Annotated in this window: 88 protein-coding genes, 2 tRNA genes and 7 pseudogenes; 43 read left to right on the top strand and 54 right to left on the bottom strand. The window is 35.6% G+C overall.

All coding sequences use genetic code 11. The annotated features are described in order from the left end of the window. Positions 1–406: 406 nt before the first annotated feature. From lptF to rsmA, 6 genes and pseudogenes are all read left to right on the top strand, one after another. Positions 407–1,597: an LPS export ABC transporter permease LptF gene (lptF, locus tag BWD162_RS01690; protein ID WP_078705174.1), complete on the top strand. Its 1,191-nt coding sequence runs from the start codon at positions 407–409 to the stop codon at positions 1,595–1,597. Beyond that, positions 1,594–2,685 (top strand): LPS export ABC transporter permease LptG, encoded by a 1,092-nt coding sequence (gene lptG, locus BWD162_RS01685; protein WP_078705173.1) that lies wholly within the window; start codon positions 1,594–1,596, stop codon positions 2,683–2,685. Before lptF ends, lptG begins: the two co-directional genes overlap by 4 nt. Then, the gene (locus tag BWD162_RS01680) at positions 2,686–5,058 is read left to right on the top strand and encodes an LPS-assembly protein LptD (RefSeq protein ID WP_078705172.1); all 2,373 of its coding nucleotides are present in this window, start codon (positions 2,686–2,688) and stop codon (positions 5,056–5,058) included. A gap of 112 nt (positions 5,059–5,170) precedes the next feature. Then, positions 5,171–6,163 (top strand): peptidylprolyl isomerase, encoded by a 993-nt coding sequence (locus tag BWD162_RS01675; protein ID WP_078706110.1) that lies wholly within the window; start codon positions 5,171–5,173, stop codon positions 6,161–6,163. After that, positions 6,144–7,157, top strand: coding sequence for a 4-hydroxythreonine-4-phosphate dehydrogenase PdxA (gene pdxA / locus BWD162_RS01670; RefSeq protein ID WP_078705171.1), 1,014 nt, complete (start codon positions 6,144–6,146; stop codon positions 7,155–7,157). Before BWD162_RS01675 ends, pdxA begins: the two co-directional genes overlap by 20 nt. Further along, a pseudogene (gene rsmA, locus BWD162_RS01665) lies at positions 7,148–7,977 on the top strand (16S rRNA (adenine(1518)-N(6)/adenine(1519)-N(6))-dimethyltransferase RsmA). The gene pdxA and the pseudogene rsmA overlap by 10 nt, the downstream one beginning before the upstream one ends. A gap of 49 nt (positions 7,978–8,026) precedes the next feature. Here rsmA and gmk read toward each other — a convergent pair. The 7 genes from gmk to BWD162_RS01630 form a co-directional block, all read right to left on the bottom strand. Further along, positions 8,027–8,692: a guanylate kinase gene (gene gmk / locus BWD162_RS01660; RefSeq protein ID WP_078705169.1), complete on the bottom strand. Its 666-nt coding sequence runs from the start codon at positions 8,690–8,692 to the stop codon at positions 8,027–8,029. 76 nt (positions 8,693–8,768) lie between these two features. Further along, entirely contained in the window at positions 8,769–9,878 is a 1,110-nt protein-coding gene (gene mltG / locus BWD162_RS01655; RefSeq protein ID WP_078705168.1) for an endolytic transglycosylase MltG, read from the bottom strand. A 110-nt stretch (positions 9,879–9,988) separates the two neighbouring features. Next, positions 9,989–11,251: a beta-ketoacyl-ACP synthase II gene (gene fabF / locus BWD162_RS01650; RefSeq protein ID WP_078705167.1), complete on the bottom strand. Its 1,263-nt coding sequence runs from the start codon at positions 11,249–11,251 to the stop codon at positions 9,989–9,991. Between the two features lie 116 nt (positions 11,252–11,367). Further along, positions 11,368–11,604 (bottom strand): acyl carrier protein, encoded by a 237-nt coding sequence (locus BWD162_RS01645; RefSeq protein WP_078705166.1) that lies wholly within the window; start codon positions 11,602–11,604, stop codon positions 11,368–11,370. A 260-nt stretch (positions 11,605–11,864) separates the two neighbouring features. Then, a complete protein-coding gene (gene fabG, locus BWD162_RS01640) occupies positions 11,865–12,602 on the bottom strand; it encodes a 3-oxoacyl-[acyl-carrier-protein] reductase (protein WP_078705165.1) in 738 nt (245 codons plus the stop codon). An 18-nt stretch (positions 12,603–12,620) separates the two neighbouring features. Continuing rightward, entirely contained in the window at positions 12,621–13,565 is a 945-nt protein-coding gene (gene fabD / locus BWD162_RS01635) for an ACP S-malonyltransferase (protein ID WP_078705164.1), read from the bottom strand. 74 nt (positions 13,566–13,639) lie between these two features. Further along, on the bottom strand, positions 13,640–14,227 hold the full coding sequence (locus tag BWD162_RS01630) for an undecaprenyl-diphosphatase (protein WP_078705163.1): 588 nt from the start codon (positions 14,225–14,227) through the stop codon (positions 13,640–13,642). Between the two features lie 357 nt (positions 14,228–14,584). Between BWD162_RS01630 and rpsF the strand changes: the two genes are divergently transcribed. The 9 genes from rpsF (at position 14,585) to BWD162_RS01580 (ending at position 23,568) form a co-directional block, all read left to right on the top strand. Then, positions 14,585–14,992, top strand: coding sequence for a 30S ribosomal protein S6 (rpsF, locus tag BWD162_RS01620; RefSeq protein WP_078705162.1), 408 nt, complete (start codon positions 14,585–14,587; stop codon positions 14,990–14,992). Then, on the top strand, positions 14,992–15,240 hold the full coding sequence (gene rpsR, locus BWD162_RS01615) for a 30S ribosomal protein S18 (RefSeq protein ID WP_007477487.1): 249 nt from the start codon (positions 14,992–14,994) through the stop codon (positions 15,238–15,240). Before rpsF ends, rpsR begins: the two co-directional genes overlap by 1 nt. Before the next feature lie 128 nt (positions 15,241–15,368). Further along, complete coding sequence (locus BWD162_RS01610; RefSeq protein WP_078705161.1) at positions 15,369–16,349, top strand: hypothetical protein; 981 nt, start codon at positions 15,369–15,371, stop codon at positions 16,347–16,349. Positions 16,350–16,375: 26 nt separating this feature from the next. Further along, positions 16,376–16,948, top strand: a complete 573-nt coding sequence (rplI, locus tag BWD162_RS01605) for a 50S ribosomal protein L9 (RefSeq protein ID WP_078705160.1) — start codon at positions 16,376–16,378, stop codon at positions 16,946–16,948. A 676-nt stretch (positions 16,949–17,624) separates the two neighbouring features. Next, positions 17,625–19,127, top strand: coding sequence for a replicative DNA helicase (locus tag BWD162_RS01600; RefSeq protein ID WP_078705159.1), 1,503 nt, complete (start codon positions 17,625–17,627; stop codon positions 19,125–19,127). A 6-nt stretch (positions 19,128–19,133) separates the two neighbouring features. Further along, the gene (gene radA / locus BWD162_RS01595; protein WP_078705158.1) at positions 19,134–20,510 is read left to right on the top strand and encodes a DNA repair protein RadA; all 1,377 of its coding nucleotides are present in this window, start codon (positions 19,134–19,136) and stop codon (positions 20,508–20,510) included. Positions 20,511–20,662: 152 nt separating this feature from the next. Next, positions 20,663–21,205 carry a CvpA family protein gene (locus BWD162_RS01590; protein ID WP_078705157.1) on the top strand — a complete coding sequence of 181 codons (543 nt, stop codon included), beginning with the start codon at positions 20,663–20,665 and terminating at the stop codon, positions 21,203–21,205. Positions 21,206–21,322: 117 nt separating this feature from the next. Next, positions 21,323–22,816: an amidophosphoribosyltransferase gene (purF, locus tag BWD162_RS01585; RefSeq protein ID WP_078705156.1), complete on the top strand. Its 1,494-nt coding sequence runs from the start codon at positions 21,323–21,325 to the stop codon at positions 22,814–22,816. A gap of 2 nt (positions 22,817–22,818) precedes the next feature. Then, positions 22,819–23,568, top strand: coding sequence for an SDR family NAD(P)-dependent oxidoreductase (locus BWD162_RS01580; protein ID WP_078705155.1), 750 nt, complete (start codon positions 22,819–22,821; stop codon positions 23,566–23,568). Between the two features lie 65 nt (positions 23,569–23,633). Here BWD162_RS01580 and pssA read toward each other — a convergent pair whose 3' ends face one another. From pssA to BWD162_RS01550, 6 genes and pseudogenes are all read right to left on the bottom strand, one after another. Further along, positions 23,634–24,473, bottom strand: coding sequence for a CDP-diacylglycerol--serine O-phosphatidyltransferase (gene pssA / locus BWD162_RS01575; protein WP_078705154.1), 840 nt, complete (start codon positions 24,471–24,473; stop codon positions 23,634–23,636). 8 nt (positions 24,474–24,481) lie between these two features. Further along, complete coding sequence (locus tag BWD162_RS01570; protein WP_078705153.1) at positions 24,482–25,180, bottom strand: phosphatidylserine decarboxylase; 699 nt, start codon at positions 25,178–25,180, stop codon at positions 24,482–24,484. A 114-nt stretch (positions 25,181–25,294) separates the two neighbouring features. Continuing rightward, on the bottom strand, positions 25,295–27,181 hold the full coding sequence (locus tag BWD162_RS01565) for an ABCB family ABC transporter ATP-binding protein/permease (RefSeq protein WP_078705152.1): 1,887 nt from the start codon (positions 27,179–27,181) through the stop codon (positions 25,295–25,297). Between the two features lie 124 nt (positions 27,182–27,305). After that, a pseudogene (locus BWD162_RS01560) lies at positions 27,306–27,976 on the bottom strand (DUF421 domain-containing protein). A 36-nt stretch (positions 27,977–28,012) separates the two neighbouring features. Next, positions 28,013–29,520: pseudogene (gene cysS, locus BWD162_RS01555) on the bottom strand (cysteine--tRNA ligase). Between the two features lie 1,165 nt (positions 29,521–30,685). Then, positions 30,686–32,014 (bottom strand): dihydroorotase, encoded by a 1,329-nt coding sequence (locus BWD162_RS01550; protein WP_078706109.1) that lies wholly within the window; start codon positions 32,012–32,014, stop codon positions 30,686–30,688. 64 nt (positions 32,015–32,078) lie between these two features. On the opposite strand from BWD162_RS01550, the gene ygfZ reads away from it, so the two are divergent. Together ygfZ and BWD162_RS01540 are read left to right on the top strand one after the other, a co-directional pair. Further along, positions 32,079–32,945: a CAF17-like 4Fe-4S cluster assembly/insertion protein YgfZ gene (ygfZ, locus tag BWD162_RS01545; RefSeq protein WP_078705151.1), complete on the top strand. Its 867-nt coding sequence runs from the start codon at positions 32,079–32,081 to the stop codon at positions 32,943–32,945. After that, positions 32,945–33,559, top strand: coding sequence for a YfbR-like 5'-deoxynucleotidase (locus BWD162_RS01540; protein ID WP_078705150.1), 615 nt, complete (start codon positions 32,945–32,947; stop codon positions 33,557–33,559). The genes ygfZ and BWD162_RS01540 overlap by 1 nt, the downstream gene beginning before the upstream one ends. A gap of 473 nt (positions 33,560–34,032) precedes the next feature. Here the strand turns inward: BWD162_RS01540 and panB (BWD162_RS01535) are convergent, their stop codons facing one another. From panB (BWD162_RS01535) to rpoZ, 12 genes are all read right to left on the bottom strand, one after another. Beyond that, positions 34,033–34,848, bottom strand: coding sequence for a 3-methyl-2-oxobutanoate hydroxymethyltransferase (gene panB / locus BWD162_RS01535; protein ID WP_078705149.1), 816 nt, complete (start codon positions 34,846–34,848; stop codon positions 34,033–34,035). Positions 34,849–35,000: 152 nt separating this feature from the next. Next, positions 35,001–35,828, bottom strand: coding sequence for a 3-methyl-2-oxobutanoate hydroxymethyltransferase (gene panB / locus BWD162_RS01530; RefSeq protein WP_078705148.1), 828 nt, complete (start codon positions 35,826–35,828; stop codon positions 35,001–35,003). A gap of 11 nt (positions 35,829–35,839) precedes the next feature. Then, positions 35,840–36,685 carry a pantoate--beta-alanine ligase gene (panC, locus tag BWD162_RS01525; protein WP_078705147.1) on the bottom strand — a complete coding sequence of 282 codons (846 nt, stop codon included), beginning with the start codon at positions 36,683–36,685 and terminating at the stop codon, positions 35,840–35,842. A 26-nt stretch (positions 36,686–36,711) separates the two neighbouring features. Continuing rightward, complete coding sequence (gene recO / locus BWD162_RS01520) at positions 36,712–37,458, bottom strand: DNA repair protein RecO (RefSeq protein ID WP_078705146.1); 747 nt, start codon at positions 37,456–37,458, stop codon at positions 36,712–36,714. A 1-nt stretch (position 37,459) separates the two neighbouring features. Beyond that, positions 37,460–38,365 (bottom strand): GTPase Era, encoded by a 906-nt coding sequence (gene era / locus BWD162_RS01515; RefSeq protein ID WP_078705145.1) that lies wholly within the window; start codon positions 38,363–38,365, stop codon positions 37,460–37,462. Beyond that, entirely contained in the window at positions 38,358–39,065 is a 708-nt protein-coding gene (rnc, locus tag BWD162_RS01510; RefSeq protein WP_078705144.1) for a ribonuclease III, read from the bottom strand. Before rnc ends, era begins: the two co-directional genes overlap by 8 nt. A 9-nt stretch (positions 39,066–39,074) precedes the next feature. Next, positions 39,075–39,857: a signal peptidase I gene (lepB, locus tag BWD162_RS01505; protein WP_078706108.1), complete on the bottom strand. Its 783-nt coding sequence runs from the start codon at positions 39,855–39,857 to the stop codon at positions 39,075–39,077. A gap of 81 nt (positions 39,858–39,938) precedes the next feature. Next, a complete protein-coding gene (gene acpS / locus BWD162_RS01500; protein ID WP_078705143.1) occupies positions 39,939–40,340 on the bottom strand; it encodes a holo-ACP synthase in 402 nt (133 codons plus the stop codon). Further along, positions 40,337–40,927: a DUF2062 domain-containing protein gene (locus BWD162_RS01495; protein ID WP_078705142.1), complete on the bottom strand. Its 591-nt coding sequence runs from the start codon at positions 40,925–40,927 to the stop codon at positions 40,337–40,339. Before BWD162_RS01495 ends, acpS begins: the two co-directional genes overlap by 4 nt. A gap of 98 nt (positions 40,928–41,025) precedes the next feature. Continuing rightward, a complete protein-coding gene (pyrE, locus tag BWD162_RS01490; protein WP_078705141.1) occupies positions 41,026–41,604 on the bottom strand; it encodes an orotate phosphoribosyltransferase in 579 nt (192 codons plus the stop codon). A 17-nt stretch (positions 41,605–41,621) separates the two neighbouring features. After that, entirely contained in the window at positions 41,622–43,850 is a 2,229-nt protein-coding gene (locus tag BWD162_RS01485; RefSeq protein ID WP_078705140.1) for a RelA/SpoT family protein, read from the bottom strand. A gap of 125 nt (positions 43,851–43,975) precedes the next feature. Then, the gene (gene rpoZ / locus BWD162_RS01480) at positions 43,976–44,374 is read right to left on the bottom strand and encodes a DNA-directed RNA polymerase subunit omega (protein ID WP_078663061.1); all 399 of its coding nucleotides are present in this window, start codon (positions 44,372–44,374) and stop codon (positions 43,976–43,978) included. Between the two features lie 483 nt (positions 44,375–44,857). Between rpoZ and BWD162_RS01475 the strand changes: the two genes are divergently transcribed. Next, entirely contained in the window at positions 44,858–45,526 is a 669-nt protein-coding gene (locus BWD162_RS01475; RefSeq protein ID WP_078705139.1) for a uracil-DNA glycosylase, read from the top strand. 46 nt (positions 45,527–45,572) lie between these two features. Here the strand turns inward: BWD162_RS01475 and smpB are convergent, their stop codons facing one another. Together smpB and dapA are read right to left on the bottom strand one after the other, a co-directional pair. Continuing rightward, on the bottom strand, positions 45,573–46,049 hold the full coding sequence (gene smpB, locus BWD162_RS01470) for an SsrA-binding protein SmpB (protein WP_078705138.1): 477 nt from the start codon (positions 46,047–46,049) through the stop codon (positions 45,573–45,575). A 2-nt stretch (positions 46,050–46,051) separates the two neighbouring features. Further along, entirely contained in the window at positions 46,052–46,942 is an 891-nt protein-coding gene (dapA, locus tag BWD162_RS01465) for a 4-hydroxy-tetrahydrodipicolinate synthase (RefSeq protein ID WP_078705137.1), read from the bottom strand. Positions 46,943–47,184: 242 nt separating this feature from the next. Here dapA and BWD162_RS01460 point away from each other — a divergent pair, with 242 nt between their 5' ends. Further along, a complete protein-coding gene (locus tag BWD162_RS01460; protein WP_078705136.1) occupies positions 47,185–49,272 on the top strand; it encodes a lytic transglycosylase domain-containing protein in 2,088 nt (695 codons plus the stop codon). Positions 49,273–49,484: 212 nt separating this feature from the next. Here BWD162_RS01460 and BWD162_RS01455 read toward each other — a convergent pair whose 3' ends face one another. Then, the gene (locus tag BWD162_RS01455) at positions 49,485–50,270 is read right to left on the bottom strand and encodes an energy transducer TonB family protein (protein WP_078706107.1); all 786 of its coding nucleotides are present in this window, start codon (positions 50,268–50,270) and stop codon (positions 49,485–49,487) included. A 235-nt stretch (positions 50,271–50,505) separates the two neighbouring features. Here BWD162_RS01455 and BWD162_RS01450 point away from each other — a divergent pair, with 235 nt between their 5' ends. From BWD162_RS01450 to BWD162_RS01430, 5 genes and pseudogenes are all read left to right on the top strand, one after another. Beyond that, positions 50,506–52,728, top strand: a complete 2,223-nt coding sequence (locus tag BWD162_RS01450; protein ID WP_078705135.1) for a TonB-dependent hemoglobin/transferrin/lactoferrin family receptor — start codon at positions 50,506–50,508, stop codon at positions 52,726–52,728. 233 nt (positions 52,729–52,961) lie between these two features. Next, positions 52,962–54,002, top strand: coding sequence for a hemin-degrading factor (locus BWD162_RS01445; protein WP_078705134.1), 1,041 nt, complete (start codon positions 52,962–52,964; stop codon positions 54,000–54,002). A 16-nt stretch (positions 54,003–54,018) separates the two neighbouring features. Then, positions 54,019–54,906, top strand: a complete 888-nt coding sequence (locus BWD162_RS01440; RefSeq protein WP_078705133.1) for a heme/hemin ABC transporter substrate-binding protein — start codon at positions 54,019–54,021, stop codon at positions 54,904–54,906. A gap of 19 nt (positions 54,907–54,925) precedes the next feature. Beyond that, positions 54,926–56,013: pseudogene (locus tag BWD162_RS01435) on the top strand (FecCD family ABC transporter permease). After that, positions 56,010–56,804, top strand: a complete 795-nt coding sequence (locus tag BWD162_RS01430) for a heme ABC transporter ATP-binding protein (RefSeq protein WP_078705132.1) — start codon at positions 56,010–56,012, stop codon at positions 56,802–56,804. The pseudogene BWD162_RS01435 and the gene BWD162_RS01430 overlap by 4 nt, the downstream one beginning before the upstream one ends. Before the next feature lie 614 nt (positions 56,805–57,418). Here the strand turns inward: BWD162_RS01430 and BWD162_RS01425 are convergent. Next, a tRNA-Ser gene (locus tag BWD162_RS01425) sits at positions 57,419–57,509 on the bottom strand. Between the two features lie 333 nt (positions 57,510–57,842). Here BWD162_RS01425 and BWD162_RS01420 point away from each other — a divergent pair. The 10 genes and pseudogenes from BWD162_RS01420 (at position 57,843) to BWD162_RS01375 (ending at position 71,719) form a co-directional block, all read left to right on the top strand. Then, a complete protein-coding gene (locus tag BWD162_RS01420) occupies positions 57,843–59,042 on the top strand; it encodes a porin (RefSeq protein ID WP_078705131.1) in 1,200 nt (399 codons plus the stop codon). Positions 59,043–60,043: 1,001 nt separating this feature from the next. Then, on the top strand, positions 60,044–61,879 hold the full coding sequence (thiC, locus tag BWD162_RS01415; protein ID WP_078705130.1) for a phosphomethylpyrimidine synthase ThiC: 1,836 nt from the start codon (positions 60,044–60,046) through the stop codon (positions 61,877–61,879). Then, positions 61,876–62,826, top strand: coding sequence for an FAD-dependent oxidoreductase (locus tag BWD162_RS01410; RefSeq protein WP_078705129.1), 951 nt, complete (start codon positions 61,876–61,878; stop codon positions 62,824–62,826). The genes thiC and BWD162_RS01410 overlap by 4 nt, the downstream gene beginning before the upstream one ends. Positions 62,827–62,829: 3 nt before the next feature. Beyond that, a complete protein-coding gene (gene thiS / locus BWD162_RS01405) occupies positions 62,830–63,027 on the top strand; it encodes a sulfur carrier protein ThiS (protein ID WP_078663050.1) in 198 nt (65 codons plus the stop codon). 4 nt (positions 63,028–63,031) lie between these two features. After that, positions 63,032–63,805, top strand: coding sequence for a thiazole synthase (locus BWD162_RS01400; protein ID WP_078705128.1), 774 nt, complete (start codon positions 63,032–63,034; stop codon positions 63,803–63,805). Continuing rightward, positions 63,802–64,406 (top strand): annotated as a pseudogene (locus tag BWD162_RS01395) (thiamine phosphate synthase). Before BWD162_RS01400 ends, BWD162_RS01395 begins: the two are co-directional and overlap by 4 nt. Beyond that, positions 64,397–65,155, top strand: coding sequence for a hydroxymethylpyrimidine/phosphomethylpyrimidine kinase (locus BWD162_RS01390; RefSeq protein ID WP_078705127.1), 759 nt, complete (start codon positions 64,397–64,399; stop codon positions 65,153–65,155). The pseudogene BWD162_RS01395 and the gene BWD162_RS01390 overlap by 10 nt, the downstream one beginning before the upstream one ends. Positions 65,156–65,588: 433 nt before the next feature. Then, entirely contained in the window at positions 65,589–66,419 is an 831-nt protein-coding gene (locus tag BWD162_RS01385; RefSeq protein ID WP_078705126.1) for a uracil-DNA glycosylase, read from the top strand. A 74-nt stretch (positions 66,420–66,493) separates the two neighbouring features. Further along, on the top strand, positions 66,494–69,121 hold the full coding sequence (pepN, locus tag BWD162_RS01380; protein WP_078705125.1) for an aminopeptidase N: 2,628 nt from the start codon (positions 66,494–66,496) through the stop codon (positions 69,119–69,121). A 279-nt stretch (positions 69,122–69,400) separates the two neighbouring features. Beyond that, positions 69,401–71,719, top strand: a complete 2,319-nt coding sequence (locus BWD162_RS01375) for a PAS domain-containing sensor histidine kinase (protein ID WP_078705124.1) — start codon at positions 69,401–69,403, stop codon at positions 71,717–71,719. A 5-nt stretch (positions 71,720–71,724) separates the two neighbouring features. On the opposite strand, the gene BWD162_RS01370 is transcribed toward BWD162_RS01375, so the two are convergent. The 13 genes from BWD162_RS01370 to BWD162_RS01310 all read right to left on the bottom strand — a co-directional run bounded on the left by BWD162_RS01370 (position 71,725) and on the right by BWD162_RS01310 (position 88,102). Further along, complete coding sequence (locus BWD162_RS01370; protein WP_078705123.1) at positions 71,725–72,267, bottom strand: methylated-DNA--[protein]-cysteine S-methyltransferase; 543 nt, start codon at positions 72,265–72,267, stop codon at positions 71,725–71,727. Positions 72,268–72,346: 79 nt separating this feature from the next. Then, complete coding sequence (locus tag BWD162_RS01365) at positions 72,347–75,271, bottom strand: bifunctional [glutamine synthetase] adenylyltransferase/[glutamine synthetase]-adenylyl-L-tyrosine phosphorylase (RefSeq protein WP_078705122.1); 2,925 nt, start codon at positions 75,269–75,271, stop codon at positions 72,347–72,349. Between the two features lie 107 nt (positions 75,272–75,378). Beyond that, positions 75,379–76,761 carry a sensor histidine kinase gene (locus tag BWD162_RS01360; RefSeq protein ID WP_078705121.1) on the bottom strand — a complete coding sequence of 461 codons (1,383 nt, stop codon included), beginning with the start codon at positions 76,759–76,761 and terminating at the stop codon, positions 75,379–75,381. Next, positions 76,758–77,444 carry a response regulator transcription factor gene (locus BWD162_RS01355; protein WP_078705120.1) on the bottom strand — a complete coding sequence of 229 codons (687 nt, stop codon included), beginning with the start codon at positions 77,442–77,444 and terminating at the stop codon, positions 76,758–76,760. Before BWD162_RS01355 ends, BWD162_RS01360 begins: the two co-directional genes overlap by 4 nt. A 78-nt stretch (positions 77,445–77,522) precedes the next feature. Beyond that, complete coding sequence (locus BWD162_RS01350; protein WP_078705119.1) at positions 77,523–79,028, bottom strand: Do family serine endopeptidase; 1,506 nt, start codon at positions 79,026–79,028, stop codon at positions 77,523–77,525. A 243-nt stretch (positions 79,029–79,271) separates the two neighbouring features. After that, the gene (locus BWD162_RS01345) at positions 79,272–79,673 is read right to left on the bottom strand and encodes a cytochrome c-type biogenesis protein (protein ID WP_078705118.1); all 402 of its coding nucleotides are present in this window, start codon (positions 79,671–79,673) and stop codon (positions 79,272–79,274) included. A gap of 38 nt (positions 79,674–79,711) precedes the next feature. Beyond that, on the bottom strand, positions 79,712–81,655 hold the full coding sequence (locus tag BWD162_RS01340) for a heme lyase CcmF/NrfE family subunit (RefSeq protein ID WP_078705117.1): 1,944 nt from the start codon (positions 81,653–81,655) through the stop codon (positions 79,712–79,714). Then, positions 81,645–82,142 carry a cytochrome c maturation protein CcmE gene (ccmE, locus tag BWD162_RS01335; RefSeq protein WP_078705116.1) on the bottom strand — a complete coding sequence of 166 codons (498 nt, stop codon included), beginning with the start codon at positions 82,140–82,142 and terminating at the stop codon, positions 81,645–81,647. The genes BWD162_RS01340 and ccmE overlap by 11 nt, the downstream gene beginning before the upstream one ends. A gap of 194 nt (positions 82,143–82,336) precedes the next feature. Further along, positions 82,337–83,173: a tetratricopeptide repeat protein gene (locus BWD162_RS01330; RefSeq protein WP_153300980.1), complete on the bottom strand. Its 837-nt coding sequence runs from the start codon at positions 83,171–83,173 to the stop codon at positions 82,337–82,339. Positions 83,174–83,724: 551 nt separating this feature from the next. Continuing rightward, positions 83,725–85,137, bottom strand: coding sequence for a sensor histidine kinase (locus BWD162_RS01325; RefSeq protein ID WP_078705115.1), 1,413 nt, complete (start codon positions 85,135–85,137; stop codon positions 83,725–83,727). Beyond that, complete coding sequence (locus tag BWD162_RS01320) at positions 85,134–85,802, bottom strand: response regulator transcription factor (protein ID WP_078705114.1); 669 nt, start codon at positions 85,800–85,802, stop codon at positions 85,134–85,136. Before BWD162_RS01320 ends, BWD162_RS01325 begins: the two co-directional genes overlap by 4 nt. Before the next feature lie 20 nt (positions 85,803–85,822). Further along, complete coding sequence (locus BWD162_RS01315; protein ID WP_078705113.1) at positions 85,823–86,059, bottom strand: hypothetical protein; 237 nt, start codon at positions 86,057–86,059, stop codon at positions 85,823–85,825. Positions 86,060–87,247: 1,188 nt separating this feature from the next. Further along, complete coding sequence (locus tag BWD162_RS01310; protein WP_078705112.1) at positions 87,248–88,102, bottom strand: peptidoglycan-binding domain-containing protein; 855 nt, start codon at positions 88,100–88,102, stop codon at positions 87,248–87,250. A 1,234-nt stretch (positions 88,103–89,336) separates the two neighbouring features. Between BWD162_RS01310 and BWD162_RS01305 the strand changes: the two genes are divergently transcribed. Next, entirely contained in the window at positions 89,337–89,720 is a 384-nt protein-coding gene (locus tag BWD162_RS01305; protein ID WP_078705111.1) for a DUF5330 domain-containing protein, read from the top strand. Between the two features lie 109 nt (positions 89,721–89,829). Further along, positions 89,830–90,237, top strand: a complete 408-nt coding sequence (locus BWD162_RS01300; protein ID WP_078705110.1) for a SufE family protein — start codon at positions 89,830–89,832, stop codon at positions 90,235–90,237. A 112-nt stretch (positions 90,238–90,349) separates the two neighbouring features. Here BWD162_RS01300 and BWD162_RS01295 read toward each other — a convergent pair whose 3' ends face one another. Further along, entirely contained in the window at positions 90,350–90,787 is a 438-nt protein-coding gene (locus BWD162_RS01295; protein WP_078705109.1) for a MucR family transcriptional regulator, read from the bottom strand. An 873-nt stretch (positions 90,788–91,660) separates the two neighbouring features. Here BWD162_RS01295 and BWD162_RS01290 point away from each other — a divergent pair. Beyond that, a complete protein-coding gene (locus tag BWD162_RS01290) occupies positions 91,661–93,757 on the top strand; it encodes a S9 family peptidase (RefSeq protein WP_078705108.1) in 2,097 nt (698 codons plus the stop codon). Positions 93,758–93,838: 81 nt separating this feature from the next. On the opposite strand, the gene BWD162_RS01285 is transcribed toward BWD162_RS01290, so the two are convergent. From BWD162_RS01285 to BWD162_RS01265, 5 genes are all read right to left on the bottom strand, one after another. Then, on the bottom strand, positions 93,839–94,441 hold the full coding sequence (locus BWD162_RS01285) for a superoxide dismutase (protein ID WP_078705107.1): 603 nt from the start codon (positions 94,439–94,441) through the stop codon (positions 93,839–93,841). A 330-nt stretch (positions 94,442–94,771) separates the two neighbouring features. Continuing rightward, a tRNA-Gln gene (locus tag BWD162_RS01280) sits at positions 94,772–94,846 on the bottom strand. A 1,308-nt stretch (positions 94,847–96,154) separates the two neighbouring features. After that, a complete protein-coding gene (ppdK, locus tag BWD162_RS01275; protein WP_078705106.1) occupies positions 96,155–98,821 on the bottom strand; it encodes a pyruvate, phosphate dikinase in 2,667 nt (888 codons plus the stop codon). 196 nt (positions 98,822–99,017) lie between these two features. Further along, complete coding sequence (locus BWD162_RS01270) at positions 99,018–99,662, bottom strand: DsbA family protein (RefSeq protein WP_078705105.1); 645 nt, start codon at positions 99,660–99,662, stop codon at positions 99,018–99,020. Between the two features lie 91 nt (positions 99,663–99,753). Further along, a complete protein-coding gene (locus BWD162_RS01265) occupies positions 99,754–100,254 on the bottom strand; it encodes a DUF721 domain-containing protein (protein ID WP_078705104.1) in 501 nt (166 codons plus the stop codon). A 74-nt stretch (positions 100,255–100,328) separates the two neighbouring features. Here BWD162_RS01265 and mutY point away from each other — a divergent pair, with 74 nt between their 5' ends. Beyond that, complete coding sequence (mutY, locus tag BWD162_RS01260; protein ID WP_078705103.1) at positions 100,329–101,387, top strand: A/G-specific adenine glycosylase; 1,059 nt, start codon at positions 100,329–100,331, stop codon at positions 101,385–101,387. An 81-nt stretch (positions 101,388–101,468) separates the two neighbouring features. On the opposite strand, the gene BWD162_RS01255 is transcribed toward mutY, so the two are convergent. Then, positions 101,469–102,605: a site-specific DNA-methyltransferase gene (locus BWD162_RS01255; protein ID WP_078705102.1), complete on the bottom strand. Its 1,137-nt coding sequence runs from the start codon at positions 102,603–102,605 to the stop codon at positions 101,469–101,471. Between the two features lie 311 nt (positions 102,606–102,916). Here BWD162_RS01255 and BWD162_RS01250 point away from each other — a divergent pair, with 311 nt between their 5' ends. The 4 genes and pseudogenes from BWD162_RS01250 to BWD162_RS01235 all read left to right on the top strand — a co-directional run bounded on the left by BWD162_RS01250 (position 102,917) and on the right by BWD162_RS01235 (position 110,014). Then, positions 102,917–103,609, top strand: coding sequence for an HAD family hydrolase (locus BWD162_RS01250; protein ID WP_078705101.1), 693 nt, complete (start codon positions 102,917–102,919; stop codon positions 103,607–103,609). Between the two features lie 294 nt (positions 103,610–103,903). Further along, a pseudogene (gene thrC, locus BWD162_RS01245) lies at positions 103,904–105,298 on the top strand (threonine synthase). 83 nt (positions 105,299–105,381) lie between these two features. Beyond that, entirely contained in the window at positions 105,382–106,674 is a 1,293-nt protein-coding gene (locus BWD162_RS01240) for a M16 family metallopeptidase (protein WP_078705100.1), read from the top strand. 448 nt (positions 106,675–107,122) lie between these two features. Further along, a complete protein-coding gene (locus BWD162_RS01235; RefSeq protein ID WP_078705099.1) occupies positions 107,123–110,014 on the top strand; it encodes an EAL domain-containing protein in 2,892 nt (963 codons plus the stop codon). 40 nt (positions 110,015–110,054) lie between these two features. Here BWD162_RS01235 and BWD162_RS01230 read toward each other — a convergent pair whose 3' ends face one another. Continuing rightward, a complete protein-coding gene (locus BWD162_RS01230; RefSeq protein ID WP_078705098.1) occupies positions 110,055–110,639 on the bottom strand; it encodes a YqgE/AlgH family protein in 585 nt (194 codons plus the stop codon). A gap of 71 nt (positions 110,640–110,710) precedes the next feature. Between BWD162_RS01230 and BWD162_RS01225 the strand changes: the two genes are divergently transcribed. Continuing rightward, positions 110,711–111,589 (top strand): protein-disulfide reductase DsbD domain-containing protein, encoded by an 879-nt coding sequence (locus BWD162_RS01225; RefSeq protein ID WP_078705097.1) that lies wholly within the window; start codon positions 110,711–110,713, stop codon positions 111,587–111,589. 27 nt (positions 111,590–111,616) lie between these two features. Here BWD162_RS01225 and rnhA read toward each other — a convergent pair whose 3' ends face one another. From rnhA to cyoE, 4 genes and pseudogenes are all read right to left on the bottom strand, one after another. Then, positions 111,617–112,084, bottom strand: a complete 468-nt coding sequence (gene rnhA / locus BWD162_RS01220) for a ribonuclease HI (protein ID WP_078705096.1) — start codon at positions 112,082–112,084, stop codon at positions 111,617–111,619. Between the two features lie 4 nt (positions 112,085–112,088). Beyond that, positions 112,089–113,046, bottom strand: a pseudogene (locus BWD162_RS01215) (homoserine kinase). Positions 113,047–113,086: 40 nt separating this feature from the next. Next, positions 113,087–114,103 carry a 4-hydroxy-3-methylbut-2-enyl diphosphate reductase gene (gene ispH / locus BWD162_RS01210; protein WP_078705095.1) on the bottom strand — a complete coding sequence of 339 codons (1,017 nt, stop codon included), beginning with the start codon at positions 114,101–114,103 and terminating at the stop codon, positions 113,087–113,089. A gap of 180 nt (positions 114,104–114,283) precedes the next feature. After that, entirely contained in the window at positions 114,284–115,219 is a 936-nt protein-coding gene (gene cyoE, locus BWD162_RS01205) for a heme o synthase (protein WP_078705094.1), read from the bottom strand. Between the last annotated feature and the right edge of the window lie 124 nt (positions 115,220–115,343).

The following is a 115,343-nucleotide window of genomic DNA, read 5'->3' as shown; positions in this document are numbered from 1 at the left end:
CCCTCATCACTCTTTATCGAAAAAGTGTAGTACTCTTTTTGAAACATTTCTATATTCCTAAAAAAGAGAAGGAACAGCTCGGAACATCATAATTTTTTTTCTTACTATGTGTATTATGTGTATATTGTCTTTTTGTAATGTATTAAATGATAGCAAAAAGAAACAAGAAGAATCATAATTTTAAAATAAATGAAAAAATTTATTTTGTGTTATTTTCTTAGCTTTTCTTGATACCGCACTTGAAAAAACATGGTAAAATGAATTAAGATTATTTCATAATTTCTTGTTGCTTACTAGAAAAAAAGCACAAAGAGGTCGTTTTTAAATTTTGACTACTATATCTTATTAATTTGGCACATTATACAGTATCTTTTTCAAATTAAAGACTAAGGATGTTACCCAATTTATGCGTATTATTGAGTTATACATCCTAAAGCGTATTTTTATTTTATTCAGTGCTGTGATGGTCGCAGCAATCGGTATTAGCTTGACAGTGCAAGTCCTTGCACGAATTGATTTTCTTACAACAAATGGACAAACATTCCTAACAGTTTTATATTTTTCATCTTTATTAGTTCCTCCTGTTATTTCCCTTATTATCCCATTTGCACTAGTGATTGCAATTACAACTATCCTTTTAACAATGAATCAAGATTCAGAGTTAGCTATTATCAGCGCCTCTGGCTTTTCCAAAAATACTGTTTTAAAACCAATTCTCCTTTTAGCTATTCTTACTGCATGTACGTCTTTTTCAATCGCTAATTTTGTTGCTCCTCACGCACGCCTTAATATGCGACAAATGCTGGCAAGCACTCATTCGGATCTCATTAATCTTTTTATTCGCGAAGGCAGCTTTCAAGCACTAACAAACAATCTTTATATAGAAATTGGTGAACGGTACTCAGATGGAACCATTGGACGTCTTTTCATTGCTGATCAGCGCGATTCTAAGATTGATCTTCTCTATTATGCAACTAAAGGCACAATTGTTAATAATAAAAATGGAAATTTTTTAGTTCTCAATGATGGTGAAATTGAAAGAGTGAATTATCAAAATGATAGTGTCTCAATTATTAAATTTAACTCCTATACTTTTAGCTTAAGTGAATTCATTCCCAATAATGGAGAGCCAACTATTTATCCTAAAGATAGGCCTCTTTCTTATTTGTTACATCCTGATCCATATGATCCCTATTATCAGCGTAACCCACTTCAATACAAAGCTGAATTTCACCGTCGACTCACAGAGTGGCTCTACCCAATTGTTTTTGCTTTAATTGCAGTAGCTGCAGCAGGAGATGCGCATTCACATCGACAAGCACGTACATCAGCAATCGTTTTCACGATTACTTTTTCCTTGTTGATTTATTGGGTAGAATATTTTTTCGCTGAAAAAACGAAAAATGACCTCACTTACGTCCCTCTGCTCTATATTACGCCAATAGGAGTAAGCATATTAATCTTTTTTATACTACTGACAAACCGTAAAATTAGTATGCCTGCAAAACTTAATGATATTATTCAAACACTTTTTCAAAAAATGACGGACAAATCTGAATATCGAAAATCTTACCATTCTTCGGACAAAACATCATGATTGGATGGACACTTGGGCGATATTTTTTTGCACGTTATATTAAAACAACCTGTTATTTTGTATTAAGTATTTTTATACTTGCCCTTTTAATTGACTTTACAGAAAACTCTGGTCGACTAGCCTCCCTTCCCCATTATACAGCAAAAGGTGCACTTCTCATTTCAGCGTTGCGTATCCCTTTTATTATGCAGCAACTCTTTCCTTTCATTGCACTATTTTCTGCAATGACCATGTTAATATCACTTAACAAAAAATTTGAACTTGTTGTTGCTCGTTCAATTGGTGTTTCTGCGTGGCAATTTCTTATACCCGCTTGTCTTGGAGCTTTTCTTTTTGGGTTATTTTCGATTCTTTTCATCAATCCATTTGCCGCATGGGGATCTTCTCAAGCAGAAAAAATGATTGCTGAATGGCGTAGTAATAATGTTCAAACATCTATCAACAAGAATCGTATCCCATGGTTAACGCAACATACAAATTTAGGGATAACAACTATTGGAGCCAGATCAATCACACAGCAAGGCCTCTCTCTTATTGATGCAACCTTTGTGCAATATAATGATAACGCAACAGTTAAAAATTGGATTCACGCAAAACAAGCAACGTTAGCAAATGGCACTTGGCTGTTAACGAATGGAACGATTTATAAAACAGGCCATGTTCCTGAAAAGTTTACTGAATTTCGTATAAAAACAAATCTAAAACCTGAGTTTTTAACTGAATATTTAGCCGATCCTGCAACTATTCCATTTTACAAATTACCAAGAAAAATTTCAGCTGCACGATCATTCGGTTATTCTGCAAATAAGTTTGATATGTATTTGCAGTCATTGATTGCATTACCAGCATTACTTGTAGCAATGACTCTTATTGCAGCAACAGTATCGCTAAAATTTACACGCCTTGGACAATCTAAAGCATTAATTCTTGGTGGTGTAATCGCTGGATTCATGCTTTATGTCATTTCCGTACTCGTTCAAGCTTTTGGTAATGCTGGATACATTCCTCCAGTTATTGCTGCTTGGACACCAGTTGTCATTGCGTTGTTTTTTGGAATTTCCTTTTTACTTCATAAAGAGGATGGTTAGGTGAAATTGCTAACAAGTAAGAGGATAATTTTGACAAAACTGAACATATTAGTTTTTAAAAGTGCTATCAGTTTTGTTTTAGGAATAACCTTATCTTATTCTGCAATAGCACAAAATTCTAATCTTTCTCCTCAAAACTACATTCAATCCCTAACATCCCCCCTTTTACTCTCTGCTGACAAACTCACTTACAACCATAACGCAAACACTGTCTCTGCTGAAGGAAATGTTCAAATTGAATATGATAACAATAAAGTTATTGCCCAAAAAGTCACTTACAATCAAAAAACAGGACGTATTATAGCACAAGGAAATGTTGAAATTGTTCAAAAGGATGGTAATAAAGTCTATTCTGATTATATTGATATGACTCAAGACCTTGGTGAGGGATTTGTAAATTTTTTACGTGTTGAAGCTATTAACAACACACATTTTGCAGCTGAAAATGCTGAACGCAAGGGCAGTCAACTTACAATCTTCAATAATGCTGTCTATACAGCGTGTAAACCTCATCATTACAAATCAGATAGTGAAGTCTTTTGGCAAATTAAAGCAAAAAAGATCATATGGAATAACACCACTAAAACAATTCAATTTGAAGACGGTCATTTTGAAGTTTTTGGTGTACCAATTGTTCGGTTTCCTATTTTTGAACTCCCTGATCCAAATGTAAAACGCGTCAGCGGTTTACTTGCTCCTCATCTTTCTTATAATGATCATCTTGGTATTGGTATCAAGAATTCTTATTTTTGGAATTTCTCACCTCATTATGATTTTACACTTTCTCCCACTTTCTACACAAAACAAGGACTGTTAACTGAAGGAGAATGGCGTCAGCGTTTAAAAACAGGTAATTATAACATCCGTTTTGCTCATATATATCAAATTAATCCTCAGAAGTTCGATAACGATACAATTGATGCGCAAAAAAACAATCGTTATATGGTAGCAACAAAAGGCGATTTCCGTATTAACTCACGTTGGACTTATGGTTGGGATATTTTTGCCCAGTCAGATCAGCATTTTAGCCGCACATATAAACTTGGAAACTATAGTAATCCTTTACAACTTTCTCAGCTTTATTTGAACGGCCTTGGAGAAAAAAATTACTTTGATATGCGTTTTTACCATTTTACCGTTCAAGATTTGATACCTACAAATACCATTAACGGACATCATTCTCAGCAAGCATGGGTTTTACCCCGTATCGATTATTTTTTCACACCAGATAAATCAGTTTATACTGGGGAATTTACTTTTCATGCCAATATGCAATCAATTTATCGCAATCACTCTAACTTAAACTATACCGATTGGCAGGAACATTCCTTTTATATCTCTCAGCCTTCTGATATACTTGGAAATAGTTTTCGGTTAACAAGTGAAATAGAATGGAAAAAGCGTTTTAATACACAAAATGGATTACTAATAACCCCTATTCTCGCACTACGTAGTGATACAATAACAAATGCCCGAAGAAGTTATATTGGCCATCTCGCATATGACTCATCGACAAAATTTAACATTGCCTCACCAACTATTCGCGGCATGGCAACAGCAGGTTTAGAATTACGTTACCCCCTCCTTGTAACTTCTGGCATCTCTACACACGTCTTAGAACCAACAGTACAACTCTTTATACGCAATAATGAACAACATGCCGGACTATTACCAAATGAAGATGCGCAAAGCTTCGTATTTGATGCAACTACTCTATTTCAACGCGATAAATTCTCTGGTTATGACCGTGTCGAAGGTGGAACAAGGACAAATATAGGCCTAAGATATTCCGGAAGTTTTAATAATGATTGGTCACTTTATGGCCTTGTTGGACAATCTTTTCATCTTGCAGGAAAAAATTCTTTTGCAGAAAGGAACTTTGTCAACGTAAGTATTAATTCTGGTCTTGAAACATCGCGTTCAGACTATGTTGCAATGTTTAATGCAAACCATGACAGTGGTTTTGCCTTAGAATCTCGTGGACGTTTTGATAAAAAAACAGGTCAAATCCGCCGTGGTGAAGTAGAAGCATCTCAAAAATGGGCAAATTTTAAAGCATCCTTACAATATGCCTATATCCAAAACCAACCTAATTATGAATATACACAAGATCGTCAAGAAATTTCTTTTCAAATTGGTATTAAATTTTCTAGGTATTGGTCTATATACAACGATGTCAGTTATGACTTAGTATCTAGTACATTTATAAAGCAGGGAATAAATTTAAATTACAAAAATGAATGCTTTGAAATGAAAATCGGCTATCAACAGATAACTAATCCAGGGAAAAATGCACCTTTGCAGAATTTTAATTTTTCTCTTTCATTACGTACAATCACGGATATTGGGCAAAAGATAAAATCAGATTTATAATGAATGTAGCAAGAATGTAGAAATGTTTTAACTTATCATTGTTTTTATGTAGGAAAACATATATTTTAATTTGCCAATGAAAATTTGATAAACAATGCGAAATTTTATTTATATGAACAGATTTAAAAATAGTGCTTTTGCTTTATTTTGTACTTCTAATTTGACCTTTTGCATCGCTGCTTTCAGTGTAAGTAGCCTTATAGGTGCACTTTTTATATCATCAGTGCTTGCGCAAACAACAGTTGCTATCACAGTCAATGGTAATCCCATTACAAATTACGATATTCAAAGGCGCATTGCCTTTCTCAAATTACAACAAAAACAGGGTGATCTTGCTGCACAAGCCAGAAATGAACTTATTGATGAGATGCTTAAAAACATTGAAATAAAGCGTCTTAATATTGATGTCAGTGATAATGAAATTAATAGTGCTTTTGAAAATTTTGCAGGACAAAATAATATGACCGTTGATCAGCTTAGTGAAATGTTGAATCAAACTGACGTTACAGAAGAGCACTTTAAAGCATATATCAGCGGACAAATGGGATGGGGACGTCTTGTTAATGCACGTTATCAATCTGAAGATGGCCGCCTTACTGAACAAGAAGCCGCACATAGAATATTAAAAAATGGAGGTATAAAGCCTTCAACAAATGAATATACATTACAGCAAATTATTTTTGTCATTCCTTCCCATCGTCGTGCAGAACTTCTTACAAAACGTACACAAGAAATAAATAATTTCCGTGCACATTTCCAAGGATGTAATAACACTAAAAAACAAGCGCAAGGCATTTTAGATGTTACTGTTCGTAATTTAGGTAAATTTTTGGAACCTCAACTTCCTACAGATTGGGAACAAGCTATCCGTGCAACACCTGCTGGAAAAATGACCCAACCGCATGAAACTCCATATGGTATTGAAGCACTTGCTGTCTGCCAAATAAAGAGAGTTTCTGACGATCGTGTTGCCCAACTTATGTTTTCTATTCAAGATAATCAAAAAAGGACTCCTCAAAAACTTGAAGCTTTAAGTGAGAAATATTTGAAAGAATTGCGACAAAGAGCGCATATTCAAAATCATCATGACTCCGCTAGTCGTTAGTAGTGGTGATCCAGCAGGTATTGGCCCTGAAATAGTTTTAAAAGCGTGGAGTATGCGTAATATACGACATATTCCGCCCTTTGTTCTGTTGGCTGATCCTGAAGTTATTCGTTCACGTGCTTATTTTTTACAACTCAATGTTGATATAGAAACTGTTTTTGTAGATAATCTTGTAAAAAATTTCCAAATAGCTCTCCCTGTAATGCCATTAAAAAATCGGCAAAATGACCAATTAGGAATGCCCTCATCAAACAATATCGCTGGAATAATTGAAGCTATTACACGCGGTGTTCAACTGATTCAAGATGGTCATGCATGCGCACTAATCACATGCCCTATTGCAAAAAAAAGCCTTTATGATTCTGGATTTAAATTTCCAGGCCATACTGAATTTCTTGCTTACCTCGCCCATAAAGCTTCAAATAAGCATTATCACCCGGTTATGATGTTATCCGGACCACAATTAAAAACAGTGCCTATTACTGTTCACATTCCACTCAATGAAATTCCCTCACATCTCACGTGTAACTTAATCATTCAAACAGCATTAATTGTTGAAAGTGATTTAAGAAAGCGATTTGCGATCACTACACCTCGCTTAGCTGTAGCCGGTCTTAATCCGCATGCCGGAGAAGATGGTACAATGGGAAAAGAAGATATTGAAATTATCTCTCCTGCAATTGAATACCTTAAGAAAAAAGGACTTAATATCATAGGCCCTTTACCTTCCGATACAATGTTCCACCAACGTGCAAGACAAACATATGATGTTGCTCTTTGTATGTATCACGATCAAGCCCTTATTCCTGTTAAAACTTTAGACTTTGATACCACTGTTAATATTACCCTAGGATTGCCTTTTATCCGAACATCTCCAGATCATGGAACTGCTTTTGATATTGCCAACAAGAGAATAGCCTCTCCTGAAAGTTTTATTGCTGCTCTTACACTGGCAAATCAACTTGCTAAAAATAGTTTTACAACATGCCAATAGATAACCTCCCCCTCTGCGTGAAGTAATTAATACATACGGGCTGCAAGCTAATAAATCTCTTGGTCAAAATTTTCTTTTTGATCTTAATTTAACATCTAAAATAGCCCAACAAGCGGGAAATATAGCGGGAAAATCTGTTATTGAGGTTGGCCCAGGCCCTGGAGGTTTAACGCGTGCCCTGCTCGCAAAAGGCGCTATTGTAACAGCAATAGAACGTGATGAACGCTGCCTACAGGCGCTATTAGATATAGAAAAGCACTATCCGCAAAAATTAAAGATTATTTGTAATGACGCACTAAAGCAAAATTTTTCAGAAATTTTTGAAACATGTCTAGAGAAACCACATATCATCGCAAATCTTCCATATAATATTGGAACACAGCTCTTATTAAACTGGATTTTAACTGAACCATGGCCTCCTTTTTATAAATCAATGACACTGATGTTTCAACGTGAAGTAGCCAAACGTATTACCGCTACTCCTCATTCCCCTCACTATGGCCGCCTTAGTGTATTAATTGGCTGGCGTGCCATTGCAAAAATTGCTTTTGATGTTCCTCCACAAGCCTTCACACCAATACCTAAAGTTACTTCTTCCGTTGTTCATATTATTCCACGCCCACAACCTCTCTCCTGTTCAACACAAAAATTAAGCCTTGTGACAAAAGCTGCCTTTGGGCAAAAGCGAAAAATGCTTCGTCAAAGTCTTAAAACTATTGGAGGTGAAATACTTTTAGAAAAATCTGGAATTGATGGAACACGTCGAGCTGAAACACTCTCGATTTCTGAATTTGTGTCTTTAGCAAATTTGGTCATTTAAAAGTTTTAAACTTTTGTTCATGTAAAAGCTTTCTAAAATAATAAGTGCTTCAATTAATCTTTTCAGTAATAAGTGTATTAACGAAAGACTCAAGAAAGCTGCAACGCTCACGTTTCACTGTTTCTCCTAGATAAATTGATTTAATAAGCAATAAAGACTGATTTAAATCTTCGTTAATCACAACATAATCGTAAGAACGCCATTGTTGTATCTCTGTTCGTGCATTATTCAACCGTAAATCAATGATACTCTGACTATCTTCTGCTCGACGATGTAAACGGGAAACCAGCTCTCTCATTGATGGGGGAAGGATAAAAACAGATACAGTATCCCCCGGCATTTTTCGTTGAAGCTGTTCGGTCCCTTGATAATCAATATCAAATAACATATCTTGGCCATTTATTAGTGCATTTTCAATGTTTTTACGTAAAGTTCCATAATAATTTCCATGAACTTCAGCCCATTCTATAAATTCATCTTTATCACGCTTATGTTCAAATTCTTCCTTTGAAATAAAATGATAATGGAGACCATCTACTTCACTGGAACGTCTTTGTCGTGTTGTCACGCTTATAGATAGTTTTAATTGTTCATCTTTCAGCATTAACCGAGAAAGGGTTGATTTACCAGCACCTGAAGGCGAAGAAAGAATAAATAGAAAACCACGACGTCTATTTGTTGTTTGAGCGCTTAATTTACTATCTAGTAACGCCATCATGTCACTCTTTTTAAAGTTTTTTCTAAAACCGTATATTAAAATTTAAGTCATGAATTTTCAGATCTAAAAAGATCTAACGTATTCTCTCTAATGCACGCCACTTACGGACATTTATATAATGTTCATTTAAAGTTCTAGAAAAAATATGCCCGCCCGAACCATCAGCTACAAAATAGAGTGCATCACTTTTTGGTGCATGTGCTACTGCTTTTAAAGAATCACGACTTGGATTCGCAATAGCTGTTGGCGGTAATCCATTAATTTTATAAGTATTATATGGGGTTTCCTTTTCAAGATCCGAGCGATAAATCGGGCGACCTGAAGGCTTACCTTTTCCACCAAAAATACCATAAATTACTGTTGGGTCCGATTGAAGGCGCATACCTTTAGAAAGGCGGTTATAAAATACCGCAGCAATTTGAGGTCTTTCTGATGCAATCCCCGTTTCTTTTTCAACAATTGATGCCAATATAACAAATTCCTCAACGGTCTTGATTGGTAAATTGGGTGAACGAGATTCCCATATTGAATTAATTAATTTTGTTTGCTCTTCACGCAATCTCTTTATAATCTCTGCACGTGTTGTACCACGAATGAAATGAACAGTATCAGTCATCAAACTCCCTTCTGGAGGTAAAACCTCAGGAAGATCACCAATCAAAATTTCATTAGCAGCTAACCGGTCAAAAACCTGTTGAACCGTTAAACCTTCTGGTACTGTAAATGTATGTTCAATAGACTTTCCCTTCACAAGAATATCCATGATATCTTTCATCGAAGCATGAACTGGAATTAAATATTCACCTGCTTTAAGACGTGTCGTACTCTGATGATAACCAACCCCATAAACAAAGACATCAGACGATCGAATGAGACCACGTTGCTCAAGCAATGATGCAATTTCACGAATTCCTGTTCCAGGACGGATCAAAATAATTTCTTCTTTCTCACCCGTTCCCTTTCCTTCAAATATATTTTTTCCAATATAAAGAGGGATGCTGATAGCCAAAATAATAATCACTATCAACATTAGAAAAAAATTACCGAGAATGACAAATGGACTATAAGAAATAGACGACCTCTTCCGTTTTTTACACGGTAACACATCATTGTCATTTAGCAAATGATTCAATAAAGAATCATTTACATTCTGTGGTGGTATTTCATTTTTCGCATCGGACATGATTTTATCAAATTTGATAACTTTTAAATATTATGGCTATCATTTCTCAGCCTAAACTCATTATAAATGAAAAAAGCTTAAGAAGCGATAATAATAAATAAAAATGTTTACTACTCTCCAAAGCGTCGCATCACCAAAGATGCATTTGTTCCCCCAAAACCAAATGAATTAGAAAGAATTGTATCAATTTTTCGTTCACGTGGTTTATGTGGTACAAGATCAATTTTTGTTTCAATAGATGGATTATCAAGATTAAGGGTAGCTGGTGCTATATTATCTCGTATTGCTAAAATACAAAAAATAGCCTCAGCTGCACCAGCCGCACCAAGCAAATGTCCAATAGACGATTTTGTTGACGACATTGATACCTGCGATGCATAGTTACCTAAAACACGTTCAACAGCTGCTAATTCTATAACATCGGCCATTGTTGATGTACCATGAGCATTAATATAATCAATATCGCATACATTCACTTGTGCACGTTTAAGAGCAGCTACCATACTACGTTGAGCACCCTCACCACTTTCTGAAGGAGCTGTAATATGATAAGCATCGCCAGACAAACCATAACCAACAACCTCAGCATAAATGCGAGCACCTCGTTTTTTTGCATGCTCAAGCTCTTCTAAAACGACAACCGCAGCCCCCTCTCCCATAACAAAACCATCACGATCAGCATCATAAGGACGTGATGCGCGTTCAGGATCATCATTACGCCCAGTAGAAAGGGCTTTACAAGCAGCAAAACCAGCAAGAGATATCCGATTGATTGGGGACTCAGCACCACCTGCCGCCATTACATCCGCATCACCTAGTGCAATCAAACGAGCTGCATCACCAATCGCATGCGCACCCGTTGAACAAGCTGTTACAACCGAATGATTAGGACCACGTAAACCATATTTAATAGAAACATAACCAGATGCAAGATTAATCAAACGTCCTGGAATAAAAAAGGGAGAAACCCTCCTTGGCCCTTTATCACGAAGTGTATAACCAGCTTCAACAATGCCTTCAATACCGCCAACACCAGAACCAATCATCACTCCTGTACAAATTTGGTCTTCATCATTTTTGGGACACCACTCAGCATCTGCAAGTGCTTGATCAGCAGCAGCTACTGCATAAGTAATAAATGCATCCACTTTGCGCTGTTCCCTAGGCTCCATATGCAAATCAGCATTATATGTACCGTTTGTTCCATCCCCCAAAGGAATACGTGCAGCAATTTGACACGGTAAATCAGCTACATCAAACTCAGTAATACGTCGAACACCACTTTTCCCTTCAAGAAGCCGCTTCCAGCTATATTCGACATTACCAGCTAATGGAGATACTAATCCCAAACCAGTAACAACAACCCGTCTCATATTTTTAACCTTGAATCAATCCTTCACCCCCCTTAAAGCCATATGTTTAAATTCAAATGACTTTAAGTAAAGAATAAAGGCAAAAGCATTCTACCATTCTTGCTCTTTACATAAAATTATACAGAAGCTTTATCAATAAATTTTACAGCATCACCAACTGTAAAAATTGTTTCGGCAGCATCATCTGGAATCTCTACACCGAACTCCTCTTCAAAAGCCATAACGAGTTCAACCGTATCAAGGCTATCAGCTCCTAGATCATTAATAAAACTTGCATTCTCTACAACTTTATCTGCGTCAACTCCAAGATGCTCTATGATAATCTTCTTAACGCGCTCTTCCGTATTACTCATGTTGCAATCCTCAATTTTGTATTGTTTCTCTGTTTGGTTAGCGATATAAATTCACCTAATCAAGCAATAGATGCATTGTTTCAAAATTTTAACGATGATTTTTAGAACATTCTGTGGATATCCCTTAAAAATGAACTAATTTCGCATCGTCGATATAAGATTGAGCAATCACCCCGTCAAAGAAATAAATGCATCGCTTTACTTCACTCGTTATTATCTAAAATAATAAAACTTATAAATCAATGTAGAAAAATAAACACTCAGATCATTGCCATACCACCATTAACATGGATCGTTTGACCTGTAATATATGCTGCTTCATCACTCGCTAAATAAATAGCTGCAGAAGCTATATCCTTACCTATTCCCATACGCTTCATGGGAATTGCAGCCATAATTGTCTCTTTCTGCTTTTCATTAAGTTTATCAGTCATTGCAGATTTAATAAATCCTGGAGCAATACAATTAACAGTTATATTTCGTGATGCAATTTCCTGTGCCAACGATTTAGAAAAACCTATCATACCAGCTTTTGCAGCACAATAATTTGTTTGCCCAGGATTACCAACAACACCAACAATAGATGTTATATTAATAATACGTCCGTAGCGACGCCGCATCATAGTATGTATCAATTCACGCGTTAGAGTAAAAGTAGCTGTCAAATTGACAGCTAATACATCATCCCAATATTGGTCTTGCATACGCACAAAAAGACCATCTTGAATAATGCCAGCATTATTAACAAGAATGTCGACACCACCCATTTCTTTTTCTACTGTCTCAGCCAATCGCTTAATACTTTCACGCTTAAAAAAATTAGCAGGAAAGACAAAAACATTCTGATCGAGATCCGCAGCGATTGCCTTGAGCTTTTCCTCACGTGTTCCATGAAGCCCAACAATTGCTCCTTGCGCATGAAAAAAACGCGCAATTGCCTCACCAATATCTCCTGATGCCCCTGTTACGAGAGCTTTACGACCTGTTAATTTAAACATCTTTCAAACTTCCTAAAATTAAACACCTAGTACCTGTAATGCATCCTCAATTTCCTCAGCCGTACCAATTGTTATCCCCTTAATGTCTTTATTAATACGTCGAGCTAAACCTGTTAACACTTTTCCAGAACCAACTTCAAAAAGTGTATCAACTCCATTGGACCCAAACCACTCAACCGTTTCACGCCACCGCACTCGCCCAGTTACTTGTTCAACAAGCAGCATAAAAATGCGCTCTGGATCACTCTCTGGTGCAACAGAAATATTTGCAACAACCGGAACAATAGGTGCTACTTTGTCAACAGCTAAAAGCGCATTTTTCATTACATCGGCAGCAGGTTGCATTAAAACTGAATGAAATGGCGCTGAAACTGGTAGGAGAAGTGCACGCTTAGCGCCTTTTTCTAAAGCAGTTTTCATTGCCGCTTCAACTGCTTTTGCTTCACCTGAAATAACAATTTGCCCACCACCATTATCATTAGCGATCTGACATAGACCTTCTCCTAAAACAGTGCTGCAAATTTCTTCAACATCTTGTTCATTCAAGCCGATAAGTGCTGCCATTAAACCTTCACCAATAGCGACAGCTTTTTGCATAGCATTTCCACGAATTCGTAAAAGCCTTGCTGTATCAGCCAAACTCAATGTACGAACCGAACAAAGTGCTGAATATTCCCCTAAAGAATGCCCTGCAACAAATTTTACTTTTGATTCTATATCTAACCCAAACTTTTCCATTACACGAACAATTGCTAGTGATACAGCCATCAAAGCTGGTTGAGCATTTGTTGTTAACGCAAGAACATCTGCTGGTCCCTCAAATATAATATGTGATAATTTTTCACCCAAAGCGTCATCAACTTCTTCAAAGACCATACGCGCTTCAACAAATTGCTCTGCAAGCACTTTGCCCATGCCAACAATTTGGCTTCCCTGGCCTGGAAAAGTAAACGCTGCTACCATTAGTTTAACTCCTCAATTGAGCATCAATATTTTTTATTGCTCCAACACATAAGCATAAATAAAAACAAAGCAACCTATTTAGAACAGATATTTGTCTTAAAATTATATTTTAAGGGTGGAATTTGATATAGAAACTCAGGAAAATATGGTACAATCAATCGAATAACACCCCAGCTTATTAGACTTCCCAAAACTGCACCACCTAAAACATCAAAAGGATAGTGCACACCAGTAAAAATACGTCCCCAACAGATCAAAAATAAAAGTATTAATGCAAACTTAGAGATAAGTTTGTACTGATAGAAATAAAGGCAAGTAGTGTAAGATGCAATAACTAAAGCATGATGGCTAGGAAAAGAAGCTGTCGCTCGATGTTCAATCAGTGAATGTGTTAAACCCGCAACAAATGGACGTGGACGAAAATAAATGAGAGAAATAAGATAGCTAAAAAAAAGAGCAGCACAAATGCTAACACAAATACTTAGCGCTACACGTCGTTCCATATATCCGCTGCAAAACCACAACACACAAAGATGTATAGGGATAATATAAATTAAAAACTTTGCACAAATAATACCAATCCAAACTAAAGCCATCCCTATTTGATAGTTGCCAGAAAGTATTTCAAAAAGCGCTACATCAATCTGATTTAAAAAATTCATTCTTATCTCTTTTTATTCCTATAGCCCGCAAGATGTTATTTTATATATTTAAAAGCAATAGATATATAAAAACATATCAAAACTTAATTAAGTTACATTTTTTGTAATCATCAACTTGCTATTTTTTGAGATAAGCTGTAAATATCAGCTATTCATTATCAGCGTTTTGGCTGGAGGTTGAACGGAGGACTGGAAAATACCAGTAGGAAATGCAATAATTCCGACCTCCCGTATCTCCACTCTCGAGTGTCTCGAATTATAAGTGCGTCCTTTCTTCTTTTTGGGTTCCCTAAAAAGACAAGTCGCAGAGGCTTTGCGCCAAAACTGGTGAAGTTTAACTGAAGAAAGGCAAAATTAATGGCTCTTTATGAACATGTGTTTCTTGCTCGACAGGGTATCACACCACAGCAAATTGATGAACTTTTAAAAATTTATAAAAATGTTATTGAAGCGCACGGAGGAACAATCGGGCGTATTGAAAATTGGGGCCTTTGCGCTCTTGCTTACCGTATCCGAAAAAACCGCAAAGCTCATTATGTATTGCTTAATATTGATGCTCCAGCTACAGCAATTGCTGAAATTGAACGCCAAATGCGCATTAATGAAGACGTTTTGCGTTATATGACAATCCGCGTAGAAAAGCATGAAAAAGGACAGTCTGCCATGCTTTCACGATCTAATCATGAAGACTCCCTTAACAAAAATGAGGAGCGGTCTCGCCCTACGCACCACCAACATGAAGACACAACGGAAGGAATGGAATAATGATTGAAATTAATCAAACCCCTGTACGTCGTCCTTTTCATCGTCGTCGTAAAACGTGCCCGTTTTCAGGTGCAAATGCTCCAAAGATTGATTACAAAGATATTAAGCTGTTACAGCGTTATATTTCAGAACGTGGCAAAATCGTTCCTTCACGTATTACAGCCGTCAGCCAGAAAAAACAGCGCGAATTAGCTAATGCTATTAAACGTGCCCGTTTTCTTGGGTTGCTTCCATATGTTGTTAAATAGACTATTACATATACAAATTGGAATCAGAATATTTTTTAATTATAATTATTTATATATAAATACATAAACGTATAAAATACCCAAAGTTGGGACATTGCCCCTAACTGCAAAAGGCAGGACAGCGATAAATGAAACATTTTCATTTTTACAAAATAATGATTGGTATTTTAGCGGGACTATTTACTGCTGTTATAGGAATGGCAATCATTAGTGTTGCTAAGATAGTGCCTTATCTTTCTCTCCTTCTTGGTTGCTTTATTTCACTTCCAATTTTTATTGTAGCTTTCGGTTTTGGAACATTATCCAGCCTTATCGCTTTAATAAGTGTCACTTTTATCTTCACCATAGCTAACAATATTTATATTGGTTTTGGCTTTATGTTGGTGTTCTTTCTCCCTGCTGTCTATACCTCTTGGCTCCTTGGGCTTGCACGACCAGCGCAAGGAGAAAATGCACTTATATGGTACCCATTATCATCGGTTATTTTCCTTTTAACCAATTTTATTGCTCTTACATTAACCCTTATCGGAATCTATGTGCAAATGCACCCAATAACTCCTATTCTTGCACAAGAAATTAATGCAAATATAGTGCAAGTTATGCGTCAATCGCAATCTATAAATGAAGCTGATATTCTTGCCTTTAGCAAACTGTTAACGACACACGCAGCCACTTTAACAGCTATTGTACTCACTAGTTACAGTTTGATTTTTCTCATTAGTAATCTTTATTTTTCAATAATAACAGCACGACATATGAAGTGGCTGACAAGACCTCGTGATGATTGGAGACAAACTTTTCGTCTCCCACTTTCTGGACTCATTATTTTTATCATTTCTTGCATAGCATCAATGCTTGAACTCGGTCCTATTCTTAATTTAGGTACACGCGTTTTTACTACTGCATATACTGTTATCATATCAATCAGTGGCTTAGCGTATCTCCATCATATTACAAAAGGGGTGAGCGGACGAGTAATTATATTATCACTCGTTTATATAGCCGCTTTGACTGTTGTTTTCTCTCCACCTATTGCTTTCATGACCATGTTGATGGGGATTTGGGCAACTATTCAATACAGCTTCCAATCATACAACAAACTTCATTGAAGTTATTTATTCGAAAGGAATAAACTATGGATATTATTTTACTTGAACGCATTCCTCATCTTGGTCAAATAGGTGATATTGTTTCAGTTAAAAATGGCTATGCACGTAACTTTTTGTTGCCTCAAGGTAAAGCTTTACGAGCTAATGAAGCTAATAAAAAATATTTTGAAACACAACGTGTACAGCTTGAAGCCCGTAATCTTGAGCGAAAAAGTGAAGCTCAAAAAGTGGCTGAAAAACTTGATGGTCAATCGTTTATTATTGTCCGTTCTGCTGGTGAAACAGGTCAACTTTATGGTTCTGTATCAACACGTGATATTTCAGAAATTATAACAGAAAAAAGCTTTTCTGTTGGACGCAATCAAATTGAGCTTAATCATCCAATAAAAACAATCGGTCTTCATATCATCAGAATTAGTCTACATCCTGAAGTTCAAATTTCTGTAACAATTAATATTGCACGTTCGACTAATGAAGCACAACGTCAAGCAGAAGGTGAAAATCTCACCTCAATCGAAGCAATATATGATATTCAAGAACAGCCATTAGCAGAAGAAATTGATAACAATGATGAAAAGAGCGTGAATGGAAAAGCTTAATCAACTTTTTTCCTACTTGGTCGATTTTTTATTCTTAGTTCTTTACTATTTAACATATTGATATCTTACAAAAAATATCCTGTCTAAAAGCAGGATATTTTACAATGATATCATAATATTATATTCCAACTAAAATATATTGAGGAGAAAATAATTATATCCCCCCACTTTATCTGAAGCTATTCTTATTAAGGAAATTATAGAGAAAAGTAAGCTTATTATCATTGATAATAATTTTGAGACTATACTAAAAATATTTAAAACATAGTTCCATACTTTTTAAACATTCTGGGAGAAAGAAAAATTTCTGTAGAGTATCCGTTTGTATTTTATATAACACCTTTTTATAATCTCTGAAAATGCTCTTTTTCTCTGATAAAAATGCGTTTTTTCAAATTCAAATAATTTGTATACAAATTGCAATCTTTCTTACCCATATTATATAAAAAATAGTTTCTGATATTTTGCCTGAAATAATTGCAATTATAAACCATAAAATACAAAAAATATAAACTGCAATATTATAAGCAATTGATTTGTTAAAAAAAGTATCATTAAAAATTAAAAATATGGCTTTAATTAAAAGTAGAAATTTGCAATTCTGTTCTTTTAATGTACAGCATTCAATCGCCTTGTCTAAGATGACTAAACTTAAAATCTTAGTGGAAAAAACTTAATGGAAGAAACAAGTATCCTTAATTTCAACCCTTTGCATAAAGAAGAGACTTCTTCTTTCCGGCAACTACCACATAATATTGAAGCTGAACAAGCACTCCTTGGTGCTATTCTCATTAACAATGATGCACTTGATTGTGTGTCAGATTTTTTAAAACCAGAACATTTTTTTGAAATATTGCACCAAAAAATTTTTGATATTTTATCACAAATCATTAAAAAAGGAAAACTCGCAAATCCTGTCACCATTAAACCTTTTATTCCAGCTGAAGAAAAAATTGGAGATATTACTGTATTCAATTATGTTATTCGTTTAGCCAAAGAAGCAGTTACCATCATTAATGCTGAAGATTATGGACGAGTAATTTATGATCTTTTTATCCGACGATCCTTAATTGATATTGGCAATCAAGTTGTAAATACAGCTTTTGACGCTCCCGTTGAGCTTACACCAACCCAACAAATTGAGATTGTCGAACGTAATTTATTTCAATTGGCAGAAACAGGGAAATATGGTGGTGGATTTGAAAGTTTTAATGATGCTATCCAAAAAGCTATTGATATGGCATCCGCTGCCAAAAAACGGTCCTCGCATCTATCGGGTATAGCTACCCATCTAAAAAAACTTGATGAAAAAATGGGAGGATTGCAACCTTCTGATTTGATTATCCTAGCTGGGCGACCCGGTATGGGTAAAACTTCTCTTGCAACTAATATAGCCTTTAATATTGCCGACGCTTATAATCATGATGCTAAAATGAATAATTCATCACAAGAAAATGAGGGAGGCATCGTTGGATTCTTCTCACTTGAAATGTCATCAGAACAACTTGCAACGCGTATTATTTCTGAACAAACAGAAATATCTTCTTCTGAAATTCGGCGTGGTAATATTTCAGAAGAACAATTTGAAAAACTAGTGAATGCAACGCGTCGCCTCCAAAAAGCGCCACTTTACATTGACCAAACTGGGGGTATATCGCTTACTCAATTGTCTGCACGTGCACGTCGCCTGAAGAGACAACACGGTTTGGACGTATTGATTATTGATTATATACAGTTAATGACAAGCAATTCAAAACGTTCATCTGAAAATCGCGTTCAAGAAATTACAGAAATCACTACAGGACTCAAAGCCTTAGCTAAAGAGCTTAATGTTCCTATTATCGCCCTTTCACAACTTTCACGCCAAGTTGAAAACCGAACTGATAAACGCCCACAATTATCAGATTTACGTGAATCTGGCTCGATTGAACAAGATGCGGATGTTGTTCTTTTTGTGTATCGTGAAGAATATTATCTCAAAAATGAAGAACCTAAAGAAGGAACTCCTGAATATGTAAAATGGCAAGCTGAAATGGAAAAAGTTTTCGGAATAGCTGATATTCTTATAGCAAAACAACGACACGGACCAACAGGAACAGCTCATCTTGCTTTTCAGTCAGAATTTACACGCTTTAGCGACCTGGCAGAAAGTGATTATCTTCCAGAACAACGTAATTAAACTATTATGGCACGCAATCGTACTCAATTTATCTGTCAAAATTGTAATACTGTCTACTCACGCTGGGCTGGTAAATGTGATTCTTGTGGAGAATGGAACTCTCTTATTGAAGAAGGTACGAACAGTGGCATTGGCAGCGGCCCAACGCAAAATATTCGTCAAGGACGTATCATAACATTAACTTCTCTTTCTGGAGATCTTGAAGATGCTCCACGTATTCATTCTGGCATTTCTGAACTTGATCGTGTAACCGGTGGTGGCTTTGTTCGCGGATCAGCATTACTTGTTGGTGGTGATCCAGGTATTGGTAAATCAACATTGCTTACACAAACGGCAGCCGCATTATCGCGAAAGGGATATAATGTTATTTACGTCTCAGGTGAAGAAGCTGCTGCACAAATCCGTTTACGTGCACACCGACTTGGTGCAGATGATACAACAGTTAAACTCGCAGCAGAAACTAATGTTGAAGATATTTTAACAACTTTAAATGCGCATAAAAAACTTGATTTAGTCATTATTGATTCAATTCAAACTCTATGGTCAGATGCAGCCGATTCAGCCCCCGGAAGTGTAACACAAGTACGCGTTAGTGCCCAAGCAATCATACGCTTTGCTAAAAAAACAGGGGCAGCCGTCGTTCTCGTTGGACATGTTACAAAAGATGGGCAAATTGCTGGCCCTCGTGTTGTTGAACACATGGTTGATGGTGTTCTCTATTTTGAAGGAGAGAACAGTCATCGTTATCGTATTCTTAGAACTGTAAAAAATCGCTTCGGACCAACCGATGAAATTGGTGTTTTTGAAATGTCTGACAAAGGTTTAAAAGAAGTCACCAATCCATCCGAACTATTTTTAGGTGAACGTAATGAAAAAGCTCCAGGAGCTGCTGTCTTTGCAGGAATGGAAGGAACACGCCCTATATTAGTAGAAATTCAAGCTCTTGTTGCCCCCTCTTCACTTGGTACACCACGGCGTGCTGTTTTAGGATGGGATGGGAATCGTCTTTCAATGATCCTTGCTGTATTAGAAGCTCACTGCGGCGTTCGTTTTGGACAACATGATGTCTACCTTAATGTTGCAGGTGGTTACAAAATATCAGAACCAGCAGCTGACTTAACCGTCGCAGCAGCTTTGGTATCCTCTCTTGTAAACATTCCTCTTCCAACCCATTATGTATATTTTGGTGAAGTTAGCCTTTCAGGAACAATTCGTGCTGTTACTCATTCAGAACAACGTGTCAAAGAAGCTCAAAAACTCGGCTTTCAAGGTTCTGCTCAGCCTGTAACAATAACCAAAATGATAAAATCCGCAACCTTTCAACAAAAAACATTTTCTGACCTTTCTGAATTTGTTGCCACTATTGTTGCAAGTAAAAAATGACTGTCATACAAATAATAAATAGAATTAACTCTATAAAATACAAAAGGACCTTGCTATAAAATAGAAACTGGCATAACAGGAAACGTTTTACATACTTCTATACTGATTAAAATAGAACGTAATTTTTATAACCTATACTAAGGAGAAAACAAATGAGTTTAACAGTTCTTGATGGCATTGTCATTGCAATCATCCTGTTTTCTTCTTTTCTAGCCATGCTCCGAGGTTTTTCCCGCGAAGTTTTATCATTGCTTTCTTGGGTAATTTCAGCCGTTATCACACTGTTTTTATTTAAGCCTGTATTGCCTTTTGTTGAACAATATCTCTCTAATGAAACAGTCGCATTAATAGCTACATTGATTACGATTTTTATTATTGCTTTAATTATTATTTCTATCATTACAATGAAAATCTCTGACTTTATCATTGATAGTCGAATCGGTAAACTTGACCGCACCATTGGTTTTATCTTTGGAGCATTTCGCGGTTTATTAATCACAGTTATTGGCATTTTACTTATTAATGCGCTTATTAAACCCGAACAACAATCTGATTGGCTGAAAGATGCAAAAACAAAGCCTATGTTGGATTCATTAAGCCAACAAATTTGGGAATTGTTGCCTAAAAATCCCGATTATGCCCTCGAAAAACTGGAGAAGCTCTTTAACAAAGATGACTTGTCCGCCAGATTTTGAAAATACTAACCAAAACATATCTCTGCAGAATGAATTATAGTTTTTATTTGAGAACTGGTCTTAAATAATGTGTAGTATGTGTAATATTAATCATTTAACATCATTACTGAAAGTAATATGATGACGAAAATTAATATTCCTTATCAAGAACCCTTATTTGATGATGATACCCTTCATGAAGAATGTGGAGTATTTGGTATCCTTGGACACAAAGATGCAGCAACACTAACAGCTCTTGGCCTCCATGCACTACAACACCGTGGGCAAGAAGCTGCTGGAATTGTTTCTTATCACAACAAAATGTTTCATCAAGAAAAACACCTAGGCCTTGTTGGAGATCACTACACAAACCCTGCAACACTTGCCCGTTTGCCTGGAGATCGTGCTATTGGACATACTCGTTATTCAACAACGGGAGAAATAGCGTTACGCAATGTACAACCTCTATTTGCTGAATTAAAAGTCGGAGGTATTGCTATTGCACATAATGGTAATTTAACAAATGGTCTTACATTACGCCATGAATTAATTGCCTCTGGTGCTATATGTCAATCAACTTCAGATTCGGAAGTCTTTCTCCACCTTATTGCCCGCTCACGTCATGAGTCATCATCCGATCGTTTTGTTGATGCCATTCGCCAAGTGGAAGGTGGATATGCCATGTTAGCGCTAACACGTACCAAACTTATTGCTGCACGTGACCCAATAGGTATTCGGCCACTTGTTCTAGGTGAACTTGACGGTAAACCAATCTTTTGTTCAGAGACCTGTGCACTTGATATCATTGGAGCAAAATACATTCGTGATGTCAAAAATGGTGAAATCATCATATGTGAAATACAAGATAATGGTGAAATTACTACAAAAATTATTAAACCAGAAATAGAAAAACCAGAAAAACTTTGCCTTTTTGAATATGTCTATTTCGCTCGACCCGATTCAATCGTTGGAGGGCGTAGTGTTTATGCAGTTCGTAAAAATATGGGTATCCAATTGGCTCAAGAAGCACCGTGTGAGGGTGATGTTGTTGTCCCCGTCCCTGATGGGGGAACACCTGCTGCAATTGGCTATGCACAAAAAATTGGTATTCCTTTTGAACTTGGCATTATTCGCAACCATTATGTGGGCCGCACCTTTATTGAACCAACTCAACAAATTCGTGCTTTTGGCGTGAAATTAAAACATTCTGCCAACCGCTCTATTATTGAAGGAAAACGTGTCATTTTAGTAGATGATTCTATTGTGCGTGGAACAACATCTACTAAAATCGTACGAATGCTTCGCGACGCAGGAGCAAAAGAAGTTCATATGCGCATTTCCAGTCCAATGATTTTTTATCCCGATTTTTATGGAATCGATACACCTAAAATTGAAGATCTTTTAGCTAATAAATACCCAGATTTAAAATCTATGTGTAATTTCATTGGAGCTGATTCATTAGAATTTCTATCAACTGATGGTCTTTATCTCGCTATTATAGGAGAAAAACGAAATAACTCTGCTCCTCAATTTACTGATCATTATTTTACTGGCCACTATCCCACACATCTTACCGATCAAAAAAGTATTCCAAAAGTTCATAAATTATCTGTCCTGAAAACAAGAAATTAATAATGAAGAAATCTGATTTTAATCTTTCTGGACGTGTTGCACTGGTTACAGGTGCTTCCAGAGGAATTGGATATCATTTGGCATTAGAGCTAGCAGCACGGGGGGCTCATATTATAGCCCTTGCACGAACAATTAGTGATTTAACCATGCTTGATACCCAAATCCAAGAAAAAGGTTCCTCCACAACGCTTGTACCACTTGATTTACATAATACACAAGTCATTGATACTCTAAATATTTCAATTGCTGAACACTGGAAAAAACTTGATATTATGGTTGTAAATGCAGGAATTCTTGGAGTTCTTTCACCAATAGCCCGCATTGAAAATAAAGTATTTGAAGAAGTGTTTCAAGTGAATCTCATCAATCAATGGCGTTTAATGAAAGCAGTTGAACCTTTATTACGCAAATCTGACGCTGGACGTGCTATTTTTTTATCATCAAGTGTTGCTCACTGTGTACGCGCTCTCTGGGGACCTTATGCAGCCTCTAAAGCTGCTTTAGAAATTATTGCTCGTTGCTGGGCAGAAGAACTTAAAGAAACACCAATCAAAGTTAATTGCGTTAACCCAGGTGCAACACGCACTGCAATGCGAGCAAAAGCCATGCCTAATGAAGATCCTCAGACCTTACCCTCTCCCCAAGAGGTTGCTGCCAAAATAGTACATTTATCTTCACCTTATTTAAAAGAAACAGGTAGGCTTTTTGATGTCCGTAAAAATCAATTCATAAACTATCATACACCTCATTGATAACAGTTTATATATCGAACTAAACTTCTATAATTTTACTCTGCTTCTTAAAACCAAATAAAATCTTATGATTCCTGGACAGTTTGAACACTCATCTTCTTCGCTTCTAAAGCAGCTCGTTTATTATATGCCAAAGCACTACAAGGTAGAAAAATCATATAACCAACAGCCGTTATCAATAAAGTATACCATGTGTAAGTTGCAAGAAAACCAACATAAATAACAATGACCAGCATACATGGTACAACAATATCGCGCCTTAATTTTTGACCAATTTCTTTTGCATTCCATACCGGTAAGCGGCTCACTAAAAGAAAAGCGACAATCACAGTATACAAGCTAAAAAATAAAGCCCAACCTCTATTGGGTATCAAACCAAGAGCCCCTAAATAAACAGGTAATAAAAGCAATAATGCCCCTGCTGGTGCAGGAACACCAACAAAATAATTCCTCTGCCATCTTGGTATATCAGCATTATCTAATGTGGCATTAAAACGAGCTAACCGCAAACAACAAGCAACACAATACACAAGCGCTGCAACCCAGCCTACTTGATGAACCTGAGCAAGAATAAAAGAATAAATAACAAGAGCAGGAGCAACACCAAAATTAATAACATCAGCAAGTGAATCCATCTGTGCTCCAAAAGATGAACTGCCATCCATCAAACGTGCAACACGACCATCAGCTCCATCTAAAACTGCTGCCAAAAGCACCATTAAAATAGCTGACTCATAGTGATGCTCAAAAGCTAAACGGATACCGCTTATCCCTGCACAAATCGCTAAAATAGTAATAATATTAGGAATAACAAACCGCATCGGCATAGGTGAACGTAACCGATGCGTAATATCGCCACGTTGCTCTTCAGGATCAAATGAAGAAAATAGCGAAAAAATTTTCATGACTCATCCTAATCACGTCTAAAGTCAGTTATCGCAGTAGCATCATCAAAAGAACCTAAGACTGTTTCTCCAGCAATTGCTACCTGACCAACAGCAATGCGCAATTTTATTTCAGAAGGCATATAAACATCAAGACGAGAACCAAAACGTATCAATCCAAAACGTTGCCCAGCAATAACGGCATCATCTTTTTGAGACCAACAAACAATTCGACGTGCAATCAACCCTGCTATCTGTACAACACCAATTTTGCCGTGTTCACTGTCAATCACCACCCCATTACGTTCGTTCAATCGACTGGCTTTATCAAGCTCAGCATTCACAAACTTACCCGGATGATAAACAATAGATTCTATTGTACCGCTCATAGGAATACGATTTACATGACATGAAAAAAGATCCATAAACACAGAAACACATACCATTTCATCGCTCCCCAATCCTAACTCTTCAGGGGGAACACATGATTCAATACACGAAATACGACCATCAGCAGGAGAGACAATCCAATTTGAATTTATAGGCGTGACACGTTCTGGATCACGAAAAAAATATATACACCACACGGTTAAAATAAGACCACACCAAAACAACGGGCTCCATATCCAACCAAGAACGAGTGAAACAACAAAAAATGCTATAATAAAAGGATAACCTTCTTTATGAATTGGGACAAAACTATTACAGATAGATTGAACAATACGCATATAATTTCCTATTCACGAATGATTGAACAATAAATAAACTTCTATTTTCCCCTCTCATCTTTTGTATATTTAATCAATTACTTTATATAAAACCAGATATGATTTCCATGTAGATCATTTCTTACGATTAACAACGCCTAGCTCATCTTCTTCACATATTTTACGTAATTTCTCTTCAGCCTGTGAAGCTTCAAGCTGCTTATTCCACATAGAAGCATATAAACCTTTCTTGCTCAAAAGGTCGGTGTGACTTCCCTTCTCAATAATACGACCATTTTTCAGTACCAAAATTTCATCAGCATTAATAACAGTAGAAAGACGATGAGCAATAATCAATGTTGTACGACCACGGCTTATAATATCCAATGCCCGCTGAATTTCTTGTTCTGTCGTTGTATCAAGAGCCGCAGTTGCTTCATCCAAAATAAGAAGTGGAGGTGCTTTTAAAAGTGTTCGCGCAATTGCCACGCGTTGTTTCTCACCACCAGATAATTTAAGACCTCGTTCACCTACTATGGATTGAAAGCCTTCTGGAAGCATTTCAATAAATTTTAATATCTGTGCCATTTCAGAAGCTTTGTGCATTTCTTCATCTGTTGCACTAGGGCGCCCATAACGAATATTATACGCAATCGTATCATTAAATAAAACTGTATCTTGCGGCACCATACCGATCGCTTCACGTAAACTTTTTTGAGTTACATCACGGATATCCTGCCCGTCAATTGTTATCGATCCTGATTCAACATCATAAAATCGAAAAAGCAATCGAGAGATCGTTGATTTACCAGCGCCTGATGGCCCAACAATTGCAACTGTTTTACCTCCAGAAATTTCAAAATCAATATCTTTGAGAATTGAACGACCGGAATCATAGGAAAATTTCACCTGATTAAACCGAATAGTACCATTGTTCACTACCAATGGTTTAGCATCTGGTTTATCAACAATTTCCTGCTGAACACCTAAAAGATCAAACATAGCTTCAATATCACTTAAACTCTGTCGAACTTCACGATAAATTGAACCAATAAAATTCAACGGAATAGAAAGTTGTATTAAAAGCGCATTAATAAAAACAAAATCTCCTAAAGTTTGTGTCATATGTAAAACTTCATAAGCTGACATTAACATCAGGATTGTCATTCCAATACCAAAAATAAGAGCTTGACCAAAATTAAGCCAACTTAAAGATGTCCAGATTTTTGTTGCAGCTTTTTCATATCCCGCCATAGAAGAATCAAATCGACTTGCTTCTAGAGCTTCATTGCCAAAATATTTGACTGTTTCAAAATTCAAAAGAGAATCAACTGCCCGTGTATTTGCTTCAGTATCAGCCGTATTCATTTCTTCCCGAATACCAATGCGCCAATCGCTCGCCTTGATTGTAAACCAAGTATACAAACCAACCATAACAACAACGATAAGAAAATAATGCCAGCCATAATTTATCAAAAGTACAAACGCTGTTAAAATAAATTCTAGAATGGTTGGCACCGTATTAAGAATCGAGAATCGAACAAGAGCCTCAATTCCCTTTGTACCACGATCAATCACGCGAGAAAGACCACCAGTTCGCCGCTCTAAATGGAAGCGCAAAGATAATCCATGAATATGCACAAAAGTCTTATATGATAATTGACGAATAGCATATTGACCAACAGTTGCAAAAAGAGAATCACGTAACTGGTTTAATCCAGCTTGAATGATGCGTGCAAAATTATATGCCAAAACCAGCATAATAGGCACGAGCAAAATGGATGAAGGCCTTGCAAATAGCTGAAAAAAGTTTACATCAAGCGCATTTGTAGTATATTTAAAAAAATACGGTACAGATATGAGAATAAGTTTGGACAAAATAAGATAAAATATTGCCCATACCACACGCATCTTCAGGTCAGACCTGCCTGATGGCCACATATAGGGCCACAAATTATAAAGGGTGCGTAGAGTTTGGTCTGAATCTACCAAAACGGTTTTTACTTTTTCATTCTGTTTCATAAAGCCTTTAATATCTTTTATTATTCATAAACATGCAAAAAATAATTTTTAAACTGTCCTTCATAGATTATTTACTACCTTTCCTTCACCTCTGAACAATCTATATACTTACGGAAATTTAAGGTTAGACTATTTTCGACAAAGGAACAAGAAACAATCCGCTATAAGATTTACCGTTTTTGTCTGTATTTTCATACCATTCTGCTACGAATAAATCTTCTACTCTTACATGCTTTTTTTCAATTCTGCTTTAAGCCACGTCTTTGATTTATTAATTGCTTTAAGACTTTCTTCGAGAATTTCACCATTTTGTATCACGATGGCAGATTTTTTGCCTTCTTCCTTCTTAATTACAGAAAAATCACCATTAGTTTCCAAACGAATAAAAGCCACCTCATGTAAACTACAGCCTTTAATGCGCAACATGGTAATTAGATCACTTATACTAATGCGCAAACGCTTAATTTCATCTATTTGAAATACACCATCTGAAACTAATATAATATTCCCTCCCGTAATAAGTCGATGAAAAAAAACTGAATGCCGTGCAAAAAAATTAAGAAATGTGATCAAGGTTTGCCAAATAAATAAAACAAGCAATAATTGGATACTACTAATACTCGGATTATAAATAACCCCTCCAATAATGCCCCCCATTACAAAATTACTCACCAAATCAACTGGCGTCATTTGACTGAGATTACCACGACCTGTTGTTCTTAAAATTAATAAAAAAGCGGTAAGCCCTACAGCTAACTTAAGTGCGATATATCCATAAAAGTATAAAAATTCCATCAAACTCTCTCCTTATTTTATGAGAGCTGCTGGGAATTATTGTCGTCTTATCTCCCACGTAGTAATACGCTCTCCAGTCTGCGGATCTCTTTCATCTTTTAATGAGATCCCCCTACTGCAAGCTCATCACGAATTTTATCCGCAGCTTCCCATTCTTTATTATGGATAAGTCGTAGCCTTTCGGCAATGCGCTGATCAATAAATTTTGAATCAAGACATGTCTTTCTAACAAAAAGCGGGCATTCCATTTCTTGAACCCATTCTTGGCGCAATAGCCCAAATAAATCCATACCGCGTGCAAGAGCTATAGCATTTCCTTCTTTATAAAATTTTCGTAAAATAGTAAATGCATTTGAAGTATTAAGGTCATCACTTAATGTATTGATTAAAGATTCATCTATAGATTCATTGCTATTCAAACAATATTTTTCACAACGAAGAAACTCATACCAACGATATAATTCGCTACTGGATTGCGCTAAACGATGAGCTGTCCAATTTAATGGTTCACGATAATGAGTTTGCAACATTGAAAAACGGATAGACAAACCTGCCCATTTTTGTCTTATTTCATTTGTCAAAGCATCATTAAATTCAAGAAAATCACTTTCTAATAGAGAACGAATAGTGATAAAATTATCAAGGCTTTTAGACATTTTTTTGCCTTCAACCTGCAAAAAACCATTATGCATCCAAAAATTAGCCATTCGCTCAGTCCCAAAAGCTGAACAACTTTGTGCAATTTCATTTTCATGATGAGGAAAAAGCAAATCAATACCACCACCATGGATATCAAAAATGTTTGCTGCAGGGTCATCACAATTTAAGCCACCACCATAAGGAGCCAACAGCTTCGCCATTGACATTGCTGAGCATTCAATATGCCAACCCGGGCGCCCTAAACCAGTAATTCCTGCTGGCGATGGCCAACCTGGTTCCCATTCTTGAGAGGGTTTCCATAAAACAAAATCCATTTTCTCCTTTTTATAAATAGCAACATCTATACGTGAGTCTGCCCTCATTTCATCAAGCGATCGTTTTGCAAATTCGCCATAACGGGGATAGTCCCCCATACTGCTGATAGAAAATAATATATGATTTTCTGCTATATAAGCATGTCCTCTTTCAAGAAGTCTTTCAATTAAAAATCGTATTTCTTCCAAATGATCGGTTGCACGTGGTTGGCTAGTTGGTAATAAACAACCAAGCGCTGCTATATCTTTTTGAAATTGATCATATGTACACTCTGTTAATTGACGAATGGCATCATTTAATGCAAGCTCTGGATATTTATGGATTGCTCGTGCATTAATCTTATCATCAACATCCGTAATATTACGAGCATATATCACGTGGTCCTCGCCATAAACATGACGTAATAAACGAAATAAAATATCAAAAACAATTACAGAACGCCCATTACCAATATGAGCATAATCGTAAACTGTCGGACCACAAACATAAAGGCGTACTTTAGTAGCATCAATTGGTATGAAATCTTCTTTTTTGCGCGTAAGCGTGTTATAAAACCGCAGATTTCCCATTAATTATACTCCGTAGTGATATTACTTGGTGTCGCTCCGGCAAAATTTTCTCATATTATGAAGCTAATGAACACTGCTTGAACAAAAATACAGCTATATTGGATTTTTTATTTCCAACATCGAACTATTTGATCCATATAATGCAAAAAATATTAATTAACGATAATTATACAATATATTATATGTACATAATACGTACATAAAGCAATTAAAACAGACTAAGCTGTTTATTAGTTTGATAATGGATAAACAAAACATTTCATTTAGCAAATGATACTGTTTTAAGAATATCTAGTAACATATAAGTCAATTATTTACTTCATCTACAACAAAATAAAATTCAAAATTACCGTATTCTGATATTTTTATAAAATCCTATAACAATCCTGCTTTTCAATGATAACAATCAAATCACTACACAACATCGTTAAGATTTAATAATCGCAGGTATAAAATAATAAATGGAAGCTAATATTGTTTGCCAAATGAGCGCATAATGATCATTATAGTATTTTTTGCAACTCTTTCATGTTACTTTACATTACATTTCCATAAGCCTTACCTAAACTAATGAAGGCTTCATTTTACAATAAATAAAGCTGTGATTTCATACCACATTTTTACTTAAAGAATTTATTTGTCGGTACTATTATATGTCGATAATTCAATACATAAACAAAGGCTGTTTTCTCTTTTTTATTTTTTTAAATGAATATTGAATACCAATAATCAAATATCATGTTTCTTGATCTAAGGAGGAATGAATTCTTAACACGTGACAAATTATCATGATGAAACAGATAAAATAACGCATACTGACAAACTTTTAATTTACTTTACAACAACAATAATTGTTCCAAATGTATTAATTTATAAGTTCATTTTATAGGTACAACTCTGTTTAATAACCAAAGAATAAAAATCTATGTCCATTAAGATATCAAACTAAAGCGTAAACTTTAATGGAATTACAAACGGTATTAAACCAAAAATTGTTTGTAACAACCGCTTTTGATACACTATGTTTATAATATCAACATCCTCCGTAAACATAATCAGCAAAACAAGCCTTAAAGCTGTTTTCACATATGCGTAACAAAGTTGTTATGAGTGTCCTTTTTTACAAAAAACAATCATTCAACAATACATCAAGCTTTTAGTCTTATTATGCTAATGCTTCTATAAATTTAACAGGCTCACCTTGCGAAGGTGTAACAATTTCACCTTCCCACATAACCCGCATTCCACGAATAATTGTCCCAACTGGCCAACCTTTAACTTTTCTGCCATCATAGGGTGTCCACCCTACACGTGAACCAATATGTGCATTGGTTATAATTTCTTCCCGCTTAAGATCAATAATGGTTAAGTCAGCATCATATCCAACTGCAATGCGTCCTTTACAACTTATACCAAAAACGCGACTAGGGCCATGCGAAGTGAGATCAACAAAGCGTTCAAGAGATATCCTCCCCGTATTAACATGAGTCAGCATAATTGCTGCTGTGGTTTGAACACCCGTCATACCTGAAGGTGAAAAAGGATAAGACTTATGCTTTTCTTCAAGCGTATGAGGAGCATGATCTGAACCTAAAACATCAATGATACCTTGTTGAACACCGTACCAAAGACCTTTACTGTGGTGGCTTTCACGAACAGGTGGATTCATCTGGATCAATGTGCCAAGTCTTTGATAATCATCAGAAGTCAAAGTCAAATGATGTTGGGTTACCTCAATCGTTGCTAAATCCTTATGATTTTTCAGAAAATCAACTTCTTCTGCTGTAGAAAGGTGTAATACATGGATGCGCTTTCCCACTTCGCGCGCAATTTTAATTAAACGTTGTGTACATTTCAAAGCAGAAATTTCATCACGCCAAACAAGATGTGATGATACATCTCCCTTAACGCAAAGCATTTTACGTTCATTGAGCCGCTTCTCATCTTCACAATGAAAAGCTGTACGACGACGCGTATTCTTCAAAATTAGACGAACACCTTCATCATCATCTACTAAAAGATCCCCTGTAGAAGACCCCATAAACACTTTAATTCCAGCAGCTCCAGGAAGTCTTTCTAACTCAGCCAATTCATGCGTATTATCATGTGTTCCCCCAATCCAAAACGCAAAATCACAATGCATTCGATGAAATCCACGTTTAACTTTATCAGTCAACATCTCTTCTGTTATCGTTAGTGGATTTGTATTAGGCATTTCAAAAACTGCTGTAACACCTCCTAAAACTGCAGAACGAGAGCCACTTTCTAGATCTTCTTTATGTATGTGACCTGGTTCACGAAAATGGACCTGGCTATCAATGATACCTGGTAAAATATGAAGTCCTGTACAGTCGATCACCTCACTAGCAGATGCACGCGTAAGATCACCAATTTCAGCAATACGGCCATTTGTGACACCAATATCACGTTTGCCATTTCCATCATGATTAACAAGTGTTGCACCTTTAAAAATTGTATCAAATGTTTTAAACACAGCCATACTCCTTACACATCATCTATTTACCGATTATGTAACTCTGAGCAGAAAGGCAAGGACCATGATCGAAAAACAAAACACTATTAGCTTAAAAAACCGCAAAATTATTAAAGTTATAGGTGAAGAAGCAACACATTTTCTACAGGCCTTGATTACAACAAATGTTGAAAAAATCAATCCACAAGAATTCTTTCCTGGTGCTCTTTTATCACCACAAGGAAAAGTGGTCGCTGATTTTTTAATCGGTAAAATAGAGCAAGGTTATATGATTGATATTGCTGCACCTTTAGCTGATATCTTTCAACAACGTCTTATCCTTTATAAATTACATACAAAAGTGGAAATTACACAACCATTACAAAAAGTTATTACAGTTTCTTGGAAAAATGAAATAAATACTTGTGATTTTGATTCAAGTTTTATTGATAAACGATTTCCACAAAAGGAAAAAATGGTACGTTTCTATGGGAAAATACCGTTTCTTGCTCCAGAACATAATGATAATTGGAACCGAATGCGTATCCGTTATGCAATTGCAGAAAGTGGGCAAGACTATGAAATAGGTAAAGTCTTTCCTCATGATATCAATTACGATCAAATCAGTGGATTATCATTCAATAAAGGTTGTTACATCGGACAGGAAGTTGTTTCACGAATGCATCACCGCAAAGCAGTTCGTCGCCGTTTTTTGATAGTAAAAGGCCAGCATAAATTAATGCCAGGATCCACCATTCAAGCAGACACTAAAATACTTGGCGAATTAGGAACATGTGTAGAAAACGAAGCCTTAGCTTTAATGCGTATTGATCATGTTAAAGATGTTATGAACAAACATATTCCGTTTACAATAGAAAATCTTCCTGTAACAATAAGTATCGCTGAAAATATGAACTTCAGCTTTTCTGAAAGCAGCGTGGAAACTAACTAATGGCTAAAGCTGAATTATCACAAGATGGAACAGCACGTGCTTGGCAAAGAATGCTTTCTGGTCGGCGGCTTGATTTACTTAATCCTTCCCCTCTTGACATCGAAATCGAAGATATTGCCCATGGTCTTTCTCGTGTTGCACGTTGGAACGGTCAAACACACGGTGAACATACTTATTCTGTCGCACAACATTCACTTTTAGTGGAACAAATATTTCAGATACTCTTTCCACAATCCCACAATGATGAATGTCTTTTAGCTCTTCTCCATGACGCATCAGAATATGTTATTGGTGATATGATTTCACCTTTTAAAGCTGTTATAGGGAAACAGTATCAACTCGTCGAAAAACGCATACAAGATACCATCTGCATACGCTTTTCTTTACCTGTTAATCCACCTCACAAACTATTAAAAAAAATCAAACAAGCTGATCGTATTGCTGCTTTCTACGAAGCTATCACTCTTGCTGGATTTAGTACAAAAGAAGCCATACGTTATTTTGGTTCTCTAAATAATATTTTACCCGATAAGCTTAATTTGCAATCCTATTCCACACAACAAATTGAAAATGCCTTTTTAACCCGCTTTCGTGATATAAATAGTCAAAGATGATATTCACATTTTTCTAGTCGCTTGTCTTTTGTTTTTACCGGAATAAAATGCAAATATCTTAGCTTATAGTCTCATCAGTTGGATAAATATTAAAATATCTCACGTAACTTTTTATTGCATATTATCTTATTATAATTATATCTTATTTGAATATGTTCTATAAATAGAACAGAATTTGTTTTCCTTCTTATTTTTATTAATCTAAAGATTACCTAATCCATAATCTTTGCTTCTTCTATTATCTGTAGTTTATCTTTACAAAAATGAATATCATTGATTCTTAATTCTCTGCTGCAAATACTTTAAGCTATACTAAAAGATTTCATGATCTTATTAATCAATGAAATATAAATATAATAGTCACATGAAAAACAATTCAAATTCAGTGTAAGCAAGACGTATTTAAAAAAATTCTTTTATCTTAAGCTTCAACAACTAATATATTTTTATAGATTTTTCTCTTAAATTTAATTTTATTTGAGCTTATAAATCTCTGAATCAGACGGAAAAGAACGTGATCTAACATCATCTGCATAATTTCTAATTGCCGTATCCATTGCTTTCTCAAAATCACCATAACGACGTACAAATTTAGGTACCCAAGCCCCGTAACCTAACATATCTTCCATCACTAAGATTTGCCCATCACACTGATTGGATGCACCAATACCAATAGTAGGAACAGAAAGATTTTTTGTGATCTTCACTGCTAATAGTTCTACTACCCCCTCTAATACAACAGCAAAAGCACCTGCTTCCTCAACTGCTGCTGCATCAGCCTCAATCTTTAATCGATCATTTTCAGTGCGCCCTTGTACCTTAAAACTACCGAAACGATTCACCGCTTGTGGTGTAAGGCCAACATGCCCCATAACTGGGATTCCCCGCTGGCATAAAAAATCAATTGTTTCCGCCATATAAATACCACCTTCAAGCTTGACTGCACCACACCCTGTTTCTGCAATAATCCGTGATGCATTTTCAAAAGCATGCTGGGGGCTTCTCTCATAAGAACCAAAAGGCATATCAACCACTACAAGCGCCTTTTGAGAACTACGTACGACCGCTTGTCCGTGTAAAATCATCATGTCCACAGTAACAGGTAGTGTTGTATCAAAACCATGCACAACCATACCAACACTATCACCAACCAAAAGAAAATCACAATATGGATCAGCAACCCGCGCACTATAAGCCTGATAAGCTGTTAGAGCAATAATTGGTTCTTGCCCCTTTTTCGACCGTATTTCAGAAGAAGAAATACGCTTCATAGTTTTATGTGAATCCATTTTTAGTTTCCATATGTAAACTACATTAATCAATAAAGTCTGACTGCACTAAAATTAAGAGTCAGCAATAAAACCGCAAAAATACATAAAAAGCTTTTTTACATGTGATCTCAGTATCAAACATGTTTTTATAGAATCCTTTAAAGTCCAATTTAATGCTTATAAACCTCTGTATCAGCTGGAAAAGTGCGTGATTTAACATCATTTGCATAATTCTTGACTGCTGTATCCACCACTTCCTCAAAAGAACCATACCGACGCACAAATTTAGGCATCCAACTACCATAGCCTAACCAAGTATTATAGCCCAACATATCTTCCATCACTAAAATCTGCCCATCACACTGATTGGACGCACCAACACCGATAGTAGGAATAGAGAGCTTCTCTGTAAGCTTTACTGCTAATGGTTCTACTACCGCCTCCACCATAACAGCAAAAGCCCCTGCTTCTTCAACTGCCAATGCATCAGCTTCAATCTGGAGCCAACTCTTCTCATCGCGCCCTTGTACCTTAAAACCCTCTAAACGAACTGTATGTGGCATGAGACCAATATGACATATAACCGGAATACCGCGTCTATGCAAAAACCTAACCGTTTCAGCCATATGAACACCACCTTCAAGTTTGACTGCACCACACCCTGTTTCTGCAATAATTCGTGATGCATTTCTAAAAGCCTGCTGTGGACTTTCTTCATAAGAACCAAAAGGCATATCAACAACCACAAGCGCTCTTTGAGAACCACGCATAACAGCTTTTCCGTACAAAATCATCATATCTACATCAACAGGTAATGTTGTATCAAACCCATGTACAATCATAGCAACGCTGTCGCTCACTAAAAGAAAGTCGCAATATGGATCAGCAATTCGAGCACTATAAGCCTGGTAAACCATTAAAGAAACGATTGGCTCTTTACCTTTTTTGGACCGTATTTCAGAAGCAGTAATACGATTTATAGTTTTATATGAAGTCATTGTTGTATTTCCTATCGTAAAATATATTGATCAATAAGCCTAACCTCACCAAAGCGGATGCATAGTAATAAAACCGCAGGTTTATTCAGTTTTCTTCTAAACATGCATAAAGTTTCCATGTCTCTTAAATCTATTGACTCAATGATAGCACGCGGTTCTTGTTGCAAAATATCACGGGCAATTTTGTACAGTTTACTAACTGATCGCTCGCCTTGGCTATAAAGCCTTACAACAGCTTCACCGCTTTTAGGAATAATTTTTGCAGCTTTGCGATCTTCTAATGTTAAAAGCTGATTGCGTGAAGAGCTGGCTACACCATCTGCATCACGTAAAATAGGTACACCAACAATTTCAACAGGAAAAGCTAAATCCTTAACCATGCGACGAATAATGAGAAGCTGCTGAAAATCTTTTTCCCCAAAAAAAGCCTTATCTGGCTGCACAATATTAAAAAGCTTCGCAACAACACTGGTCACACCACAAAAATGTCCTGGACGTAATTTTCCTATTAAAACATATGATAATTTTTCTACCTTTACAACTGTCTCATTTCCCAGTGGCCACATCTCTTCTGTAGAAGGTGCAAAAACATATTCAACACCTGCTTTTTTCAACAAAGCACAATCACCTGCAAAATCCCTTGGATACGTATCAAAATCATCATGAGGACCAAATTGCTTCGGATTAACAAAAATAGAAACTAATACTCGATCACACATTACTTTTGCTTGTTGCACCAAAGCAAAATGACCACTATGCAATGCTCCCATAGTTGGAACAAAACCAATCGATAATCCTAAACGTTTTTCCTTTGCTATACATTGTTGTACTTCAGAAATTTTTTTTAAAATTTGCATATTTAAATTATACCCATTTCATAAAATCAGTAAATTGACTTTTTCGTACAAAATCGCCGTTCAAATAAGTTCATTAAATTAACGCGAACCGATGGTTGTTGTATCCTTCTTGGCTCCCAAACATGGCGTGTTAAAAAAAAATTTGTTAAAATAAACCCATTTTTCATATCATTAAAATCAATAGGACGACTGGTTCTTTGTATAAGAAACTGCGGTAAAGGTAAAAGCTTATCTCTCCAAAGGTACCCTGCTTCTTCACACACAGCACGTCCTGATTTTGGTGATACATAATAAAGGTTTTCCTGACAACCTGTTACAACACAACAAGATAAATCAAGGCCAAAACCAAGTTCTTTAAGAAGTCGCATTTCAAAACGTATAAGTAATTCAGCGATAACAAACCATTCATCAAAATTTTGCATAAAAATATGCAACATATCATATAAAATAGGGTGAGGATCACGTTCAGGAAGAAGTCGTAAATGAGAAGCCATCAACTGCAAAGTATACAGTGCTTCTGGTATGAGCATTAATCGTGAAGCATGTAAATCAAGTGCTTCAAGCTTAAATAATCCCAAATGCTCATCCAAACGTGCCCACCATTCAACCTCAACAAAATTTCCAGGCTGAAGAAGAGCTGCCATACTACGGGAACGCCCTCCTTTTACCATTCCCATATAACGACCATGCTGACGTGTCATAATTTCAAGAATAACGCTCGTTTCACCATGCTGGCGTGTGCCAAGAATGATAGCTTGCTCTTTCCATCTCATTTTATTTTAAAAAATCTAATCCCATTTCTTGGTAGCGTTCTGGATTAGTACTCCAATTATCACGCACTTTTACAAAAAGAAAAAGGTGAACCTTTTGTTCCATGATTTCCATTAATTCTTTACGCGCTGCTTGACCAATCGCCTTAATTGTATCACCTCCCGCTCCTAAAACAATTTTTTTCTGACTATCACGCTCTACATAGATAACTTGATTAATTTTAACTGATCCATCTGAACGTTCCTCCCAATTTTCTGTTTCAACTGTAGAGGAATAAGGAATTTCTTCATGGAGACGAAGAAAAAGTTTTTCACGTGTAATTTCAGCAGCAAGTTGACGCATAGGCATATCCGAAACTTGATCTTCTGAATAGTACCATGGCCCTTCTTGCATCATTGTACTTAAATAATGAAGTAAATCCTTACAACCCGAACCATTCAAAGCTGAAATCATGAATGTTTGCAAAAATTTCATTCGTTCATTAATTTTAGCAGTTAATGCTAAAAGAGATGTTCTTGCAACTGTATCAATCTTGTTAAGAACAAGAATTTTATCTTGTTTAACATTTTCTAAAACATTTAACATTGCATCAACTTCGTCTGAAAGACCATTTTGAACATCAATTAAAATTAACAGGATATCAGCACCTCTAGCACCGCTCCAAGCAGTAGAAACCATAGCGTGCTCTAATCGCTTATGAGGACGAAAAACACCTGGAGTATCAATGAGAACAATTTGAGTATTCTCATAAATGACAATACCACGTACCAAAGTTCGTGTTGTTTGCACCTTATGGGTTACAATTGAAATTTTTGTTCCAACCAATTGATTAACTAATGTCGACTTACCGGCATTGGGCACCCCAATGAGCGTAACAAAACCACAGCGTGTTTTGATAACATCATTCATGATCACTTTTCTCTATTGATTGCCATACACCTTCACGTCGTAAAATTTTTTCAGCAGCTATTCTTTCAGCATGTCGTTTAGAGCTGCCTTGTCCAATCTCAGGTGCAAAACCAAAAATTTTTACTTCAACCATAAAAATGGGATCATGATCTGGTCCATAGCGCTTTACAACCCGATATTGCGGCTGTGCACCATCTTGTGTATGAGCCCATTCTTGTAACTCTGTTTTGGCATCACGCCTACCAGCATCCATCTTCCTTGCACGATCGTGCCAATATTTTCGGATGAAAGGTCGTACACACTCCAACTCCCCATCAAGATACATTACAGCAATTAACGCTTCAATGACATCAGCATACATATTAGCTACCCGACGATTCTCTAAGTTTTTCATTTCAAAACCAACATGAATCATATCAGGCAAACCCATTTCTAGTGCGATATCAACACACGTTTGTGTATTCACTAAGCCATTTAAACGTACTGATAATTCACCTTCACTAGCATGTGGAAAAAATTGATACAACATTTCTGCAACCAAAAGCCCAAGAACGCGATCACCTAAAAATTCCAACCGTTCATAATTGCCTTCAGCTAACCCTTGAACACTAGAATGTGTCAATGCTCTTTTTAATCTATCTTCATTCTTAAAGCGATGTCCCGTCAGCTTTTCAAGCTGATCAATGATGTGACGCTTCATCATTAGACCCTACTTAGTCAGTGGAAAATAGTGAATAGTGTTAATAAAAGAAAACAAACGTGCCCAGCGCACATCAAATGGCCAACGCCAAATCTGCCATGCACTTGAACCATTACTTATAGAGAAAAAAATTAAATTTGCTCGACCAACAAGATTTTCTTCTGGAACGTAACCTACACCCAAACGGCTATCATCTGAATTATGACGGTTATCACCCATCATAAAATAATGCCCTGGAGGAACCTCAAAAACTTTTGTGTTATCAACCTGTGGAAAAAAACCTAAATCAAGTGTATTGTAACTTACACCATTAGACATTGTCTCACGATAAACATCCACAGGACGGTTGAGCTCTGTTACGTCAGGATCATCAATCTGCCCCATTAATTGGCGTGAAACAGCTTTATCATTGATATAAAGAACGCCTTGACGAACCTGAACATAATCACCGGGTAATCCAACAACGCGTTTAATATAATCAACATCTGGATTGCTAGGCAAACGAAATACGACAACATCTCCTCGTTCAGGTTGAGATGCCCAAATACGTCCCGAAAAAATAGGAGGAGAAAAAGGAATGGAAAAACGAGAATATCCATATGCATATTTGGAAACAAAAAGATAGTCCCCCACAAGTAAAGTAGGACGCATAGAACCAGAAGGAATTGTAAAGGGTTGAAAAAAAAGCGTGCGAATAAGAATAGCCAAAAATAAAGCCTGAATGAGAACAGAAATCAATTCAAAGACTCCACCTTTCTCTTTCTTTTTTTGTACTTTTTCTTTTTGACTCATCATACACTGCCTTTTCGTTACAAATAAAATTTGTTTTTCATCATAATGCTCAAATAACAAAAGCACAATCTCTTCCACTGTCTATCCACGTGGAAGTGCTTCTATAATAACAACTGCCTGCGCCCAAGGAAAATCATCTGTTATACTGAGATGAATGATAGCGTTATGATGAGAAGGTAATAACTTTTGTAATTGCAGCTGTGCGCAATTTGTTAATTGCATAGTCGGTTTTCCCGACAGTAAATTAACTACCTCCATGTCTTTCCAGCTAACACCACAGGCGATACCTGTCCCTAAAGCTTTAGCACATGCCTCTTTAGCGGCAAATCTTTTAGCATAAGAAAAAGAACTTTTTTGAACATTTTCAGATTTGGCCTGTTCTACATCTGTAAAAATGCGCTGGATAAAATAGTCACCATAACGAACCAACATTTTCTCAATTCGCCTTATATCAACTATATCACTGCCAAGACCTATAATCATAAAACATTACTTGAATTTTTTTGCTGCAAATGCATTCTTTGCATCATCTTCTGATACCTTTTTTGCTGAAAACGAGCTATTGCTTTGTAAACACTTATATAAGACAAACCTCCAAAGATAAAACCTAAAAGAATGCCACCCAAAATCGTTGGTAGCATAATAGAAACCCATGTATTCCCAAAAATTATCCATACCTTCGAAAACGTCAAGTTAATGAATATAGTGCGAATTTGGGAAAGAGAAATTTTACCCACATTTCCAAAAAGTGATAAAAATAGATAGCCTATCTTATAATCAATTATAACAATAGGCAAAAATGTTAATGGATTTGAAAAAACAGTTCCAATAATTGCTGCAGTAAAATTACCGCGTAAAATCCAAGAAAAAAACAGTGCCAAAATAATATGCAATCCGAAAAAGGGTGAACAAGCTGAAAAAATTCCAATAGCTAACCCTAACGCTATTTTATGTGGCGTTTCCGATATGCGCAAAATACGCTTACGCATATAATAAAATGAGCGATGTGACCAAAACCAGAGCCAAATACGCTCTCCAAAATCTACTAATTTTCGATGATGAAAAAACATAAGATACTCATATATATACTATTCGTACAAAACAATCTTTGTTATTCAAATTAATTTCAATGACGTTTTTGCACAAAACAGAGCATATTTAAAAATGATTAGATATTGCGACTTCCTGGCTTAATTGCAGGAAGGGAAGCAAGCTCAGGAGGTAGTGCATCAGCGGCATAAGATGCCACTTCATATTCTGCAAGCGCAATTAACGGAACCCCAACATCAACTTTACCACCAGAACGATCAAGGATACATGCACTTGCCACAACGCTAGCTTCTGCCGTAATTAAAGCTTCAATTGTCTCACGAATAGAAAGACCAGTTGTTACAATATCTTCGATAATTACAACTCTTGCCCTTTTTTCGATTTCAAAACGACGCAATTGAAATGTGCCATTTTCACGTTCTACCCAAATAGAAGGTACACCGAGATGACGTGAAGTTTCATAAGAAGGAATAAGACCACCAATTGCAGGACCAACCACATAATCAATTTTTCCTTCAACGCAGTTCCTAATTTTTTGGGCTAAACTACAGCATAATTTTTCGGTTAGATCAGCATGCATAAATACCTTTGCTTTTTGCATATAAGTAGGACTATGGCGACCTGATGTTAAAATAAAATGCCCTTCTAGAATTGCATCTGCCTGCTTAAAAATATCAATTACATCTTGTGTATTCATTGCAAAATCTCGTATCTTTATCCGTGCACTCGACTCACCGCACTAACTGAGCCTGTTTCTTTTAACTGAGAAAGAATACGATTCAAGTGTTTTAGATCCCAAACTTCCAAATCAAGTACAATTTCCGTGAAATCTGAAGCCATACGGACCAAAGATAAATTTTGAATATTAGCATCATTTGCAAAAATAACCTGAGTTACTTTTGCCAAAGAGCCAGGACTATTAACAGCCCAAATATTTATCCGAGCAGGAAAACGTTCGCTTATTTGGGTATCAACATCCCAGCATACATCAATCCACCGTTCTGGCTGATCATCATAAGCCATCAAAGCTGAAGACTGTATTGGATAAATAACAATACCCGCACCCGGTTGCATAATACCAACAATTCGATCCCCTGGTACAGCTCCTTCAGGAGAAAATCGTACTGGAATATCCCCACTAATTCCTCGAATAGGTAGTGCTTTGTATTGATCTTTCTTTTCTGAAGTTCCTTCCTTTTCATTTTCAAGCATTTTAAAGGCTGTGCTTTGAGAGTTTTCAATATTAAACCGACCCTTTTCTTCAGATTTTAAAAACGACCTATGCACAACATTGTGATCTTGATAATCTGGATAAACTGCTTTAACTACATCAGCATAAGGTAATTCACCACGCCCAACAGCTGTTAATACATCTTCCACATCCTTGCGTGCCAAACGTGGCAGAACTTGTTTAAGCATATCTTTTGAAAATTGTTTTCCCATACATTCAAACGAACGTTCAAGAATAGTATAACCTAAACCTGAATATTGCTTACGTACTGCTGCACGTGTTGCCCGACGAATCGCGGAACGTGCTTTTCCTGTTACAACAAAAGATTCCCACGCTACCGGTGGGATTTGAGCTTGTGAACGTATAATATCAACTTCATCACCGTTTTTTAATTTGGTCATCAAAGGCATAATACGACCATTGATTTTCACTCCCACACAAGAATCACCAATATCGGTATGAACTGCATAAGCAAAATCAATAGCTGTAGCACCTTTTGGAAAGGCAATTAACCGCCCTTTTGGTGTAAAGCAGAAAACCTGATCTTGAAAAAGCTCAAGCTTTGTATGCTCTAAAAACTCTTCCGGATTATCTCCATCTGATAAAGATTGAATTGTTTGACGTAACCACGCATAAGCATTAGTTTCTCGCGACAATTTCGAGACTGAATAATTAGAACCATAATCTTTATAAATGGAATGTGCTGCCACACCATATTCAGCAATTGTATTCATCGCATTGGTTCTAATTTGCAATTCAACACGTTGCCTTGAAGGTCCTACAATTGTTGTATGAATTGAACGATATTCATTTTGCTTAGGTATAGAAATATAATCTTTAAAACGACCAGGTACCATTGGCCATGTAGTATGGATAATACCAAGAGCACGGTAACAATCATCTACTGTTTCAACAATCACACGAAATCCAAAAATATCAGACAATTGCTCAAAAGATAATGCCTTGCTTTCCATTTTGCGAAAAATTGAATAAGATTTTTTCCGACGGCTTTTAACATCAACTTTAATACCATGCTGAGAAAAAAGTCTTGTCAATTCGTTTTCGATTGTAGAGAGTAAATCCCGATTACACTTCGATAATTCAGAAATTCTGTCAGTAATAATACGGTAACCTTCTGGATTTAAATAAAAAAAAGAAAGATCTTCTAACTCTTCGCGCATATCCTGCATACCCATACGGCCAGCAAGCGGTGCGTAAATATCCATCGTCTCCTCAGCAATCCACCGACGCTTATCATCACGCATAACACTAAGAGTGCGCATATTATGAAGGCGATCTGCAAGTTTGACTAAAAGAATACGGACATCATCAGAAATAGCAATAAGAAGCTTACGAAGATTTTCTGCCTGCACTGCCTTTTTCGAGACAAAATCAAACTTATTAAGCTTTGTCAGCCCTTCAACTAACTTACCAATTTCAGATCCAAAAAGCTGATCAATTTCTGTTCGTGTAGCACTTGTATCTTCAATTGTATCATGTAAAAGAGCAACAGCAATGGTTGCTTCATCTAAATGCATATCCGTTAAAATAGTAGCAACTTCTAAAGGATGAGAAAAATAAAGATCACCTGAAGCACGCTTTTGATGCCCATGCTTTTCCATTGCATAAACGTAGGCTTTATTCAATAAAGCCTCATTTACATCAGGCTTGTAATGTCGCACCCGCTCAATAAGCTCATGCTGACGCAGCATATAGGCATATCCTCAGAAACTTCATAACTTAAATATTATTGAATATTCTATCAATAAAAGATCTAAAAATAAAATATGCACTCTCGAATAAAGTATATATAATACTTTCTCAATAAACTACAAAATTAATAATCGTCGTTTTTCTCAGGTACAACTAAGCCTTCAATACCTGCTAAAAGCCCCTCTTCCGATATACAATCAAATGAACATTTTTCCTCTTCCTGTGATGTACTAAAAGCACTTTCAGATTCGCTGGAGTGAGAAATAAATTCATTAACCGTTTCCGGCTCATCCACTTCCACATGTTTCTGCAATGAATGAATAAGATCTTCTTTTAAATCTGCAGGTGATAAAGTTTCATCTGCTATTTCACGTAGAGCTACAACTGGATTTTTATCATTATCACGATCAACTGTAATCTGTGCACCTTGCGAAATCTGGCGCGCTCGATGCCCGGCTAAAAGCACCAATTCAAAACGATTATCAACTTTATCAATACAATCCTCAACCGTTACGCGGGCCATTTACGCCCCTTTCTTAAAGTTTAAAATCCAACATTTAATTTGGAGTATATACAATAACCAAAACAAAAAACAAGAAAAACAATACAAGTTTTAGCATTTTTGCAGAAATTTCTTGATAAGATAAAAGAACACAATCAACTAAGTTTAAGTGACTAATAGCACTCTTAAAAAAACAAATTGAACGATATTAGTTTCAAACGCAATAACAACCCTCCCTATTAACGTAACGAATCTCTTTTGGCTTCTAAGGCATTGAAATTATATAATTATTCAAATTTCTTAGAAATCTTTTTGAATTACAATGCTGTAATGTATTATTTATAATTGTATTGTTCTAAAATGAAAACTTTGAATTTATTCAAATTGTGCCAATTAACACTTTAGTTATCAAACAAATTATTAAGTTATTTACAAAAATAATATCTGCCGTATACCCAAAAAATAACTCAAAAATTTTTATAAAGATGATTAATACCTATAACCATGAATAGTCAATTAACGACATTTTGCCCAGAACCACCGCAAAATTGCGATTTATGCCCCCGTTTACACGACTTTATCTCCGGCTGGCGTATAAAAGAACCCCAGTGGCACAATGCGCCTGTGAGCCCATTCTTTCCCTCTAAAGGTGCTGCAACAACACGTCTTCTTATTGTCGGGCTTGCCCCTGGATTGCGTGGAGCAAATCGAACTGGGCGCCCTTTTACTGGTGATTATGCTGGCCTACTGCTTTACTCTACTTTAAAAAAATTCGGTTTTGCTCAAGGAACTTTTGAAGAAAGACCTGATGATAGTCTTGAATTAATTGATGCAGCAATTGTTAACTCAGTTCGTTGTGTACCCCCAGAAAATAAACCTACCAGCACAGAAATTAATACTTGCCGATATTTTTTCGCGCCTCTTTTAACAAATCTTCCTCAACTCAAAGCCGTTATTACCCTTGGCGCCATTGCTCATCATTCAACCATACGTGCTTTAAATGCAAAAGTCCCAGAACATCCTTTCGGTCACGGAGCAATAAACAATATTGGTAGATTACGCATCTTCTCAAGCTATCACTGTTCCCGCTATAATACTAATACTAACCGTTTGACAGATGCTATGTTTCATCAAATCTTTCAAACAGCGAAAACATATTTAGATCAATGCTGAAATTCCTTTAGTATTATTATAAAAAAGAAAATACAAACCAACCAAACTATCCGTACTTTTTCAACAATCTCGCTTTTTCACGTCCCCAATCACGTTTTTTTTCTGTTTCACGCTTATCATGAAGCTTTTTACCCCGCGCTACAGCAATCTCTAACTTCACACATCCTTTTTCATTAAAATAAAGTTGAAGTGGAACAATGGTCATCCCTTCACGAGAAACTGCATTAAAAAAACGTGCCATTTCGCGCTTTGAAAGCAATAACTTACGTAAACGACGTGGTTCATGATTAAAACGATTAGCTTGCATATATTCAGGAATGTAAGCATTGATCAACCATAACTCTCCATTTTCAAAGCTAGCATAACTTTCAGAAATATTAGCATTATTGGAACGCAAAGATTTAACTTCAGTTCCATGAAGCACAAGTCCAGCTTCAAGATTATCTAAAACTTCAAAATTAAAACGCGCTTTACGATTATGAGCAATTACTGTACGCGTCAATGCATTTTTTTTCCTGTTCATGGTTATTTCAATTCTTGGATGAGGCCAGCATGCTGTAAAGCCGCATCGATAATTCTTTTTGTAGTATCTTCTAATGGAACAATCGGTAAACGAACAGTATCACGACAAAGTCCTAATTTTGCAGCAGCATATTTAATACCTGCTGGATTCGGTTCAATAAAAACTCCATAATTTAGAGGCATTAAACGATCGTTTAACTCTAATGCCATCTTATAATCACCACGACGACAAGCAGCTTGAAGTTGTGCACAAAGTTTTGGAGCAACATTGGATGAAACTGAAATACATCCCATACCGCCGTGTACATTAAAACCCAATGCTGTACTATCATCACCGGAAAATTGAAGAAAGTCTTCACCACATTCTTTGCGTTGCTGACTTACCCGTTCAATGTCTCCTGTCGCATCCTTGATACCAATAATATTGTTAAAATCCTGATATAGACTTTTCATGGTTTCTATAGTCATATCAACAATAGAACGACCAGGAATATTATAAATTACAATCGGAATAGAAATAGCTTTCGCAATAGCAGCAAAATGAGCGTATAATCCTCTTTGATTAGGTTTATTATAATAAGGAGTTACAACCAAAACTGCATCAGCACCTGTTTTTTCTGCATGTTGTGCAAGCTCTACAGCCTCATCTGTACTATTTGACCCTGCCCCTGCAATAACAGGAATACGCTTAGCAACCTGCTCAACACATAACTCTACAACTCGTTTATGTTCCTCATGGCTTAAAGTTGGTGACTCGCCCGTTGTTCCAACCGGAACCACACCATTAATACCTTGTGTAACCTGCCACTCGACAAAATTGCAAAACGTTCTTTCATCGACATCACCATTTTCATCAAATGGTGTGATAAGTGCAGTCAGCGCTCCCTCGAGCATAATAAACTCCTCGTAATTTAAGTTTCACTTAAAAAACAACTATCTTTTAAATTACTTATTATAGAGCATAGTCTTGCTATATAATTGAAACAAGAAGAATTCCATAAATGCTTTCACAATGTTAATATATTACTTTTTTCAATTTGGAATATTTCTTAAAAATACTATAATCCATTAACGTGCCTTTCACGCTTTTTGTTTTAAAGTTTATAAAATGCTTAAAAAGCAAAATCTTAAGATCGATGCGTACATTTCTTGTTCACTTTTTCATACCAATTTTTATTACATTAATATTGGCAATTTTGTGCTCAAATGTGTTTGCTCAAAAAGTTCTGCTACCTAAAAAATTACCAATCCCTTTAGCTCGACCTTACTCATTTGCAATAACAGAGAAACCCAAGAACCCACTTCAATCGATTGACAATAACCTTACAACTAACGATATCATTTCAGTCAACCAACTTAAATTAGGTTTAGATGCCCTTTCAAATAAAAATATTGCAAAAACGATAGCTCTTCGTAATGCAATGGCGAAAAATAGCCTTGACCGCCATATTTTAACATGGGCAATCAGCACATCAAATTATACTGATATACCTAGCTCTGAATTATTTAATGCAATTAATGAATTAAAAGGGTGGCCTGGCATAACCATTATGAAACGTAATGCTGAACGTGCTTTTACCAATGAAACCAATTCCCCACAAATAATCATTCAAAAATTTGCTCACACCCACCCCCTTACAGTACAAGGTATGGCTGCACTTACTAGAGCACTTATAGCAACTGGGAAAACCGCACGTGCACGACAAATTATTGCACCATGGTGGTATAAAGCACAACTTAATGCAAAAGAAGAAGAGCTTATCCTTAAAAACGTAGGTACTACATTAAAACCTATTGACCATCTGAAACGCATGCAGATTATGCTTTATGAAAATCGTATTGATTCAGCTGGACGAATCGCAACACTAGCTCGTGCTCAATCCCTTTTTAATGCCTTTGCTGCAGTTACAAATAATGACCCTAGAGCTGCACAAAAATTACAAGCTGTTGATCAATCTTGGAAACAAGATCCTCTCTTACAATTTGCTCATATTCGCTATCTTAGACGAACTGGACAATATAGTGCTGCAGCAACACTTATGATGAAAGCACCCCGAGATGCAGCAAGTCTTATCAACCCTAATATATGGTGGATAGAACGGCGCACTATTTCCCGCGAAATGCTTGACTTAAATAAACCTAAAATTGCTTACCAACTCGTTGCAACTCACATCGGTTTAACACCTTTATTAGCAGCTGATGCTGAATTTCATGCAGGGTGGTACGCATTGAGATTTCTTCACGATCCTAAATTAGCAATGCGTCATTTCACGCGTATTCCTCAGTTATCTCCTCATCATTTTTCAAAATCCCGCGGTTATTATTGGATGGGACGAACAGCAGAAATTTTAGGCGACCATGAAAATGCTCGACATTATTTTCGTCGTGCTGCCCATTTTAATATAACTTATTATGGTCAATTAGCAGCTTCACGACTTAATCAAAAAAAGCTTAACATTTCCTTTCCTAAACCAACAACTGCTGAACGGCAACGTTTTAGCACACGAAAAGCTGTGAAAATTATTCAACGACTTGAAGCTACTGGATATGCTAATCTTGCTAATATTTTTTATAGAGAACTTAGTAAAGAAATAGAAAGCCCTGGCGAATTAGCCCTTTTGGCCGTTATGGCAGAAAAAAAGGGTGATTATCACACCAGTCTTAAAATAGGTAAAACTGCTGTTCTTCAAGGTAAAAATGTCGGTGCACTATCCCACCCTATCGGGGCCATTCCACCATCTGCTAACATTTCTGCAGCAGAAAAAGCTCTTGTCTATGCTATTGCACGCCAAGAAAGCGAATTTAACCCAACAGCTACATCAAAAGCGGGAGCCCAAGGTATGCTCCAATTACTACCAACAACAGCAAAAGAACTTGCAAATAAATATTCCATTGCGTGGTCACCGCAAAAATTTAGAAATGACCCTAGTTATAATACTACATTAGGTGCTCATTTTCTAGGTGAACAATTGGAACGTTTTAACGGGTCTTATATATTAACTTGTATCGGTTATAATGCAGGGCCTCGTCGTGTAAATGAGTGGATAGCACGTTACGGCGACCCTAGAGGACAATCTCTCGATAAAGTTGTCGATTGGGTTGAGCGAATCCCTTATCCAGAAACACGTAACTATGTAATGCGTGTTATGGAAAATTATGTAGTTTACAAAACCCGTTTTAATGAAATAACAGATATTAAAACACACCTTATCACTGGACACTGAAGATCATAAATTTAATTCATTTAAAGAAAAGTCTTTTGCTATTATTTATTTCATAAATTACAGTGTCATAATAATTTTTAAAATATACATCATAAAAACTGATTCAAAAATCTAATATAATAAAATCTATTTGTTTTGAATGAATATCGATAAATTTTAATCTAATTTTTTATAAAAAGATATGTTCTGTTCACTAATAAAACTGTGTAAAATCAGTTAAATATTAAAGATATTCTAATAATCTTATTCTCTTTTGAAAGTGGTGGTGGAGGAAGAATACCAACACGCTGAAGTGCTGCCATGGCTAATCGATCAAGTTCCTGATCATTAGAAGAAAGTGCAATACGGCTAGAAAAAATATTTCCCTGTTTATGCACCTTAAATTCTAATTGCACTACCCCTTTTGCATGAGTAGTACGGTGCCTCATAACATAATTTTTTTGCCTTTCTAATTGTGCTTGTACCTTCGCCAACCACTGCATAGATAATGCATCATCAAGCTTCGTATTATTATCCTTACCAACAGAAAGCGAATGTACTGATTTTGCATTACTTTGCTTTGCTACAGTTTTTGACACTGATAATGCTTTCCTGACAAGTGCTTTATGTTCCATTTTAGAAGTCTGAGATTTTTTAAAAGCTTTTTGTACCATAAAATCATTTTCTTCTATGATCGGCTGGGATTCTTGTGAGGATTGAATCTCTTCCGAAAATTGAGATCCTATCGATTGGACCTCATTGAGTGCTGACTCTGATATTTTTTGTTCTTGCTCTGAAAAACTAGACTGCAATATTTCCAAATCCGTATTAGTGTTAATGTTAGAGTGTGAGATTTCTTGTGCAAAAGTCAGCATAATCGTTGGTGGAAGAAATACACTATCGCTCATATTAACATTTTGAAAATAAAATCGTATTCCCAATGCAGCATGTAAAGAAAGAGCGCTCATAAATGCCCCCACCCAAAGGATTGATAACCGCCCAGTATTTGTAAAATTCATAATCTTCATCCATCAGCATTCTACATTAAATTAATACTAAATTGTATTAAAATTGATCCTTTTCAAATTACAACTTTTTCTTGACGCTTTTTATCATGTTTAATATATTACTTTCATTTCATATTGGGATCACTATTACTTTTTTAACTAATCTTTGTGGTTGGGGAGCAGGGTTTTTGTAGTGTGAAATATTTTAAAATTACGGGGCATTTAAGAGAAATTTTAACGGTGTCTTATGCAAATAAAACCAAAAAGCATTTATAAAAGTTGTATAGCTTTAAGCGTATTATCAATCTGGATACCTTCTTTCGTTTTTGCACAAAATAGTAATATTATTCTTTTACAAAACAGTGATCCGAACACCGTAATTGAACTCAATCCAATTGTGATTGAAAAAAGAAAAACAGTAAATCCTCTGGATACAGTAACAATTTTAACCGACCGTGAAACTGCTCGAGATATTGAACAAAAACAAATAAATGATATTCATGATATTGGACGTCTCAATCCAGCTATAACCTATAATTCAAATAATGATAGTTTCGTGATTCGTGGTTTAAGTGCTAATCGTGTTCTTGTGACAATAGATGGCATTCCACTTCCGTGGCTTAATGATGGGGTACGCGGTATTAAGGGTGGAAGTTCAATGTTTGACCTTAATTCCCTTTCTACACTTGATATTATTAGAGGATCAGATTCTAGCCGTTATGGCTCTGAAGCACTAAGTGGAATTGTTGCTTTACGTACCCTTGATCCTGAAGATCTTCTCACAGAAGAGAAAAATTGGGGTAGTCTTACAAAGGGTAGTTATAATTCTGCTGATAATAGTTGGCATATAGATGAAGCCTTTGCAGTACGAGCTTACCAAACCTTTCTACTTTTCCAAGGATCTCGTGTAGGAGGTCATGAACGTAAAAATATGGGAACTGTAGATACTTACGGAAGTGAGCGTACACGTGCAAATCCTGCTGATTTTGATCAAAATAATCTACTTTTTAAAATGTATCAATATTTTAATAGCGACCATAAAATTGGTTTTACAGCAGGACGTTTTTATCATAATAAAGACACTCATTCATTGAATGCTTCCTCTACAACATATTCTCCAGGCTCAGTTTATGATAAGAATAATAAATACCGTGAGCGTTTTTCGATTTCCTACGATTATAGTGGTAATGGAGACACTGTTTTTGATGCATTTCATGGGCAACTTTATTGGCAGAAACTATCAAATAACCAAGTTTTAAAAGGATATCGTATAAAACCACCACAAGGGGACTATTTAAGAGATAACCTTATACGTAATATTAATTATGGCTTTAATGCCGATAGTTTCAAAAAAATCGATATAGGCGCTATTAGTCATACATTGAAATTTTCTACTGGCATCTTTGCATCCAAACTTCATCAATATGCGTCTGGTCAAGATAATTGTCACTTGAGAGAGAATGCGCATGGATGTGCTTTTTTACATACCAATCAATCTGATACACCAGATACTCATAGCCATGGTTTTAGTTTAGCTTTTGAAGATGCAATTGGTTTTTCTAATAACCATGTTCGCGTTATACCTGGAATCCGCTACGACTGGTATAAACACGTCCCGCAGAAAACGCCTTCTTATAAAAAAACAATCATTTCTAAAGAACAGCTTACAGAAAATGGCGGTTCGCATTTTTCTCCCAAATTGCGTATAGAATGGGATGCTAATGATCAAGTGACATTTTATGGCCAGTGGGCACAAGCTTTCCGTGCACCAAGTGTTTCCGAACTCTACGTCACCTATATCAATCCTTCTTTTTATTACATGGCTGGCAATCCAAATCTTAAACCAGAAATCAGTAATGGATATGATATTGGTATAAAATACGGAAATGTAAATTTTGACGGTTCTATCAGCGTCTTCACCAATCAATATAAAAATTTTATTGATATTATAGATAAAGGACCATCACGAGAATTTAGGTTAGCGCGCAAGCATTACATAAATCGTGCTCATGTTCGTATCTCTGGTATTGAAGCTAAAGCATATTTAGCTCTTAATCAAAATTTTCATAGTAATTTTTCCTTTGCATACGCACAAGGAAAAGATCTTGATAAAAATGAATATCTTAATTCAATCCCAGCTTTAAAAGCCGTTATAGGATTTGGGTATGCACAAGAGACGTGGGGAGCTGATATTATGCTCACTTTAGCCGCTAAACGTGATAAAGTAGAAAAGAATTCCGATTATGCAAAAACTCCAAGTTATAATTTAGTTGATGTGTTAGGGTGGTGGGAACCTTTTGGTGAAAAAGGCCCTATTATAAGAGTTGGTGTTTATAATCTTTTCAATAAAAAATATTGGAATGCAACTGATCTTCCCTCTGCTTCACATAGCGGTGTAGCACCACCACCTAAAGATTATTTCAGTCAGCCAGGTCGTAACTTTAAGGTATCGCTTGTGCAAAAATTTTAACTATTTCTATTAGAAATTCTAAAAATCATATTAAAAAGGAGAAGTATTGCGTTTTAGTTTCTATTTTCCTTAAAAAAATTGAGACAAGCGCTTTTAATGTTTCTAATTTACCAAGTTTTGGTTGTTCTATTATCGATAATAAAGATTTGTTTGATGGTAAGCTGAACTATTGCAAAGCTATAGTTCAGCTTATCGTTTTAAGATTATAAAATTAGGTAACTCAAGGAGAATTTATGTCTTATACAGCTGAAGAGATCATTAGATTGCGAGAAAAAAAAGAAATGCGTAATCGTGATTTTGCTACTTCGATTGGTATATCTGAAGCAGAGCTTATTGCTGCTTATTGTGCTACTGAAAAAGCAAAAAAATTAAATACTGATGTGACTACTCTCCTTGAAAACGCTCCTAAAATTGGAACAGTTATGGCATTAACACGTAATGAATATGCTGTTCACGAAAAAATAGGATGTTTTGAAAAAATTGTGCAAAATCAACATGTTCCTATAACACTTGGTGAAATTGACTTGCGTATTTTTCCAAAACAATGGAAATTTGGTTTTGAATATGAAATGCTTATTTCTGGAAAACCCACTAAAAGTTTGCAATTTTTCGATCAATCCGGTGTTGCTATCTTCAAAATCTATTCTAAAGATACAACAAATATGGAGGAATGGAATATACTTGTTAGAAAACTTCTTAGTGAAGACCAGTTACCTAATCTTGAAATTCACCCCTCTCCTACCCCCACACAACATGATACAGCAGATATAAATATCGAAAAATTCCGCAATCGTTGGCGACAAATGACTGATGTACATCAGCTTCATGAAATTATTTCGGAATTTAAAATCAATCGACATGATGCTGTAAAATATGCTGGTAACGAATTTGCTGATGAATTAAATATAGAATCTCTTGAAATGATGCTAAACAAAATCGCACAACAAAAAATACCAATTATGTGTTTTGTTGGCAATAAAGGATGTATTCAAATTTTTAGTGGACAAATTAAAAATATTAAACAAATAGGCCCTTGGCTTAATATTCTTGATGAAAAATTTAACCTTCATATACTCGTTTCTGGTGTCGATAAAATATGGCGTGTTCGTAAACCTACTCGTGATGGCTATGTCAGTTCATTGGAAGTTTTTGATAAAAATGGTGAAATGATTGTTCAATTTTTTGGTATAAGAAAAGAAGGTCAAAAAGAACGTGAAGATTGGCGTTTTTTATTGAATGATTTTCCTCCTATACTAAAAACAGCAATTACTTAAAAAGGTAAGATAAGAAATGTTCACACTTTTTTTGCGCAGATTATCAAACCTTATTTTTATTTCCATTTTATTTTATTTTATTTCTTTTTCCCACCAAGCAATTGCTGAACTTACAACCAGTTTTCCTAAAAATGCACGAATTGTTTCTATTGGTGGATCTCTCACAGAAATTGTCTATGCATTAGGAGCCCAAGATCAGCTTGTTGCCCGCGATAGCACAAGCATATACCCCCAAGAAGCACTCAAACTTCCTGAACTTGGATATATGCGAGCTCTTTCTCCGGAAGGAGTTTTATCGCTCACCCCAGAAGGTATATTGCTGATTGAAGGAAGTGGTCCTCCCTTAACAATTGACATTCTCAAAAAAACGTCAATACCGTTAGTGATTGTACCAGAAAACTTTTCTAGCGAAAATGTAATAGAAAAAATTCGCCTTGTTGGCAAAGCACTGCATCGAGAAACACAGGCAGCTGCATTGATTAAAAAAATAAATCGTAGTTTTATGGATAATAATGTGCTTTTGGCAAAAGTAACTAAACAAAAACGCGTTCTTGTTATTCTTTCAATGCAAAATGGGCGTATCATGGTATCTGGAACAAATACAGCTGCCGATGGCATGATAAAACTTTCAGGTGGTATTAACGCTATCTCTAGTTATAAAGGATATAAACCTTTAAATAATGAAGCTTTATTAAAAGCAAACCCTGACGTTATCTTACTTATGACGCATCCTAAAAATTCATCCCAAATTGATCAAGTTTTAACTATACCAGCGATTCAAGCTACACCTGCAGCACAAAATAATGCTGTTAAACAAATAGATGCTATGTATTTTTTAAGTTTTGGTCCACGTACTGCAGAGGCATCAAAAGAACTGATTAATTTGCTTTATAGTGAGAACTAAAATGTAAGAGCTAATAAAAATGATCAATAGCATCTCAAAAGCACAAATGCTTGAAATAAAAGAAGAAAGACATGCAACCCGAGGAAAAATTGCATTATTAAGTCTAATAATATTCCTTATTTTTAGCATTTTAGTAGGGCTATTAAACGGTGCATCAAATGTTTCTTTTATTAATCTTATTCATGCGATTCTTACACAAGATTTTTCAGTAAGCAGTAAAACTCATGATTACCTTGTGTTTATTGACATAAGATTTCCCCGTATTATCTTGGGTTTATTAGTTGGTTCAGCTTTAGCTGTTTCTGGTGTTCTCATGCAAGGAATTTTCCGTAATCCCCTTGCTGATCCTGGAGTTGTAGGTGTATCAGCAGGTGCAAGTCTTGGTGCTGTTTTAGCAATTGTTGTCGGTGTTACTTTCCCCCCCTATTTTTACCTTTTCTAGAGTCTTATAAAGTCATTATAAGCGCTTTTTTAGGTGGACTTCTATCAACAATAACTCTCTATGCAATTGCAACACGTCATAATTGTACTTCTATTGCAACAATGCTTCTTGCAGGAATTGCTCTCAGCGCTTTAAATAGTGCTATTGTTGGAGCTTTAATCTTTATCGCAAACGACCAGCAATTGCGTGATATTACTTTTTGGAACCTTGGATCCCTTGCGGGTGCGACATGGTTAAAAGTTGGGTTTATTTTACCTTTTGTCGGAATTGGTCTCTTTTTTTCTCCGTTTTTATCACGCGCACTGAATGCTTTGTCTCTTGGAGAATCTGTTGCTAGTCATATTGGTTTTCATATTCAAAAAGTTAAAAATATTTCTATTTTACTTGTTGCTCTCATGTGCGGTGGTGCAGTTGCTGTCAGCGGTAGCATTAGTTTTATTGGTATTGTAGTTCCGCACATTTTACGCCTGCTTATTGGGCCTGATCATCGCTATCTTATTCCCTGTTCTACTCTTTTAGGAGCAGCTCTGATCATTTCTGCTGATACATTTGCGCGCTTTATCATTGCCCCTGCAGAATTACCAATTGGAATTGTTACAGCACTTTTTGGAGCACCCTTTTTTCTTTGGATTCTTATACATCAACGGGGGACAAACGTTTTATGATTGAAGCAATTAACATTTGCATTCAACGTGGAAAAACATACATTATCGATCACATTAATCTCCAAATTAAAAGTGGTACTTTCACTGTTATTATTGGTCCAAATGGATCTGGAAAAAGCACTTTCATTAAAGCATTGAGTGGAGAGATTCCCTACAGAGGCAAAATAACATTGAATGGTCACGATATTACCAAGACAAAAACTTGTAAAATGGCAATGATGCGTGCAGTTCTACCACAATCAACAACACTAGCTTTTCCATTTTTAGTTCATGAAGTGGTAAAACTCGGCCTTTCTGTTCACCAACATAATATAACAAAAACAGAATTGAAAATTTTACCTAAAAAAGCTCTAGAACGTGTTGGTCTAGCTAATTATAGTGACCGATATTATCATGAATTATCAGGTGGAGAACAAGCTAGAGTACAACTTGCCCGTGTACTTTGCCAAGTATGGATACCTGTTTATAATAAAACCCCTCGTTGGCTAATATTAGATGAGCCCATTGCCAACCTTGATATCCAACATCAACTCATTGTTATGAATATCGCTCAAAATTTTGCTCGTTGTGGTGGTGGTGTTCTTGCTGTCTTACATGATCTTAATCTGGCTGCCTGCTATGCAGATAAAATGATATTGTTCAGTCAGGGGAAAATTCATTGTGAAGGAAACGTTTCCTTTGTTTTAACGACGCAAAATTTGCGTGACGTTTATCATTGTCCTTTAAGCGTTTCTACATTACCTAAAGCAGACATTCCCTTTATATTACCACAGACAGCAACTTACTTATAAGTATGAAATAGTGTATTTTCTGATATCTTTGATTAAATGGAAAAATTAAAGCACAAATCCCATAATATACTGTTTTTTTATGTTTTAATGGCTATGAGCTTCATAATAAACTTAGAACATAAAGCTTTCTAACTTATCTTAAAAAAAGACACCACATCTGTTTGTAAAGAGTAATATTTTATAATAAAAACTGATAAAAAAGAGCTAATCTCAAATAGCTGTTTTGTCAATTTGACATAAATAAATTATAATATTTGAAGCCATCCTAATTAACATGAGGCCTTTATCATTAGAAGAGGTAAAAAATTGATTACGCAAAATTTTTGTAAATTATCTGATAAAACCTATACTAGGCAAATATCAAAAATCAGCGTAGGAGATGAAAAAAATGAATAACACCGCATAAACCAATGCAAAAGTTACTATTTCACAAATGAAAGCACTTTTTGGCTAGATTGAGAATATTAGGGCATTACTTCATCTAAATCTAAGACAACTGGTAGAAAACAATTTACAATAGAAACAATCAAAAAATCTCAAAAAGAGTAAGATAGCAACAAATAAGCTAATAAGATCAAAAATCCCTAACTTTAATTATTAGTGATTTTTAAATCTGGCGGAGAGGAAGAGATTCGAACTCTCGAGAGCCTTTTGAGCCCTACTCCCTTAGCAGGGGAGCGCCTTCGACCACTCGGCCACCTCTCCAAAATCGGTGCATAAACGGTATCGACAAAAAGTTCAAGACATTTTCAATTTTTTTCAAAAAATTTAAAATTTTGGCTTTTTCTGCATCTTACTTAAGACAAAAAGTTAACAAATAAACATTCAAGGAAATATATTGTAACATTTTTGCGACAATAACCTAAATAATACATGGATAACTTTTAACAAAACCATTTCGCGTTATGTATATCGAGCAAAGACTAGTATGTTGTAGTTGATGAGGGGGTCGAATCTCTTTTGAGATCGTTATCTTAATCAATTCAAAAACTGCAATGATTTTACCCTTAAAAACTAAACTTCAATTGGAGATTAATTATGAATAGTAAAGCTCTTCTTTTAGGCTCTGCGGTAGTTCTTGCAGAAATCTCTAGTGCACAAGCTGATTCAACAATTACTGCAGAATCAAAGCCTATAGAATATGTCCGTGTTTGTGATGCATATGGTCCAGGATATTTCTATATTCCTGGAACAGAAACATGTATTCGTTTATCAGGTTACGTTCGTGCTGACTTCAAAAGTGGTGAGAAGATTGATGCAAAAACTAATGCCGATTTAAATAATGATCAAAAAACCTATCGTGTAGCTTCACGCTTAACCCTTATTTTTCAAACTGCTTCCGAAACCGAATTAGGAACACTTCGTTCACGTGCAGAGATCCGCTCAGAATGGAACAGTGGAAAAGACAAAAGTGGTGGACAGCTTCGTTCCGCTTACATTGAGCTTGGTGGTTTTCGTATAGGTCTTGATGATACAATTTTTAATCATTGGACTGGTTTTTATGGTAACGTCATCAATGATGACCTTATAGCACCAGCAGGAAATACACGTACCAATGTTATTTCTTATACTTTCAACAGCAGCACTGGCTTTTCTGCTATTATTGGTGCTGAGTCAGGTAATGCTTCAGGCCCTTCTCCCTTAAATAGTTATTACTATGTTGATAAAAATGGTTCAATTACCGATGTTATTGATGCTCCAAGTAAGCATATAAAAGGCTACACTCCACATATTCTTTTGGGTATGAAATTTTTCCAAGAATGGGGAGGTGTATCAACAGTTGCAGCTTATGACGCTTACTATAAAAAATGGGCAGGTAAAATGCGTGTTGACTTCAATGTTAATGACTATTTAAACCTCTGGGTCATGGGTGGTTATAAAAACAACCTTGATTATTACACAGCAAGTGATGACAATACATTATCACGAGAAAACACTACAATTTATGCAAACTGGGGCGGAAAATGGGCTGCTTGGACTGGTGCAACCTATAAAATCACACCAAAAGCAAATTTAAATGCTCAAATTTCTTATAGTGCTGCAAAAACTCTCTCGACTTCTGTCAATATTGCATACACATTGGTTCCAGGTTTTACTATTACGCCTGAATTAACTTATGTTTCTTGGAATGACAATCGTAGTTTCACTGACAAAAGTACTTCTGAAAGAAGTTATACAGCTGCTTTAAATGGAAAAAATGCCTTGCAAGCTATGATTCGCTTCCAGCGCTCATTCTAATATTTTATAATTACGCTCTTAAAAACTGGCAGTTTAAATTGCCAGTTTTTTTTACTTTTTAAAAATATTCATAAAGTCATCAAGCATCTTAAGGCATTGAGTTTACTAATCATTATTTCATGACATCAATTAATTTCTTTATGAAAATATTTGCATGAATTAATTTGATAGCGTATTGATAAACATACATTCCAATTCCTAATATAAGTCATAAGAAACTAGGTGCAATTTTGATCACCAATGTAATCTTTTATTAAGATCGTGTAGATGTCTTTAAATGCTTATTCAAAAATTCTGACCTACCGTTGAAAATTTTATACGCATATCTTCATAGGTTGAAACTATCCATTAATAACAGTCATTTAAAAACTAATAATCAGCTTTATGAATTTTATCGGTTTTTAATAGTCTTTCAATATTGAGATATCTCTCATGTAACAGCAATTATATTCCTTGAAATATGGAGTCATTATATCTTCTAATATTGCCTAATAAACGCATTGCACCCTGCATGCTCTTTGACCCCAATCACTGTCAAACTTTAAGCATATGTCACGAATATGTAATAATAATCAATATTTTGTCTTTTACGTCGGAGATCATAGTGTGTGAATTAATGATAATACATTCTTTATGCCGCTTTAGTAAGAAAAATTTTTAATGTTACTAGTTAATTACTTGCAATGATTTTTTCCTTTATCTCTCCAAAGCATTCTAAAATCGTTGAGAACACATCTTTGCGATTGACAATATAAACATTTAAGCTGATCATGATTAGCAAATAAAGTGCTCTGATTATGATTGGGATATTATAAGCAAATATATAAAAATTTTTATTGACTTTTTCTCAAAATGAAATCTTCAGAGCTTGATTAGATAATACATGTTAGGGGTAAAGTGATATTGTATACAACCTCACTAAAGTATACTTTATTAGTTGAATACATCTCTGTTAATCCTGCAGTGCGTTTTTTAATTATGAATTTATAAGGAAAAAGTTTGTGCAAAAAAACACTCCATCAGTTAGTTGCAGTCCCTTTCCCGCATCACGCAAAATTTATCAACAAAGTCCTCTTTTTACTAATGTGCGTGTACCATTACGTGAGATTTCACTGACAGATGGCTGTGATGAAAAATCTTTAAACGTCTACGATACTTCAGGACCTTATACCGATAAAGATACTGTCATTGATATCACTAAAGGACTTCCTGCAATCAGTAAACCTTGGTTGTCTGAACGTGCTGATACTGAATCTTACCCTGCTCGATTAGTCAAACCTGAAGATAATGGCTATACTCATGATAATAACCTTACACCAGCTTTTGAACAAAAGCGACCCATTTTGCGTGCAAAAAATGGAAAAACAATTACACAGATGGCTTATGCACGTGCAGGTATTATTACTGCAGAAATGGAATATGTTGCTATCCGTGAAAATGAAGGTCTAACAGAACCAGACCAACAGAAAACAGCATTAAATGAGGCATTTAGTGCATCAATACCAGAAACCTATACTGCAGAATTTGTGCGCAATGAAGTCGCTTGCGGACGAGCTATCATTCCTAAAAATATCAATCATCCAGAATGCGAACCAATGATTATTGGGCGCAATTTTCGTGTTAAAATTAATGCCAATATCGGCAATTCAGCAATCACTTCATCTATGGCAGAAGAAGTTGAAAAAATGGTTTGGGCCATTCGCTGGGGAGCAGATACAGTTATGGATCTTTCAACAGGGCGTAACATTCATAATATTCGCGAGTGGATTATTCGAAATTCCCCAGTTCCCATTGGAACCGTTCCAATTTACCAAGCGCTCGAAAAAGTGCACGGTATTGCTGAAAATTTAACATGGGATATTTTTCGCGATACCCTCATTGAACAAGCTGAACAAGGTGTTGACTACTTTACTATTCATGCAGGAGTAAGATTACCTTTCATTCCACTTACTATTGATCGCGTAACAGGTATTGTTTCACGTGGTGGGTCTATTATGGCTAAGTGGTGTCTGTATCACCACAAAGAAAATTTTTTATATGAATATTTTGATGAAATTTGTGATATTGCGCGTACATATGATGTTTCTCTTTCATTGGGTGACGGATTGCGTCCTGGTTCTATTGCTGATGCTAATGATGAAGCTCAATTTGCTGAACTTAAGACTTTAGGAGAGTTAACAAAAATTGCTTGGGAAAAAGACGTACAAGTTATGATCGAAGGACCTGGTCATGTACCAATGCATAAAATTAAAGAAAATATGGAACAACAACTAGCTCTTTGTCATGAAGCACCCTTTTATACCTTAGGCCCCCTTACAACTGACATTGCCCCTGGATATGACCATATTACATCAGCAATTGGAGCTGCTATGATCGGTTGGTTTGGAACTGCCATGCTTTGCTATGTAACACCTAAAGAGCATCTAGGATTACCCGACAAAAATGATGTAAAAACTGGTGTTATCACTTATAAAATTGCTGCTCATGCTGCTGATCTTGCTAAAGGTCTTCCGAGAGCTCAATTGCGTGATGACGCTCTTTCGCGTGCACGGTTTGATTTTCGCTGGTATGATCAATTTAATCTCTCACTTGATCCAGATACAGCGCGCGCTTTTCACGATGAAACAATGCCTAAAGAAGCACATAAATTGACCCATTTTTGTTCTATGTGTGGACCAAAATTCTGCTCAATGCGCATTTCTCATGATATCCGTGATGCAGTAGAAACAAAAAAAGTAAAAGATGAAGGCATGGTCGCCATGGCCGAACAATATCGAAAGAACGGCGATCTTTATATAGAAGCTGTTCCTGCAAAAAAAGAAATAGTAAACGGTTGAAAAATATTCTTGTAAAAGGCGCAGGTATAGGCGGTTTAACGGTTGCCTTTATGTTACAACAAAAAGGTGCAATTGTTACCGTATCTGCTCCCCTACATTCGCCCATAGGGACTGCAAGCTGGTATGCAGGAGGTATGCTAGCACCTTATTGTGAAAGGGAAAGCTCTGAACCAATTGTCGAAGATCTTGGCATACAAGGTGTACAATGGTGGAAGGAAATATTCCCCGAAATTGTGATACAAAAAGGCACTTTAGTCATTGCACCCACACGAGATATCACAGAACTTAAACGATTTTCAGTATGCACCAATAGTCATAAAACCATAGAAGGTCCAGAAATAGCTCGTCTTGAACCTGACCTTGCGGAACGTTTTAATTGTGCACTTTTTTATGAAAATGAAGCGCATATTGACCCCCGTAAAATACTGATTACTTTAAAAGAAATCCTTATAAAAAACGGGGCATGTTTTGTTGATACAGGAGTACCTGAAAAGAATTTTGATATTATTATTGATGCAACAGGAATAGCGCGTTTAGGAAAAGATAAAAATATACGTGGAGTACGCGGCGAGATGCTTTTAATACGCAGCACAGATATTCAAATTTCTCGCCCCATTCGTCTTCTTCACCCACGTATTCCACTCTATATCGTTCCCCGAGAAAATAATATTTTTATGATTGGAGCAACAATGATTGAAAGTGACTTTAATGGTGCAATTTCGGCAAGATCAATGATGGAATTTCTTAATGCTGCCTATACTTTGCATCCTGCTTTTGCAGAAGCAGAAATTATAGAATCTGGCGTCGGTGTACGTCCGTGCTATCCTAATAATTTACCTTGCGTTAACAGACATGGTAACTATATTTCTATTAATGGTTTTTATAGACATGGTTTTCTTTTGTCTCCAGAAATGGCAAAACAAGCAGTAAAACTAGCATTGGAATAAAGCATGCAAATATTTGTCAATGGTCAAATGCTCCAAACAGAAGTAACTTATCTCAATTTACTTCTTGAAGAATTAGGTTATGAAGGAAATTGGCTAGCAACTGCTGTAAATTCTGAAGTTGTTCCTGCAGATTCACGAAATCAATTTGTTTTGCATGAAGGAGATAGAATTGAAATTCTAAGTCCAATGCAAGGAGGTTGAAACTATGTTGAATTTTTATGGATCTCAGTTTTCTTCCCGCCTTTTACTGGGAACAGCTCGATATCCTTCACCAGCAATCCTTCGTGAAGCCATTCGTAAATCTGACACAGAAATTGTGACAGTTTCATTACGTCGAGAAACTGCAGGCGGAAAACAAGGTGGACAATTTTGGCAGTTTCTAAAAGAACTTAATGTAACAATACTTCCTAATACTGCTGGTTGTTACACCGTCAAAGAAGCTGTTACCACAGCCCAATTAGCACGAGATCTCTTTAAAACACCTTGGATTAAGCTCGAAGTTACCGGTAATTCGGATACATTACAGCCAAATGTTTTTGCCTTAGTCGAAGCAGCAAAAATTCTAAATAGTGAAGGATTTCAAATTTTTGCCTATACAACAGATGATCTCATTGTAGCTGAAAAACTCTTAGAAGCTGGCTGCCGTGTCATTATGCCTTGGTGTGCTCCTATTGGATCTGCTAAAGGCCCCTGTAACACTGACGGGTTGCGTTCTATCCGTGCTTACTTGCCTGATCTTACTCTTGTTATTGATGCAGGTATCGGACGACCATCGCACGCCGCTATTGCTATGGAACTTGGCTATGATGCAGTATTGCTCAACACTGCTGTTGCCAAAGCAGGTGATCCTGTATTAATGGCTGAAGCATTTTCTCAAGCTATTAAGGCAGGACGTATGGGTTATAAAGCAGGAATTCTTGAAGCACGTAACGTAGCTGTGCCTTCAACACCAGTTATTGGACAAGCAGTATTTTCATGAAACTTGATCCATTTTATCTCATCGTTGACAATGCCGATTGGGTTGAACGTTTGGTTCCTCTCGGGATAAAATTGATACAATTACGTATGAAAAACAAAAATATAGAAATAATAAACCACCATATAAAACGAGCAAAAAATATATGCGATAAATTTGGAGCACAATTAGTCATTAATGATTATTGGAAAATAGCAATCGATGAAAAGTGCGATTTTATTCATCTTGGACAAGAAGATTTATGCAACGCTGATATTCCTGCAATCCGTAAAAATGGTATCAAATTTGGTCTTAGTACTCATGATGAACATGAATTGGATATTAGTATGTCTGTTTCTCCTGAATATATTGCACTTGGTCCTATTTATCCGACAATCTTAAAAAAATGAAATGGGCTCCGCAAGGATTAGAAAAAATCAAACAATGGAAGAAACGGATTGGTGCTTTACCTTTAGTTGGCATTGGCGGTTTAACACCAGAACGCGCTACTGGTGTTTTGGAAGCAGGGGCTAATAGTGTTGCTGTTGTAACCGATATTATTTTACATAAAAAACCAGAAGAGCGTACCCAACAGTGGATAAAAGTGACTCAAAAATGGCGTTAATTCCTTCTATTCTTATTGTTGCTGGTACTGATCCAACAGGTGGTGCTGGCATTGTTCGCGATATAGAGACAGCTGCATTTTTACAAACAAAAGCAAATTTAGCAATCACCTGTGTTAATGTGCAAGACGACAACCACGTTGCTAAAATTGTTCCTATGAGTGGAGAATTTGTTGGCGCACAAATGCGAGTAGCCCTAGAAGCCAACCCTATACGTGCAATCAAAATCGGGATGACAGGTACTCAAGAAATTATAATGGCAATCTGCAATGTATTAGAAGATTATTCCCATATTCCTGTTGTTTTTGATCCTGTTCTCACTGCCTCATCAGGAGGAAAACTTACAACAGAAAAAACTACAGAAATTATGCTTAATAAACTGCTTCCTCATATTGAACTTTTAACACCTAATATGGAAGAATTAGCTTTTCTTAGCCAAAATCCACTGGCTTCTAATTGTGAAGAAGCAATACAACAAGCCAAAAAACTTCTTTCATTTGGTCCACGCCATATATTGATAAAAGGTGGACATGCGGACGGCACCCTTGCAACTGACATTTTAATTGATAAAACCCAAGTAACAAATATTTCCGCCCCACGTTTAAAAGGAGAAATGCGTGGAACAGGTTGCATCCTTTCAAGTGCCATTACCGCGCATTTGGCATTCAACAAATCTATAACGACAGCTGTAAAAAAATCAAAAGAGTATCTTTATACATTACTTTCAAACCATTCTCAAAAAGATCGTTAAAATTTTAACACCAATTCCATTTTTTTAAAAATTGTTTTAATCTTTTTTTACGTGAAATATGCCTATAATGGAACAAAATAAACTGGTTTAGAGTAATCGCATGATACTAAAAACGTATAAATACATTGAGATAATCTACCACTTACTTAGAAAAACAAAATATAAATTATACCCTTATATCTTGCATATCGCATAAATCATACAGAAAACCTGTGTCAAATAGAATCACAAGATAAAAATCCCAGCCGTTTGCACACCGAAAAAACTATGAACTTCAGTTATTGAATCTTATAATTTCATTAAGACCGGTCTTTAAGAAATCATCGAACAGTATGTACTATACTTTTATTCGTAATAAAATACATTATAAAGCTTGAAGAATAATTCTGCTTAGTTTATCCATTAATGGATTGGTTACAAATAAAAAAGCAAAATGTCAGAACAAACTCAATGTTTAATCTCATATGAAGAATTATTAAGCTTTTATAAAGAAAGTGGTGTAGATGCTGCGCTTAATGATACGCCAATTGACCGTTTTAGCCAATCTGTCATTTTAGAGCAAAAATCAAAACAAGCAATTGACATTATCCATCATAAACAAACTTCACAGCCTATAAAACTGCATAACAAGCCACCGCATAACCTTGACAATAAAACACATAACACGCTTTCAGCCATAGAGATGGCAAATAGTGCTCAAACACTTGACGAATTAAAATCTGCCCTCCTCGCTTTTAATGGTTGCTCATTAAAACTGACAGCTAAAAACACCTGTTTTTCAGATGGAACAGCAGGAAGTCCACTTATGCTTATAGGAGAAGCACCAGGACGAGACGAAGATATACAAGGACTTCCGTTCGTTGGAAAAGCAGGAATGTTACTTAACAAAATATTGGCATCTATTGGCCTAACTAGAAAAAATGTTTACATAGCAAACACTGTTCCATGGCGTCCACCTGGAAACCGCACACCAACACCAAGAGAAGTCGCATTATGCCGCCCCTTTATTGAACGGCAAATTCAGTTGGCTAATCCTCGTGTTCTTATTGCGCTAGGAGGAACTGCTGCACAATTTCTTACAGGGGCTCAAAGTGGAATTATCCGCATAAGGGGAAAATGGCACATCTATGAGAGTGCAAATAACATTAAAATACCTGTTATGCCAACTTTTCATCCTGCTTATCTTTTACGAACCCCTAGTCAAAAAAAACTTACATGGATGGATTTTCTAGAAGTAAAAGACCGTCTTAATAATCTTTTATAACTCATCGATCTTCCTTCTTCTGAAAATACAAACGCTTAATTATTCACATTCCCAAATACAATAAGGAAAAAATTATGAAACAACCAACTATTCCCACTTATCATTTGGAAGACTATCAGCCCACACCTTATGCTATACCCAAAACACAGCTTGATTTTTGCTTGGAACCAACAAAAACCCGTGTTACAGCAACATTATCGATTGAGCCTCGTAAAAATACAAAAAAATTAACACCTTTGGTACTTTCTGGTGACGAACTTACATTAATTTCTGTTGCTATAAATGGTGAAAAATTAACTGAAAATTCTTACAAAAACACCCCTTCATATCTGGAAATTACAACTCCACCTACTTCTCCTTTCACATTGCAATTGGTTACAGAATTAAACCCTGAAAATAACCGTAAACTCATGGGCCTTTACCTTTCAAACGGTGTTTATTGCACACAGTGTGAAGCGGAAGGTTTTCGCCGTATTACCTATTTTTATGACCGCCCAGATGTTCTTTCCATTTATACAGTAAGAATTGAAGCAGATTCTCACACAATTCCTATCTTGCTTTCTAATGGTAATCTTGTTGAAACAGGAACCCTTGATAACAACCGCCACTTTTCTATTTGGAAAGACCCTTATCCGAAACCATCCTACCTCTTTGCTCTAGTTGGTGGAGATCTTGATGAGTTAGAAGATCATTTTACCACCGTATCTGGGCGGCGTGTCAAACTTGGCATCTATGTAGAAAAAGGAAAAACAAAACGAGCAATCTATGCGATGGACGCACTAAAGCGCTCTATGCGTTGGGATGAACAGTGTTTTGGACGCGAATATGATCTTGATGTTTTCAATATTGTTGCTGTCTCAGATTTCAATATGGGTGCAATGGAAAACAAAGGATTAAATATTTTTAATGATAAATATGTTCTTGCAGATCATGAAACAGCAACTGACCATGATTACAAAAATGTTGAACGTGTTATTGCACATGAATATTTCCACAACTGGACCGGAAACCGTATCACATGTCGTGATTGGTTCCAGCTCTGTTTAAAAGAAGGATTAACTGTTTATCGTGATCAAGAATTTTCTGCAGACCAAAATGTACGCAGTCTACAGCGAATTGAAAACATAAAAACTCTGAAAGCTACACAATTTTCTGAAGATGCTGGTCCACTAGCTCACCCTGTACGACCTCGTCAATATAGTCAAATCAACAATTTTTATACTACAACTATCTATGAAAAAGGAGCGGAAGTAGTCCGCATGGTGCATACTATTTTAGGCCCTACTCTGTTTCGTAAAGGTATGGATCTCTATTTTCAACGCCATGATGGACAAGCATGCATCATTGAGGATTTTATCGCTTGTTTTGCTGAAGTCTCTGGTAGAGATTTTTCACAATTTATGTTGTGGTATGAACAAGCTGGTACGCCCAATGTGAAAATCGATAGTCATTATAATGATGGCATTTTAACAATTCATGCGAAGCAACATATTCCAGTAACACCACAACAAAATGAAAAAAAACCTATGTTCATTCCTATCGCCTTTGGCTTACTGGGGCATAAAGGAGAAGCGTTAACTTATGAATCTGATGCAAATATTCAAGCAGATGTTATGATGCTGTCTCAGGAAACTCAGACCTTTACATTAAAAGGATTGCGTGAAAAGCCTGTTTTATCACTTCTCAGAAATTTTTCTGCCCCTATCACTTTACAAACCCCATTCAATGAAGACGAACTGATTTTTCTTGCTAAAAATGATAGTAATCAAATTAATCGCTGGCAATCACTCAACCACTTGATAACGCAAGCCCTTATTCAAGTGATTAAAGATAAAACGCTAGAAAAGAGTGGCATGCCCTCTAATTTGTTAGAACTCATCGAAATTATCGTTAAAGATGAAAATCTTGAACCTGAATTTCGTGCATTTTGCTTAAGCTTACCTAGCGAAATTGAACTTGCACGCACACTCGCTGAAAATGTCGATCCAGATCGTATTCATAACGTGCATAATCAATTTCTAGCTTCTATCGCACATACTCATCAAAAACTCTTAACAAAAATCTATACGCAGATGGAGATAAAAGAGCCCTACTCACCAAACACTGCACAAATTGGAAAACGAGCATTACGCAATATTATATTAGACTATCTTTCTATTGCAGAAAACAAACCAGACCGTACTGCCACACAATATACAATGGCTGATAACATGACTGACCGCATGGCCAGTATAACGATTTTAGTGCAACGCTTTAATGAAAGTAAACAAGCACAAGACGCCTTAAATGATTTTGAAAACCGGTATCGTCATGATCCTTTGGTTATGGATAAATGGTTTTCTATTCAAGCGATGGTTGCTGGAGAGGCAACACTTAATCAGGTTCAAAAACTCATGAAACATCCGCTCTTTTCACAGGATAATCCCAATCGAGTTCGTGCCCTGATTGGTGCCTTTGCAGCGGGAAACCAAACAGGTTTCAATAGAGTTGATGGAGCAGCTTATCATTTCCTTTGCCAAATCATTTTAGAAATTGACAAAAAGAATCCACAACTTTCTTCGAGATTATTAACAATTATGCGCTCTTGGCGACAATGGGAACCCATTCGACAACAAAAACTTGAAACTGCATTAAAAACAATTGCAGCCGCACCTGAATTGTCAAGTGATGTAGCAGATATCATTAACCGTATGCTCAGTTAAAAAATATTTATAGTCAACATATTATAAGATATTTTAAAGATAAATCAGAAACATCTATTCAATAACGGTAAGCTCATAAACAAGTCGTGTACGCTTGTTTATGAGCGATATTAAAGCGTTTTCAATATCCAATAATTTACGTTTATAGCAGTAAAATTACTTTCTCCTAAAAAAAAGACTAGACAGAAGACTCCTGTTTTGATTCACTGTATCTACTGATTTGTTATGAGTACAGAAATAGTTTTCCAGTCATATTATTCATGATTAGAGGAACCAGAAATGGAGAAATTGGACGTATATAATGCGCCCACAGGAATATATTCCGATTCAAAACCGAGCGTTCAAAATCGCAAGGCACAGGAAGCGTATATTGATTTGCTTTCTGGTTCAATTTATAAAAAACTTTTATCGATTGAACCTTGGCTACGTCGGTCTATCCCATTCATCATCATTCTTTTCCTCATTGTGTTAGCAACAGTCCGCTTTGTTTCAATTTATGATTTACGCCATACAATTGATAAAGATACGCGCTCTACAATGAATCTATTAGCTGCTCACATCATAAATACGATTGATCGTGACTTATCTACCATTACTAAACAAGGAAAAGCTACTGGTCTTTCCTATAGTCATTTAGAAGATGTTCTTGTCGATCTGCGTAACCAAAACCTTGCCAATACCAATACTATAATCGCTATAGTCGATCAAAATGAAACCGTTTTAGCTTCATCTAGTTTAGAGATAATCTTAGGAAAACCTTTAAAAAATTTCATCTCTGAAAATACCGCTTTAGAGTCTCTTAGACAGCACACTGGTGCTACACAAATCAAAATAGGAACAGAACCTGCACTAGCTTTACTCAGCCAAACAAAAAACAGCCAATATAGCGTATTTATAAGTGAGAAAACGCACGATATCTATATGGAATGGCGTAAAATCTTTTCATTAAATATGACCTTATTCATAGGAACTACCGGTATTATACTGGCTCTTCTTTATGCGTATTACAACCAAGTTTTACGCACACATAATATGGATCTTGTTTCAGAAAAAAATCAAAACCGTATTGATATGGCAATGATGCGTGGACGTTGTGGGTTGTGGGATTGGAATATGGCAAGCGGGCGAGTATATTGGTCACGAGCTATGTACGAAATGCTTGGTTATGTGCCTCAAGATGCATTGCTGTCGATTTCTCAAATTACTGCCATTATCAACCCAACTGATACTAATTTTTTTGATCTCGCTCAGAAATTAATGAATGGTGAAAAAAAACACATCGATATTAATATTCCCATGCGTCATGCTGATGGTCATTATATATGGATGCGCTTTCGTGCCGAAGTTACCGAAGGAGAAGAGCCTCATTTAGTTGGCATTTCCTTTGATATTAGCGAACAACGTCAACTGGCTGAACAAACAGCACAAGCTGATCTTCGTATTCGCGATGCTATTGAAAATATTTCAGAATCTTTTGTATTATGGGACTCTGAAGGACGTTTAGTTATGTCCAATAGCAAATTTTGCGAATATGCAGCTATCCCCAAACAAATGTTGCAATCAGGTATTCAACGTGCAACTGTCGAAGCTATGGCACGTCCTGCTATTAGTGAATATCTCCTTAAAGAAGATGGAGCTGGTAACCTAACCAGTATTCGTCAAACTGCAGATGGGTTCTGGCTCAAAATTAATGAACGACGTACACAAGACGGAGGGCTTGTTTGCACTGGCACTGATATTTCCGAACTTAAACAACAACAAGAAAAATTTAAAAACAGCGAAAAGAGTCTTTTTTCCTTCATTCAAGAACTCAAGCGTGCACGAGGAAATGCCCAGCAACGTGCAACAGAGGTTGAAAAACTTAACAAAAGTCTGCAAGCAGAAAAAGAACGAGCTGAAAGTGCTAATAAAGCTAAATCAGAATTTTTAGCCAATATATCCCATGAATTACGCACCCCTCTTAACGCTATTCTTGGTTTTTCAGATATCATGTTGCAATCCACCTTTGGCCCTCTTGGCTCACAGCGCTACAAAGAATATATGCGTGATATCCACAATTCAGGAACTCATCTTCTAACTCTCATCAATGATATCCTTGATATGTCAAAAATCGAAGCGGGAAGATTTACTCTTGATTGTAAAAATATTGATCTTGGACCAATTATCAGTGAAGCAGTTCGAACACTTACCCCACAAGCACAAGAAAAAAAGGTTTCCGTTACAGAGAATATTGCACCAGAGCTTCATGCTGAAGTTGATTGCCGTGCCATAAGACAGATTTTCCTTAATCTCATTTCTAATGCTGTTAAGTTTACGCCTTCTGGTGGCAATATTGATGTTTGTGCCTTTCAGAAAGAAAATAACCTTATCTTTAAAATAAAAGATACAGGAGTCGGTATTCCTCCAGCAGCAATTAAAAAACTTGGGCAACCCTTTGAACAAGTTGAAAATCAATTTACTAAAACTCATACCGGCTCAGGCCTTGGGCTAGCTATTTCCCGTTCTCTCGTTAAACTACACAAAGGAAAACTTGAAATCACTTCTGAAGAAGAAAAAGGTACAACTGTAACTATTACAATGCCAATTCAACAAAATTAAAATCTTTAAACAAAACGTTCTTGCTGTTCTCGATGAAGTAAAGTTTGTTTTCGTTGAATACCCCAACGATAACCTGCAATAGCACCATTTTTATATATCACACGATGGCAAGGAATGGCTAATGCCAACTTATTATGTGCACACGCATTTGCAACCGCACGAACAGCCTTCGGCATGCCGATATGCTGTGCTAATTCTTTATAAGAAATTGTTTCCCCACATCGCACTTCAAATAATGCACTCCATACTTTTTGTTGAAAAGCTGTACCTTTAATATCTAATTGTAGATCGTGACGTTCTACCAATTTAGGAGTTTCCACCATTGCTATAATATGCGCAATTTCTCTATTTAATATATTATCATCAATATTGGATTGCACATTGGTAAAGCACATTTTCAATTCCTGTAATAACTGCGCAGCAGTATCGCCTAAAGCTATATTACAAATACCTTTGCGAGATTTTGCAATTAAGAGTACCCCTATTGATGTCTCTTTCAAGATAACAACCACCGCATCTTGCGAATTCTTGTTTTTAAGCTCTATCATAAATGCCTTTTGAGAATTTAGCTAACACTTTATATAATTTAATCTTCTGACACAATGGAAATTTTATGATAAAGCGTGTTTAATCTTTTAACACCTGTGTAAAAATTGAACGTACCAATTGCCCTGTTTCTTCAATCAGTTTCTCGACACGTAGTAAATCAGGCTCACCAACGCTATGCAACAAGAGATCGCCTAGTCCAGGTGGCATATCGTCAGGATTAAGATAATCATTTAAGCAAAGGCGTATAATTTGACTCAAATTTGTATAAAGGCAATAAGCGTAATGTAATTCAGAAATAAGTGATTGATCAAGAAAACTTTTCGGCAAATGAGAAAGAATATCAGCAGTCGTCATTCCAATCTCGAATTCAATCATATGAGTTATAAGAGCAAATTGAGCAATAAATTCAAGATCCATAATTCCACCAGGTATAGTTTTTAAATCCCATTGATTTTTCGGTGGTTTTTTTTGCTCAATTAAAGCACGCATTTCACGTACTTCTTTTGTGATCATTTTTTTATCACGAGGAAGTGCAATAATTGTACGAACCTCATTTTCTAACTTTTGCAAAAAATCAGCATCGCCAGCTATACCCCGCGCTCGTGTTAAAGCAAGATGTTCCCATATCCATGCTTCCTTACGCTGATATTTTGTAAAAACTTCAAAAAAAACAGCAACAGGCCCTTTACTGCCCAATGGTCGCAATCGTAAATCAACCGCATAAAGAACACCTTGACTTGTAGAAGAAGATAAAGCGGAAACAAAACGTTGTGTTAGACGAGTATAATATTGGGAGATATAAAGAGGCTTTTCTCCATCAGATTTTTCTACATCCTCATCATGATCATAAAGCACAATAAGATCAACATCTGAGCCTGCAGTTAATTCACAGCTTCCAAGTTTACCCATACCTAATATGCCAATACGTCCTCCTTTAACATGGCCATGACAACGAGAAAATTCTTCTTGAACAACAGCAATTGTTTTTGCAATTATAAGATCTGCAAGTATAGTAAAAGCAAAACCTGCTTTATCTCCTGTAATTGTACCGTTCAAAAGTCGGATACCAATCAAAAAGCGTTGTTCATCTGCAAAAATTCTTAAACGATCCAGAATATCTTCATAAGCAGTTACACCCTCAAGGAAATAATCAATTTGATTTTCTAGATAAGCTTTTGTCAGCAATTCTGAAAAAATTGTTGGATCTAGCATTCCATCAAAAACATGTGGTTTACGTGTAATAATTTCCGCAAGGCGCGGAGCTGCTCCCATAATACGTACCAACATATTTAAAAGAGATGGATTAGACTGCAATAAGCTAAAAAGTTGAACCCCTGAAGGTAAACCTTGCAAAAAACTATCAAAACGCAACATCGCCTGATCAGCTCTCTTAGTAGCACCGAAAGCTTTCAAAAGTGCTGGTGTAAGTTCCGTTAGCCTTTCACGTGCTTCAGCAGATTGAGTGGCTTTATAACGCCCACAATGCAGCGTGCGCATAATACGACAAATATCACTAGCCCTTTCAAAACCTAAACGACTTAATGTGATAAGTGTTTCGGGATCATCTTCTTCACCTGTAAAAACTAAATTGCCAATTTCCAAGCCAAGTTCTTGCTCATGCTCAAATAGCGCTGCATAATGTTTTTCAACTATTTTAAGTGTTTCTAATAAATCGCTAATAAAGCAGTCTTTCTTTTTATACCCCATCAAATATGCAACGCTAGTGAATTGAGAAATATTCTCTGGCAAAATATGCGTCTGTTCATCTGCAAGCATTTGAATACGGTGTTCAACATTACGTAAAAAAACATAACTTTTTATAAGACTATCTCTGGTTTCCTTACCAATCCAACCAAGATTATAAAGTTCTTTCAACATTGCAACTGTCTCACGTCCTCGCAATTGAGGAAAGCGTCCACCTGCAATTAACTGTTGTGTCTGAACAAAAAATTCAATTTCACGAATACCACCTCTTCCCAATTTTATATTATGGCCAAAAGCAGCAATTTGACCATAATTTTTATACGCATGGATTTGACGTTTGATAGAATGAATATCAGCAATAGCAGCATAGTCTAAATATTTTCGCCATATATAAGGTGAAAGATCTTTAAGTACATTAAAACCTGCAATAATATCACCTGCCACTGGACGTGCTTTAATCATAGCTGCACGTTCCCAATTTTGTCCACGCCCTTCATAATAACGCAAAGCTGCTCTTACCGGTAATGCTAAAGGCGTTGAACCCGGATCGGGACGAAGTCGTAAATCAAGCCGAAAAACATATCCATCAGCAGTACGGGCTTGAATGATATGAATTAATCGACGTATTATTTTAGAGAATACATCGACACTTTCATAAAAATCACCAATATGAGGCAACATGTCATCAATAAAAATAATAAGATCTATATCAGAAGAATAATTAAGTTCTCCTGCACCAAACTTTCCCATACCTAAAATGATCAAGCCACAATTTTGTTCTGGATTGTTACGATTAAGCAAACTAATCTTTCCATGATCATGTGCTTCTCTCAAAAGAAAACGTAAAGCTGCCCCTAAAACCGCTTCACCTAAGCGGGTTAACCACGCACATGATACTGCGCAAGTAAAAATACCACTTAAATCAGCTAAAGCGATAAGAACATGTGCTTCTTTTTTCTTGCGTCTTAAAGCAGCCATTAATGAAGCTTCATGAATACCTTCAACTCTATCGATAGCTGCAATATCTTCTATAATTTCGCTAAGCCTTGTTTCTATATCAATGTCCAACAAGGAATTAAGATAAGATGGATTGGCAATCAAAACTCCACGCAAAAAAGGAGATAAAGTCATAACTGCACTAATGAAATCAACCTGCTCTCCCCCAACTGTAATATAGGAAACCAATGATTCTAAATTTTCTTTTCTTGCTTGTTCTGTAATATCCTTCAACCATTGAGAACCACTTTCATCAAGTGGACGTAAAGAGAGAAGCTGTGTTTTTAAAAAAGCTTTTTTCATCTACATTTCTTTGAGAAAGCATTTTGAATTTTGTTTTATTAATTCACATTATAGACTTAAAAAAACAATCTTAAACACATCAAATAAGATGATGAAATAAACAAATATTAAGGAAACATCAAAACAGCTCTAAGCCCTGGGTTTGCATCTTCAAGTAACAGCTCTCCCCCATGAAATTTCATAACAGCTTTTGCTATACTTAAACCAATACCACAACCAGGCTGTGTGCGGCTTTTTTCAAGACGAACAAACCGTTCTGTTACTTTTTCACGCTTATCTTCTGCAATTCCCGGACCATTATCACTAACCACAACTAGCAAACATTCGCCACGGTATTCCATTGACAAAGAAATTTCTGTATTTTTTTCACCACTAGGTGCATATTTGATTGCATTATCAATGAGATTAAAAATCGATTGTGCAATAAGCTCACGATTGAGCCTAAGCTCTTTATCAAAGACATGCCCTAATCGAAGCAAAATACCCGCTTCTTCAGCAAAAGGTTCATAAAGTTCAACCGCATCTTCAAGAATTAGCTTCACATTCATTGGCTCAAGATGTGCAATCGAACTGCTGGCTTCAATGCGTGAAATCATCAAAATGGCATTAAAAGTACGAATAAGCTGATCTGATTCAGCAATAACATCATCCAGCGCTTGCCGATATTCAAGCTCTGTTTTTTGTCCTGACAGCGCTTCTTCAGCACGATTTCTAAGGCGTGTTAGCGGCGTCTTAAGATCATGAGCAATATTATCTGATACCTGACGTAAACCAATATTTAATTCTTCAATACGATCTAACATAACATTGAGATTAGCTGATAACCGATCAAACTCATCACCTGCTTGAGAAACAGGTAAGCGCTCACTAAAATTACCATCCATCAAATGTTGTGATGCAGCTGTGACACGATCAATCCTCTGTAACGCCCGTCTGCCAACAAAAAACCATATTAGTAAAGCCCCTCCAACCATCGCTATAAGAGCAATCATCACAGCTTTACGAATAACCTTTGCAAAACGTTCTGGTTCATCTAAATCTCGTCCAACAAGAAGTTTCATAGCGTTTGGCAAATCAACAACAACTGCTAAAGCACGATGCTCACTTGTTTTGCCATGTTCTCCAAAACGTGAATATAAAAAAGAATCCGAAAGAAAGCCATTATATTTAAGCAAACCAGGTTCAATACGCGCAACATTTCCTGTTAAAATACGCCCCACAGGATCAGTGACAAGATAAAGAAAAGCCCCTGGTTGTCGCGAACGATAATCAATAGTACGCATTAATAAAGACAACCCGCCATAATTATAAGCGCTTTCAATATTCCTTAATTCTTCACGTAAAGCTTGTTCAGTTTGATCTGTTAACAATGAAACAGCAAATGCTGTCATATAAATAGAAAGACCAGCTGCAACCAAACTAAACAGTAAAATATAAAGCGCAGAAAGTCTTAAAGCAGTTGTGCGCATTATATTGATTAAACGGTTCATGTTTTTTTATCTGGTGCCTTTAGCATATACCCAGCTCCACGTATCGTATGTAGAAGTGGAATATCAAAGTCTTTTTCAATTTTTGCCCTCAAGCGAGATATATGAACATCAATTACATTCGTTTGCGGATCGAAATGATAATCCCAAACATTTTCCAAAAGCATAGTGCGTGTAACAACCTGATCAGCATACCGCATTAAATATTCAAGCAAACGAAATTCACGTGGTTGTAATATGATATTTATTCCACCACGTTTCACTGTATGCGCTAACCGATCAAGCTCAAGATTACCCACGCAATAAACAGTTTCTGCCTCTTTAGGACTTTTTCGCCGTTGTAATACTTCAACACGTGCAAGAAGTTCTGAAAATGCGTAAGGTTTTGTCAGATAATCATCACCCCCTGCACGTAAACCCGTTACACGATCATCAACTTGCCCTAAAGCAGAAAGAATAAGAACTGGCGTTTCATTGCCTTTGGCACGTAATTCAGAAACAATAGACAGACCATCACGATGCGGTAACATCCGATCAACAACCATAACGTCATAATTGCCTGTTTCAGCCAAAGAATAACCAGTATCCCCGTCACCAGCAATATCAGCCGTATACCCTACTTCTAAAAACGCTTTTTCAAGATAACGTCCTGTCTCACGATCATCTTCAATGACAAGTATCTTCATAAAACGCTTCTCCAATTATTTTATTAAACGATTATGGGACAGAAATTCATAAAAATTCTGTCCCACTATTAATAGACGTTATTTCTTAACAATTTGAAGAGCAATAAAACGATTTTGATCATTTGTACGTACTTGCAACAATATTGCATTTCGTCCTAGCTTTTGTGCATTCTTAATTGCATCAGTAATATCAGATACTTTTTTGACTGGTTTATTATTAACCGTTACAATCACATCACCAGGGCGAATTCCCTTCTCTGCTGCTTCTGAATCTGAATCCACATCGTTTACAACCATTCCTGGACCATCATCAGAAGGAGTTACAATCAAACCGTAATCTTCTAGCGTTTCATTCGAACTCTGTTGCTTACTTGAAGACCTTGAAGTCTCTCTCTTATTTTCACTTTCTGGCATCGCATCAAGCTTAACCTTAATTGTTTCTTCTTTGCCAGATCTCCAAACATTCAAGACTGCTGTTTCTCCTGGTCTAATATGTGCAATACGCCTTGCTAGATCACGCGTATCAGTAACTTTTTCACCATTTACTGCAATAATTACATCACCTGTTTTAATACCAGCCTTTTCTGCAGGACCTTTAAGCGGATCAGTAACTAAAGCACCTTTGGCTTCTTTTAAACCAACTGAATCAGAAATTTCTTTGGTCACTGGTTGAATCTGAACACCAAGCCAACCACGTTGAACTGAACCTTTTTCAATAAGCTGCTTTACAACCTGTTTTGCTGTTGTCGCAGGAATAGCAAATGCAATTCCAACGTTTCCACCAGAGGGAGAAAAAATTGCTGTATTAATCCCGACAACTTGCCCGTTAAGATTAAAAGTTGGCCCACCAGAATTCCCCCTATTAACAGCAGCATCAATCTGAATAAAATCATCATAAATACCAGCACCGATATCACGTCCACGTGCTGAAACAATCCCTGCTGTTACAGTTCCACCAAGACCAAATGGATTACCAACAGCAACAACCCAATCGCCAACATAAAGCTTTGAATCATCAGCAAAATCAACATATGGGAATGTTCGTTTGTCATCCACTTTTAACACTGCCAAATCAGTTCGAGAATCTGTTCCAATAAGTTTGGCATTAAGTTCTGTACCATCATCAAGAACAACAGAATAGCTTGTTCCATCAGAAATTACGTGATCATTAGTCACAATATAACCATCAGACGAAATAAAAAAACCAGATCCAAAAGCTATAGGACGGGGTTTATGCGAACGATGAGAAGGCTTATTGTTAGGCCAACTACGATCATAAAATTCTTTGAAAAATTTTTTTAAAGGATGTTGATCTGGTAATTGATCAATACCTGGAGCACTAAAAAAACCATCAAAGAACCACTCTTCCTTTTTTGCATTACTCTTCACCTGTACTGAAACAACAGCAGGTTTTACTTGAGATACAATATTTGCAAACCCCTGTTGCTGCACTGATGGAACAAATACAGGATCTGCATGAGCTGCTGTTATCCAAAAGTTTGATCCACTCAAAAAAATTGTACTTGCTAAAACCGTAGAAAGACCTATTGCCGGCGATATCATACGGAAGATTGGTTTAACCATTTTGTGTGCTCCTATTCAGTAATATTGAGGTCTTTATTAAAATTAATAATAAAACAACAGACCTTACCGTTTTCTGTCCAAATCGTTAAAGTTTTGTAAGGTTAGATAAACAACAATTCATAACAATAAATAGAGCCAAAGCATCAATTTAAACAGACCAAACTTCTTTTCTGTATATAATTTACTTCACTTTGATAACATTTTTAGTCGTCTCTATTTACTAAGTTTTGAAAGCAATTAATTTTAGCACTTGTGGCTTTTTATCTGAAAAAATATAATACTTATACCAATGATAAGAAATATCAGAGGAAACAACCATAAAAACCATGTTACTTTATTGAATGGTAATTCCAATAAAATAAATTCACCATATTTTTCAACAAGGAAATCAATAATCTGTTGATCACTATCACCTGCTTTTAAGTGTTCACGTATTAAAAGGCGTAAATCATGTGCCAACGGAGCATCTGAATCATTAATCGATTGATTGTAGCAAACTGGACAACGCAACTGTGATGAAATATTACGAGCCCGTAATTCAAGTATTGGGTCTTCTAAAATTTCATGCGGCTCTACTGCCATTACAAATTGTATAGAAAAAAGGGTAATACAAAAAATAAAAGCCCAAAAGAAAAACCTTTTCACCGCAATACTCTTTCAGAATATTTAAAATTAGAAATCACTCATTGATGCGTCCTTATACGTAACCAATAACCTAAAAAGGAAAAACAGCCACCAATTGCCATCATCAATGCACCAAACCAAATACAGATCACATAAGGTTTCCACCGTACATATACCTCAAGACCTTGATCACCTATCCGACCTGGTTCAACATAAAATTGAGAAAAACCATAACTTTGAATACCAACTTTTGTCGTTGATATATTTTTACTTGAGTAAAATCTTTTTGATGCCGTTACATTGCGCACAGATTTCTGATTTCCATATATTTTAAAATCAAATTGCATTTCAGAATAATTTGAGAAAGCAACATTACGTAATGTATCAAAGCGAATAGTTTTACCAGCTATTGTAACCGTATCCCCTATTTGCATGGTTAACATCTGTTCTTGCTCAAAAGTTGCAACACAAACAATACCAAATAATGTGACACCTAATCCCATATGTGCTAATGCAGTTCCAAAAACAGACCACGGCAACCCAAAAAATCTCCTAGCTCGTATCAGCATGAGTGTTTTTTTATGACCGCTCTTTACCCAAAGACCAGCTAAACTACCCAAGAAAACAAAAATTGAAAGCCCAACTCCCAAAGCTGCAAAAATATCACGCCAAGACGTTGTATAAAATGTGATAAAACAAGTCACACAAGCTAACACAAAAACAAACCACAACCGCTCAAAAACTGCAAGAAAATCGCCACGCTTCCACGCTATCATTGGCCCAAATGGAACTAACAATAATAGCGCCACCATTAACGGCCCAAATGTAAGCTTAAAAAAATGAGCACCTACAGAAATTTTTTGTCCAGTTAATGCTTCAACAAAATAAGGATAAAGTGTACCAATTAACACTGTTGCTGTTGCTGTGATGAGAAATAAATTATTTAAAACAATAAAACCTTCACGTGAAATTGGTTGAAAAAATCCACTTATTTTTAAAACAGGTACACGCAAAGCAAAGAGCAAAAAAGCCCCACTTATGAAAAAAAGCAAAATAGCAAGAATTGCCTGCCCACGTGCTGGGTCAATAGCAAAACTATGAATAGACATTAAAATACCCGAACGAACAAGAAAAGTCCCCATAAGAGAAAGAGAAAAAGTAAGAATGGCTAAAAACAAAGTCCAACTTTTTAAGGCATTCCGCTTTTCAAGAACAATAGCAGAATGCAAGAAAGCCGTTCCTGAAAGCCAAGGCATCAATGAAACATTCTCAACTGGATCCCAAAACCAATAACCACCCCAACCAAGTTCATAATAAGCCCAATATGAGCCAACCATAATCCCAAGTGTTAAAAAAAACCATGAAAGAAGAATCCATGGCCTTACCCAACGTGCCCAAACTCTATCAACATGCCCTATAATTAATGCAGCTATTGAAAAAGAAAAACAAACTGAAAAACCAACATAACCTAAATAAAGAAATGGTGGATGAATTGCTAAAGCATTATCCTGTAAAAGAGGATTAAGGTCATTTCCTTGTAATGCTGGTGGATTAATACGTACAAATGGGTTGGATAAAAAAAGAATAAATAAAAGAAAAGCGCTTGTAATCCAACTTTGGCAACTTAAAACTAATGCTTTAAATTTCTCTGGCAATTGATGACCAAATAATGCCACCAATGTACTAAAAAAAGCTAGAATTAAAACCCATAATAACATTGACCCTTCGTGATTACTCCAAACGCCAATGACCTTATAAAACATTGGTTTTTCTGAATGAGAGTTCTCAACAACATTTAGAACAGAAAAATCAGATACCATATAGGCATGCACAATAATTGAAAAAGACAAGAACAATAATATAAAGATGATATACGCCAGCGGTTCCACTATCCGCATTAATGAGCGCTCTCCCCACAAAATACCCAAAATAGGTAAAAAAGCCTGCAATAAACTAACCGTAAATGCCGAAGCTAAAAAAATATGACCCAATTCAACGAGCACGATCAAATGCCCTTTCCATACTATGACTCTTTGTCAAGTGGTCAGCTCTTTCCTTAGACATATAAGTCTCGTTATGTTTTGCCAAAACACGCGTGCCTATAAAAAGCCCCTGTTTGTTAAAATATCCTTCTACGATAACGCCCTGCTCTTCACGAAACAGATCTGGCAATATACCATTGAAAACTACTTTTTGGCGTTTTAAATTATCAGTCACAAAAAAAGTTACTTTCATCTTGTTACTGTATTCGACAGTTCCTTTTTCAACAAAACCACCTAAACGTAAAGAGTGACCTGTCAAAATATCTTCCCTAGTTATCTCAGATGGTGTTCGGAAAAAACTCGCAGCATTACGCATTGCGTACAATAAGAAACCTGCTGCAATTACCATCATAAAAAGACATAATAAAATGAGTAGAAAGCGCTTTTTTTTCCGCTTTTTTAAAGTAAGCTTAAGTGAAGGAAGACTCTTTAAAGATTGACTGTTCATAGCCTATTTACAAAAATATTTTTATAAATTGCGTGATATACATAAGTACAATTTAATCATTTATATACTTTATCTTTTTAGACAGCTTTGCAATATCCTTTATACTGGCGCAATTTTTATCTAATATTTTTACTACTCAATAAGCCCATTTGTTTCAATAGTCTTAAGCTGTTTCAATTCACTTCTTTGATACTCTAATCACATGTATCGCGTAACTGAACTATCATTGCTTCAATACGGGATCGTCCTGGAACATCCTTAGACATTGTATCGAGAAAATTTTGTAAAAGCCGAACTGCTTGTTCAGGCTTACCTGCCTGACAAAGTGCATCAGCTAAAAATAAACGAGGATAAAAATCATCTGGAGCTAAATCTGCAGCCTTTTGAAAAGCATTCTGCGCTTCTTGTGTAATTATTCCACTTTCATAACCAACCAACGCTAGACCATATCCTATCAACCTTGGAGCTGTTTCTCCATTTAAACGAAGTGCATCTAAATAAATATTCACCGCATCCTGAAAAAGACCTTCCTCAAAATAACTGATTGCTAAAGCATCTGCTATCTTGCCATCATTCGGCATACGAAAAAAAAGCGTTTGTAAACGTACAAGTTTTTCATGCCTATCTAACGTTTCTGGATCTTTATCCATCAATTCGCTAAAGAAATAACTTTTGACTCCCGGACTGCCTGTAAAACTATAAATACCCAACGTTACAAAAGGAACAAATAAAATAACAAATACCTTTAAAACATAAACGCCCTTACGATACTTGTAAGGTTTCTGCATAAAACCCCTCTGTGTTTTAACGGAAATGGCAGTACTAGGTAATTCAAGATGTACTTTTTGTATGCGCTCTTTATCAATGAAGTTATGCTCAAAACCAGATTCAATTTCATGAATCTGACTTTTACCCTTATCCATAACCACAATTTGCTTATCTTTTTTTAATCCATAATCAAAATGCAGAAAAAAAAAGATAGCAATTGTTAAAAGAATGAGAAAAAGCGCAGCTAAAATTAATAATAGCATATTACTATAATATCACCATAATAATTAAAAAGCTATAATCTATTCTTTTTTACTCTCTCGTAATTCATGTAGAAACCTCTAAGCTTCATTAGAATTGCGGCATGTACTATTATAAACTGTTTGTAGATTACTATTGAGAATAAAAGAACAGCTATATTGATAACAATTTTCAAACTAATTTGGACAAAATAATCCGGCTATCACCATTTTTTAAAATACTTACTTTGTGTAAATATTCAACTGATTTTTCAGTATCCAATATCTTCTAATGCATTATATTTTTACAAAATTTTGTAATGACCCGCCCTAAAAATCACTAAAGAAACCCCATGAGAACAAAACCACTTTTGCATTATGATTGAGCAAAATTCATCACTAATTTTACTCATATATACAAAGCTATAATAAAGATTCCACTTGTAGATCCTTATTGTATACAAACACCACCCTAACATACAAAAAATAACTTTTTTGCCTCAATGCATTGTATGAAAATACTAATTTCCATTCCATTCGTTAATTGCCAATATATACCCCTAGAAAAAATATATTTACCGCCTTGGCAATAAAACTTTTGTATATAATCCACCCAATTTAGAACGTGATAAAGAAAGACTTCCCCCATATTCACTGACTATATCTGAAACAATTGCTAATCCTAATCCCGTTCCCGGTTTACTTTCATCAAGTCGCTGTCCTCTTTTAAAAGCTTTATCCATTTGTTCTTCTGTTAAACCAGGACCATCATCCTCGATAATGATATTAAAGAATGCTTCCCCTTCAACATCCTCTTCTAAACCACAGCAAATTAAAATTTTGGTGCGAGACCATTGAGCAGCATTTTCAATTAAATTACCGACAATTTCCTCTAAATCTTCCCTCTCACCAGAAAAAACAATATCACCAATATCCATGATAAATTGAATATGTTTATCAGGATTGAGCTTTTCCATGACCCGTACCAAACGATCAAGCACTTTGCGAACAGATGTGTGATAAATAATACTGTTGCACTGCGCTGCAATCCGAGAACGTTGTAGATAATGATTGATTTGAGCCTGCATTATTTTAGTTTGTTCACACAATAAAACAGCCTGTTTTCCACTCATTTTATCAGTCTCGTTCATGATAACCGATAAAGGTGTTTTCAACGAATGAGCAAGATTACCAACCTGCATCCGAAATCGTTCAATAATACGCTGATTATTATTAATAAGAGCATTCATTTCTTGCACCAATGGCATAACTTCGCTCAATAAATTCATATTGACATAATCAGCTTTGCCTTCACGAATATCATTCAATGTTTGTCTAATTCGTTTCAATGGTTGAAAACTAAAAAAAATAACAGCAATATTGATAAGGACACTGCCTATACCAAAGCCCCAAAGAAAAATTTGTAAAGTTCGCTTGAATTCTTTCACTTGCGCATGCGCTTCATCAATATTTCCAATGAGACGAAAGCGTGCAACCCTATTTTGATTATCTAAAACAATATCGCTTTCAATAACCTGTAGGTTCTTACCATCATCCCCTTTTATTCGATAAGAACGAAAGAATTGATTGTCAAAAGGTACATCAACATCGCTTGGTGAAAAAAATTTTTTAGTTCTTAATGATAGCGACATCAATCTTCCATGCAAATCAGGTGATACAGCAACTACTTCCCAATACCACCCTGATGTAGGATCTGAATAACGAATATCATCAAATCCAAGACCTCCTTTTAAATACCCCTCAGGTGTTACAGTTACAGTCGCAATAAGGCTATAAAGCTGAGCAGAAAGGATACGACATAGACTTTGTTCACTTGAACGTTGATAAAATAAAATACTGATTGCTGAAATAGACGAAACCGAAATAGTAACCCATAATGTAGACAAAATCATAACACGTAAGCTGAGAGAATTACCAACAAAATAAAAGAACTTCTTAAGCTGGCTATTGTTCTTCAAAGCTGTCATTTATCACCTAATGTTTTCACCCGATAACCCATTCCACGAATAGTCTCTATCAAATCTACCCCAAGCTTTTTTCGTAACCGCCCCACAAAAACTTCAATCGTATTTGAATCTTTATCAAAATCCTGATCATAAAGATGTTCGATAAGTTCTGTCCTTGAAATAATTTGATCACAATGGTGCATAAGATAAGAAAGAAGTCTAAACTCATGCGATGTCAATTTAACCAATTGACCATCGACAAAAACACGAGAAGTCTTAGTATCCAACAAAACACTCCCACAGGATAATGAATTTGTTGCATGGCCTGCAGCTCGACGAATTAATGCCCGTAACCGTGCTATTACCTCCTCTATATGAAATGGCTTAACAACATAATCATCCGCACCTGCATCAATGCCAAGTACTTTATCAGACCAGCGATCGCGTGCTGTTAGCATTAAAACAGGCATTAAAAACCCCTCTTGGCGCCATTTCTCAACAACACGAATCCCATCCATGCGTGGTAAACCAATATCAAGGATCACAGCATCATAAGGCTCTGTACTTCCTAAAAAATAAGCTTCCTCACCATCAAAAACACAATCAAAAACATATCCTGCATTTTTCAAAGCTTCTGCTAGTTGATAATTGAGATCTCGATCATCTTCAACAATTAGAATGCGCATCACTATACCTGCACAAAAAATTAATCAGCAGGAATAACAACTTCAACACGACGTGGTCTCTTACCATTATGAGCAGGCACTACAATTACAACCACGCACATATTCTCGCCATCTTGCACAATTGGCGTTGAGCGCGTCAACGTCCCGCCTTGATAGCTAGCAATTCTTTTACCCACCTCAGCACAATCGGCAGCTAAAACAGAATCCACACCAATGATATTTAAGCACATTATGAATAAGAAAATTTTTTCTATCATAAATAGCTTATAATCTACTTTACCTGAATAGAAAATGAACAATAGAATTTTTTATTTACGCAAAATCATAAAGTAGTACCTGACGTACAACAACAAATTAAAAATTCGGACTTATCCTAACTTATATGATACCTTAATTATCTCTACAACAGCATAACACACATTTGCTACTGCTCTATGCAATAGAACAAATTCTTATCAAGAAATTAAAGCCCTGATTAAATTTATTCACGCTTCTCTTTTTAAAGATCTATACTTATTATTGTTCATATTTATATTTTATTGTTAGCGTTTTATTGTGCACGAAACAATATATAAACGTAGCTTGAAAAGTAGAAAAACCCTATCAACTTGTTGATCTAGATTCAAATGGTCCTACTCACTAACATATTGATCCCTTTTCTTCTTAAAGGCTATTAAATTTAATCTTGAAAAGAGTTCTGCTTATTTAACGAGTCTAGAAGATAATACAATTTTGACCACTATCAATCTCCACACATAAAGATATTATTTTCTACAACTTTAACGCCTGAATAGTGCTCTACATTATACCCAATCTTATCATTGAGAACTCTATATAAATAATAAAAGTGATATTATTTAATTTTTGTGACTTAAAAACTGAATACAATTTGCATTGCTCTTATGTATTTTCTCCCTTCCCTACTTGTAAAAAATCTCTCTTCATCTGCAACTTTTTACAATGAACAAAAATCAATCATCCTTCAATTGCACAATAATTCTATTTCTATTAAGAGTAAATAGAAGCGTACTAGAATGATAATTTTCAATTTTGATCAACTCCAAATAGAAATCACATATAGCTTCTCGTTTTCATTTTTCGATAACCTAAAATCTTTGCCTCAAATCAAAAAGCTTTAATAATAATACTTATAGATACCCTATTTTGAACAATAAAATTATCTTATACAAATGCAAATCAATAAGCATTCTTATAACTACAAACAAAACTAAAATTGCCTCTTGCTTTACTTAAAATATGCTATGTTCAATAGCATTCTGAGCTCTATTTCTAATAGAACAAATAAGAGCAGATATCCAAAAATTCTAGATAAACGATATTTATATTACTTTTAAAAATTCTAGTCTCAATTTATTTCTATGGAATTCAAACTATAAGTTATAAAACCTAAATCAAAAATAAGAAATCTATAGAAAGATTTATTTTCAACTCAGCAAACCAACTTCACGCATTTTGAGTAAAACTCTACGATCAATTTTACCTGTTATGGGAAGATTAAACATTTTTTGAAACTGTTTTAAAGCACGCATAGTTTTTTCATCTTCTATGCCAGTGATTGTTACCTCTTGGTTCCCAAAAATACGTAAAGCCTCCTGTACCTGTATGATATCTGTAACAAGAGGCTTTAAAACAATTTTCTCTGAATGAGTTAAATCACTTGTTGCTATTGGATTATTTGTCATCTCTACTTCGCTACGCTTAACAAGCACAGAAACTTCATTTCTTGAACTTTTCGATACAAAATCTTTTTGCACTGGCAAAGCTCTATTAGCAGTTTGTTGTTTCCATAGCTCTATAGCGTGACGCATCTTGAGGTTATCTACACCGTCTAAAGGACCATCATACAATCCAAGTTTTGCTAATTCTTTTTGTATTTCCAACAAATCCTCTGGTAAAGTGCTCTGTAAAGAATTGAAAAATGAACTTTGATGCAAACTCTTTTCAGCAGGTACAGGAACAACAAAAGTATTTTCTTGAAATGTAGCGCGTTCTTTAAGTAAAATAAAATTCTGTATAACAGTCGGAACCGCCGTTAAGCTCATTTCAATAAAGCTATCCTGACGCGTTTTTATTTGTGAAAATAAAGTATTGAAAGCAAAAAATCCAAAACTAATACTGAAAAAGAAAAAGCCTATAACCAATAAAGCATTTATGCGCGTACGACGATAAAACCATTTTACTAACCAAAGCAGAAAACGGCAATTTATTAAGAAAAATGTTATAATAATACTACGCTTTTTTACGACTTTCGTTTTGCGCGTTTTTTGTTTTTTTGCCATTATTTTAATTTTTTATTTTTAACTGTAATTGCTTTCCATATAAAATCAAACTTATTATAATTTTCATCCAGAAAAGCACACCTACTGCCACCATTTTGTGCTTTTTAAAGCGAGACTAAATATGCTTGCTATACCAATATACAAATTTACAAACACAATAAGGCAAATCTTAATCCACCTTTCTCAACTTCACATGCCACAATATTTTTAGCAATGCGTAAAGAGACATCCAGCTTTTATAACATTTTTTATCCCAATCTTACTATTGCGTGTAAATACCCCCCCAAACAAAACTATCTTAACAACGTTGTATCTATAAATTACACCTTTCTTATGCTTATATGCTATAGTATTTGATAATCACATTGAGATATTATAATATCAAAAATCAATTTTATAGCATATATCTGCTTAGAAGACTTATTATGAACTTACATCCTTAACGTAACGATTTTATCAATACAATTTTCAAATATAGTATCATATATTAATATCAATCTTATTCATTAATATCCTGATCAATCTTATAAGATTCATTTCAGATTCTATTTACAACGCCTAAAAAGTAAAAATCTATTTAACCTGCTCACCGTAAATGTACGTTTATCTTTTCGGCTTTTCATTCTTCTTCAATATAAGTCATAAAATTAGTACCGCCTAAAACAACAACAAACAATCGAAAAAACAGTCAAAAAATACTGACATGAAAGACCGTTATCTAGATTTACATCACTCATTAAATAGAATAAAAATAAAATATATAATTTACCTTATGAATACGAATTACGTGTGTCCTTTTTACATTTACCCAAATCATCTAAAAAAATGTAATATCCAGCTTAAGATACATAGAATCCATTATAATACTTAAGGTTTGAAATTTTCTTTCATAATAAAACGTTAAAACAAATAGCTATATAATATTTTGAATAGCAATCATTACTCTAATTCAAAACTGTGATTATTTATCATGTTCTCTTTCGAACTGTATTTATTCTTATGTATTTACTAAAATAAGAGAATTTTTATAAAATAAATTGAACCTCTATTTTTTTATGAAAAGAAAATAAATAACGCCTGTATGATTATATCATATATTTTTGCAATAAAATTAATAATACGATTTTAGAAATGAATGCAAAATTTTATACAATCAGTGTTATATAAATCTTTCATCAAGGAAAATAACATAAATTTATTTTTATCATTTGTAACTACAGTATGTTGGTGCTCTATGATACGTTTTTTAATCAAATCGGCATTTTTTTTATTTGTCATTTTTATAGTTATTTCATTTTTTTCCGCAAAACCAAAGAATAATCACTCTCCCACCCTAGAAGACAATATAACAGTGAGCGATGCAATTATTGCTTTTAAAAATACAATTACTGATTTAGGAAAATTCTGTGAACGTAATGTAGAAGTCTGTAAAACTGGAAAATCTTTGTTTAATCCACTTGGTGAACGCGCACGTGATGGTGCAAAAATAGCCTATGAATACCTTGATAGTATATTTAGTAATAAAAGCACTATTCAATCTGAAAATACTACCTCAGAAAATGATGCTTTACCCCTCACAGAAAAACAGATCAAACAAGATTATATAGAATTACCTTAAAACAAAAACTCTTAACCTGTACCGTTTTTTGTATTTTACAAGAAAGAGATGCGTATCTGTCAACTAAATGTACTATACAATCACCAGAAACAAAACAAGGATTGAAGTTATGGCAGAAACGATTGATGATATCATAGAAAACTTTTCCTTTCTTGATAACTGGGAAGATCGTTATCGTTATATTATTGAACTGGGAAACGAATTACCGCCTTTTCCAGAAAGTGCAAGAAATGATGCTCACAAAGTTCCTGGTTGTGTTAGTAAAGTATGGCTTTTATTTTCACGTGACAACTCAGAAGATCCTACATTAACATTTCAAGGCGATTCCGATTCCCATATTGTTCGTGGACTAATTTATATTCTTTTCGCCTTCTATTCAGGTAAAAAAGCTTCTGAAATTCGTATAGCTGATACTGAAGGACTAGTTAAAACACTCGGCTTAAATGAACAGCTAACACCACAACGATCGAATGGTTTTAAATCCATGATTGAACGAATTCGTACCGAAAGCTATTGATAATCTCTAAAACTTTCACACTAACAACCATATAAACCGCTTCATAAAAACATATTTTCTAAAAAAATATCCTTAGACGTTAAATCTGAAGAGCACTTTTTTAAAAATATGATTACTTAGTTTTCTTTTTTTGGCGTTTGCGCCCAAGCCCCATTTCCTTAGCTAAAGTTGAACGAGCCTTTGCATAATTAGGCGCAACCATAGGATAAGAGCTATCCAATTGCCATTTTTCACGATAATCCTCAGGCGACATTTTATAATGTGTCATCAAATGACGCTTTAAAGATTTAAACTTCTTTCCATCTTCAAGACAAATAAGATAATCGGGAAAAATCGAACGTTTTGGATTAACAGCAGGCCTTTGCTTTTCAACTCCAGCTTCTGCTGATGCAGCATTCCCCACTTTCAAAAAAGCAGCGTGAACATCAGCAATTAGACCTGGCACTTCAGTCGGCCGAATTGAATTATTACTTACATAAGCAGCAACAATATCAGCAACTAACGTAATAACTAAATTGCTTTCAGTCTCTAGGACTGGGTGATGTTCCATCCTTGTTTCCTTTAATTTTTAGAATTGAGGCAATATTCGCATTTACACTCATGATATTGAAATTTTAATGCATATAAGTTTCATATTGTACAAAAATCTTTTTTGTCAATTCAATTATTTTATAAAATCATCTCAACACAGAAAAAACAAATAAACTCCTCTTTTTTGACATATTATATTATAAAAATTCAACATGTTCCTTTTATGAGGTAATTTTGTGTTATAAAATATCATCTATAAACATAAATATAGCATAAAATTAGTTATTTTTCATTGAATTTATAAAGATATTTAATACAAAATTATGATATATAGAATGAGTTTTTTATTAAACAATGATAGTTTTACAGTTTTGTATTCACCATACAAATCTCAATCCTGATATAAATAAATAACTTTTTCTGAATACAAAAAGTGCCTTAAATAATTTTCTAATTTCAATAAAAAAGAACACGGTGAACAAAATAAAAAATCAAAAACGTATAAAGCCAACTAAAAATAATGTGGTAATTAATACCTGAGAAACATAACGTCACATCTTAACACAATATCCAAAGAATTTTTCTATTCAGATTTTGGTATCCCTATTCTTAGTATATTTTTTGTATATCTAATAGAGATTTACTGCGCTGTGGAGAAGTCAAATTCAATTTTAATACTGACTATTTTAAAACCCATTAACAAAAATATCATTATCTTGATAGCAGATAATATCTATAACATACGACGAATAAAAATACGTTCATAAACTGTAAAAATTCACTTAACCATGTTTTACACGCAAATTAGAATTTACAAGTTCACGCTACTTGCGTGAATGATGTTACTCTAACATATGAACAAAACCATTAAGATCTTTTAAATAGGACTATGATGACTCATCTACCTAAACTTCCCCCAAAAGCACTGAAAATCATTTATAAAAAGATGTATCACGGTATTTACCGCAATGATCCTTACCATTGGCTGCGTGCATCTAATTGGCAAGATGTTTTAAAAAATCCTAGCTGCCTTGACGAAAATATTCGACGCCATCTTGAAGAAGAAAATGCTTATCAAACCTCTCAAATGGCTGATACAAAAACATTACAAAATCTCCTTTTTTCAGAAATGAAAAGCCGCATTCAAGAAAATGATAGTTCCGTTCCTATAAAACGTGGTCCTTTTGCCTATGGGTTATGCTATAAAACTGGTGGAGAACAGCCACACTATTTTCGTACACCAAGAAATGGAGGTAAAAAAAACATTTACCTTAATGGTGACGTTTTGGCTGAAGGCAAAGATTATTTTAATCTTGGCTCAGTCCATATATCTCCTGACCATACACATGTTGCGTGGACCTATGATGATAAGGGTTCTGAATTCTATACAGCTAAAATTCGCAGCTTTAAAACATTATCTGACTACACAGATACAATCATAAATACATCCGGACAACTCGTCTGGGACGCCAAATCTGAAGGCTTTTTCTATACTAAAATGGACAATAACCACCGCCCCTCAGAACTTTATTACCACCAATTAAACACTGACGCATCTCAAGATAAACTTATTTTTCATGAAGATAACCCCGGATTTTTCTTACATGTAAGCGGTTCTAAACTTAATGACGTTATCTATATTAATATTCATGACCATGAAACATCAGAAACCTGGCTTATCCCTGCTAAAGCACCCCTTACAGCACCCCAATGTGTACAAAAACGACAAAAGGGCATTGAATATTCACTTACAGAAGGAGGCGATGTTTTTTATATTCTTACCAATCAGGATAATGCAAAAGACTTTAAAATCATGGTCGCCCCATATTCATCTCCACAATCAGAAAACTGGTCTGAGCTTGTACCCCATCAACCCGGACGACTGATCCTATCTCACGATGCCTATCAAGATTTTCTTATTTGGTTTGAACAATTTGAAGGGCTTCCTTCTATACAACTCATGGAGCGCTCAACCAAACAAATTCATTCTATTGCCTTTACAGAAGAAGCATATTCTTTAGATCTACAAGGAGCTGCAGAATATAATAGCCAAACCATTCGTTTTGCTTATTCATCTATGACAACGCCTAATCAAATTTTTGATTATGAAGTAAAAAATCGTAAACGAGTGCTTTTAAAAATACAAAAAATCCCTTCTGGGCATAATAAAGACAACTATGTAACACGGCGTATTACAGCAATTGCAAATGATGGTGAAAAAATTCCTATTTCTCTTATTTACCATAAAACTACCGCACTTAATGGTAGTGCACCTTGTCTACTTTACGGTTATGGCGCTTATGGATTCTCTATTCCTGCAAGTTTTAATAGTAATGTACTTTCGTTAGTCAATAGAGGCTTTATCTATGCTATTGCTCATATTCGTGGTGGAAAAGAAAAAGGCACTGAGTGGTATGAAAAAGGAAAACATTTTTTAAAACACAACACATTTAATGATTTTATTGCTTGTGCACGTCATCTTGTAAATCATAAATTTACTGCTCATGACCGGCTAATCGCCCAAGGTGGCTCAGCAGGAGGAATGCTGATGGGAGCTATAGCAAATCTAGCTCCTCAAGATTTTGCCGGCATCGTCGCTAATGTCCCTTTTGTTGATGTTTTAACAACAATGCTAGATGCTTCATTGCCCTTAACGCCTCCAGAATGGTCTGAATGGGGTAACCCTCTTGAATCAAAAGAAGACTATAACCTTATCGCTTCTTATTCACCCTATGATAACATCAAACACCAAGAATATCCCCCTATTCTTGCCATTGCAGGATTAACAGACCCCCGTGTAACCTATTGGGAACCTGCGAAATGGGTAGCAAAACTGCGTGATCTTAAAACAGATGATAATACAATTTTATTGCGTATAAATATGGATTCAGGTCATGCAGGTGCGGCTGGACGTTTTTTAAAATTGGAAGAAACCGCATATATATACGCATATATCCTAAAAATAGTTGGAAAAATTATTGATAATTAAACACCTAGCTAATAAAGACCCCATAATTCAATAAATTATGAAGCCTTTATTCTTTATAGGATAAATAGCTCTATAAACTGCTTAAAATCCGCAATTTTCATACAGCTCCAAAACATAATCCCAATTAATTAAATGATCCACAAAAGCCTCAAGATATTTCGGGCGTGCATTACGGTAATCAATGTAATAAGAATGCTCCCACACATCAACACCTAAAATAGGTTGAGCATCATAAATCAGAGGGTTTTCGCCATTGGGTGTTTTCATAATCTCAAGCTTGCCATCTTTAATAGCTACCCACGCCCAACCAGAACCAAATTGAGTACTACCAGCTGCAATAAAATCTGTACGAAATTTCTCATAGCCACCAAGATCAGATTCAATAGCCTTTGTTAATTTTCCAGGTAGTTTCTGGCCACCACCATTTTTTTTCATCCAATTCCAAAAGTGGTGATGATTATAAGATTGAGCTGCATTATTAAACAAACCAGGATTTTTACCAAAACTTTCCTTAATAATATTTTCAAGGCTCTTATTTTCTAAACCTAAATCTTTTACCAAATTATTTGTATTGGTAAGGTAAGCGAAATGATGCTTATCACGATGGTATTCAAGCGTCTCACGTGACATATAAGGTAAAAGGGCGTCATAATCATAAGACAATTCAGCTAATTCAAAAGCCATTTTAAAAATCTCCTCGATTCTAATTATTAAGCTCTCTCTCAAAATCTATTTTGGCACTTACAGCACCCAAAAGCAAATGTTATTGAAGATTTGTTTACAATCAATTTAGCTTTAAAAGCCATTTTGATAAATCAACTAAAAACTAATGAGAAACTACATATTATAATGGCACCAATAAAAAATATGCCGGATCAATTTATAGAAAATTGTTCTCCTACTAAGTCATTAAAAAACAATCAAAAAAGTGCGAGATAACGAAAAATAAGATAATAGAATCAATAAGCACAAATTTCCTTATCTTTACAATAACCGATTTACTTCATTGATATTTGGCTGGGGTACCTGGATTCGAACCAGGGAGTGCCGGTACCAAAAACCGGTGCCTTACCGCTTGGCTATACCCCAAAAAAAGAAAACTATTATACTACGCTCGCGCCTTATACAGATTCTTGTAATTGTACGCAATATCTGAAAGCTAAAGCTTTCATTTTTCTTCTTATAAAAGCTTTCTAATCATTACAATAACATAGATTAATACACCACAAATATTAAAAGAACTCCACTCAAAAAATCTATACGTTTATTTTTTGATTAAATAGTTTTAGTTCATATTATAGCTATTATAGTTTTTTAGTATAAAATATTGTCATTTCACAGTGTAAAACTTGTAATACTTTTCCATCATTTATAAATACAAATACTTCAAAATACACTGATTCATAAATTTAACTATTATTGATTTTAATATTTAAAATCAAAATTTAGCATACTTTTCATACGATTGATAACATCTCAATTACACTATATTTATCACATAACAATAACAAAGAAACACTTAAAAATACAGTAAATTATATAAAGTTTTAGTGTATAAAAACAGTACTTTTTCTTTTAGTTAATCATATTATAGATAAATATTATCGCAATTGGGTTTAGAAAATTCAATAGAAGAGCACGTGCTATCATTAAATAAACTTCTCATACGTAACGATACTACTTACTCCCAACTATAAAATTGCTTTCCATAAATCATCCCTCCTTCTAAGATATTGAAATATGCTCAGAAAACTTCAATAATAAAAATTTCTAAAACAGATAGTATAAAAAATTTGGAACTTTATGTATTAGTTTGGATCCATCGTGGATGGGGGAAGCAAAACAAACAAAAACTAAATGAGCAGCATTAATGAAGTAACAGTAACTAATAAATATTACCCCCTTAGAGATTCTATCCCACTATGAGTACTATATAGTCACAAATTATAAAGCGCTTTTACAAAAAACTCTCTTCCAATTTCGTATCCTATGGAGAGATTTTATTCACATGACACAAGTAAATACTTATTTATAAGATCATATATACTCTACACAACGTTCATTTTGGTAGTTGTTGGCAATTTATAAGTGCATTTTTGTCTCTTTTTAATATATTCACCTGCTATTTTACAGGTAAAAAACATCACTATTAGCATTCAATAAAAACCTGTAATCTAATAATACCTTAATATTATGCATTATAAGACACGGTATGTATGCATAACATGCTATTGTACCTTAATCTTTTTCATAAAACACATCAAAAGCAATGCTGTCTTCTATATACATAACTCAAACAAGACACCTTAAGAAATTGTTTTCTACCTTTAGCAATGTATTAAAATATTATCCCAATATACCAAAACCATTAAAGTAAAGAATGATATCTTTAGATTCTTATACCTTTTGGGAAATTGCTGCTTGTGCCGCAGCTAAACGTGCAATTGGTACTCGAAAAGGTGAACATGAAACATAATCTAAGTTATTTGCCTCACACAAAGCAATAGAATCAGGGTCTCCTCCATGTTCACCACAAATACCTAATTTAATTTTTGCACGCTGAGAACGACCACGTTGCGCAGCAATAGCGATAAGCTCCCCTACTCCATCACGATCAATTGATACGAAAGGATCTTGTTCCAAAATTTTTTTCTGAAAATATGTTGCTAAAAAAGGAGCTGCATCATCACGTGAAATACCAAAAGTGGTTTGTGTCAGATCGTTTGTTCCAAACGAAAAAAATTCTGCAGTTTCAGCAATCTCATCTGCACGAAGAGCTGCTCTTGGTAGCTCAATCATAGTCCCAACTATATACTGGATATCCTTTCCCTTTTCTCTCATTACTGTACTAGCTACATCGTCAATACAGGTTTTCACAAAATCCAATTCAGATTTAAGTGCAACAAGCGGTATCATAATTTCAAGCATAACAGGAGATCCAGACTTTTGAGCAGCATCTGCCGCCGCTTCAAAAATTGCTCGTGCCTGCATTTCAGCAATTTCAGGGTAAGTAATGATCAAACGACATCCTCGTAACCCAAGCATAGGATTAAATTCATGTAGTTGCTGCGCCCGCTCGGAAATAATTTCAGCAGGAATTCCCATAGCCATTGCAACATCAAGAATTTCTGCATCCGTTTTTGGTAAAAACTCATGCAAAGGAGGATCCAAAAAACGGATAGTGACAGGTAAACCAGACATAATTTCAAACAATTCTGCAAAATCTGACCGTTGCATTGGCAAAAGCTTATCCAATGCTTTACGACGTCCATCTTGATCATTGCTTAAAATCATTTCACGCATAACAACAATACGTTCATCAACAAAAAACATATGCTCAGTACGACAAAGACCAATACCTTCAGCTCCAAAAGAACGCCCCATACGTGCATCAGATGGTGTTTCAGCATTAACACGGATTTTCATACGCCGTATTTTATCAGCCCATTCCATTAATTGAGCAAAGTCTCCACAAAGCTCGGGTTGCAACATTGCAACCTTTCCTTTAAGAATTTCTCCACTTGCACCATCAATTGTAATGACATCTCCTTTTTGAAAAGTCTCTCCCGAAACAATCATTGTGTTTGTGGTATAATCAATCCGTACACTACCTGCACCAGAAATACAGGGCTTTCCCATACCACGTGCTACAACAGCAGCGTGACTTGTCATGCCACCGCGTGTTGTTAAAATTCCTTCTGCAGCGTGCATACCATGAATGTCTTCTGGGCTTGTTTCCACACGCACCAAAATAACCTTACGGCCTTTTTTTGATGCTGCTTCTGCCTCTTCTGAAGTAAAAACAATTTCACCAGTTGCTGCACCTGGAGAAGCAGGTAAACCACGTGCTATAACAAAACGAGTCGCCTTGGGATCAAGAGTTGGATGTAAAAGTTGATCAAGAGATTTTGGTTCAATGCGCATCACCGCCTCTTCACAACTGATCAACCCCTCTTCAACCATTTCTACTGCCATTTTTAAGGCTGCACGTGCTGTTCGCTTCCCCGAGCGAGTTTGTAAAATCCATAATTTACCTTTTTCAATTGTAAATTCAAGATCTTGCATATCACGGTAATGCTTTTCAAGTTTCTGTGCAATTTGACAAAACCTTAAAAAAGCTTCCGGCATAATTTTTTCTAGTGATGGCTTATTCGAACCAGCAGCAATCCGTGCAACCTCAGTGATATTTTGTGGAGTACGAATACCTGCTACAACATCCTCACCTTGTGCATTGACTAAAAACTCACCGTAAAGCTCTTTTTCCCCTGTCGATGGATTGCGTGTAAAAGCAACACCTGTTGCAGAATCTTCACCCATATTACCAAACACCATGGCCTGCACATTAACTGCTGTCCCCCAGTTTTCAGGAATATTGTGCAAACGACGATAAGTGATTGCACGAGTAGTCATCCAACTTGAAAAAACCGCACCAATTGCACCCCACAGTTGCTTTTCAGGATCTTGCGGAAAAGGCTCACCTAACTTTTCTTCAACATATGCTTTGTAAGAAATAATAACGTTTTTCCAATCAGTGGCTGTCATTTCTGTATCGACATCATAACCGTTGAATACTTTTACCTCATCAAGAATCTCTTCAAAGCACGAATGATCCAAACCTAAAACAACATTGGAATACATTTGGATAAAACGGCGATAACTGTCATAAGCAAAGCGTTCATTACTAGTCTGCAAAGCGATTGCTTTCACTGTCTCATCATTCATACCAAGATTAAGAATTGTATCCATCATCCCTGGCATAGAAGCCCGAGCCCCAGAACGAACAGAAAGTAACAGCGGTGTGCTTTTACTACCAAACTCGCGGCCTGTTTGTTCACCAATGCGTTTGAGTGCCTGCTTGACAGCTCCTTGCAATTCCTCTGGATATGCTTTGTCATGCGTATAATAAAAGTTACAAACTTCTGTTGTAATAGTGAATCCGGGAGGTACAGGTAAGCCAAGCTTACTCATTTCTGCTAAATTAGCCCCTTTGCCGCCAAGGAGATTACGCTCATTTGTGCTTCCCTCTGCGTTACCATCACCAAAACTATAAACCCATTTTGTCACTGTACAAATTCTCCTATTATCAGCATTAAAGTATCATTCGACCTAAGCTAACTATCCAAAGGAATCATTCGATCCAAAATTCGCTTAACCAAACAAAACGTTGTTTCAGAGACGCACCAAAGTAATCCTTTATAGAAAAGAAGGAGAACAGCCATAATTACCAATTGTTTATTTTCTTAGTAGAATGTGTGTGTGTTCAAAGAAAACTATCAATAATTGAGAAAAAATCTTTCTCTGACATCAAACCTTCATACTTATTACCATTAATGAAAAAGGTAGGTGTTGCTGTAACACCAAATTCTTTTCCACGCTCAAAAGATGCATTCACTTCATCTAAAATAGACTGATTTTTTAGACAAGCTTCAAAGCTCTCATCTGTAAAACCAGCTAGTGAACTAATTTTCTTCAATGGTGTTAAAGAATCCTCTACCCAAACCCACTCACTCTGTTTTTGAAACAAAACCTCTATTAAAGGAAAATAGCGATCTTCTGGTGCACATCGCGCCAACATAAAGCCTGCCGTTGCTCGAGGATCAAAAGCAAACTCCCGAAAAATAAGTTTTACTTTACCCGTTTTTATATATTTTTTTCGAATTTTGGGAAACACATTATTATAAAAATCAGCACAATGACCACAGGTAACTGAAGCATATTCAACAATAGTCACTGGTGCATTAATATCACCTTCAACTCTATCCTTACCCCCCTCAAGAAGCTTAACCATATCAACAGTTGCAACTGGTTTAACTTTACTAGCTAAGGCTGTAGTCGCACTAATCTGCACAGTTATAGCCGAAACTAAAATCACCATGCAAAATAAAGAAAAACGATAATTTAGCATAAAAAAACTTTTCTGTTATTATTAGATATGTAGAAATTCAGTGCTTTTGTATATTAAAGATAATAGTAAAAATATACAAAAATGTTTTGATTTATTTATTATTTTTTTCTGCAAAAATGCAACATCCAAGTTCATAAAGCGATTGATAGAGATTTTCATCTTCAATACATTTAAGTATTTTCTTCACGCACTGTTTATTTTTTTCATTCACAGTTGGCTCTGCTCTTATCTGCTCAGTAAGAGTTGCTATTTGCTTTTGTTCTATCTTAATACGGTCAATAGCGACATATCCAAAAAAACCATTAATTCGCTGAATCAATTCTTCTGTTTCATGGATCAATTTTAACGCAGTAAATCCTTCACATGCTATGACAAGTGTCGCAGGTTTAAAAATTTCATCTTGATTTGCACGACGTTTCCAAATAATTTTGAGTGGTATTGTAGCTTCAGCAATATCGTAGCCTACAATCTGCGACCAGTGTTCTATAAGTGCCATATTAAGTCCCGTCCGTCTGCGTAAAATCGGATCAAGCATACTGGATACTGTCTTAGAAAGAGAATGAAAATGGTGCTTTTGAGGTGTCTTGCTCATTTCATATCAGATTATTACTAAATTATAACAATTTTTTCTTTGTATTTTATATCTTCCTATGATTGAAGACAATGATGCATGAAATTTCTTCGCGCCTTCTTTCTTGGTACGATCAAAATCATCGGCATTTGCCATGGCGTATTACCCCTAAAGAACAAATGGAAGGTATTCGCCCTGATCCTTATAAAGTTTGGCTATCTGAAATCATGCTTCAACAAACAACTGTTGAAACAGTTAAACCTTATTTTAAAAAATTTCTAAAGCTCTGGCCTAATCTCTCTTCTCTATCACAAGCATCACAAGATGATATTATGAAAGCATGGGCTGGTCTTGGCTATTATTCGCGGGCACGCAACCTTAAAAATTGTGCTCATCAACTCATTGAAAACTATAAAGGTGAATTTCCTCAGTCTGTAAAAACATTACGTACTTTACCCGGTATCGGAGATTATACTGCAGCAGCTATTGCTGCAATTGCTTTCGGACACCCCGTGGCTGTTGTTGATGGTAATGTTGAACGCATTATAACCCGTTTATTTGCTATTACTTCAATATTACCTAAAGCAAAATCTGAAATAAAAGAAAAAACTCAGAAAATTACTGATTTAAACCGTCCTGGTGACTTTGCACAAGCCATGATGGATTTAGGTGCAACAATTTGCACACCACGTAAACCATCTTGTTTACTCTGCCCTCTTCAAAATCTGTGCAAAGCAAAGAAAATGCATACAACAGAAGCATTTCCAGTTAAAGCCTCTAAAAAAGCACGACCCTTTAAAACTGGCGTTGCTTTTGTAGTACTCAATAAAAATAAGCAAATTTACTTAGAAAAACAACAGAGTAACAGGCTACTCAACGGAATGACCCAAATACCCAATCATATTGGAACAAATGGTGAAAATGAACTCCAAAATGCACCTTTCCATGCCAATTGGCAATTTAAAGGACAAGTTACACATATTTTTACTCATTTTTCTCTGAAACTTGACGTCTATTGTGTCGATAGTATTAGCGAAACGAAACTCAAAAACGGCTGGTGGTGTGACATCCATGATCTTTCCAAAGAGGCACTTCCTACCGTTATGAAAAAAGCTATTTCTGTAGCAATCCCCAACTCTTTTAAACTAAAATAGCTTTGCTTGCGTAAAAGCTTTAGTATTTAATTTAGTGCTAATTTATTGAGATTTGAAAGGCAAATAAATGTGATTTATTGCTCACATAATGCCAGTTTTTAACATTTGCGAACGGATTATCATTCTTAAATCATCAATTGATTTCAACTGACCATCTTCTTCATAATACCAAAATGTCCAGCCATTACAACTTTGTGAAGCTTGAGCTTTTCTTCCCATCATATGAATAGAACCAGCTTCACCGCCATACATAATAGTACCATCAGCTTTTACAGTAGCAGATACTCGTTTCTTCCGGTCATAAAGAATCATTCCAGGATATAACAAACCTGCCTCAAGTAAATTAGTAAATGCTACACGCGGTTCTGCTTTTTTATTTGCTAAAATTGTTAACTCCGATTCAGCTAGAGGCTTAACCATAGCAATTCTTTCATGCGCTGCATCAATGTAGCTCTGCTCGCGCTCAATACCTACAAAATTACGCCCTAAAAGTTTGGCAACAGCTCCTGTCGTTCCCGAACCAAAAAATGGATCAAGAATAATATCACCTGGCTTGCTAGAGGCCATAATAACACGTGCTAATAATGTTTGAGGCTTTTGTGTTGGATGTAATTTGCGCCCTATGTCATCTTTTAAACGCTCACTGCCTGTACAAAGAGGAAAAAGCCAATCTGAACGCATTTGTATATCTTCATTAGCAGCCTTTAATGCCTTATAATTAAATGTATATTTCTTATCTTTTTGATCACGCACAGCCCAAATAAGAGTTTCATGGGCATTTTGAAAACGGCGCCCACGAAAATTAGGCATAGGATTATTTTTGCGCCAAATAATATCATTGAGTAACCAAAAACCTAAATCTTGTAATGCCGTACCTACCCGGAAAATATTATGATAAGATCCTATAACCCAAAGCGTCCCATTGGGTTTTAATACGCGACGGCAAGCCAATAACCATGCACGTGTAAAAGCATCATAAGCAGCAAAATTTTCAAATTGATCCCAGGCATCATTAACCGCATCAACACGTGAATGATCCGGACGATATAATGTATTTTCTAACTGCAAATTATAAGGTGGATCCGCAAAAATCATATCAACCGAATGCTTAGGAAGCTTTTCCAGCATTGCAACACAATCACCCTTGAGGATTTTATTACACCAGTGTGTCTGTAAAGACGTACTAACCAGCTCTTTTTGAAACTGAACAACTGTCATAAAATATTCAACAATACGAACTGAGACTATTATAGTTAAAATGATTTACGGATTTGATATTACGCCTTATATTTACAAACATAGAGTAAAAGGATCGTTAAACTATTTTAAAACTAATTGCCTTTTTTCTTTAAAATTGGGTAAAATAATTTCATATCTATTAACTTTTATTTTTCTTTTCTTCAGCGCATAGTTTAGATATTTCTTACCTTATTAAATTAATAGGACATATCCTCAAATATACTTTTATAAAAAGGATCTCTTTATATCGTTTTATTACAAGCTCTTAAGCTATAAATAAGGAATATCTTATGCCTCAAATCGATCTCATTATTTTTGATTGTGATGGAGTTTTAGTAGATTCTGAATATCTAGCAGCAGAAATTGGTGCGCAATTACTATCAGAAGCGGGATATGAAATATCACCCGAAGAATTAAGTGAACGCTACACAGGACTTATTTTTCGTGATATTCTTCAAAAAGTTGAACAGGAAACAAAAAAACCAATTTCCGCTCGTCTTATAGATCAAATGTCAAACCTTTTTCGTGCACAAATAACAACTAAATTACGTGCCATTGATGGTATAAGAAAAGCAATAGAAACTATTAAACCTCGATACCCCTATTGTATCTGCTCTAATGCAATGAGTGCAGATATAAAACAGATGCTTACCGCCGTTAATCTTTATGATCTTTTTGAAAATAAAATATTTTCTGCACTCGAAGTTGGAACTCAAAAACCAAAACCTGCACCCGATATTTTTCTTTTTGCTGCACAAAAATTATGTGTACAACCACAAAATGTTATTGTCATAGAAGATTCTATTCATGGCGTACATGCAGCAAAAGCAGCGGGAATGCGCGTTGTTGGCTTTACGGGAGGATCGCACAGTTATCTTAGCCATTCCAATGTTCTTACAGATGCTGGAGCTGAAACAGTGATTACTAAACATGCACATTTACCAGAAGTTTTAGAAGCAATGACAATATGGCAAGATTTATAATACAAAGATATCTTCATGAAGAATTATCGTGCTTTTTTCTTCAGTTTTAAAGAATGAGATAAGATTATACAAATTACAATTAATAATAAAGTACAAATAGATACCTTAATCTATAAACTAGCATATTCTTTGATATTCAATATTTTATATTAGAACCCTGAATTTTTAGCGTAATTTTCTTGTTTCGCACAAAAATGAGCAAACGCGCTTCCACTCATTTGATAATTTAAATATTATTAACAAAGTAAAATATAAAATTGCCTATTTGCCAAAAATAAATGAAAGCGAAAATTTATGAAATATATCAGTACAAGAGGCAAGGCTCCTGCTTTAAACTTTACTGACACAATTATGATGGGTTTAGCTAGTGATGGTGGTCTTTATCTTCCAGAAAAATTCCCTCAATTTTCACCTGATACATTACGAGCGCTGCGTGGTCAATCTTATGCTACAATTGCTAAAACCATTCTTTGGCCTTTTGTAGATAATGAGATTGAGCGCATAACTTTTGAAAATATAATTACTGAATCTTATGCTATTTTTCGTCATCCAGCAATCTGTCCATTGCAGCAAACCGGCCCCAATGAATTTATCCTTGAACTTTTCCATGGTCCTACTTTGGCATTTAAAGATATCGCAATGCAATTTCTTGCTAGACTGATGGACTACATCCTGACTAAAAAATAAATGTGCAACAATTATTGGTGCTACATCAGGTGATACAGGTGGTACTGCAATCCAAGCCTTCGCTGGAAGAAAGAACTTAGACATTTTTATTTTATTTCCTAAAGGGTGCATATCATCAGTGCAGCAACAGCAAGTAACTACTAATCGCAGTACTAATGTTCACGCTATCGCTATTCAAGGCAATTTTGATGACTGTCAAGCACTCGTAAAGCAATGTTTAATGATCATAATTTCCGTCAAAAAACAGTGCTTTCAGGAATCAACTCGATAAACTGGGCGCGTATCATGGCGCAAATTGTTTACTATTTCTCATCTGTACTTTCCCTTGGAGCACCCGATAGATCTGTTTCATTTACCATTCCCACTGGAAACTTTGGTGATATTTTTGCAGGTTATATTGCTGCTCGTATGGGGCTACCCATTGCTCAATTGGTTATAGCAACAAATGATAACGATATTCTTCCACGCGCATTAACTAGTGGTATTTACGAAATATGTCCCACAATACATACCACATCTCCTTCGATGGACATGCAACTCTCTTCTAACTTTGAACGCTTATTATTCGAAAGTTGCAATCGTGATCCAGTATGGATTTGTAATGCAATGGAAAATTTGAACCAATTAGGCTGGTTTCACCTTGATAAAAAGCAACTTAAAAATATTTGTACTTTGTTTTCTGCTGGAAAAAGTAGTGTAACTGAAACAACACAAACAATTAACAGTGTTTATAAAGAAAGTGGTTATCTGGTTGATCCACACACAGCAGTTGCACTGAAAGTAGCCCGAGAAAAGAAGCAATCACCTATTCCAATGATCATCCTTGCTACTGCTCACCCTGCTAAATTTCCTGATACTATCCAAAGTGCTTGCGGTATTAATGCATTACAGCCATCTTGTCTAAATGATTTAATGCAGCGCGAAGAACACTTTACAAGTCTTGCTAATGATGAAAAAATAGTTAAAGATTATATCTCTTTAAAATCGCGTACATCGCATTAGATGTTAACTGCGTTTATCCAAATCAAAAAATATGTAATGTCCTTATAATTGGACATTTAGTTTGTTTAACGGAGTCATAAAGCATGGGTGTAGATATCAGCCGCCTCAGTAATGGTTTGACTATTGCCACGCATACAATGCAACACATTGACAGTGTCGCACTTGGAATATGGATTAAAGTTGGCTCACGTAACGAAACCTTTACACAACATGGCATTGCTCACCTTCTTGAACATATGGCTTTTAAAGGAACTGAAAACCGTACAGCTTTTAAAATTGCAGCTGATATTGAAGATGTTGGCGGGGAAATTAATGCTCATACCAGTATTGAAACAACTGCCTATTTTGCACGTGTGCTTAAAGATGATATCCCGTTGGCTATCGATATTCTATCTGATATTATGATATGCTCAAAGTTTGATGAAGACGAATTAGAGCGAGAAAAACAAGTGATTGTCCAGGAAATTGGCGCTACCTACGATGTTCCGGATGATATTGTTTTTGATCATTTTACTGAAACAGCCTTTCGCCATCAGTCTCTTGGTCGTTCTATTTTAGGAACACCAAAAACAGTTCAATCATTTACATCTGCTGACTTACATAGTTTCATGAATAAACACTATAGTGCAGATCGCATGATTGTAGTGGCTGCAGGAGCTGTAAATCATGAAAGCTTTTTGCGTGAAGTCGAAAGCCGTCTTAGTACTTTTCGCTCTCATTCAACGACCTCTTTTACCAATCTTGCTAATTATATCGGTGGTGACTTTCGCGAATATCGCGATTTAATGGATACACAAGTTGTTTTTGGTTTTGAAGGACGCCCATACCATGCACGTGATTTCTATACAGCTCAGATTCTTTCAATTATTCTTGGAGGAGGCATGTCATCACGCTTATTTCAAGAAGTTAGAGAAAAACGTGGATTATGTTACTCTATTTATTCTTTTCATTGGGGTTTTTCAGATACTGGGCTTTTTGGTATCCATGCTGCTACCGGACAAGAAGGGTTAGAAACACTTTTGCCTGTTATTCTTGATGAACTTTTTAAAGCGAGCAAAAACATTCACGAAAGCGAACTTCAACGAGCGCGGGCACAATATCGTGCCAATTTCACAATATCACAGGAAAACCCCTACAGCCAAGCGCATCTTATTGCCCGCCAAATGCTTCTTTATGATCGACCAATTCCAATATCTGAAATGATTGAACACTTAGAGTGTATTACCCCAAAAAGACTAACTGAACTTGCCACCCACCTTTTTACCAACTCAAAACCAACATTAGCAGCTATTGGCCCTGTTGGTCGTCTTATGAATTTTGATGATTTAACATCAACTCTTTTGTCTAATATAACCGCTCTTTCTGAACGTAAATAAATTAAACAGAGCTTTTCCATAAAACTTTAATTCATCACTTTTGTAATGAATAAAGTAATTATATAAATAGTTGATATTAACACCATATACACATTTTTGACTATAAAATTACCACAAGAGTTTCAATCAATTAAATAAGTTTGGAAAAGATGAATCAAAAAAGCGTGTAAAGCTACTCAACCAACACTTCATGTGATAGAAAATTAATAAGCAAAGGTATATTAGTGAAATATGAAAGCTCATAGCTTAACTTGTCTTTTTAAAATATAAACACCAATTTTAAGCTTCGTTTATAAACACAGATATCTGGTTTACCTTTGTATAAAACTATACTTTTTAAAAGAAAACGATAGCTATTTCTTATAAAAATAACTCTTAAAAGATGAATGTATTTTTCTGGAAATATAATCTAAAATTAAACAGTTTAAAATACTGAGAGTGAAACATTGTGAAAAGTTTGTATCAAATAATCAATATTATCATTGTTATAATCATTAGCTTTTTTGTTCAACTTACATCAGCGCACGCCATTGAGCCAATTAAAATTTTTCCTCAAGAGACAGCTATTGATCTATCAAAAGCAATCGAAATTCACCACACAAATAACCCCATCTTTCAAACAAGTACTGCACCAGGGCCAGATGGTATTATATGGCGTATCGAAGTACAAGCTAACAATGAAAATTTTTCTGGAAGTTGGGCAGTATTTGCCCTTGCAAACCCAACAGATGAACAAATTGACCGCCTTATTGTTGTGCCTCATTATCGTATAGCTAACTCAGGTCTTTTTTGGCCAGATCTTGGATCAACACGTATTCAATCTATCACTCCAAATGAAGGTTTTTCTCTTGACCGTCAAGCTAGTACAAATTCAGATATTTTCCGTATTACACTCAATCCTGGTACTATCATTACATTTGTTGCAGAACTTAACTCTACAAACCTGCCTAAAATCTATTTATGGAAACCTGAATCCTATAAAGATACAATCAATTCCTATACACTCTACCATGGCATCCTCCTTGGTATATCAGGCCTTTTAGCGCTTTTACTAACCGTTCTATTTGTTGTTCGTGGAACAGGCCTTTTTCCTGCAACAGCTGCTGTTGCTTGGGCAATTCTTTTTTATATTGGTATTGACTTCAATTTTTTGAATAAACTCTTTGCAATCACACCAACAATAGAGCCAATCTGGCGTGCTAGTACAGAAATTGCACTTGCAGCAACACTTTTCATTTTTCTTTTCACCTATCTATGCCTGAACCGTTGGCATTATCATTTCAGCTGCGGAGCAATCATATGGATTATAGCTCTTTGTGGCCTGGGAACATTTGCTATTTATGATCCAACCAAAGCAGCTGGTATTGCCCGTGTATCATTTGGTCTCACCACCATACTTGGTATTATCTTAATCAGTTATTTTTCAATCCGCCGCTACGATCGTGCAATCATGCTTATTCCAACATGGTTGCTTATCAGCTTCTGGTCTATTGGAGCTTTTGCCTGCATAGAAGGATATTTAGACAACGATATTATTCAACCAGCTCTAGCAGGAGGATTGGTGCTTATTGTTCTTCTTATCAGCTTTACCATTATGCAACAAACTTTTTCCCACGATGCTTTCTATGAAGGAATTTTTTCTGACCTTGAACAACAAGCACTTGCAGCAAAAGGAGCCGGGAATATCATCTGGGATTGGGATGTTGAGCGTGATCGTATTGTTGTTCATCCAGACATGACTCCCCTCTTTGGCACTGAAGCACACAAACTTAACGGTACCATGAATGACTGGATTTCAGCCTTACATCATGATGACCGTGAACACTTTCACGCTATGTTAGATATCATTCTTAAAAACAAAAAAGGGCGTATTGACCAAATTCTTCGACTTTCTTGCGGTGGTGGTCATTATCATTGGTTTTCGCTTCGCGCGAGTCCAGCTATTGTTAAAAAAGATGGAAAAGTTACCCGTGTGATTGGAACCATTATTAATATTACCAATCACAAAAAGGCCGAAGAACGTTTACTGCATAATGCAATTTACGACAATTTAACTGGTCTTCCTAACAAACAAATTTTTTTGGACAGATTACAGCATTATATTTCTCTTGCTAAAATAAATATAAAAATTAAACCAACTGTTTTGATGATTGATTTCGACAATTTCCGTCAAATTAATCACAAATTAGGTATAGCTGTTGGTGATACTGTACTCTTGATCATCGCACGACGCTTGAGCCGTCTTATTAATACTCAAGATACTTTAACACGTCTTTTTGCAGATCGTTTTGCAATCATTTTACTCAGCGAAACTGAACCACAAAAAATTGCAGCATTTGTGAATCATTTGCACAAAACAATTTCAGCACCTATTTCACTTGCAGAAAAAGAAATATCGCTTTCAATATCAATTGGACTGGTTACATGGAGTGAATGTAGATTAAATGCTAAAGATATTTTCCATGATAGTGAACTGGCAATGATCCAAGCAAAACAAATGGGTGGTAATGATATTGTACCTTTTCGCCCAAATTTTCGTACTTTAGGTCTTAAACATAACAACATCGAACATGATATTCATTCTGCCATAAAGCATAATGAAATAAAGATTCTCTACCATCCTATTTTTAATCTATCAGATGGACAAATTATAGGTTTTGAAGCGATCGTAGAATGGCATCACCCATATCACGGAAATTTAAATGTCACCGATTTTATTAAAATTGTAGAAAACGAACAGATCACTACGGATCTGGTACAATTTATCATTGATAATGCTATTGCTGATCTTATCAACATACAAAAAAAATGTACTCAACAACCTTTCTTCATTTCAATCAATTTACCAAGCGCAGAAATGATTCACCCTAATTTTATAAATCAATTGCGCTCTACTCTTCTTCGCAATCCACTTAATAAAGGGCACTTAATGATAGAGGTATCAGAATTGGTTTTGAGAAAAAATCCTGAACAATCAGCTTATTTTCTTGAACAGATTAAAGCATTAGGAATGAATCTGGCATTAGATCATTTTGGAACAGGCTATTCATCACTTGCTTATCTCGTTCGTTATCCATTTGACATGGTCAAATTAGACCGCTCATTTGTTTCTCTCGATTCACCTAAAAAAAAGCTTGTTCTTAAATCAATTATCAATATGGCTACTGATCTTAATTTACAGATTATTGCAGAAGGTGTTGAAGATGAAAAAGTGGCTCTCTTCTTACGTCAAGAAGGCTGCAAATATATTCAAAGTACAATTATCACTAAATCAATCACTGCCGAAGAATTAATTACTCTTATTCAAAATCAATTTTCTTATAAAAATAAACCAAGCTAATAGGCTTTTTTATAAAATCCAGAGAAAATAGCAAATATATTTATGCGTGACCTATTTCAGAAACGAGATAAGTTGGATTAATTCCCATGCGGATAAAACTTTCATCGTACGTATTACTTAAATCACTTTCAAAAATAAAACTAGACGACGCAGAACTGATCAACCACCCATTCGCAGAAACCTCTGTTTCAAGCTGCCCTGCTTTCCACCCAGCGTAACCTAATGCTATTAGCGCATGTTGAGGGCCTTGTTCACAACTGATTGCTTTTAATATATCAATAGTTGCAGTAAGATAAATCTTGTTTGTAACAGAAATGGTCGCTTCACAAGTGTAATCACCCGAATGAAGTACAAAACCACGCGAAGGATCAACAGGCCCACCATAGCGTACTGGAAACTTTTTTATTGATTCAGAAAGATAATTTTTTTTTGCTCGCTCGATCACTCCAAGCTGAAGTAAAAGCTCAGGAAAATCAATGCTGTGCAATTGATTGAGAATAATTCCCATAGCACCAGAATTAGAATGAGCACAAACATAAATAACAGAACGGACAAAGCGTTTGTCATTCATTCCGGGCATTGCTATAAGCAATTTTCCATTTAAAAATCCATCACGCTGCTTCATTAATTTGACATTTTCCATAATCTATATGTTAAACTTCAATTCAGGCAGTACAAGAAGAAAATAAAAACTAGATGAAAAAAATTCAAATATTTCTAAATTTACAAAGAATTTCAAATATCTTTTATAAAAAGTTTTTAATCACTTTTAGCTTAACATGCGTTCTTTTAAGCTCATCCAATTTCACCATTGCTGCACAAAAAGAGCAAGAATCACACCTTCTTGCAACGCCTTGGTATGAATCAAAAGGTGGCAGCGTGAGATTGGCGATCACCAAACCTTCCCCTTCTGGAATAAGAAATGGTTTTATTGAAGTTATGCTTAAGCCAAAATGGAAAACCTATTGGCGCAATCCAGGAAACTCTGGTATGGCACCATTTTTTAACTTTAACCAGCAGGTCTCTTATGAAATTTTTTATCCCATACCACAACTTTATGAAACAGAAAATGATTGGTCATTAGGCTATAAAAATAAAGTTGTATTACCATTTAGTGTTTCTGATTCAAGTGAAAATCTTAGTGGCTCTTTAACCCTTGGACTGTGTGATGAAATCTGTATTCCTTTTACTGTTGATTTTGATTTTTCCTCATCCACTCAGAAAAATACATATCTCTCTCCATCTTTATTAAAGCATGCCCAAGCTGCTCTTCCCCGTATAATGAATAATGAATTAAAAATAAGTGCTGAAAAAAATAAAAATACCTTATTTATAAAAATACAAAATAACAGCAAAATCAAAATCTTATCTCTCTTTTTAGATGGAGGAGATATGCAAATTGGACCAGCAAAAAAAGTAAGTGACCATGAAGAATATACACTCTTTAGCGCACCTATATATTTCATGCCAGACGAGCTAAACCAAACAATTTTTTATGCAATTTCTTCTCAAAATTATGCTTTGAGTGGAACATTCATAATAAATACGGAATCCAGTTCCAGTGTCATTCCATGATATATTAGAAAAGCTATCTCATAAAATTTATGTAGAAAAACGCCCATTTTTGCGATATTCAGCAATTGCTTTACGTGCAAGAGCATCTGCACGTTCATTGTCTGGGTGGCCAGCATGTCCTTTTATCCAGTGCCATCTAACATCATGCCGAGAGCAAGCATTATCAAGAGCCTGCCATAATTTCATATTTTTAACAGGATCATTCGATGCAGTGCGCCAGTTATTCTTCTTCCAACCTTTAAGCCACATAGATATTCCATTGCGCACGTAGACTGAGTCTGTATAAAGATCAATTGAACAAGATTCTTTAAGGGCATTCAACGCACAAATTGCTGCCATAAGTTCCATTTGATTATTAGTTGTATATTCTTTTCCACCATACAGTTCACGTTCACGACCATTCCAGCGTAAAATTGCCCCCCATCCCCCAGGTCCTGGATTTCCAGAGCAAGCACCATCTGTATAAATTTCAATGTCTTTTTTTCGATTGAACATAAAATTAAAAACCCAATTCAGCCAATGAATCCACACTACTAAAAAAACTAAGTTTATGCCAATATTCCAATGGATCCTTTTTAACAACAAAACTACTAGAAGGTGTATTAAACCAATCATAAAGGCGTGTCAGTAAAAAGCACAAAGCTGCACCACGCACCAATAAAAGAATCGCGCTTAATTCTAAAGGTATCAATGGCCTAATTTTTTGATAACTTTCTAATAATCCACGTGCTTTGACAAGATTATAAGAATAATCACTTTCAAAACACCAAGCATTCAAACAGATTGCTAAATCATAAGCAAAAAAATCATTACAAGCAAAATAGAAGTCTATAATACCAGAAAGACAATGGTCCAAAAAAACACATTATCATTAAATAAATCAGCGTGAATAATACCTGTTGGTAAATATAATGGCCAGTTTTTTCTAAAAATGCTAACTCTGTATCAATTTTCTGTCCAAACTTTTGTAATAAAGTATCTTTTTTTGTTTGGCAACTTGCCCACAATGGTCTCCAATCTACAATAGAAAGAGTATTTTTACGACTGGAGATAAAATCTTGTCCAGCCAAATGCAACTGTGCCAAACCAGTACCTACTTCACAACAATGATATACATTAAGCTTACGCACCCATGTCCCTTCCACAAAGGTAACAATAACAGTAGGGCGCCCAGCTAACTTACCAATTGTTACCCCATCATTTTGGAGAACTGGCTGAGGACAAGGAATTCCACGCTGATTTAAATGCTGCATAAGACTACAAAAAAAGGGTAAATCATTTTTTGAAACGCGTTTTTCATAAAGTGTTAAAATAAACCTCTCTTTTGTCGTATGAAGTATAAAATTTGAATTTTCGATACCTTCTGCTATCCCTTGGTAAAATAGAAGACAACCTATTGAATAACACGTTAAAAATTCTTCTAAATCGCTCTGATGTACATCAGTATGAACTGCCATTATTTTGCTTTCGTTTTAAGCACTAGTAATATTATAATTTCTATCTATTAGTATTTTTAGCATAACCATTAACAAAGGCCATATCTTGAGGGGTCAAGACAACATCACGCAACTCGCGATTGACCAAAAATATTTCTGTTTCTAATGCAGTTTCAGCCAATTCTATTTTGACATTATAATGCTTATGAAAAGCTGTAATAATTTCATCGACAATAATTTCAGGAGCAGATGCCCCAGCTGAAAGACTAACAACGGAAAGAGCACCTAGATTATCAAAATCAATTTCATCAGCACGCTGAACTAAAATAGATCGCTGTGCACCAAACCTTTTAGCAACCTCTACCAAACGCCGCGAATTAGATGAATTTGGTGCACCAACGATCAAAAATAAATCACTCCCTAATGCCGCTGCCTTAACAGCTTCTTGTCGATTGGTCGTAGCATAGCAAATTGATTCGGCAGCCGGTGCTTCTAACGCAGGAAAACGTTTCCGCAAAATATCCAAAATTTCAGCTGTATTTTCAACAGAAAGCGTTGTTTGTGTCACAAATCCCAATTTATTTGGATTTTCCGGTTGATAACGCCAAGCATCTTCTACTGTTTCAATTAATGTAACAGCTCCTTTTTCAAGCTGTCCCATTGTTCCTATCACCTCAGGATGGCCAGAATGACCGATTAATATGACATGACGACCATAACGTCGATGTCGTATTGCTTGCTTATGAACCTTAGAAACTAACGGACATGTTGCATCGATATAGAATAAATTATAACGATGTGCTTCTTCTAATACAGACTTTGGTACACCATGAGCAGAAAACACTACAGGTTGATTGCGATGTTCTTCCAGAATTTCATTAAGTTCTTCAATAAAAATGGCTCCACGCTGTTGTAATCCCTCAACCACATAGCGGTTATGCACAATTTCATGACGAACATACACTGGAGCACCATATTTTTTTAATGCAAGAACAACAATTTGAATAGCACGATCAACCCCAGCACAAAAACCGCGTGGACTACAAAGGCGCATTGTTAAAGGGGGGAGTAAGCACATAATTCATCCTTCATTTTTATGACTTTCTCCATTGTATCCAAACACATTGTTGTTATGCACTACACGAGAAATGTATAGAGAAAAACTAAAATATTATCTTCTCTATACAAAGGGTTGTACTTATAAGACGTTATTATTCTATTGACGCGAATTAATTTTTGTTTCTTGGCTTAAATCACATTAAAGGATAACAAAACACAAAATAAAATTTTCAATTAAAAGAATTCCAAATATAGCGGCTAAATAAAACAATGAAAAGAAAAACACTTTCTTTGCCATAGAAACTGTTTTATCACGTGTATCAGCTTTCCATAAACGATAAGAAAAATAAATAAAAGTAACACTTAAAATTGCTGAACAAATACCATAGGTAATACCTGCAAAACCTATAATATAAGGCCCAACGGCACATAACGCCATAATCATAGTGTAAACTAAAATTTGTTTCTTGGTTGAATATTCACCTCGTACATTGGGCATTATAGGAATACCCGCTGCATCGTAATCAATAGATGAAAATAAAGAAAGAGCCCAAAAATGTGGTGGAGTCCACATAAAAATAATCAAAAATAATAGGAAACTTTCAATACTTATTGCCCCTGTCACAGCCGCCCACCCAATCATTGGTGGAAAAGCTCCAGCTGCACCACCAATAACAATATTTTGTGGTGTTACACGTTTTAACCAAATCGTATAAATAACAACGTAAAAGAAAATTGTGAAAGCAAGAAAAATCGCTGAAAACCAATTAATAAAAACTCCCATAACCAAAACCGAAAGCACAGAAAGAGCCAAACCAAAAACAAATGCTTTCTTACGGCTAATTTTACCAGTAGGAATAGGGCGCTTTCGTGTACGTTTCATTATCGCATCAATATCAGCGTCATACCACATATTAAGTGCCCCCGCACCACCGCCACCCACAGCAATACATAAAATTGCTAACCCACCATAAAATGGATTTACAGTAACAGGTGACACCATTAGGCCAACCAGAGCTGTAAACACAACAAGTGACATAACTCGTGGTTTCAATAATGTAATATAATCATAAAGATTGGCTTTTGGTGGAATTGATTGACTATTTTTAGTTGACAATTCTTCTAAAGTACACATTCCACTAAAAAACCTTTTCCATCAGTATCATCCACAAAAAACACTATCTAATATATAGAAATGATCCATTAATATTATAGCATTTTGGAGACCATATAATATCTATCTTATTTATATATACTTC

Origin of the sequence: Bartonella sp. WD16.2, from assembly GCF_002022505.1 — a bacterium.
Taxonomy (GTDB): Bacteria; Pseudomonadota; Alphaproteobacteria; order Rhizobiales; family Rhizobiaceae; genus Bartonella.
Note: the sequence above shows the minus strand (reverse complement) of the source record. Positions and strands in the feature narration are given on the sequence as shown.

Excerpts from the sequence above, each read along its gene's own strand:
- dapA (WP_078705137.1), bottom strand. The coding sequence starts at position 46,942 with ATGCTCGAGGGAGCGCTGACTGCACTTATCACACCATTTGATGAAAAT.
- BWD162_RS01565 (WP_078705152.1), bottom strand. The coding sequence starts at position 27,181 with ATGAAACAGAATGAAAAAGTAAAAACCGTTTTGGTAGATTCAGACCAA.
- rpsF (WP_078705162.1), top strand. The coding sequence starts at position 14,585 with ATGGCTCTTTATGAACATGTGTTTCTTGCTCGACAGGGTATCACACCA.
- BWD162_RS01540 (WP_078705150.1), top strand. The coding sequence starts at position 32,945 with ATGGCTAAAGCTGAATTATCACAAGATGGAACAGCACGTGCTTGGCAA.
- BWD162_RS01440 (WP_078705133.1), top strand. The coding sequence starts at position 54,019 with ATGTTCACACTTTTTTTGCGCAGATTATCAAACCTTATTTTTATTTCC.
- rnc (WP_078705144.1), bottom strand. The coding sequence starts at position 39,065 with ATGAAGCGTCACATCATTGATCAGCTTGAAAAGCTGACGGGACATCGC.
- BWD162_RS01570 (WP_078705153.1), bottom strand. The coding sequence starts at position 25,180 with ATGCGTATTGTTCAATCTATCTGTAATAGTTTTGTCCCAATTCATAAA.
- pyrE (WP_078705141.1), bottom strand. The coding sequence starts at position 41,604 with ATGAATACACAAGATGTAATTGATATTTTTAAGCAGGCAGATGCAATT.
- panB (WP_078705149.1), bottom strand. The coding sequence starts at position 34,848 with ATGGATTCACATAAAACTATGAAGCGTATTTCTTCTTCTGAAATACGG.
- BWD162_RS01315 (WP_078705113.1), bottom strand. The coding sequence starts at position 86,059 with ATGATAGAAAAAATTTTCTTATTCATAATGTGCTTAAATATCATTGGT.
- BWD162_RS01305 (WP_078705111.1), top strand. The coding sequence starts at position 89,337 with ATGATACGTTTTTTAATCAAATCGGCATTTTTTTTATTTGTCATTTTT.
- BWD162_RS01225 (WP_078705097.1), top strand. The coding sequence starts at position 110,711 with ATGAAAAAAATTCAAATATTTCTAAATTTACAAAGAATTTCAAATATC.
- ispH (WP_078705095.1), bottom strand. The coding sequence starts at position 114,103 with ATGTGCTTACTCCCCCCTTTAACAATGCGCCTTTGTAGTCCACGCGGT.
- BWD162_RS01645 (WP_078705166.1), bottom strand. The coding sequence starts at position 11,604 with ATGAGTAATACGGAAGAGCGCGTTAAGAAGATTATCATAGAGCATCTT.
- BWD162_RS01310 (WP_078705112.1), bottom strand. The coding sequence starts at position 88,102 with ATGGCAAAAAAACAAAAAACGCGCAAAACGAAAGTCGTAAAAAAGCGT.
- BWD162_RS01270 (WP_078705105.1), bottom strand. The coding sequence starts at position 99,662 with ATGCTAAATTATCGTTTTTCTTTATTTTGCATGGTGATTTTAGTTTCG.
- cyoE (WP_078705094.1), bottom strand. The coding sequence starts at position 115,219 with ATGTGTACTTTAGAAGAATTGTCAACTAAAAATAGTCAATCAATTCCA.
- ygfZ (WP_078705151.1), top strand. The coding sequence starts at position 32,079 with ATGATCGAAAAACAAAACACTATTAGCTTAAAAAACCGCAAAATTATT.
- ccmE (WP_078705116.1), bottom strand. The coding sequence starts at position 82,142 with ATGAACAGTCAATCTTTAAAGAGTCTTCCTTCACTTAAGCTTACTTTA.
- BWD162_RS01330 (WP_153300980.1), bottom strand. The coding sequence starts at position 83,173 with ATGCTATTATTAATTTTAGCTGCGCTTTTTCTCATTCTTTTAACAATT.
- BWD162_RS01495 (WP_078705142.1), bottom strand. The coding sequence starts at position 40,927 with ATGTTTTTTCATCATCGAAAATTAGTAGATTTTGGAGAGCGTATTTGG.
- BWD162_RS01450 (WP_078705135.1), top strand. The coding sequence starts at position 50,506 with ATGCAAATAAAACCAAAAAGCATTTATAAAAGTTGTATAGCTTTAAGC.
- rplI (WP_078705160.1), top strand. The coding sequence starts at position 16,376 with ATGGATATTATTTTACTTGAACGCATTCCTCATCTTGGTCAAATAGGT.
- pdxA (WP_078705171.1), top strand. The coding sequence starts at position 6,144 with ATGACTCCGCTAGTCGTTAGTAGTGGTGATCCAGCAGGTATTGGCCCT.
- BWD162_RS01460 (WP_078705136.1), top strand. The coding sequence starts at position 47,185 with ATGCGTACATTTCTTGTTCACTTTTTCATACCAATTTTTATTACATTA.
- BWD162_RS01420 (WP_078705131.1), top strand. The coding sequence starts at position 57,843 with ATGAATAGTAAAGCTCTTCTTTTAGGCTCTGCGGTAGTTCTTGCAGAA.
- BWD162_RS01370 (WP_078705123.1), bottom strand. The coding sequence starts at position 72,267 with ATGATAGAGCTTAAAAACAAGAATTCGCAAGATGCGGTGGTTGTTATC.
- BWD162_RS01455 (WP_078706107.1), bottom strand. The coding sequence starts at position 50,270 with ATGAATTTTACAAATACTGGGCGGTTATCAATCCTTTGGGTGGGGGCA.
- smpB (WP_078705138.1), bottom strand. The coding sequence starts at position 46,049 with ATGAACAGGAAAAAAAATGCATTGACGCGTACAGTAATTGCTCATAAT.
- panC (WP_078705147.1), bottom strand. The coding sequence starts at position 36,685 with ATGCAAATTTTAAAAAAAATTTCTGAAGTACAACAATGTATAGCAAAG.
- fabF (WP_078705167.1), bottom strand. The coding sequence starts at position 11,251 with ATGAGACGGGTTGTTGTTACTGGTTTGGGATTAGTATCTCCATTAGCT.
- fabG (WP_078705165.1), bottom strand. The coding sequence starts at position 12,602 with ATGTTTAAATTAACAGGTCGTAAAGCTCTCGTAACAGGGGCATCAGGA.
- BWD162_RS01365 (WP_078705122.1), bottom strand. The coding sequence starts at position 75,271 with ATGAAAAAAGCTTTTTTAAAAACACAGCTTCTCTCTTTACGTCCACTT.
- BWD162_RS01445 (WP_078705134.1), top strand. The coding sequence starts at position 52,962 with ATGTCTTATACAGCTGAAGAGATCATTAGATTGCGAGAAAAAAAAGAA.
- recO (WP_078705146.1), bottom strand. The coding sequence starts at position 37,458 with ATGAGATGGAAAGAGCAAGCTATCATTCTTGGCACACGCCAGCATGGT.
- BWD162_RS01290 (WP_078705108.1), top strand. The coding sequence starts at position 91,661 with ATGACTCATCTACCTAAACTTCCCCCAAAAGCACTGAAAATCATTTAT.
- BWD162_RS01610 (WP_078705161.1), top strand. The coding sequence starts at position 15,369 with ATGAAACATTTTCATTTTTACAAAATAATGATTGGTATTTTAGCGGGA.
- pssA (WP_078705154.1), bottom strand. The coding sequence starts at position 24,473 with ATGAAAATTTTTTCGCTATTTTCTTCATTTGATCCTGAAGAGCAACGT.
- BWD162_RS01475 (WP_078705139.1), top strand. The coding sequence starts at position 44,858 with ATGAATAGTCAATTAACGACATTTTGCCCAGAACCACCGCAAAATTGC.
- BWD162_RS01390 (WP_078705127.1), top strand. The coding sequence starts at position 64,397 with ATGGCGTTAATTCCTTCTATTCTTATTGTTGCTGGTACTGATCCAACA.
- BWD162_RS01240 (WP_078705100.1), top strand. The coding sequence starts at position 105,382 with ATGGGTGTAGATATCAGCCGCCTCAGTAATGGTTTGACTATTGCCACG.
- BWD162_RS01580 (WP_078705155.1), top strand. The coding sequence starts at position 22,819 with ATGAAGAAATCTGATTTTAATCTTTCTGGACGTGTTGCACTGGTTACA.
- BWD162_RS01250 (WP_078705101.1), top strand. The coding sequence starts at position 102,917 with ATGCCTCAAATCGATCTCATTATTTTTGATTGTGATGGAGTTTTAGTA.
- BWD162_RS01350 (WP_078705119.1), bottom strand. The coding sequence starts at position 79,028 with ATGGTTAAACCAATCTTCCGTATGATATCGCCGGCAATAGGTCTTTCT.
- BWD162_RS01295 (WP_078705109.1), bottom strand. The coding sequence starts at position 90,787 with ATGGAACATCACCCAGTCCTAGAGACTGAAAGCAATTTAGTTATTACG.
- panB (WP_078705148.1), bottom strand. The coding sequence starts at position 35,828 with ATGACTTCATATAAAACTATAAATCGTATTACTGCTTCTGAAATACGG.
- thiS (WP_078663050.1), top strand. The coding sequence starts at position 62,830 with ATGCAAATATTTGTCAATGGTCAAATGCTCCAAACAGAAGTAACTTAT.
- era (WP_078705145.1), bottom strand. The coding sequence starts at position 38,365 with ATGAATGATGTTATCAAAACACGCTGTGGTTTTGTTACGCTCATTGGG.
- BWD162_RS01385 (WP_078705126.1), top strand. The coding sequence starts at position 65,589 with ATGTCAGAACAAACTCAATGTTTAATCTCATATGAAGAATTATTAAGC.
- BWD162_RS01630 (WP_078705163.1), bottom strand. The coding sequence starts at position 14,227 with ATGAATTTTTTAAATCAGATTGATGTAGCGCTTTTTGAAATACTTTCT.
- BWD162_RS01355 (WP_078705120.1), bottom strand. The coding sequence starts at position 77,444 with ATGAAGATACTTGTCATTGAAGATGATCGTGAGACAGGACGTTATCTT.
- BWD162_RS01265 (WP_078705104.1), bottom strand. The coding sequence starts at position 100,254 with ATGAGCAAGACACCTCAAAAGCACCATTTTCATTCTCTTTCTAAGACA.
- radA (WP_078705158.1), top strand. The coding sequence starts at position 19,134 with ATGGCACGCAATCGTACTCAATTTATCTGTCAAAATTGTAATACTGTC.
- lepB (WP_078706108.1), bottom strand. The coding sequence starts at position 39,857 with ATGAGTCAAAAAGAAAAAGTACAAAAAAAGAAAGAGAAAGGTGGAGTC.
- BWD162_RS01430 (WP_078705132.1), top strand. The coding sequence starts at position 56,010 with ATGATTGAAGCAATTAACATTTGCATTCAACGTGGAAAAACATACATT.
- BWD162_RS01230 (WP_078705098.1), bottom strand. The coding sequence starts at position 110,639 with ATGAAGCAGCGTGATGGATTTTTAAATGGAAAATTGCTTATAGCAATG.
- BWD162_RS01320 (WP_078705114.1), bottom strand. The coding sequence starts at position 85,802 with ATGCGCATTCTAATTGTTGAAGATGATCGAGATCTCAATTATCAACTA.
- BWD162_RS01325 (WP_078705115.1), bottom strand. The coding sequence starts at position 85,137 with ATGACAGCTTTGAAGAACAATAGCCAGCTTAAGAAGTTCTTTTATTTT.
- BWD162_RS01675 (WP_078706110.1), top strand. The coding sequence starts at position 5,171 with ATGAACAGATTTAAAAATAGTGCTTTTGCTTTATTTTGTACTTCTAAT.
- pepN (WP_078705125.1), top strand. The coding sequence starts at position 66,494 with ATGAAACAACCAACTATTCCCACTTATCATTTGGAAGACTATCAGCCC.
- acpS (WP_078705143.1), bottom strand. The coding sequence starts at position 40,340 with ATGATTATAGGTCTTGGCAGTGATATAGTTGATATAAGGCGAATTGAG.
- BWD162_RS01300 (WP_078705110.1), top strand. The coding sequence starts at position 89,830 with ATGGCAGAAACGATTGATGATATCATAGAAAACTTTTCCTTTCTTGAT.
- lptF (WP_078705174.1), top strand. The coding sequence starts at position 407 with ATGCGTATTATTGAGTTATACATCCTAAAGCGTATTTTTATTTTATTC.
- BWD162_RS01375 (WP_078705124.1), top strand. The coding sequence starts at position 69,401 with ATGGAGAAATTGGACGTATATAATGCGCCCACAGGAATATATTCCGAT.
- BWD162_RS01600 (WP_078705159.1), top strand. The coding sequence starts at position 17,625 with ATGGAAGAAACAAGTATCCTTAATTTCAACCCTTTGCATAAAGAAGAG.
- fabD (WP_078705164.1), bottom strand. The coding sequence starts at position 13,565 with ATGGTAGCAGCGTTTACTTTTCCAGGCCAGGGAAGCCAAATTGTTGGC.
- mltG (WP_078705168.1), bottom strand. The coding sequence starts at position 9,878 with ATGTCCGATGCGAAAAATGAAATACCACCACAGAATGTAAATGATTCT.
- BWD162_RS01590 (WP_078705157.1), top strand. The coding sequence starts at position 20,663 with ATGAGTTTAACAGTTCTTGATGGCATTGTCATTGCAATCATCCTGTTT.
- rpsR (WP_007477487.1), top strand. The coding sequence starts at position 14,992 with ATGATTGAAATTAATCAAACCCCTGTACGTCGTCCTTTTCATCGTCGT.
- rnhA (WP_078705096.1), bottom strand. The coding sequence starts at position 112,084 with ATGTTCAATCGAAAAAAAGACATTGAAATTTATACAGATGGTGCTTGC.
- BWD162_RS01360 (WP_078705121.1), bottom strand. The coding sequence starts at position 76,761 with ATGAACCGTTTAATCAATATAATGCGCACAACTGCTTTAAGACTTTCT.
- BWD162_RS01485 (WP_078705140.1), bottom strand. The coding sequence starts at position 43,850 with ATGCTGCGTCAGCATGAGCTTATTGAGCGGGTGCGACATTACAAGCCT.
- BWD162_RS01255 (WP_078705102.1), bottom strand. The coding sequence starts at position 102,605 with ATGACAGTTGTTCAGTTTCAAAAAGAGCTGGTTAGTACGTCTTTACAG.
- BWD162_RS01400 (WP_078705128.1), top strand. The coding sequence starts at position 63,032 with ATGTTGAATTTTTATGGATCTCAGTTTTCTTCCCGCCTTTTACTGGGA.
- purF (WP_078705156.1), top strand. The coding sequence starts at position 21,323 with ATGATGACGAAAATTAATATTCCTTATCAAGAACCCTTATTTGATGAT.
- mutY (WP_078705103.1), top strand. The coding sequence starts at position 100,329 with ATGCATGAAATTTCTTCGCGCCTTCTTTCTTGGTACGATCAAAATCAT.
- rpoZ (WP_078663061.1), bottom strand. The coding sequence starts at position 44,374 with ATGGCCCGCGTAACGGTTGAGGATTGTATTGATAAAGTTGATAATCGT.
- lptG (WP_078705173.1), top strand. The coding sequence starts at position 1,594 with ATGATTGGATGGACACTTGGGCGATATTTTTTTGCACGTTATATTAAA.
- BWD162_RS01285 (WP_078705107.1), bottom strand. The coding sequence starts at position 94,441 with ATGGCTTTTGAATTAGCTGAATTGTCTTATGATTATGACGCCCTTTTA.
- gmk (WP_078705169.1), bottom strand. The coding sequence starts at position 8,692 with ATGGCGTTACTAGATAGTAAATTAAGCGCTCAAACAACAAATAGACGT.